The sequence below is a fragment of the Pseudarthrobacter sp. L19 genome, assembly GCF_050859435.1.
Classification (GTDB): domain Bacteria; phylum Actinomycetota; class Actinomycetes; order Actinomycetales; family Micrococcaceae; genus Arthrobacter.
Genome location: NZ_CP193935.1, coordinates 687,706 through 803,048, shown reverse-complemented (window position 1 = coordinate 803,048; position 115,343 = coordinate 687,706). Strand labels below are relative to the sequence as shown.

Annotated in this window: 72 protein-coding genes, 4 tRNA genes, 3 rRNA genes, 17 pseudogenes and 1 riboswitch (2 of these 97 only partly in view); of the genes and pseudogenes, 53 read left to right on the top strand and 43 right to left on the bottom strand. The window is 68.8% G+C overall.

From position 1 onward, the window contains the following. Positions 1–520, top strand: partial view of a DNA glycosylase AlkZ-like family protein gene (locus tag ACRQ5B_RS03610; protein ID WP_432397031.1) — the end only. 731 nt of this gene lie to the left of the window's left edge; 520 of the gene's 1,251 nt are visible here — the last part of the coding sequence; its start codon lies beyond the left edge, outside the window; the stop codon is at positions 518–520. A gap of 49 nt (positions 521–569) precedes the next feature. Here ACRQ5B_RS03610 and ACRQ5B_RS03605 read toward each other — a convergent pair whose 3' ends face one another. Further along, a complete protein-coding gene (locus ACRQ5B_RS03605; protein ID WP_432397028.1) occupies positions 570–1,073 on the bottom strand; it encodes a nucleoside deaminase in 504 nt (167 codons plus the stop codon). A 68-nt stretch (positions 1,074–1,141) separates the two neighbouring features. On the opposite strand from ACRQ5B_RS03605, the gene ACRQ5B_RS03600 reads away from it, so the two are divergent. Beyond that, entirely contained in the window at positions 1,142–2,005 is an 864-nt protein-coding gene (locus ACRQ5B_RS03600; protein WP_432397025.1) for a phosphatase PAP2 family protein, read from the top strand. A gap of 12 nt (positions 2,006–2,017) precedes the next feature. Then, on the top strand, positions 2,018–2,653 hold the full coding sequence (upp, locus tag ACRQ5B_RS03595; RefSeq protein WP_043478170.1) for a uracil phosphoribosyltransferase: 636 nt from the start codon (positions 2,018–2,020) through the stop codon (positions 2,651–2,653). A gap of 150 nt (positions 2,654–2,803) precedes the next feature. Here the strand turns inward: upp and ACRQ5B_RS03590 are convergent, their stop codons facing one another. The 6 genes and pseudogenes from ACRQ5B_RS03590 to ACRQ5B_RS03565 all read right to left on the bottom strand — a co-directional run bounded on the left by ACRQ5B_RS03590 (position 2,804) and on the right by ACRQ5B_RS03565 (position 12,110). After that, complete coding sequence (locus ACRQ5B_RS03590; RefSeq protein ID WP_432397022.1) at positions 2,804–3,520, bottom strand: hypothetical protein; 717 nt, start codon at positions 3,518–3,520, stop codon at positions 2,804–2,806. Further along, positions 3,519–3,701: riboswitch (cyclic di-AMP (ydaO/yuaA leader) on the bottom strand. It overlaps the preceding gene by 2 nt. Before the next feature lie 215 nt (positions 3,702–3,916). After that, a pseudogene (locus tag ACRQ5B_RS03585) lies at positions 3,917–6,108 on the bottom strand (ArnT family glycosyltransferase). A 3-nt stretch (positions 6,109–6,111) separates the two neighbouring features. Then, entirely contained in the window at positions 6,112–8,250 is a 2,139-nt protein-coding gene (locus ACRQ5B_RS03580; protein ID WP_432397019.1) for an ArnT family glycosyltransferase, read from the bottom strand. Continuing rightward, the gene (locus ACRQ5B_RS03575; RefSeq protein ID WP_432397016.1) at positions 8,251–9,717 is read right to left on the bottom strand and encodes a glycosyltransferase; all 1,467 of its coding nucleotides are present in this window, start codon (positions 9,715–9,717) and stop codon (positions 8,251–8,253) included. 89 nt (positions 9,718–9,806) lie between these two features. Continuing rightward, the gene (locus ACRQ5B_RS03570; RefSeq protein ID WP_432397014.1) at positions 9,807–11,366 is read right to left on the bottom strand and encodes a HAMP domain-containing sensor histidine kinase; all 1,560 of its coding nucleotides are present in this window, start codon (positions 11,364–11,366) and stop codon (positions 9,807–9,809) included. A 3-nt stretch (positions 11,367–11,369) separates the two neighbouring features. Next, positions 11,370–12,110 (bottom strand): response regulator transcription factor, encoded by a 741-nt coding sequence (locus ACRQ5B_RS03565; RefSeq protein WP_412884861.1) that lies wholly within the window; start codon positions 12,108–12,110, stop codon positions 11,370–11,372. 206 nt (positions 12,111–12,316) lie between these two features. Between ACRQ5B_RS03565 and ACRQ5B_RS03560 the strand changes: the two genes are divergently transcribed. From ACRQ5B_RS03560 to ACRQ5B_RS03540, 5 genes and pseudogenes are all read left to right on the top strand, one after another. Continuing rightward, the gene (locus tag ACRQ5B_RS03560; RefSeq protein WP_432397010.1) at positions 12,317–13,303 is read left to right on the top strand and encodes a hypothetical protein; all 987 of its coding nucleotides are present in this window, start codon (positions 12,317–12,319) and stop codon (positions 13,301–13,303) included. Between the two features lie 527 nt (positions 13,304–13,830). Further along, on the top strand, positions 13,831–14,703 hold the full coding sequence (locus ACRQ5B_RS03555; protein ID WP_432397008.1) for a winged helix-turn-helix domain-containing protein: 873 nt from the start codon (positions 13,831–13,833) through the stop codon (positions 14,701–14,703). Positions 14,704–14,747: 44 nt separating this feature from the next. Then, complete coding sequence (locus tag ACRQ5B_RS03550; protein WP_432397005.1) at positions 14,748–15,275, top strand: SixA phosphatase family protein; 528 nt, start codon at positions 14,748–14,750, stop codon at positions 15,273–15,275. 111 nt (positions 15,276–15,386) lie between these two features. Next, positions 15,387–16,010, top strand: coding sequence for a hypothetical protein (locus tag ACRQ5B_RS03545; RefSeq protein ID WP_432397002.1), 624 nt, complete (start codon positions 15,387–15,389; stop codon positions 16,008–16,010). 36 nt (positions 16,011–16,046) lie between these two features. Then, a pseudogene (locus tag ACRQ5B_RS03540) lies at positions 16,047–17,181 on the top strand (EamA family transporter). Between the two features lie 653 nt (positions 17,182–17,834). Here ACRQ5B_RS03540 and ACRQ5B_RS03535 read toward each other — a convergent pair. From ACRQ5B_RS03535 to ACRQ5B_RS03515, 5 genes and pseudogenes are all read right to left on the bottom strand, one after another. Continuing rightward, on the bottom strand, positions 17,835–18,458 hold the full coding sequence (locus ACRQ5B_RS03535) for a TetR/AcrR family transcriptional regulator (RefSeq protein WP_412884867.1): 624 nt from the start codon (positions 18,456–18,458) through the stop codon (positions 17,835–17,837). Then, positions 18,455–20,499, bottom strand: a pseudogene (locus ACRQ5B_RS03530) (YhgE/Pip family protein). Before ACRQ5B_RS03530 ends, ACRQ5B_RS03535 begins: the two are co-directional and overlap by 4 nt. Further along, entirely contained in the window at positions 20,496–21,233 is a 738-nt protein-coding gene (locus ACRQ5B_RS03525; protein ID WP_432396999.1) for an ABC transporter ATP-binding protein, read from the bottom strand. The pseudogene ACRQ5B_RS03530 and the gene ACRQ5B_RS03525 overlap by 4 nt, the downstream one beginning before the upstream one ends. A gap of 104 nt (positions 21,234–21,337) precedes the next feature. Next, positions 21,338–22,791: pseudogene (locus tag ACRQ5B_RS03520) on the bottom strand (dihydrolipoyl dehydrogenase family protein). A gap of 206 nt (positions 22,792–22,997) precedes the next feature. Further along, positions 22,998–23,071: transfer RNA gene (locus ACRQ5B_RS03515), tRNA-Arg, on the bottom strand. Between the two features lie 278 nt (positions 23,072–23,349). On the opposite strand from ACRQ5B_RS03515, the gene ACRQ5B_RS03510 reads away from it, so the two are divergent. Beyond that, entirely contained in the window at positions 23,350–25,185 is a 1,836-nt protein-coding gene (locus ACRQ5B_RS03510; protein WP_432396996.1) for a phosphoenolpyruvate carboxykinase (GTP), read from the top strand. A gap of 87 nt (positions 25,186–25,272) precedes the next feature. Here ACRQ5B_RS03510 and ACRQ5B_RS03505 read toward each other — a convergent pair whose 3' ends face one another. The 4 genes and pseudogenes from ACRQ5B_RS03505 to ACRQ5B_RS03490 all read right to left on the bottom strand — a co-directional run bounded on the left by ACRQ5B_RS03505 (position 25,273) and on the right by ACRQ5B_RS03490 (position 29,052). Next, positions 25,273–26,439, bottom strand: a complete 1,167-nt coding sequence (locus ACRQ5B_RS03505; protein ID WP_432396993.1) for a globin domain-containing protein — start codon at positions 26,437–26,439, stop codon at positions 25,273–25,275. A gap of 260 nt (positions 26,440–26,699) precedes the next feature. Then, positions 26,700–27,148 (bottom strand): annotated as a pseudogene (locus ACRQ5B_RS03500) (RrF2 family transcriptional regulator). Between the two features lie 14 nt (positions 27,149–27,162). Further along, positions 27,163–27,630 (bottom strand): hypothetical protein, encoded by a 468-nt coding sequence (locus tag ACRQ5B_RS03495; RefSeq protein WP_432396990.1) that lies wholly within the window; start codon positions 27,628–27,630, stop codon positions 27,163–27,165. A gap of 4 nt (positions 27,631–27,634) precedes the next feature. Then, a pseudogene (locus tag ACRQ5B_RS03490) lies at positions 27,635–29,052 on the bottom strand (phosphomannomutase/phosphoglucomutase). A 133-nt stretch (positions 29,053–29,185) separates the two neighbouring features. Between ACRQ5B_RS03490 and ACRQ5B_RS03485 the strand changes: the two are divergent. After that, entirely contained in the window at positions 29,186–31,354 is a 2,169-nt protein-coding gene (locus tag ACRQ5B_RS03485; protein ID WP_432396987.1) for a RecQ family ATP-dependent DNA helicase, read from the top strand. Between the two features lie 44 nt (positions 31,355–31,398). Here ACRQ5B_RS03485 and ACRQ5B_RS03480 read toward each other — a convergent pair. Both ACRQ5B_RS03480 and ACRQ5B_RS03475 read right to left on the bottom strand, forming a co-directional pair. Further along, a tRNA-Ser gene (locus ACRQ5B_RS03480) sits at positions 31,399–31,485 on the bottom strand. 73 nt (positions 31,486–31,558) lie between these two features. Further along, the gene (locus ACRQ5B_RS03475; protein WP_432396985.1) at positions 31,559–33,796 is read right to left on the bottom strand and encodes a prolyl oligopeptidase family serine peptidase; all 2,238 of its coding nucleotides are present in this window, start codon (positions 33,794–33,796) and stop codon (positions 31,559–31,561) included. A gap of 74 nt (positions 33,797–33,870) precedes the next feature. Here ACRQ5B_RS03475 and ACRQ5B_RS03470 point away from each other — a divergent pair, with 74 nt between their 5' ends. Continuing rightward, complete coding sequence (locus ACRQ5B_RS03470; protein WP_432396982.1) at positions 33,871–35,874, top strand: FAD/NAD(P)-binding protein; 2,004 nt, start codon at positions 33,871–33,873, stop codon at positions 35,872–35,874. Between the two features lie 115 nt (positions 35,875–35,989). On the opposite strand, the gene ACRQ5B_RS03465 is transcribed toward ACRQ5B_RS03470, so the two are convergent. Both ACRQ5B_RS03465 and ACRQ5B_RS03460 read right to left on the bottom strand, forming a co-directional pair. Next, positions 35,990–40,534, bottom strand: a complete 4,545-nt coding sequence (locus ACRQ5B_RS03465) for an ExeM/NucH family extracellular endonuclease (protein ID WP_432396979.1) — start codon at positions 40,532–40,534, stop codon at positions 35,990–35,992. 457 nt (positions 40,535–40,991) lie between these two features. After that, positions 40,992–41,399 (bottom strand): TspO/MBR family protein, encoded by a 408-nt coding sequence (locus ACRQ5B_RS03460; RefSeq protein ID WP_432398687.1) that lies wholly within the window; start codon positions 41,397–41,399, stop codon positions 40,992–40,994. Between the two features lie 737 nt (positions 41,400–42,136). Here ACRQ5B_RS03460 and ACRQ5B_RS03455 point away from each other — a divergent pair. Continuing rightward, positions 42,137–42,829, top strand: a complete 693-nt coding sequence (locus tag ACRQ5B_RS03455) for a PAS and ANTAR domain-containing protein (protein WP_432396976.1) — start codon at positions 42,137–42,139, stop codon at positions 42,827–42,829. Here ACRQ5B_RS03455 and ACRQ5B_RS03450 read toward each other — a convergent pair. Next, the gene (locus tag ACRQ5B_RS03450; protein ID WP_432396973.1) at positions 42,765–43,478 is read right to left on the bottom strand and encodes a TetR/AcrR family transcriptional regulator C-terminal domain-containing protein; all 714 of its coding nucleotides are present in this window, start codon (positions 43,476–43,478) and stop codon (positions 42,765–42,767) included. The genes ACRQ5B_RS03455 and ACRQ5B_RS03450 overlap by 65 nt on opposite strands. Positions 43,479–43,686: 208 nt before the next feature. Here ACRQ5B_RS03450 and ACRQ5B_RS03445 point away from each other — a divergent pair, with 208 nt between their 5' ends. Continuing rightward, complete coding sequence (locus ACRQ5B_RS03445; RefSeq protein WP_412884883.1) at positions 43,687–43,944, top strand: hypothetical protein; 258 nt, start codon at positions 43,687–43,689, stop codon at positions 43,942–43,944. A gap of 157 nt (positions 43,945–44,101) precedes the next feature. Here the strand turns inward: ACRQ5B_RS03445 and ACRQ5B_RS03440 are convergent, their stop codons facing one another. Together ACRQ5B_RS03440 and ACRQ5B_RS03435 are read right to left on the bottom strand one after the other, a co-directional pair. Continuing rightward, positions 44,102–44,812, bottom strand: a complete 711-nt coding sequence (locus ACRQ5B_RS03440; RefSeq protein WP_432396971.1) for an EAL domain-containing protein — start codon at positions 44,810–44,812, stop codon at positions 44,102–44,104. Between the two features lie 242 nt (positions 44,813–45,054). After that, a tRNA-Ser gene (locus ACRQ5B_RS03435) sits at positions 45,055–45,142 on the bottom strand. 153 nt (positions 45,143–45,295) lie between these two features. Between ACRQ5B_RS03435 and ACRQ5B_RS03430 the strand changes: the two genes are divergently transcribed. The 7 genes from ACRQ5B_RS03430 to ACRQ5B_RS03400 all read left to right on the top strand — a co-directional run bounded on the left by ACRQ5B_RS03430 (position 45,296) and on the right by ACRQ5B_RS03400 (position 51,821). Further along, entirely contained in the window at positions 45,296–46,279 is a 984-nt protein-coding gene (locus tag ACRQ5B_RS03430) for an NAD(P)H-quinone oxidoreductase (RefSeq protein WP_432396968.1), read from the top strand. A 131-nt stretch (positions 46,280–46,410) separates the two neighbouring features. Further along, complete coding sequence (locus ACRQ5B_RS03425; RefSeq protein WP_432396965.1) at positions 46,411–46,944, top strand: PadR family transcriptional regulator; 534 nt, start codon at positions 46,411–46,413, stop codon at positions 46,942–46,944. 156 nt (positions 46,945–47,100) lie between these two features. Further along, positions 47,101–49,392, top strand: coding sequence for a carbon starvation CstA family protein (locus tag ACRQ5B_RS03420; RefSeq protein WP_432398686.1), 2,292 nt, complete (start codon positions 47,101–47,103; stop codon positions 49,390–49,392). A gap of 11 nt (positions 49,393–49,403) precedes the next feature. After that, entirely contained in the window at positions 49,404–49,595 is a 192-nt protein-coding gene (locus ACRQ5B_RS03415; RefSeq protein WP_364136614.1) for a YbdD/YjiX family protein, read from the top strand. A 166-nt stretch (positions 49,596–49,761) separates the two neighbouring features. Next, entirely contained in the window at positions 49,762–50,409 is a 648-nt protein-coding gene (locus ACRQ5B_RS03410; RefSeq protein WP_432396962.1) for a bacterial proteasome activator family protein, read from the top strand. 6 nt (positions 50,410–50,415) lie between these two features. Continuing rightward, positions 50,416–50,862, top strand: coding sequence for a hypothetical protein (locus ACRQ5B_RS03405; protein ID WP_432396959.1), 447 nt, complete (start codon positions 50,416–50,418; stop codon positions 50,860–50,862). Between the two features lie 113 nt (positions 50,863–50,975). After that, positions 50,976–51,821 (top strand): aldo/keto reductase, encoded by an 846-nt coding sequence (locus tag ACRQ5B_RS03400; RefSeq protein WP_432396956.1) that lies wholly within the window; start codon positions 50,976–50,978, stop codon positions 51,819–51,821. Between the two features lie 170 nt (positions 51,822–51,991). On the opposite strand, the gene ACRQ5B_RS03395 is transcribed toward ACRQ5B_RS03400, so the two are convergent. Beyond that, positions 51,992–52,189 (bottom strand): hypothetical protein, encoded by a 198-nt coding sequence (locus tag ACRQ5B_RS03395; protein WP_412884891.1) that lies wholly within the window; start codon positions 52,187–52,189, stop codon positions 51,992–51,994. Positions 52,190–52,227: 38 nt separating this feature from the next. Then, the gene (locus ACRQ5B_RS03390) at positions 52,228–53,223 is read right to left on the bottom strand and encodes a hypothetical protein (RefSeq protein WP_432396954.1); all 996 of its coding nucleotides are present in this window, start codon (positions 53,221–53,223) and stop codon (positions 52,228–52,230) included. Positions 53,224–53,295: 72 nt separating this feature from the next. Here ACRQ5B_RS03390 and ACRQ5B_RS03385 point away from each other — a divergent pair, with 72 nt between their 5' ends. Further along, positions 53,296–53,460: a hypothetical protein gene (locus ACRQ5B_RS03385; RefSeq protein ID WP_432396951.1), complete on the top strand. Its 165-nt coding sequence runs from the start codon at positions 53,296–53,298 to the stop codon at positions 53,458–53,460. Then, positions 53,433–53,768, top strand: coding sequence for a hypothetical protein (locus ACRQ5B_RS03380; protein ID WP_432396948.1), 336 nt, complete (start codon positions 53,433–53,435; stop codon positions 53,766–53,768). The genes ACRQ5B_RS03385 and ACRQ5B_RS03380 overlap by 28 nt, the downstream gene beginning before the upstream one ends. On the opposite strand, the gene ACRQ5B_RS03375 is transcribed toward ACRQ5B_RS03380, so the two are convergent. Further along, positions 53,728–54,885: an MFS transporter gene (locus tag ACRQ5B_RS03375; protein WP_432396945.1), complete on the bottom strand. Its 1,158-nt coding sequence runs from the start codon at positions 54,883–54,885 to the stop codon at positions 53,728–53,730. The genes ACRQ5B_RS03380 and ACRQ5B_RS03375 overlap by 41 nt on opposite strands. A 230-nt stretch (positions 54,886–55,115) precedes the next feature. Here ACRQ5B_RS03375 and ACRQ5B_RS03370 point away from each other — a divergent pair, with 230 nt between their 5' ends. The 4 genes from ACRQ5B_RS03370 to ACRQ5B_RS03355 all read left to right on the top strand — a co-directional run bounded on the left by ACRQ5B_RS03370 (position 55,116) and on the right by ACRQ5B_RS03355 (position 58,136). Next, a complete protein-coding gene (locus ACRQ5B_RS03370; protein WP_432396942.1) occupies positions 55,116–55,532 on the top strand; it encodes a hypothetical protein in 417 nt (138 codons plus the stop codon). A 323-nt stretch (positions 55,533–55,855) separates the two neighbouring features. Continuing rightward, complete coding sequence (locus ACRQ5B_RS03365) at positions 55,856–56,218, top strand: matrixin family metalloprotease (protein ID WP_432396939.1); 363 nt, start codon at positions 55,856–55,858, stop codon at positions 56,216–56,218. 89 nt (positions 56,219–56,307) lie between these two features. Next, complete coding sequence (locus ACRQ5B_RS03360) at positions 56,308–57,522, top strand: coiled-coil domain-containing protein (RefSeq protein WP_432396936.1); 1,215 nt, start codon at positions 56,308–56,310, stop codon at positions 57,520–57,522. A gap of 38 nt (positions 57,523–57,560) precedes the next feature. After that, positions 57,561–58,136, top strand: a complete 576-nt coding sequence (locus ACRQ5B_RS03355; protein ID WP_432396933.1) for a M15 family metallopeptidase — start codon at positions 57,561–57,563, stop codon at positions 58,134–58,136. Positions 58,137–58,574: 438 nt separating this feature from the next. On the opposite strand, the gene ACRQ5B_RS03350 is transcribed toward ACRQ5B_RS03355, so the two are convergent. The 5 genes and pseudogenes from ACRQ5B_RS03350 to tmk all read right to left on the bottom strand — a co-directional run bounded on the left by ACRQ5B_RS03350 (position 58,575) and on the right by tmk (position 64,217). Beyond that, on the bottom strand, positions 58,575–59,489 hold the full coding sequence (locus tag ACRQ5B_RS03350; RefSeq protein ID WP_412884898.1) for an Ltp family lipoprotein: 915 nt from the start codon (positions 59,487–59,489) through the stop codon (positions 58,575–58,577). 1,088 nt (positions 59,490–60,577) lie between these two features. Next, positions 60,578–60,650 (bottom strand) — tRNA-Thr (locus ACRQ5B_RS03345). Between the two features lie 113 nt (positions 60,651–60,763). Beyond that, positions 60,764–62,347, bottom strand: coding sequence for an alpha/beta hydrolase (locus ACRQ5B_RS03340; protein WP_432396929.1), 1,584 nt, complete (start codon positions 62,345–62,347; stop codon positions 60,764–60,766). A gap of 51 nt (positions 62,348–62,398) precedes the next feature. Continuing rightward, positions 62,399–63,540, bottom strand: a pseudogene (locus tag ACRQ5B_RS03335) (DNA polymerase III subunit delta'). Further along, positions 63,537–64,217: a dTMP kinase gene (tmk, locus tag ACRQ5B_RS03330; protein WP_432396926.1), complete on the bottom strand. Its 681-nt coding sequence runs from the start codon at positions 64,215–64,217 to the stop codon at positions 63,537–63,539. The pseudogene ACRQ5B_RS03335 and the gene tmk overlap by 4 nt, the downstream one beginning before the upstream one ends. Positions 64,218–64,304: 87 nt before the next feature. On the opposite strand from tmk, the gene ACRQ5B_RS03325 reads away from it, so the two are divergent. After that, a complete protein-coding gene (locus ACRQ5B_RS03325) occupies positions 64,305–65,489 on the top strand; it encodes a trans-sulfuration enzyme family protein (RefSeq protein WP_432396924.1) in 1,185 nt (394 codons plus the stop codon). A gap of 9 nt (positions 65,490–65,498) precedes the next feature. After that, positions 65,499–65,852: a DUF2516 family protein gene (locus tag ACRQ5B_RS03320; RefSeq protein ID WP_290256501.1), complete on the top strand. Its 354-nt coding sequence runs from the start codon at positions 65,499–65,501 to the stop codon at positions 65,850–65,852. Here the strand turns inward: ACRQ5B_RS03320 and ACRQ5B_RS03315 are convergent. After that, positions 65,837–66,715: a class I SAM-dependent methyltransferase gene (locus tag ACRQ5B_RS03315; RefSeq protein WP_432396921.1), complete on the bottom strand. Its 879-nt coding sequence runs from the start codon at positions 66,713–66,715 to the stop codon at positions 65,837–65,839. The genes ACRQ5B_RS03320 and ACRQ5B_RS03315 overlap by 16 nt on opposite strands. 136 nt (positions 66,716–66,851) lie before the next feature. On the opposite strand from ACRQ5B_RS03315, the gene ACRQ5B_RS03310 reads away from it, so the two are divergent. Continuing rightward, entirely contained in the window at positions 66,852–67,598 is a 747-nt protein-coding gene (locus tag ACRQ5B_RS03310) for a phosphoglyceromutase (protein ID WP_432396918.1), read from the top strand. Between the two features lie 113 nt (positions 67,599–67,711). Here ACRQ5B_RS03310 and phoU read toward each other — a convergent pair whose 3' ends face one another. Further along, on the bottom strand, positions 67,712–68,374 hold the full coding sequence (gene phoU / locus ACRQ5B_RS03305) for a phosphate signaling complex protein PhoU (RefSeq protein WP_412882155.1): 663 nt from the start codon (positions 68,372–68,374) through the stop codon (positions 67,712–67,714). 206 nt (positions 68,375–68,580) lie between these two features. On the opposite strand from phoU, the gene ACRQ5B_RS03300 reads away from it, so the two are divergent. Beyond that, positions 68,581–69,795 (top strand): sensor histidine kinase, encoded by a 1,215-nt coding sequence (locus tag ACRQ5B_RS03300; RefSeq protein WP_432398684.1) that lies wholly within the window; start codon positions 68,581–68,583, stop codon positions 69,793–69,795. After that, positions 69,792–70,471: pseudogene (locus ACRQ5B_RS03295) on the top strand (response regulator). The gene ACRQ5B_RS03300 and the pseudogene ACRQ5B_RS03295 overlap by 4 nt, the downstream one beginning before the upstream one ends. Before the next feature lie 107 nt (positions 70,472–70,578). Here the strand turns inward: ACRQ5B_RS03295 and ACRQ5B_RS03290 are convergent. Beyond that, positions 70,579–71,154, bottom strand: coding sequence for a hypothetical protein (locus tag ACRQ5B_RS03290; RefSeq protein WP_412883216.1), 576 nt, complete (start codon positions 71,152–71,154; stop codon positions 70,579–70,581). A 338-nt stretch (positions 71,155–71,492) separates the two neighbouring features. On the opposite strand from ACRQ5B_RS03290, the gene ACRQ5B_RS03285 reads away from it, so the two are divergent. From ACRQ5B_RS03285 to rlmB, 6 genes are all read left to right on the top strand, one after another. Beyond that, the gene (locus tag ACRQ5B_RS03285) at positions 71,493–71,975 is read left to right on the top strand and encodes a CarD family transcriptional regulator (protein ID WP_432396915.1); all 483 of its coding nucleotides are present in this window, start codon (positions 71,493–71,495) and stop codon (positions 71,973–71,975) included. Between the two features lie 157 nt (positions 71,976–72,132). Further along, positions 72,133–72,933, top strand: a complete 801-nt coding sequence (gene ispD, locus ACRQ5B_RS03280; protein ID WP_432396912.1) for a 2-C-methyl-D-erythritol 4-phosphate cytidylyltransferase — start codon at positions 72,133–72,135, stop codon at positions 72,931–72,933. Positions 72,934–72,935: 2 nt separating this feature from the next. After that, positions 72,936–73,463, top strand: a complete 528-nt coding sequence (gene ispF, locus ACRQ5B_RS03275; RefSeq protein WP_432396909.1) for a 2-C-methyl-D-erythritol 2,4-cyclodiphosphate synthase — start codon at positions 72,936–72,938, stop codon at positions 73,461–73,463. Positions 73,464–73,504: 41 nt separating this feature from the next. Then, entirely contained in the window at positions 73,505–73,861 is a 357-nt protein-coding gene (locus tag ACRQ5B_RS03270) for a hypothetical protein (protein WP_432396906.1), read from the top strand. A gap of 42 nt (positions 73,862–73,903) precedes the next feature. Beyond that, positions 73,904–75,358, top strand: a complete 1,455-nt coding sequence (gene cysS / locus ACRQ5B_RS03265; RefSeq protein ID WP_432396904.1) for a cysteine--tRNA ligase — start codon at positions 73,904–73,906, stop codon at positions 75,356–75,358. A 111-nt stretch (positions 75,359–75,469) separates the two neighbouring features. After that, positions 75,470–76,456 (top strand): 23S rRNA (guanosine(2251)-2'-O)-methyltransferase RlmB, encoded by a 987-nt coding sequence (gene rlmB, locus ACRQ5B_RS03260; protein WP_432396902.1) that lies wholly within the window; start codon positions 75,470–75,472, stop codon positions 76,454–76,456. Positions 76,457–76,532: 76 nt separating this feature from the next. On the opposite strand, the pseudogene ACRQ5B_RS03255 reads toward rlmB, so the two are convergent. Beyond that, a pseudogene (locus ACRQ5B_RS03255) lies at positions 76,533–77,337 on the bottom strand (carbon-nitrogen hydrolase family protein). A 176-nt stretch (positions 77,338–77,513) separates the two neighbouring features. Here ACRQ5B_RS03255 and glgX point away from each other — a divergent pair. From glgX to ACRQ5B_RS03240, 3 genes are read left to right on the top strand one after another with little or no spacing between them, the layout of a single operon-like run. Beyond that, positions 77,514–79,628 (top strand): glycogen debranching protein GlgX, encoded by a 2,115-nt coding sequence (gene glgX, locus ACRQ5B_RS03250; protein WP_432396900.1) that lies wholly within the window; start codon positions 77,514–77,516, stop codon positions 79,626–79,628. 12 nt (positions 79,629–79,640) lie between these two features. Beyond that, a complete protein-coding gene (locus tag ACRQ5B_RS03245; protein ID WP_432396897.1) occupies positions 79,641–80,147 on the top strand; it encodes a ribonuclease domain-containing protein in 507 nt (168 codons plus the stop codon). A 6-nt stretch (positions 80,148–80,153) separates the two neighbouring features. After that, positions 80,154–80,510, top strand: a complete 357-nt coding sequence (locus tag ACRQ5B_RS03240) for a barstar family protein (RefSeq protein WP_432396894.1) — start codon at positions 80,154–80,156, stop codon at positions 80,508–80,510. Positions 80,511–80,695: 185 nt separating this feature from the next. On the opposite strand, the gene glgP is transcribed toward ACRQ5B_RS03240, so the two are convergent. Beyond that, the gene (gene glgP / locus ACRQ5B_RS03235) at positions 80,696–83,314 is read right to left on the bottom strand and encodes an alpha-glucan family phosphorylase (RefSeq protein ID WP_432396892.1); all 2,619 of its coding nucleotides are present in this window, start codon (positions 83,312–83,314) and stop codon (positions 80,696–80,698) included. A gap of 140 nt (positions 83,315–83,454) precedes the next feature. Between glgP and ACRQ5B_RS03230 the strand changes: the two genes are divergently transcribed. The 7 genes and pseudogenes from ACRQ5B_RS03230 to ACRQ5B_RS03200 all read left to right on the top strand — a co-directional run bounded on the left by ACRQ5B_RS03230 (position 83,455) and on the right by ACRQ5B_RS03200 (position 97,834). After that, positions 83,455–85,536 carry an alpha-1,4-glucan--maltose-1-phosphate maltosyltransferase gene (locus ACRQ5B_RS03230; RefSeq protein ID WP_432396891.1) on the top strand — a complete coding sequence of 694 codons (2,082 nt, stop codon included), beginning with the start codon at positions 83,455–83,457 and terminating at the stop codon, positions 85,534–85,536. Beyond that, positions 85,533–87,329, top strand: coding sequence for a maltose alpha-D-glucosyltransferase (treS, locus tag ACRQ5B_RS03225; RefSeq protein ID WP_432396888.1), 1,797 nt, complete (start codon positions 85,533–85,535; stop codon positions 87,327–87,329). The genes ACRQ5B_RS03230 and treS overlap by 4 nt, the downstream gene beginning before the upstream one ends. Position 87,330: 1 nt before the next feature. Next, positions 87,331–91,046 (top strand): annotated as a pseudogene (locus ACRQ5B_RS03220) (1,4-alpha-glucan branching enzyme). A gap of 526 nt (positions 91,047–91,572) precedes the next feature. Then, positions 91,573–93,093: ribosomal RNA gene (locus tag ACRQ5B_RS03215) — 16S ribosomal RNA — on the top strand. 575 nt (positions 93,094–93,668) lie between these two features. After that, positions 93,669–96,793: ribosomal RNA gene (locus ACRQ5B_RS03210) — 23S ribosomal RNA — on the top strand. Positions 96,794–97,018: 225 nt separating this feature from the next. Further along, positions 97,019–97,135 (top strand): 5S ribosomal RNA (gene rrf / locus ACRQ5B_RS03205). Together the 16S, 23S and 5S rRNA genes form the textbook arrangement of a ribosomal RNA operon. A gap of 210 nt (positions 97,136–97,345) precedes the next feature. Continuing rightward, positions 97,346–97,834, top strand: coding sequence for a hypothetical protein (locus ACRQ5B_RS03200; RefSeq protein ID WP_432396885.1), 489 nt, complete (start codon positions 97,346–97,348; stop codon positions 97,832–97,834). 147 nt (positions 97,835–97,981) lie between these two features. On the opposite strand, the pseudogene ACRQ5B_RS03195 reads toward ACRQ5B_RS03200, so the two are convergent. From ACRQ5B_RS03195 to ACRQ5B_RS03185, 3 pseudogenes are all read right to left on the bottom strand, one after another. Next, positions 97,982–98,975: pseudogene (locus tag ACRQ5B_RS03195) on the bottom strand (IS481 family transposase). A 127-nt stretch (positions 98,976–99,102) separates the two neighbouring features. Then, positions 99,103–100,135 (bottom strand): annotated as a pseudogene (locus ACRQ5B_RS03190) (LacI family DNA-binding transcriptional regulator). A gap of 23 nt (positions 100,136–100,158) precedes the next feature. Further along, positions 100,159–101,873: pseudogene (locus tag ACRQ5B_RS03185) on the bottom strand (glycoside hydrolase family 13 protein). A 344-nt stretch (positions 101,874–102,217) separates the two neighbouring features. On the opposite strand from ACRQ5B_RS03185, the gene ACRQ5B_RS03180 reads away from it, so the two are divergent. The 5 genes and pseudogenes from ACRQ5B_RS03180 (at position 102,218) to ACRQ5B_RS03160 (ending at position 109,623) form a co-directional block, all read left to right on the top strand. Further along, complete coding sequence (locus tag ACRQ5B_RS03180; RefSeq protein WP_432396882.1) at positions 102,218–103,522, top strand: sugar ABC transporter substrate-binding protein; 1,305 nt, start codon at positions 102,218–102,220, stop codon at positions 103,520–103,522. A gap of 126 nt (positions 103,523–103,648) precedes the next feature. Then, positions 103,649–105,310: an ABC transporter permease subunit gene (locus ACRQ5B_RS03175; protein WP_432396879.1), complete on the top strand. Its 1,662-nt coding sequence runs from the start codon at positions 103,649–103,651 to the stop codon at positions 105,308–105,310. A gap of 124 nt (positions 105,311–105,434) precedes the next feature. After that, positions 105,435–106,303 (top strand): annotated as a pseudogene (locus ACRQ5B_RS03170) (sugar ABC transporter permease). Position 106,304: 1 nt separating this feature from the next. Further along, entirely contained in the window at positions 106,305–108,206 is a 1,902-nt protein-coding gene (locus tag ACRQ5B_RS03165; protein ID WP_432396876.1) for a glycoside hydrolase family 13 protein, read from the top strand. A 46-nt stretch (positions 108,207–108,252) separates the two neighbouring features. Then, entirely contained in the window at positions 108,253–109,623 is a 1,371-nt protein-coding gene (locus tag ACRQ5B_RS03160; protein WP_432396873.1) for an FAD-binding oxidoreductase, read from the top strand. A 92-nt stretch (positions 109,624–109,715) separates the two neighbouring features. Here ACRQ5B_RS03160 and ACRQ5B_RS03155 read toward each other — a convergent pair. Continuing rightward, positions 109,716–111,136 (bottom strand): annotated as a pseudogene (locus tag ACRQ5B_RS03155) (DUF4032 domain-containing protein). A gap of 120 nt (positions 111,137–111,256) precedes the next feature. Next, on the bottom strand, positions 111,257–112,339 hold the full coding sequence (locus ACRQ5B_RS03150; protein ID WP_432396870.1) for an ABC transporter ATP-binding protein: 1,083 nt from the start codon (positions 112,337–112,339) through the stop codon (positions 111,257–111,259). A gap of 247 nt (positions 112,340–112,586) precedes the next feature. Here ACRQ5B_RS03150 and ACRQ5B_RS03145 point away from each other — a divergent pair, with 247 nt between their 5' ends. After that, positions 112,587–112,997 carry a VOC family protein gene (locus ACRQ5B_RS03145; RefSeq protein ID WP_432396867.1) on the top strand — a complete coding sequence of 137 codons (411 nt, stop codon included), beginning with the start codon at positions 112,587–112,589 and terminating at the stop codon, positions 112,995–112,997. A 70-nt stretch (positions 112,998–113,067) separates the two neighbouring features. On the opposite strand, the pseudogene otsB reads toward ACRQ5B_RS03145, so the two are convergent. After that, positions 113,068–113,873: pseudogene (gene otsB / locus ACRQ5B_RS03140) on the bottom strand (trehalose-phosphatase). Continuing rightward, a pseudogene (locus ACRQ5B_RS03135) lies at positions 113,863–115,343 on the bottom strand (alpha,alpha-trehalose-phosphate synthase (UDP-forming)); it runs 42 nt beyond the window's last position. The pseudogenes otsB and ACRQ5B_RS03135 overlap by 11 nt, the downstream one beginning before the upstream one ends.

Genomic DNA, 115,343 nt, shown 5'->3' with positions numbered 1-115,343 from the left:
CACCGTGGCGCAGACCCGCGCGGCGCTCGCCGCCGCGGGCGCCGTCGAGGTTCCCCTCCCCGGGGACGCGGGCAAAGACAGTGCGGTGCTGTGGATGCTGCCCGACGACGTCGACCGCCTCGCCGCCTTTCAGGCTCCGGCGGAGGAACAGATCCAGCTGCTCGCCGGGACCGATTCGCTGGTACTCCTGCGGCGGAACGCGGCCGAGCTGCTGGACGAAGCGGACCACCGCAAGGCCGGGCTCAGCTCGCTGGCGCTGCAGGCGGACCTGCCGGACCACCCGATCCTGGACCGGGGCCGGATCATCGGGCTGTGGCAGTACGACCCGTCCGCCGGGGCGATCGCTGCCTGGGTCTTCGGGGACCTGACGCCCGCGGTGAGTCGTCGGATCGTGGAGGTGGAGGCCTGGATCCGGGAGGACCTGGGCGACTTCCGGGCCTTCAGCCTCGACGCGCCGGCCTCCCGGCGGAAGAGGATCGACGCGCTCCGGGCCTCGACGACGGCCACCGCCGAACGCTAAAGCGGGACCAGGGGACGCCGGGACCAGGGAGAGGAATAAGGGGGAGGGATTAGGCGCCGCGGTGCTCCGCGAAGAAGTCCCGCAGCAGGTCCCCGCACTCCTGCTCCCGCACCCCGCCGTAGACCTCCACCCAGTGGTTCAGCCGGCGCTCGCGGAGAATGTCGAACACGGACCCCGCGGCCCCTGCCTTCTCATCCCAGGCGCCGAACACCACGCGGGGAATTCGGGCCAGCACCACCGCGCCGGCGCACATCGCGCAAGGTTCCAGCGTCACCACCAGGGTGCAGTCCGCCAGCCGCCAGCCGTCGTCGCGCGCCCCCTCGGACGCACGGCGCTCCCGGAGCCGGGCGGCGGCTTCACGGATGGCCACCATCTCGGCGTGCGCAGTCGGGTCCCCGAGGGCCTCCCGCTCGTTCCGGCCGGTGCCCAGCATGGTCCCGTCCGGGCCGATCACCACGGCTCCGATCGGCACGTCCGCGGTGGCGAGGGCCTGCCGCGCCTCGATCAGGGCGAGGCCCATCCACTCGGCATGGCGGGGCTCGGGCGATGTCATGGCTCAATGGTAGTTTCGATCCTAAGCAAGCTGTGCACCGTGGGTGCACCGGACGTCGGGAGAAGGCAGTGAGCACCAGGACTGAGAGCTGGCTGATGCGGCGCTGGGGCAAATGGGTGGTGCCCTACGCCGCGCTGTGGATCACCATGCTGCTGGGCGGCATCGCGGTGGTGGCGCTGGCCCTGACCAGCGCCGAGGTCTACGACAACGTGGTGGACGACGCCGGCCTGGCCAACCTGGACAAGCCCACGCTCGCCGCCATGGAACGGCTCCGCAGCCCCGGTTTGGATGCGTTCGTCACCGGGTTCACCAACATCGGCGGCGGCATCGGCATGCCCATCCTGGCCAGCATCCTCACCGCGCTGCTGATCTGGCGGACCCGGACTTGGCGCCCGCTGATCCTCATCGGCGGGGCGGCCGCCGTCTCCGTCACCGCCACCTCCCTGGGCAAGAAGCTCATCGGCCGCACCCGCCCCGACTTCGCCGACGCCGTCCCGCCCTACGAGACCTCGCCGTCGTTCCCCAGCGGCCACACCCTGAACACCACCGTGGTCATCTCACTCGTGGTGTACCTCACCTGCCTGCAGGTCCATCGCACCATCGCCCGGGTGGGATTGATCACGGCCGGGGCGCTCTTCATCATCGCGATGGGCATGAGCCGGGTCTTCCTGGGCCATCACTGGATGACCGACGTGATCTTCGGCTGGGCGCTGGGCCTGGGCTGGGTGGGCATCGTGATCCTGGCGCATCGGCTGTTCCATGTGATCAGACACCGGGAACGGACCGGCCCGGCCCCCACCTTCGACAATGACCAGCACCTGCGGGAGAGGGCGCCGGACGGGCACCACGGCGCCGGAACCGCGCCTGCTCGCAGGGTGGCGGACGACGCCGGGTCCCCCGGCGGGCGGGGGCGGTCCGAAGCGTCCGGATGATAGTTTTGACCCATGCGCACTCTCGTTGTCGACCACCCGCTGGTGGCCCATAAGCTCACCGTTCTGCGGGACAAGAACACCCCGTCACCCGTCTTCCGCCAGCTCACCGAAGAGCTGGTCACGCTGCTGGCGTACGAGGCCACCCGTGACGTGCGCACCGAACCGGTCACCATCGAGACCCCGGTCAGCACCACCATCGGTACGGCCTTCACCAAGCCCACCCCGCTGGTGGTCCCGATCCTCCGCGCCGGCCTCGGCATGCTCGAGGGGATGACCAAGCTGGTCCCCACCGCGGAGGTCGGCTTCCTGGGCATGGCCCGCGACGAGGAAACCCTGGACATCATCACCTACGCCGAGCGGCTCCCCGAGGACCTGACCGACCGTCAGATCTTCGTCCTGGACCCGATGCTGGCCACCGGCGGCACCCTGCGCGAGGCGATCAAGTTCCTCTTCAAGCGCGGCGCCTCCGACGTCACCTGCATCTGCCTGCTGGCCGCCCCCGAGGGCCTGGCCAAGCTGGAGGAAGAGCTCTCCGATGCCAACGTGACGATCGTCCTGGCCTCGATCGACGAGAAGCTCAACGAGAAGTCCTACATCGTCCCCGGCCTGGGCGACGCCGGCGACCGGCTCTACGGCATCGCCGGGTAGCGCCCTTACGCATCCTGTCGAGGACTCGCCCGGGCTACCCGGGACACAGCAAAGGCACCGGATCTGAGAAGATCCGGTGCCTTTGCTATCTCTGCGCGAAGTGGCTGCAGCCTCTAGCGGCTTAGTACCAGTTGTTCGCGTAGTGGAAGTTCAGGGCGCCGCAGGGGAGCCGTACCGTTCCTGCACGTACTGCAGGCCCCAGTTGATCTGGGTGCGGTAGTTGGTCATGTAGTCCGCGCCGGCGCTGGCCATCTTCTCGGCCGGGAGGGACTGGACCACGCCGTACGCACCGCTGCTCGGGTTGGTGGCCGTGGTCTTCCAGTCCGACTCGCGGGTCCAGAGCTTCATCAGGCACTGCATCTCGCTCGGGGCCCAGCCGTGGGCCGGCAGCTGCGAGGCGGCGTAGGCCTGGGCGCCGGCGGGATCGTCCACGGCTACCGGCTGCGGGGCCGGGGCGGGTGCCGCCGCGGGGGCCGGAGCAGCCGGTGCGGGCGCCGGGGTGGGCGGAGCGGGGGTGGACGCGGCCGGAGCCTCGGGGGTGACCTTGGAGGCCTGGGCCTCGACGCTGGCCGGCGCCGTGGCCGGGGTGTAGCTGCCGAGCCGTTCCAGATCGGAGAGCTGCAGGCTCGGGGCCTGGGTGGCGGTCGCGGCCGGGGCGGTGGTGCCGGTGGCCTGGCCTGCGGCGCCGGCGCCCAGCAGCACGGCGGCCGCGGTCAGCGCGACGGCGGTGAGCGTGCCCTTGGAGCCAAAGCTGGCGCGGCCTCGGGTGGCCGAGCCCTGGGCCGGGTCGGCGCGGTGGCGCGCGACATCGGCCGAGGAGGTGCGTTTAGCGCCTTTTAGGCGCACGGGTGCCTTGTGTTCAGTCATGTTCGCCTCTCAACGCCTACGGAGTTAGCTGTCGGGTTCGGATGAGAAATCCGGCCGCTCGGATCATCAACGAGTCGGCTTAACCCCAAGGGGTGCATGGATGCAGGTGCCCGGGAACTCTGGGTTCCCCGTCTCTGCCTCAATCCATGGAATCCGGGAAGCGGCAGAGTTTGGCGTCAGACCCGGATATGCGGCCAGATCGATGGCCGCACCATAAAAACGATACCGGACTTTCTCTCGCATGTCACATTTAGGTAACGCCGCGGTGTGGCTGGTTGCCGAGTTGCGCTGGCTGGGGTCCGGTTTTCGGGCCGTTTCGACGGCTCCCTGCACGCTCGACGCTTAGTGACGTCTACGCGGCAGGGAACCGTCGAAACGGCGGACCGTCCGGGGTGGCTACTTCGACAGCAGGTACACCGTGGTGCCGCCGATGCTCTGGGCGGGGTAGGTGGCCGCCACCCAGTCGGCGATCCTGGCGGCGTCGTCGGATCCGCTCTCGCCCTGCATGGTGCGTCCGGCGATGAAGTAGTGGATCCGGCCGTCGGCGACGTACTGCTGGAACTGCTCGAGCGTGGGTGCGGGGTCGGTGCCGTTGAACCCGCCCACGGCCATCACGGGCAGCTGCGTGGCGAGCTGGTAGCCGGCGGCGTTGTTGGATCCGACGACGGCGGCCGCCCAGGTATAGCGGCCGGCGTCCGTTTCGAGGGCGTCCACCAGGGCCGACGACGGCGTGGTCGCGCCGAGCAGCCCGCCCATGCCGCCGCCCTGGCCAAAGCCCTGGCCTCGGCCGGTGCCAGTCGTTCCCGTGCCGTTGGTGCCGTTGGTTCGTCCGAACGGAGTGCCCTGCGCGTTGCCCATGGCTCCGCCCGTGCCGCCGAACATGGCCGGCAGGCCCGCCCGGCCACCCACCGAGGGCCCGGCGCTGACGATCGAGCCGGAATGGGCCGTCGCGGCCGTGGCCAGCGAGTACGCCAGGGGACCGGCAAGGGCCGCGACGACGGCGAGTCCCGCCGTCGTTCGCGCCAGCAGCCGCGCCGTCGGGCCGGCCGGGGTCAGCGGGCTGATGGTGCCGCCCGCGGAGCCCCCGGCGAAGACCCTGACGGCCGGAACCATCACGCCGACGGCCGCGGCCAGCGCCCCGACCAGCACCAGCCAGCGCAGCCACGGGACGAACGCGGGCGTGCGGCCCAGCAGCTCGAAGGCCATGAACCCGGCCGCTGCCACCGCCGCGGCGAGCGTCCCGGCGGCCACGGGCTGATCCCGCCGCTGCCACAGCAGCACCGACCCCAGGCCCGCCAGCCCGGCGACCCCCGGGGCCAGCGCCACCATGTAATACGGGTGGATGATGCCGGCCATCAGGCTGAACGTCAGCCCGGTGACCAACACCCAGCCGCCCCAGACCACCACGGAGGCGCGGACGGCGTCGGTCCGCGGCGCCCGCCGGCCCAGCCACAGCAGCCCGGCCGCCAGCAGCAGCACCGACGGCAACAGCCACGCGATCTGCCCGCCGAACTCGCTGTTGAAAAGCCGGAGCAGGCCGGGGTGCCCCAGCCGTTGCCGCCGCCGACGCTCCCGGTCTCGTCCCCGCTGAGCCGGCCCAGGCCGTTGTAGCCCAGGGTCAGTTCCAGGATCGAGTTGCCCTGCGAGCCGCCGATGTAGGGCCGGTCCGCCGCCGGGGTGAACTCGACGGCGGCCAACCACCAGCCGGCCGCTGCCACCATGGCTGCGCCCGTCGCCAGCAGGTTCAGCAGCCGCCGGCCTACTCCTGCCGCTCCGGCGAGCAGGTAGGCCGCGGCGAAGCCCGGGACCACCAGCAGCACCTGCAGCTGCTTGGTCAGGAACCCGAAGCCCAGCAGCGCCCCGGCCAGCAACAGCCAGCGCACCCGGCCGTCCTGGACGGCCCGCAGCACCGCGTAGGCGGCCGCGGTCATCAGCAGGACCAGCAGGGCATCCGGGTTGTTGAAGCGGAACATCAGCACCGCCACCGGGGTCAGAGCCATCACCGCACCCGCGACCAGTCCGGCTCGGTGCGCCAGCCGGGCATCCGCCGTCGCGGGTGCCGCGGCCCGGCGGACGGCCAGGTAGACCAGCCACACCGTCGCGACACCCATCAATGCCTCGGGCACCAAAACGCTCCAGGAGCTCAGGCCGAAGATCCGCACGGACAGGCCCATGATCCAGAGCGACGCCGGCGGCTTGTCCACCGTGATGGCGTTCGCCGCGTCGGAGGATCCGAAGAACCAGGCCGTCCAGTCCTGCGACCCTGCCTGCGCCGCCGCGGAGTAGAAGGCGTTCGCCCACCCCGAGGCGCCGAGGTTCCAGAGGTAGAGCACAGCGGTTCCGGCCAGCAGGACGGCCAGTTCTGCCCGGTGCACCAGGGCCTGGCGCCGGGGGACGGCAGCTTGGTGCGGGAGTCCTGGGGCCTGCGGCCCGCGGTTCTGTCGGCGGGCGCCGCGCCAGTGTGACGGGCGCTGGCCGGAGCCGGAGCCGGAGCCGGCGGCGTCGGGGGCGGGGACTGCGCCGGGCCCGGGTCGGGCGGGGGAGGCGACGGCGGACGCGGTGCTGGTGAGGTCGGTAGAGGCACTCATGGCTTAGCCCGCCAGCTTGTAGACGGTGGTGGACCCGACGGTCTGCGCCGGGTAGTTGGCGGCAACCCAGGCCGCGACCTCGGAGTTTCCGCCCCGGCCGCCGCCCATTCCGCCCATGCCGCCGCCGGCGATGAAGTAGCCGATTTCACCCCGGTCCACCATGGCCTGGAACTGGGCCAGGGTGGGGTACGGATCCCCACCGTTCCAGCCGCCGAGGGCAATGACATTAGTCCCGGTGGCGAGCTCCAGGTCCGCCGCGGAGGTGGCGCCGGATACGATCCCGGACCACTTCGCCGTCGAGGTCTTCAACAGAGCGGCCAGCTCGGGGGAAGCGGCACTGCCTTCCGGACCGCCGGCGCCGCCCGCGGTGAGGCCACCCGTATTCCGGGCCGCAGTGTCCTGGCCGCCGGGGACGCCGGCGCCGTCGGTGGTTCCGGTCCCGGCGCCACGCGTCCGGCCGGCCGCGCCGAAGCCGCCCATGGCGGAGCCCGTGGGCCCGGCGGTCGGGATCGAACCGGAGTGCGGCTGGGCCGCCGTCGCGAACGTCCACGCCGCCGTGCCCAGGCCGCCGGCCAGCAGCGTGAGGACAACGACCCCGGCGGTCGCTGCCTTGCGCAGCGCGGCGGGGATGGCCCGCAGCCGGTCAAGCTGCAGCATCAGCGCCGCCGCTGAGAGCACGCCGAGGACCACCACGATCACGCGCAGCCCGGGCAGCCACGACGGGTCCCGGCCCAGCAGCACCGCGGACCAGATCGAGGTCGCCAGCACCGTGACCGCCAGGACCAGCCGCGCCGCCCAGAAGGACCGGCCGCGCCACAGCTGCACGCCGCCCAGGCCCACGAGGGCCGCGACCGCGGGGGCCAGTGCCACCGCGTAATACGGGTGCACGATGCCGCTCATGAAGCTGAAGATGCCCGCGGTGACCACCAGCCAGCCGCCCCAGAGCAGCAGGGCAGCACGGGTCTTTGAGGTCCGGGCCTCGCGCCGGGTGAACCACAGGCCGGCCAGCAGGAGAATCAGCGCCGCGGGCAACAGCCAGGACACCTCGCCGCCGAAACTGGTGCCGAACATCCGGGCGATCCCGGCCGCCCCGCCGAAGCTGGCGTTCCCGCCGAATCCACCCGCGCCGGCGCCACCGGCCGCGCCCCCGACGCCGGCCGCACCGGCAGCGCTTCCAAGGTCAGATGCCCCGCCGAACCCGGCAGAGCCACCCGGCCGGCCTTCGCCGGACCCCGTAATCCGGCCCAGGCCGTTGTAGCCGAAGGTCAGTTCGAGGAAGCTGTTGGTGGTGGAACCGGCCATGTACGGACGGGCCGACGAAGGGGTCAGCTGGAACAGCGCCACATAGCTGCCGGCCACCACCAGGATTCCCGCGGCCGCGCCCAGCAGGTGCAGCAGCCGGCGCCGGAGGCTGACCGGGGCGGCCCAGAGGTAGGCCAGGCCAAGGCCGGGCACGATCAGGAAGCCCTGCAGCATCTTGCTCAGGAACGCCAGGCCGACCACGGCGCCGGCCGCGGCGAGCCAGCCCCAGCCGGCCTTCTCGATGGCCCGGGTGGTGAGGTAGGCCGCGAGCACCAGGCAGAAGGTCAGCATGGCGTCGGGGTTGTTGAAGCGGAACATCAGGGCGGCCACCGGGGTCAGCGCGAGGGCGCCGCCGGCCAGCAGGCCCGCGGCGGGACCGGAGACCCGCTTCAGGGTCAGGTACAGCAGTCCGACGGCGGCCACACCCATGAGGGCCTGCGGCACCAGCATGCTGAGCGGGGAGAAGCCGAAGATCCGGCCGGCCAGGGCGGGGATCCAGAGCGCGGCCGGGGGCTTGTCCACGGTGATCGCGTTGCCGGCGTCGAGGGAGCCGAACAGCAGGGCGGTCCAGTCCTTGGTGCCGGCCTGGATGGCCGCGGCGTAGAAGGTGTTGCCGTAACCGGTGGCCGCGAGGTTCCACAGGTAAAGCACGGCGGTCCCGATGAGCAGCAGGGCGGCGGAGGGCCGGACCCAGCGCGGCTGGTCACCGAACAGCAGGCGCCGGCGGCGGGAAGCTGAGGAATCGGGCGTATCGGACGTGGCGGCCGGCAGTGGCGAGTCGGTGCGGGGGAGCGGGCCGGAGGGCCGGGTCCCGTCGGCGGGGCTGAGGGTGGCGGTCATTTATCGGGCCGTTTCTGTGGGGAGGGACGCGGTGGGAGCGGACTGCGCCCGGGTGCCGGGCTCGGGGAGGGCCGAAAGCGGGGCCGCGGTGCCGGGGCGGGCCCGGAACACCACCAGCCGGAAGAGCAGGAATTTCACGGCGGTGGCCGCGAGGTTGGCCGCGGTGACGGTGGCGAGTTCCACCCAGCGGTCGGGGGTGCCGCCGGAGGCGCCGTGCACCAGCAACAGCGCCCCGGAGGTCAGGCCGAGCCCCAGACCGAAGACCAGCAGGCCCTCGAAGTGGTGGCGGGCCGCGTAGCTGCTGCCCTGGATGCCGAAGGTGAAGCGCCGGTTGGCCGCGGTGTTGGCCACGGCGGTGATCAGCAGCGCCAGGAAGTTGGCCAGCTGCGGGTCCATGACGCCGCGGCAGGCCAGGAAGATCAGCAGATAGGCCAGGGTGGAGGCGACGCCGATGCTGCCGAACCGGACCAGCTGCCCGAAGAGGCTGCCGCCGGGGCTTTGCTCCGGCCCACGGGAGGACGCCGGCAGCGGTCCGCGGGCCAGCGCGGCGCGCAGCTCCGGGACCGGGATTTTGCCGGAGAGCAGGTCGCGGCTGAGGCGTGCCATGCCGCGCAGGTCCGCGGCCGCCGTCTGGACGATGTCGACGCTTGAGTCCGGATCGTCGGTCCAGTCCACCGGGACCTCATGCACCCGGAGCCCGCAGCGTTCGGCGAGCACCAGCAGTTCGGTGTCGAAGAACCAGGCGTTGTCCAGGGTGTGCGGCAGCAGTTCCTGGGCGATGTCGGCCCGGATGGCCTTGAACCCGCACTGGGCGTCGCTGAAGTGCGCGCCGAGGAGCGAGTGGAGCAGGAAGTTGTAGCCGCGCGAGATGAACTCCCGCTTCGGGCCCCGGATGACGCGGGAGTTGCGGGTCAGGCGCGTGCCGATCGCCAGGTCCGAGTGGCCGGAGATCAGCGGGGCCAGCAGCGGTCCCAGCGCGGCAAGGTCCGTGGAGAGGTCCACGTCCATGTACGCCAGAACGGGCGACGGCGACGCGAGCCAGACCCGGCGCAGCGCATTGCCTCGGCCCTTTTCGGCCATGTGCACGACGGCGACTTCCGGCAGTTCGCGGGCCACCCGTTCGGCGGTCTGCAGCGTCGAATCGGTGCTGGCGTTGTCCGCCACGGTGATCCGGAACGGGTGCGGGAAGGAGCCCAGCAGGTAGGCGTGGAGCCGGCGCAGGCAGGCTTCGAGGTCGCGTTCCTCGTTGAAGACGGGGATGGTGACGTCCAGTACCGGCACCGCTGACCGGGTGTCGATCGGTGATCGGCGGCGGCCGACGCCGGTGAGCGCCGCCGGGAGCGGCGCTGCCGCGGCCGAAGCTGCCGGGCCGGCGCTGGTGACGGATCCGGGCGCGGCCGACTGGGTGCCGGCGGGGGCGGGCCCGGAACGGGACAGGGTACCTGGTGCCTGGTCTGTGGAAGTCATGCCTCCACTGTCGCGGCCCCCGGTATGAGGGGATTGGGGGAATGCTGTGTGCCTGCTGTGGAAGTCCGCGCGGGTGCGTCGGGCGGGGGTCAGGCGGGAGGTGCCGCCGGCAGCCGGACCGCGAATTCGGTCCGGCCCGGACGCGAGCTGACCTCCACGGTCCCGCCGTGCGCCGCCACGATCGACTGCACGATCGACAGGCCCAGCCCGCTGGTGCCCTGAACCGCCGTCGCCGTCGCGATTGCCCCGGGTGCCGCACCGGGACCCGCCGAGCCCCGGGCGCCCGCGCCTTCGGCGGGATTGGCGCGGGAGGCGTCGGCGCGGGCGAACCGGGCGAAGACCTTGCCCAGGAATGCGGGGGCGATCCCGGCGCCGTCGTCGGTCACAGACACCACGGCACTCCCGTCGGCGGACCGCATCACGCGGGTGACAACGGTGGTGCCCGGTTCCGTGTGTTTGCGGGCGTTGGAGAGCAGGTTCGCGAGGACCTGATGCAGCGCCGTGGTGTCGCCGCGCACCACCACCGGCTCGTCCGGCAGGTCCAGCTTCCAACTCCGGTCCGGGGCCATGACCTTCTCGTCGCTGACCGTTTCGACGGCCAGCTGGGTGAGGTCGACGTCGGTGATCTTCAGCGGCTGCCCCTCGTCCAGCCGGGCCAGTAGCAGCAGGTCCTCCACCAGGGCGGTCATCCGCTCCGACTGGCTCTGCACCCGGGCCAGCGATTTCTCGCCGTCGGGGGTGAAGTGCTCGGTCATCCGCATCAGCTCCGTGTAGCCGCGGATGGCGGTCAGCGGGGTGCGGAGCTCGTGCGAGGCGTCCGCGACGAACTGACGCACCTTCATCTCGCTCTCCTGCCGGGCCTGCAGGGCGTTCGAGACGTTGTCCAGCATCTGGTTCAGCGCGTGGCCCACGCTGCCCACCTCCGTGCCGGGGTGCGCGGCCGACGCCGGGACGCGGACGCCCAGCGCCACCTCGCCGGCGTCGAGCGGCAGGCGGGAGACCTTGGTGGCCACCTCGGAGAGCTTCTCCAGCGGCTCCATGGTGCGCCGGATGAGGGCGGTGCCGATCAGGCCGATCAGCACCAGTCCGCCGGCGGACACCGCGGCGAGGGTGCCGACGAGGGACCCGAGCGTGTTCTGTTTTTCCTCCAGCGGCAGGCCCGTGACGATGATGTCCCCGTACTGGGTCTGCGAGGCGATCAGCCGGTAGGCGCCTGCTGACAGTGTCCGGTCCACCGGGGCGGCGTTGGGCGTCAGCGCCAGAAGCACGGCATTGTCATCCGCCGAGAGACTCTTACGGGTAGCATCCCCGGCGAGGAAACCGGCGCTGGCAATCCTGCCGTTCTGTTCCCGGGCGTTGAGTGTGCCGATGCCTTGGCCCTTTGCCTCCAGCGGGTCCGGGCGCCCGCCGGGGCTTCCGGAGTCCGGGCGGCCAAACTCATTTGAGCGGTGGGCGGCAGCGCCGAGTTGCTCATCCAGCTGCCGGGTCAGGAACGAGTCCATTGAGACGTAGCTGAAGACGCCCACCGCCCCGCAGATGGTCACCAGCAGGGCCATGGCGACGAGCACCAGCCGGGTGCGCAGGTGCCAGGTGGAGGGGTTGCGCCAGTCGTGCCCGGGGGCGGGCGTGACACCGGAGAGAGTTGGCACGGATCAGTCCGCCGGTTTCAGGACGTAGCCCGCGCCGCGGACGGTGTGGATCATCGGGGCGTGGTTGGCGTCGATCTTTTTGCGCAGGTAGGAGATGTAGAGCTCCACGATGTTGGCCTGGCCGCCGAAGTCGTAGTCCCAGACGCGGTCCAGGATCTGGGCCTTGCTGATGACCCGCTTGGGGTTCTCCATCAGGTAGCGCAGCAGCTCGAACTGGGTGGCCGTCAGGTGCAGTTCCTCGCCGGCGCGGGTCACGTCCCGGGTGTCCACGTTCAGGACAAGGTCCCCGACGACGAGCTCGGCGGTGTCCATGGCGGCGACGCCGGAGCGCTGGACCAGGCGGTGCAGGCGCAGCAGGACTTCCTCCATGCTGAAGGGTTTGGTGACGTAGTCATCCCCGCCCGCGGCGAGGCCGGTGATGCGGTCCTGCACGGCGTCCTTGGCGGTGAGGAACAGCGCCGGCACCTCGGGCGCGAAGGCGCGGATCCGGCTCAGGAGTTCGACGCCGTCGAACCCCGGAAGCATCACGTCCAGCACCAGTACGTCGGGCCGGAAGTCCTTGGCCAGCTTGACCGCCTCCGGGCCGTCAGCGGCCACCGCCACGGACCAGCCGGCCATCCGCAGGCCCATGCTCATAAGTTCGGAGAGGCTGGGTTCGTCGTCCACCACCAGGGCACGGATGGGGGAGCCGTCCGGGTGGGTCAGCTGCGGAAGGTTGTTGGTCATGGAGTGAGACGAGGCCATGGTTCGACTCTCCGTTCTGCCGGTTAGGTGCGGCTTTGGGGATCCTGTGCGGCACCTGTGAATCCCAGCCTACCCAGCTGGGCGCCGCCGGGGCAGCACGGGCGTTCGCGGGTCACAGGCGCGGCTGGAAAACCTCACAGGCCCGGCACAGCCTGCCTGCGCACGCTGGGGGAAACAGCACCGCCTTCCCAGTCAGGAGAACCAGCATGAACCACCAGCAGCCCGAAGAGACCCCGCAGTCCAACGGCGCCGGCCACAACCCGGCGACCGCCCCGCTGCCGGGGTCCGCGCCGCGTCCGGTCTCGGCCCCGCAGCCGGTGACCACGTCGCAGCCGCAATCCGCGCCGCGGCAGGAACCGGCTCAGCAGCAGGAATTTGGACAGGGGTGGGGCGCGCCGTCGCACCCCGCCGGAGCCGCGCATTCCGGAGCCGCGCATTCCGGCCAGCCGGGTCCGACCGGGTATTCCGCCCAGGCGGCGCCGTCGCCGGCAACTCCGGGTTGGGGCGCGCCCTCCGGCCGGGCCGCCGGCGCCCAGGCGGACAAGCCGTGGACCGTCCGGCGCGCCCTCGCCGTCGGCGGGGTGGCGGCCGTTATCGCCGTCGGCGCCGGAGCCGGCGTGTACGCGCTGACCTCCAGCTCGGCCGCGGCCAGCGGGGACGGCGCGGCCGCGGGCGGCCCGCAGTTCAACGGCCAGGGCATGCCCGGAGGCCAGCAGGGCGGCCAGGCCGGGGGCTCGGCCACGGGCCGCGGCGGCTTCGGCCCGGAAGGGGTGGGCGGTATGGCCGGCGGCCTCTCCGCCGCCGTGCACGCCGAATACGTCGTCCTCGACGGCACCACCTACACCTCCATGGCGGAGCAGCTGGGCACGGTGACAGAGGTCAGTTCGACGTCCGTGACGGTCAAGAGCGCCGACGGCTTCACCCGCAGCTACGCCCTGGGCGACGGGGTGACGGTCAGCGCCATGCAGCAGCGCCGCCAGCAGTCCGGCGGTACCGGCGGCACCGGGTCCCAGCTCAGTGTGGCGGACATCGTCTCCGGGGCCACCGTGAGGCTGACCGCCACCAAGGATGGAGCCGGCTACTCGGCGAAGTCCGTGATGCTGGTGGCGGCGACGGCCGCCGGCGGGACGGGCGCGGGACAGCAGCCTGGCGACCAGGGCGGCGGCCAGACTGACTCTGGACAGTCGAACTAGCGGTCACAGGCGGGCGGAAAACCCGTTTTGAGAGTGACCACTCTGTGGACATTTCGATGCGAATGCCTGCCGTGGTCGTAATTCCATCCTCGGCCACCACTCCGAACGGAATCAGCAAATGAGAGACTACATGCGAAGAATATTCGCGTGTAGGCTCTCATTTCGTTGGCTAAGGGTTCGGATGCGCCGAATTCGGCAAGCCGTAGAATTGTGATTTGCGCGACAATCGCAGCATTCGTCTCACTATGCGGACTTTCGGGTCCATTGTTACTTGCTAGTTCGCTTTGTTACGTTGCACACTTCAACTGTGAACAAGAACTCAACAGCACCTGCAGCCGCAGTTTCCGGGATCAGCGCACCAGCTGGTACTGAGATGCGCTGTTGTCGAATGCGCGCCTAACTTCTCCACCCCAGAACGTTTATAGGCATTCGCCCCCAGCCCAGAGTCGGGCGCCCTCCCCAGTTTCATTGCGGGGACCCAGCATTCGAGCCGCGATGACGGCCATTCACATTGAGGTAAGCATTCCATGTCAGTTGCATCCGGATACGTCCACATCTCCGTTCGAAACGCCGCCAAGGCCGGCCAGGCCTCCGGCATCCGCCAGGGCTTCGGCGGCCGCCCCAACTTCGGCCCGGCGGGATCCGGCACCAGCTACCCCGCCCCCGGCTACGCGGCTCAGGGCTACAACCCCACCTCGTACGGACAGCTGCGCGCCGTCCCCGCGGCCGACTCCGCACCCGCCACCGCCCCCACCCCGGTCATCGCCGCCGGTGAGGCTGCCGTCCGCCCGGTGCCCTCCGACAACGTCGCCCGCGGCTTCGTCCTCTACATGGGCATCGACGAGGAGACCGCCGCCGCCGCCGGCACGTCCATCGCCAAGCTGGCCCAGGAAATCCGCGCCTACGCCCAGTCCCTGGTTGCCGGCGCGGAGAGCTACGCCGCCGTCGCCGTCGCCCCGGCCTCCGCTCCGGGATCCGCGCTCGACGTCGTCCGCTCCACTTTCGGTGACCCCACCGCCGGTGCCGCCCGGCAGCGCGCCGAAACCGCCCGCCTGCAGCAGGCCCAGGAACCGCGCCCGTCCGGCGTCCTGATCGACCTGGCCCGCCGCGAGGTGGCGCTCGACGGCGAATCGCTGAACCTGACGTTCAAGGAATTCGAACTGCTGAACTACCTGGTGGAGAACGGTACCCGCACCGTGGGCCGCGACGAACTCCTCGAGGGTCTGTGGCGGAACGCCGAAGAGGTCCCCAACGAGCGCACCATCGACGTGCACATCCGCCGTCTCCGCTCGAAGCTCGGCCGCCTGGCGAACACGGTCCGCACGGTCCGCGGCCAGGGCTACCGCTTCTACGAGCACCCCGAGGTCGTCGTCTGGGCCGCTCCGGAATACTCCATCTAGTGCCCCGGAGGCGCCGCCGCGGCGCCTCCGGCTAGGCTTGGCCCATGAGCCAGCACCACCTTCGACGCCTCGTGATCATGCGCCACGCCAAGGCCGACTGGCCGGGCGGCGTGGCGGACCACGACCGGCCTCTGGAAGAGCGGGGCCACCGGGATGCGCCCGTGGCCGGCGCCTGGTTGCTGAAGCACGGCGTCGTCCCAGACTTCATCCTCTGCTCCAGTGCCCTGCGCACCCGGCAGACCTGCACCTGGGTGTGCAGCGAGCTGGGCGACAAGGCCCCCACGCCCAAACTCGAACCGGGCCTGTACGGGGCACCGGCGCTGGGAATGCTCTCGGTGATCAACCACGTCCCGGACACCGTCTCCACGCTGATGGTCATCTCCCATATGCCCGGCGTGCAGGACCTGGCCATGCACCTGGCATCCCGTGATTCGAACCACGACGCCTACATGGACGCGGCCACCCGCTACCCCACCAGCGGCCTGACGGTGCTGGAGACCGAGAAGCCGTGGGCCGAACTGGACGGCCAAGACGCCCGGCTGACCCACTTCACGGTGCCGCGCGCCCGCTGATTGTCGGTGCGCCGTGCCATAGTCAGGCATCAGGTGGTGGTGTTTACTGAGCCTGTCGGGGCAGTTGCACTGCGGCCGGCAGGTAAGGCAACCGAGGAAAGGTGGATCAACGTGGATTCAGGACAGCTCGTGGGGATTATCGTCGGCATTGTTGTCGTGCTGGCGATCATTGCGGTGGCGGTCAGCATCAGCCGGAAGCGCCGGACGGAAGCGGACCGCAACCGTGCTGCCGAGATGCGCGAGAAGGCGGAAGCGGATCAGCTCGCCGCGAAGGAACATGAGGCCAAGGCCGCGCGCGCGGAAGCGGACGCCAAGGCCGCCGAAGTCGAGGCCGAACGCCTCCGCCAGCAGGCGCGAGGCACCCAGGAACAGGCGGCGTCGGTGCGTGCCGGCGCCGAGGAGCAGCTACGCAAGGCGGATGAGGTGGACCCCGACGTCGAGTCGACCCGTCGCGGGCACGAGCCCGCACCGGACACCGGACAGCTCCGCCGGGACCGGAGCCACCGGGGGACTGCCGATGACCGGGACGAGGCAGGCACGCACCCGAACGGCGCACATGCGGCGGCCGAGCGGGCCGCGACCGAGCGTGCCGCGGGGGAGCGCCCGGTGGGGGAGCACCCGGGCGGGGAGCACCCCGTCGGCGACACCGCGGGGGTGGACGCAGCCCGCGCTCCGTCGCCAGATGTCCGGCACGACGCCGGTCCGGCGCACGGCGAGCGGCCACGCAATCTCTGAGGCCACCCAGGGCACCACAGTCAGCAGGGCCGCCCGGTGAGCCCCCGGCACTCGGCACTGGCCCTGCTGGTGGCCCTTCTCTGGGGCGTCAACTTCGTCGCCATCGACCTCGGCCTGCACCCGCCCGGCGGGACCATGCCACCCCTGCTCTTCGTCGCGATGCGCTTTGCCCTGGTGGTGTTCCCCTGCATCTTCTTCATCCGGAAACCGGACGTCAGCTGGCGGGTGATCATCGTCGTCGGGCTGCTGATGAGCGCCGGCCAGTTCGGCCTGCTCTACCTGGGGATGGCCCTCGGCATGCCCGCCGGCCTGGCCTCCCTGGTCATCCAGGCACAGGTCCTGATGACCGTCCTGCTGGCCGCCGGCATCCTGTCCGAGCGGCCCACCCGGCGGCAGCTCGCCGGCGTGATCCTGGGCATCGTGGGCCTGGCGGTGGTGGCGGTGGATGGCAGCCTGGTGGCCCCGCTGCTGCCCCTGCTGATCGTGCTCGCGGCCGCGCTCTCCTGGGCCGGCGGCAACGGTGGTGGTGCGGCGGGCGAAGGCCGCCTCCGGCCTGGGCCTGGTGGTCTGGTCCGGGGCGGTGGTGCCGCTGCCGCTGGCCGGACTGTCGCTCCTGCTGGACGGCCCGGCCGCCGTGTCCGACGCCCTGCTCCAGGTCCAGCCGGTCACCCTGATCACCGCGCTGTACACCGCGGTCTTCGGCTCTTTGATCGGGTACGGCATCTGGAACCGGCTGCTGGGGCTCTATCCGTCCTCCGCGGTGGTGCCGTTCACCCTGCTGGTGCCCGTGGTGGGGATGACCGCCGCCTGGCTGGTGCTGGCGGAGCGGCCGTCCGCCGCGGAGATCGCCGGCGGGCTGCTGCTGCTGGCCGGGGTGGCGACGGCGGTGCTGCGCGGACGGAACGGTCCGGCTCAGCGTCGGGTGGCGGAACGGCCCGGGGTGGCCGCCGGCCCAGGGCGCGGGGCTGCCGTGCCAGCGCCCTTCGCCGCGGAGGGCGCCTTGGCCCCGGCCTTGGCTCCGGAAGCCCTGGGCACCGACGCGGTGGAACCGGACGATGTGGAACGTGAAGACGTGGAGCCGACTGACTTGGAACCCGTGGACTTGGAGCCGGCGGACTTCGGTGCCGACGGTTTGGCGGCGGGACGGGCCGCGGGCCGGGCGCTCGACTGACGGGAGGACGTCGCCTGGCGGGCGGCGGGCTGCCGGGCCGGTTGCCGCGAGGACGCCGGTTGCCGTGCGCCACCCTTTCCCGCCGTCGCCGGACGCGCCGCCCCTCGGCGGGCGGATCCCTGCCGCGGAACCGCGGTCGCAGGCCGTGACGGCCGCGCCGTGGGACGGCGCAGGGCCGTTCCGGCGCGGCCGGGGGTGCGCGCCGCGGGCCGACCGCCGGCCCGGATCCCCGGAGCGGGGCGCCGCCCAGGCAGCACCGTGCCCGCGATGAGCAACAGCAGGGTGAAAGCGCCGGACAGCGCCGAAAGATAGAAGTACAGGTCCGGGTGGTCGGCGTCGACTTTGGTGGAGATGGCGTCCGGATCCGGGTTGAAGGCGAGTCCCCATTGGCGCAGGAACGCGATGCCGAACGCGATGAAGAGGACACTGCCCACCCCGCTGGCCAGCAGCGTCTTGTGCCGGCGCCGGACCAGCACCTCGGTCACGCATGCCACGTAGGCCAGCGCCGCGGCCGCCAGGAACCACAGCGCCACCGTCCCGTTGAGGGTGGATCCGGCCAGCACCAGCAGGGCCAGCGCTGCGAGGGCGGCTCCGATGGCGGTCTTCCCGCTTCTCCCCATGTGGCGCATGGACTCCATCATCCCCGAGCGGGGCTACTTCAGGACGTAGCCACGCATGCTGGCCATGATCGCGGCGACGCTCTGTTCCCGGGTCCGCTCCGGGTTGTAGGTCTGCCGGTCCAGGCCCACGACGAAGCAAGCGCCGAAGATCGCGGTCTCCAGGCTGCCGCGGGAGATGTCCGGATCCACCGGGTAGCGGGCGGCCACGGCCTCGATCGAGGCCCGGATGACGCCCAGGAGGCGGCCGCGCAGCTCGGCGAAGGTGTCCTGCCACTCGCTGGGGGTGCGCCAGTTCTCGCTGACCCAGAGGCGGGCGAAGGACGGGTACTCGGCCATGAAGTCCATCGCCTGGCCGATCATCGCGTCCATCGCCAGCAGCGGGTCGTCGGCCTCGTCCTTGACGCTGAGCAGCCGGGTCATAAGGATGTCCACGCCGTACCGCAGCAGCTGCGCGATCAGGTCCGACTTGCTGCCGAAGTTGTAGTAGACGGTGCCCTTGGACACGCCCGCGGCGGCGGCGATCTCATCCACCGTCACGCCGGCCGCGCCGCGTTCGCCGATCAGCTCCATGGAGGCCTCGAACAGCTTCTGCTTGGTGGCCCCGGTGCGCCCGGGCCGGAGCTTCTTGTCCCCGGCCTCGGTGGCGTTGCTGGTCATACCGCGATCTCCGGTTTCAGGGTCTTGAGCGTCCAGAACTTGTGTTTGTGGACGGCGACGGCGGACATCGCCAGTCCCAGCACAGTGTAGCCAACCAGGCCCAGCATCACGGGCACGATCCCGGCCAGGTCAGCGCCGTAGATCAGGTGCCGCATGCCGCCCACCACGTATCCCATCGGCAGGACCTGGTGCACCACATGCAGCGGCTCGGGCGTGGTCTGCCACGGGAACGTGCCGCCGGAGGAGACCAGCTGCAGGACCAGCAGGATCAGGACCACCAGCTTGCCCGGGGTGCCCAGCAGCGCCACGATGCCCTGGATGATTGCGCTGAACGCCATCGCCGCGGCGAGCATCAGCACCCACATCAGCACCGGGTGGACCGGGTTCAGGCCCAGTCCCACGTCCACCACGAGGGTGAGCAGGCTGGCCTGGACGGCCGCGACGGTCAGGAACGGCAGCCAGCCGCCGGCGGCGATCTTCCACGACGGCGCATTGGAGGCCAGGGCGCGCTGCGTGATCGGGCGCATGGCCTGGACCAGCATGAAGATGCCGATCCACAGGGCCAGGGTCAGGAAGAAGGGGGCCAGCCCGGCGCCGTAGGACCCGGCCTTGGCCTGGGAGACGTTGCTGACGGCCACCGGGTCGGCCATGACCTTGGCCAGGCTGTTCTTCTGCGAATCGTCCGGGTTGGGGACCTGCCCCGCGCCCTTGGCGATCTCCCCGGCCAGGGTGCCGGCGCCGTCGGCCGCCTTGGCGGAGCCGCTGTCCAGCTGCGCCGCACCGTCGTCGAGCTGCGCCGCGCCCTCGGAGAGTTTGTCCGCTCCGGCCGCCGCGTTCTGTTCGCCGCTGGCCAGGGCCGCGGAGCCGCCCGCCAGCTGGTCGGCGCCGGCGGAGGCCTTGCCGACGGCGTCGGTGAGGGCCGGCGTCGCCCCGGCCAGCCGGGAGGCGCCCGCGCTGACGGCTGCCGAGCCGTCCGCGAGCTGCTGGATCTGCCCGGCGGCGCCCTTCAGTGCTGCGGCCGCGCCGGAGGGGCGGGGGTGTTGTGGGCGTCGTAGTCGGCCATCAGCGCGTCGGCCTGGGGCTGGAGCATCAGCCCGGAGGCCACCAGACGGGCGGTCGACTCCGCCACCTTGGCGCGCTGGGCCTGCGCCGCGGCCTGGTCCGCCGCGGCCATCTGCCCGGCCAGGCCCTGGACCTTGGCATTGAGCGCGGCATTCCCGGCGGCCACCTGGGCGGCCCCGTCGGCCAGCTGCCGCGAATCCTGCGGCAGGGTGGCGGTCTTCTCCCTGAGCTGGCCCAGCCCGGAGGAGAGCTGCCCCGCGCCGCTGTTGAGGGCGTTGGCGCCGTCGAGCAGCTTGTGCTGGCCGGCCGCGAGCTCGGCGGCCCCGCTTCGGAGCGACCCGGTGCCCTCGTGCAGGGAGGCCGCGCCGGTGTGCAGCGAGGAGACGCCGCCGGCGAGGCTGTGCGCGCCGTCGGAGGCCTTGAGCATCTGCGAGTGGATGGTGCCGAAGCCGGTCAGCAGCTGGTTGGCGGTCTCCTCACCCACCTCCTTGGCAACCGTGCCGTGGACCGCCGTCGTCAGCTTGTCCACGATGGTGCTCAGGAGGTAGTTGTTCGCGTCGTTGGTGGTGACGTTCAGCATGGCCTGGTTGGCGGCGTCGAAGCTGCCGGGGGAGGCCAGGTTGGCGGAGAAATCGCGGGGAATCTTCAGGGCGAAGGCGTACTTGCCGCTGCTGACGCCCTCGTCCGCGTCCGCGGAGCTGGAGACCTGCTGCCAGTTGAAGACGTGGCTCTCCAGCAGGCTGTCCGCCACCTTGTGGCCGGCGTCCAGGCGGGAGCCGTCGGCGGTGGTGGCGCCGGTGTCCTCGACCACCAGGGCGGCGTCGATCTGGTTCAGCTTCCCGTAGGGGTCCCAGTTGGCGTAGAGATACACCGCGCCGTAGAGCAGCGGCACCAGGGTCAGGGCCAGGATGGTCAGCTTGGGGAGCAGGCCACCGGTCATGCGCTTGAGTTCGGAGCGGGCCAGCCGCAAGACGGTCATCGGATGTCCTCGGTTTCAACGACGGGTTCGGCCGGGGCCAGCGCTGCGGCGGGGTCCCCGGCGGGGAAAAGTGTCTGGGGTTCTTCGGCGCCTTCTGCGCCATCGGCGGCGGGAGCGGCGTTGCCGATGGCGGCGACTGGACCGGTCCAGCCGGCGGGGACGGCGGCGACGGTGGCAACGACGGCGAGCGGCCGGCCGGCGTCGTACGCCAGCTCCTCGAGCCGGGGCAGCCAGTCCGCGGGATCGCCGCTGTGGCGGTCGGGGGAGTCCACCACCAGCAGGTCCGTCCGCGGGTTGGCCAGCGCCAGCGCGGTCAGCAGCTCCAGCCGGCGGTCGGCGGCCAGGTCATCGGCCCAGGCGCCGGCGATGTCCTCGAACCGGTTGACCTTGAGCCACGGCGTGCTGAGCAGCGCGCCGCGGTACCGGCGGGGGACCAGGGCGAGGTCCTCGGTCACCAGGTCGCGGACGCTCAGGTGCGGCTCGGGCTCGTTCACGCCAGGGGCGTCGACGACGGCGGCACGCTGCCGCAGCTGCTTGATCCGGCCGTAGCGGTCCCACTCGACCGTGCCGGCGGAGGGCTTCATCCGCCCGGACAGGGTCAGGGCCAGGGCGGTGCGCTGGTCCTGGCGGTCGCCGGTGACGAGCAGCAGTTCGCCGCGGGCGGCCTGCAGTGAGGTGGGCGGGAGCAGCGGGACGCGCCGGCCCTTGACGGAGAGCTGGTGAACGCTGAGCACGGAAAGGAGCCTTTCGCAGAAGTTATCTGCTTCAAGGCTAACTAAACTGACTGGTCAGTTCAAATAGATGTGGGGAAGGGAACAGTCCCGGATCCCCGGAGCGGCTACAGCCCGTAACTCTCGAGCAGCCGCAGCCACACCTCACTGACGGTCGGGTAGGAGGGGACGGCGTGCCACAGCCGGTCCAGCGGCACCTCGCCCACGACGGCGATCGTGGCGGCGTGCAGCAGCTCGACCACGTCCGGCCCGGCGAAGGTGGCGCCGAGGAGGACCCGGCGGTCCTCGTCCACCACCAGCTGCGCCCAGCCCTTGTAGTGCTCCGAGTGCAGGGAGGAACCCGCCACCTCGATCGGCAGCTCCACCGAGGTCGCCGTGTAGCCGTCCTTCTTCGCCTGCGCCAGGCTGCGGCCAACGCCGGCCAGCTCCGGGTCGGTGAAGACCACGTTGGGGACGGCGTGCTCGTCCGCGGTCTGGGCGTAGCGGCTCCACGGGGCAGGGTCGCCGGACAGGGAGCCGTCGGCGCGGGCGGCGATCGCGTCGCCGGTGGCGCGTGCCTCGTACTTGCCCTGGTGGGTGAGCATCACCTTGCCGGCCGCGTCGCCCACGGCGTAAAGCCAGGGTCCGGTGGTGTTGCCCTGCGCGTCGTGCACCAGGCCGGTGGCGTCGGTGCGCAGTGTCAGGTCCTTGCCATCCCCGGCGGCCAGGCCCACGCTCTCCAGGCCGAGCCCCTCCAGCGCGGGGTGGCGGCCGGTGGCCACGAGGAGCTTGTCCACGGTGACGGTGCCGCCGCCGGTCTCCAGAGTGAGGGAGCCGTCGTCGTTGGCGGCGACGCTCTTGGTGGGTGTGTTGACGTGAATCTCGACGCCGTCGGCCCGCAACCCGGCCTTGACCAGGTCCGCCGCTTCCTCCGGATAAGACCCCAGCAGGGCGCCGCGGGCCACCACAGTCACGGAGGAGCCCAGCCGGGCGAAGGCCTGCGCCAGTTCGGTGCCGGCCACGCCGCCGCCCAGGACGCCCAGGCGCTCGGGGATCTCGTGGGCGGAGGTGGCCTCCCGCGTGGTCCAGAAGTCGACGTCGTCCAGGCCCTCGATCGGCGGAATGCTGGGACGGGACCCGGTGGCGATGACGACGGCGCGGTTGGCGGTGAGGGCATAGCTGTTGCCGTCGAGGCCGGCCACCTCCACGCGGCGCTCGCCGGTGAGCCAGCCGTGGCCGCGGATCAGTTCGATGCCGGTGTTCTCCACCCACTCGACCTGGCTGTCGTCCTGCCAGTTGGAGGTGAAGTAGTCGCGGCGTTTCAGGACGGCGTCGGTGTCCAGGACCCGGTGACCGCCTCTTCGGCGCCGGGGACGCTCTGGGCTCCGTGCAGTGCCGTGCCTGGCCGCAGGAGGGCCTTCGACGGCATGCAGGCCCAGTAGGAGCATTCGCCGCCCACCAGTTCCGCCTCGATCAGGACCGCGGTGAGGCCGCCCTTGACCACCCGCTCCGCAACGTTCTCGCCCACGGCGCCAGCGCCGATCACGATGACATCGAATTCCCGTTCAATCTGCGCCGTCATGGCAACAGCCTAGCCCCGCGCGGTCCGCGCTACGGTTCTGGACTGGCGCGCCTCGGACCCGGGGTGCGCCCGTCCGAATTCGCCGCATATTTCCGGAACCTCCGCGCCCGGCAGTGTGCCCGCCTTGGCGCCCGGAACTCTGCGGGCCCGGCAGTCCGCGGGCATAAAAAATCCGCACCGGCGGACCGGTGCGGATTTCTTCTGTGTGCGCCCAAAGGGATTCGAACCCCTGACCTTCTGTTCCGTAGACAGACGCTCTATCCAGCTGAGCTATGGGCGCATCTTCGGCTCTTTGGAGTTTCTCGCTCCCCCGAACCTCGAATTACTCTACGCGAGGTGGGCCGCGAGTGCCAAATCGAGGGCGCTGTAATCTCCGCGACTAGACCGGTCTATGTGACCTTGATCACAAATAAACCATCGCTTGGACTTACTATTCCGCGGAATGGCGCGGTTTTTGCTTTTGCCTCGCGCCGTCAAGACGCAATAAGTCCCGAATCTGAATCTACGCCGACCCCTAGCATTTAGGACACACCACTGAACCCGAAGAAGGGAACCGTAATGGGCGATCTGGCGAACATGCCGCTGCTTGAGAAAGCACCCACCACGCATGCCGGTCTACTGGCGTGGGTTGAAGAGGTAGCCGAACTGACCCAGCCGGATCGTATCCACTGGGTTGATGGTTCGGAAGAGGAGAACACGCGGCTCACCGACGAGCTCGTTGCCGCCGGCACCCTGACCCGGCTGAACGAAAAGCTGTTCCCCAACTCCTTCGCGGCGTTCTCCGATCCCGCCGACGTCGCCCGGGTCGAGGAACAGACCTTCATCTGCTCGGAGAACGAGCGCGACGCCGGCTTCACCAACAACTGGATGGAACCGTCGCAGATGAAGGAGAAGCTGCGCGGCCTGTTCAGCGGCTCCATGCGCGGCCGCACCATGTACGTCATTCCCTTCGTGATGGGCCACCTCGACGCCGAGGATCCGAAGTTCGGCGTCGAGATCACCGACAGCGCCTACGTCGTCGCCTCCATGCGGATCATGGCGACCATCGGCACCAAGGTGCTGGACAAGATCACCGCCACCAACGCCTTCTACGTTCCCGCCCTCCACTCCCTGGGCGCGCCGCTGGAAGAGGGCCAGGCCGACGTCACCTGGCCGTGCAACCCGGAGAAGTGGATCGTGCACTTCCCCGAGGAGCGCTCCATCTGGTCCTACGGCTCCGGCTACGGCGGCAACGCCCTGCTCGGCAAGAAGTGCTACGCCCTGCGCATCGCCTCGGTGATGGCCCGCGACGAGGACTGGCTGGCCGAGCACATGCTGATCCTCAAGCTCACCTCCCCGGAGAAGAAGTCGTACTACGTCTCCGCGGCGTTCCCGTCCGCCTGCGGCAAGACCAACCTCGCGCTCCTCGACCCCACCATCGATGGCTGGGAGGTCGAGACCCTTGGCGACGACATCACCTGGATGCGGATTGGCAAGGAAGGTGAGCTGCGCGCCACCAACCCCGAGGCCGGCCTCTTCGGCGTCGCCCCCGGCACCGGCTGGGGCACCAACCCGAACGCCATGCGCGCCATCGCCAAGGGCCACAGCATCTTCACCAACGTCGCGCTCACCGACGACGGCGGCGTGTGGTGGGAAGGCATGACCGACGAAGTGCCCGCGCACCTGATCGACTGGCAGGGCAACGACTGGACCCCGGACTCGGACAAGCCGGCCGCGCACCCGAACTCGCGCTTCTGCACCCCGATCTCCCAGGTCGACATGCTCGCCGAGGAGTACTACAACCCCGAGGGCGTCGAAATCTCCGCGATCCTCTTCGGCGGCCGCCGCAAGACCACGGTGCCGCTGGTGACCGAAGCCCGCGACTGGACCAACGGCATCTTCATGGGGTCCACCCTCTCCTCCGAGACCACCGCCGCCGCCTCCGGCCAGGTGGGCGTGCTGCGCCGCGACCCGATGGCCATGCTGCCCTTCATGGGCTACGACGCCGGTGACTACCTCAAGCACTGGATCAGCGTCTCGGGCAAGGCCAACCCGGAGCGCCTGCCGCACATCTTCCTGGTGAACTGGTTCCGCCGCACCGCCGACGGCGGCTTTGCCTGGCCCGGTTTCGGCGACAACGCCCGTGTCCTCAAGTGGGCCATCGAGCGCATCGAGGGCAAGGCCGACGCCGTCGAGACCCCCATCGGCTATGTCCCCACCGGCGATGCCCTGGACCTGACCGGCCTGGACCTGACCCACGCCCACGTCGAGGACGCCGTCCGCGTGGACCGCGAGGAATGGGACACCGAGCTGGCCTCGATCGAGGAGTGGTACGCCCGCTTCGGCGACTCGCTGCCCGACGCCCTGCGCGCTGAACTCGAGTCGCTCAAGGCCCGGATGGCCTCGCACTCCTAGCCTTACGGCACCACGACGGCGGCCCCGCACCTTCACAGGTGCGGGGCCGACGTCTGTTCAAGGTTGGGCTGCCGGTCCGGCCGGGCCCTAGTTGGCGAGCCAGATATCCGGGCCGAAGACCTCGTAGTGGATCTTCGTGGCGGGGATTCCGGCGTTGATCGCCTCGTTCCGGATGTTCTTCATGAACGGGAGCGGACCGCACAGGTACAGGGATGCGTCCGCGGGCAGGTCCACCTCGCGCAGGCTCATGAACCCCTCGCGGGCGGGGGTTCCCGCCGCCGGACGTTCGAGCCAGAGCTGCAGTTCGGCGCCGTCGAGGCGCTCGACGTCGTCGGTCATCTGGGAGCGCAGCGCCCAGCTCTCCAGCGTGCTTTCGGCGTGCAGCACCAGCACCCGGCGGTCCGAGCCCTCGGCGGCGAGCGAGCGCAGGATGGAGGCCGACGGCGTGCAGCCGATGCCGGCCGAGGCCAGCACCACCGGGCCGTCGCCCTCCTTGAGGGTGATCTCGCCGTAGGGGTTGGAGATCTCGAGGATGTCGCCGACCTGGACGGTCCTGTGCAGGACGGGAGAGACCTCGCCGCCGTCGTCGATCTTGGTGGTGAAGGTGCGGGTGGTCCCGGCGTCGCCGGAGAGGGAGTACTGGCGGACCTGGCGCAGGCCGTCCGGAAGGGTGACCTTGACGCTCACGTACTGGCCGGGCAGCGCGGCCGTGACCGGGGTGCTGTCCTCGGGTTCCAGGACAAAGGTCATGGAGCCGGTGCCGGCGGGGCGCTTGGCTGCCACCCGCCACGGGGTCCACATCGCGTCGTTGGCCTGCGCGGCGTAGAGGCCCTTCTCCAGCTTGATCAGCGCGTCGGCCATGAGCCAGTACACCTCGGTCCATGCCTCCGCGATTTCGGGGGTGATGACCTCGGCCAGGTCCTCGGCGATGGCTGCGAAGAGGTGCTCGTAGACCACCTGGTACTGCGGTTCGGTGATGCCGAGGGAAGCGTGCCGGTGGGCGATGCGGGAGAGGACGGTTTCCGGCAGGGTGCCCGGGTTGGTCACCAGGTGGCTGGCGAAGGCGGCGATGCTCCCGGCGAGGGCCTGCTGCTGGTTGCCGTTGCGCTGGTTGGACCGGCTGAAGAGGCCGTCGAGCAGCTCCGGGTGTGCGCCGAAGAGCCGGGCGTAGAAGTTGGGGGTGATGTCTCCGATGCGGGATCCGACCAGCGGCAGGGTGGCCTCGATGACGGGGAAGGACTTGTCCGAGAGCATGTGCTGACTCCTGAGGTAGTGGTCCGGCGTCTTCAGGCGGACCCTGTGCGTCCATACTGGTATTTCAAATACAAGTATTTACATGTTCTTTTCTACAGCTCGTAGAAGTCCGGTGCAAATCGTGACCGGGCGGCGGGTCATTCGGGCGTTTGGGGCGCGGGTGAATGCCGCCGGGGCCGGGCAGTGCGGGCGCGGGACGGTTCCGTGGGCTGCGGCGCCGGGCGCTGCTTCTCAGTGCTCGGGGTCCGCGGCTGTGCCGCTTAGAGGTCGGGTCGCAGGCCGATCGAGGCGAAGACGGGGTTCATCTGCCGTTCGGTGGGCAGCGAGGAGATGACGATGTCATCGAGTTCGCGGTAGAAGGCCTCGCGGGCCCGGTGCAGGGCGCCCCGGAGGTGGCATTCGGCGATCAGCGGGCAGGTGCCGCCGGGCACCTCGCAGTCGGCTGGATCCTGCCGGGTGTCGAGGGCGCGCAGCAGCTCGCCCACGGTGGCGCGGCGGCCGGCGGCGCTGAGTCGGGATCCGCCGTGGCGGCCGCGTTCGACGTCGATCAGCCCCATCATCCGCAGGTTGGCCATGGCTTTGCTGACGTGGTTGTACGGGGTGCCGACGGCATCGGCGACGGCCTGCGTGGTGAGCAGGCCGCCGCCGGGGCTGCCGCCAGGACCATCATGGCCCGCAGGCTGACGTCGGCGAAGGCGTTAATCCTCATGGTCTGCTGTTGGTCTAGTCCACCCAGACGGTGGGCTCGTTGGAGTCTGCCGCGAGATCCCCGAAGCGGAGGTCCCCGCTGTCATCGCCGGAGTAGGGCAGGACGGCGGCGAAGACGCTGCCGTCGCGGTGTTCGGCCGCGACGTGGATGGCATCGGAGTCTTCCTCCACCAACGTGATGTCGCAGACGATCGCCGCGGCGCGGAACTCGTCCCGGTGCTGGCGGAGGAGTTCCGTCAGGTCGGCGATCATGGCGTCGGCGTCGAAGTCCCCGTCCGTGCCGTCGGCGGCGTCGGCCGGTGTGACCGCCACCAAGCGCACCTCGTCGTCGTTCTGGACCACCAGAGCGAAAGGCAGGAATCCGCCGTTGCGCTCAAGCTGCTCCTGGGCCGCGCCGACGCCGGTACCCAGCAGGTTCTCCAGGTCCGTGGCGCTGGCCTCGGGCACGGAGCTGCGCCAGGAACCGGTGGCCGGGCTGCTCACCCGGTTAGCCCCGGACCACGGACAGCACCCGGTCGCGGATGCGTTCCATGGTTTCCTGGTCCGTGGCCTCGACGTTCAGGCGGAGGAAAGGCTCGGTGTTGGACGGGCGTAGGTTGAACCAGTAGCTGCCGTCGGTGGCGACGAAGGTGCTGCCGTCCAGGTAGTCGATCTCGACGTCCTCGGTGTGGAAATCCTGCCGGACCCGCTCCACGGCGGCGGCCTTGTCCTCGATCTCGGAGTTGATCTCGCCGGAGGACCGGTACGGCTCGTACTCGCGGCCCAGGTCGGAGAGCGGGCCGTCCTGTTCGCCCAGTGCGGCCAGAACGTGCATGGCGGCCAGCATGCCGGTGTCAGCGTTCCAGAAGTCGCGGAAGTAGAAGTGTGCGGAGTGTTCGCCGCCGAAGATGGCGCCCTCCGCGGCCATCACTGCCTTGATGAAGGAGTGGCCCACACGGGTGCGGACGGCGCGGCCTCCGTCGGTGGCGACCAGTTCGGGGACCGCCCGTGAGGTCAGGAGGTTGTGGATGATCGTGGGGGTGTCCTCGCCGTTGGCCTTGGCGCGGGCGATCTCGCGGCGGGCCACCATGCCCGTGACGGCCGAGGGGAGACCGGCTCACCCTTCTCGTCGATCACGAAGCAGCGGTCGGCGTCGCCGTCGAACGCCAGGCCGATGTCGGCGCCGTGCTCCACGACTGCGGCCTGCAGGTCGCGCAGGTTTTCCGGTTCCAGCGGGTTGGCCGGGTGGTTCGGGAACGAGCCGTCCAGTTCGAAGTACAGCGGCACGATCTCCAGCGGCAGCTTGGGCAGCAGCGTGTCGCCGAGGACCGCGGGGGTGGTCATGCCTGCCATGCCGTTGCCGGCGTCGACCACGACCTTCAGCGGGCGGGAGCCGCTGAGATCCACGAGGCTGCGCAGGTACTCGGAGTAGTCCTTGAGGACGTCGCGGACGCTGATCAGACCGCGGGTGCCCTGGGCGGGGATGGTGCCGGCGTTGAGGTATTCCTCGGCGCGGGCCTGGATCTCCTTGAGTCCGGTCTCGGAGGAGATCGGGACGGCGCCGGCCTTGGCCATCTTGATGCCGTTGTATTCGGCGGGGTTGTGGCTGGCGGTGAAAGTGGCGCCGGCGGCGTTGAGCTTGCCGCAGGCGAAGTAGAGCTCGTCGGTGGAGATCAGATCCAGCAGCTGGACGTTGGCCCCGCGGGTGGCGGCGCCGTTGGCGAAGGCCCGGCTGAACTCGGGGGAGGAGGGGCGCATGTCGCCGCCGACCAGGACCGTTTGTCCGCTCAGTTCGAGGACGTCGACGAGGGCGGCGCCAACTGCTTCGACGATCTCGACGGTGATCGAGTCGCCGACGATGCCGCGCACGTCGTAGGCCTTGAAGGAGGCCGAGAGGTCATAGGTCCTGGTCTGTTCGCTAGTCACGGGCACCATCTTACGGTGAACGGTCCGCCGCGCAGCCGAAACAGGTCCGCTTATGTGGATTTCCCGGGAGACGTTGTCCACATAGGGGCTGGCGGGCTTCGTCGCTGTCGGAGGGGGCTGGGATACTGAAGCAATGGCCACTCCCCAGAACGCACCAGTCATGACCCAGGAATCTACGACGCGGGCCCAGGCGCAGGACGTGCTGCGCGAGCTCGTCGGAAACCCGGGAGCGGACTTCCACGAGGGGCAGTTCGAGGCCATCGAGGCGTTGGTCGACGGCGGCCGGCGGGCCCTCGTGGTCCAGCGCACCGGTTGGGGCAAGTCCGCGGTGTACTTCGTCGCGTCCCTGCTGCTGCGCCGCCGCGGCGCCGGCCCCACCCTGATTGTGTCGCCGCTGCTGGCCCTGATGCGGGACCAGGTTGCCGCCGCAGCCCGGGCCGGGGTCCGGGCCGTGGCCATCAACTCGGCCAACCAGCTCGAATGGGACACCGTCCGGGAGCAGCTCGCGGCCGACGAGGTGGACGTCCTCCTCGTGTCCCCGGAACGGCTCACCAACCCCTCCTTCCGCGAGAACCAGCTCCCCGAACTGGTCCGGCGCACCGGCCTCTTGGTGATCGATGAGGCGCACTGCATCTCCGACTGGGGCCACGACTTCCGGCCGGACTACCGCCGCATCGCCGACCTGATCACCCAACTGCCGGACAGCGTTCCCGTCCTGGCCACCACGGCCACCGCCAATTCCCGGGTGGTCCACGACATTGAGGAGCAGCTCGGCGAGGGCGTCCTGACCATCCGCGGCGCCCTGGGCCGGGACTCCCTCCGGCTTGGCGTCCTCCGGCTCCCGGATTCACGCGAGCGGCTGGGCTGGCTGCTGACCCACCTGCGGGACCTCCCCGGCAGCGGCATCATCTACACGCTGACCGTCTCCGCGGCCGAGGACACCGCCCGGCTGCTGGCCGAAGCCGGGCACAACGTGCTCTCCTACACCGGCAGGACCGACCCGGCGGACCGGGAACGGGCGGAGCAGCTGCTCAAGGACAACGAGGTGAAGGCGCTGGTGGCCACCTCGGCCCTCGGCATGGGCTTCGACAAGCCTGACCTCGGCTTCGTGGTGCACCTGGGTGCCCCGTCCTCGCCCGTGGCGTACTACCAGCAGGTGGGCCGCGCGGGCCGTGGCGCCGCGAACGCCGACGTCCTGCTGCTGCCCGGCTCCGAGGACCGGGACATCTGGCAGTACTTCGCCACGGCGTCCATGCCCTCGGAGGAGAAGGCCGCGGCGGTGTTGACCGCGCTGGCCGAGGCCGGAACTGCCGTCTCCACCGTTGCCCTGGAAGCACGCGTGGACCTGCGCCGGACGCCGCTGGAACTGCTCCTCAAGGTCCTGGCCGTCGACGGGGCCGTGGAGCGGGTGGGCGGCGGCTGGCGCTCCACCGGCATGCCCTGGGTCTACGACGCCGAACGGTACCGCCGGATCGCCGAGGCCCGCGTGGACGAGCAGGACTCCATGGTGATCTACCAGGACACCGCCGGCTGCCGGATGGAGTACATCACGTCCGTTCTCGACGACGAGACCGCCCACCCGTGCGGGCGGTGCGACAACTGCGCCGGCCGGTGGTTCCCGGCCGACATCGCGGCCGACGCTACCCAGACCGCCGATGCCACGCTGAGCCGCGCCGGGATCGTGCTGGAGCCCCGTCTGCAGTGGCCCAGCGGCATGGACCGCCTGGGCGTGGCCGTCAAGGGCAAGATCAAGCCCGAGGAGAGCGTGGCCAACGGCCGGGCACTCGCCCGCCTGACGGACCTCGGCTGGGGCGGCGCGCTGCGCGAGACGTTCGCCGCCGGCGCCCCGGACCGTGCCGTGGACCCGGCGATGCTGCGGGCCTGCGTCAAGGTGCTGCGCGAGTGGGGGCAGGGCGATTCCCGGACCCCCGGCTGGAGCGGGGCAGGCCGGCCGGCGGGAATCGTCAGCGTCCCGTCCCGGAGCAAGCCGGAACTGGTGGACTCGCTGGCCCGCGGCATCTCGGAGATCGGCCGCATTCCGTACCTCGGCGCGCTGCAGCTGGCCCACGGCGGACCCACGGGCGGCCGCGGCGGCAACAGCGCGTACCGGCTCGCGGGCGTCTGGGAGCGACTGGTGGTGGGCCCGGAACTGGAGGCTGCCCTCTCCGCGATTCAGGGCCAGAGCGTGATGCTGATCGATGACCTGGTGGACAGCCGCTGGAGCGTCACCGTGGCGGGCCGGGCGCTGCGCCAGGCCGGCGCGGGAGCCGTGCTCCCCTTGGTGCTGGGCCAGGCCGGCTAGGGCCCGGGTACGCAAAGGCCCCGGTCCAGGACCGGGGCCAAACGCGGAGACGGGGGATTTGAACCCCCGGTGGAGTTGTGCCCCACACTTCATTAGCAGTGAAGCCCATTCGGCCGCTCTGGCACGTCTCCATCCGCTATCACTAGCCCACCAAGGATACGCAGAAGCGGCCATGCAGCGCAAAACGGTTGGCGGGCCGCCGGGTCAGGCGCCGCTGCCCGCCAGCGCCCGCCAGAGGAAGTGCTGGCTTCGGCTCTGCAGCGCCGCGGCCTGCCGGTTGTCCGAGGCCCCGGCGTGCCCGCCCTCGAGCGCCTCGTGGAACCACACGTTGGGGATCCCCATCGCCTGCATCCGTGCCGCCATCTTGCGCGCCTGCACCGGCCCCACCCGGTCGTCCGAGGTGGCGGTCCAGATCAGCGTCTCCGGATACTCGACCCCGTCCCGGAGCAGGTGGTAGGGCGAGAACGTCCGGATGAACTCCCACTGGTCGGCGTCGTCCGGGTCGCCGTACTCGCCGATCCAGGAGTAGCCGGCGGAGAGTTTGCTGTACCGGCGCATGTCCAGCAGCGGCACACCGCAGGAGACGGCGCCGAAAAGCTCCGGGTACTGGGTGAGCATGTTGCCCACCAGCAGGCCGCCGTTGGAGCCGCCCACGCAGCCCAGCCGTTCCCGCGACGTCACGCCGCGGGAGATCAGGTCCCTGGCCACCGCGGCGAAGTCCTCGTAGGCGCGGTGCCGGTTCTCCTGGAGGGCGGCGCGGTGCCAGGCGGGCCCGTATTCGCCGCCGCCGCGGATGTTGGCCACCACGTAGACGCCGCCGCGGCTGTGCGGGGCACCGCCGTCGGCCCCGGCCATCTCCTCGGTCCTGCGTTCCAGCCAGGCACGGCCCACCACGCCGCTGTAGGCGGGGGTGCGGGAGACTTCGAATCCGCCGTAGCCGGAGAGCTGGGTGGGGTTCTGGCCGTCGAGGACCAGGCCGCGCGCCGCGATCTGGAAGTAGGGGACGCGGGTCCCGTCCTGGGAGACGGCGAAGTGCTGCTGTACCTCGTAGGCGTCCTCCTCGAAGAACGACGGCGCCGTGCGCACCACCTCGTGGTTGCTGACCACCCCGTCGACGCCGGCGCGGGTGAGCGTGCCGCGGGTGAGGGTGGTGGGCGTGGTGAAGCCGGTGGCCACCAGCCAGAAGTCGTTGCCCCCGGAGACCCCGGCGTCCCCGGAACCGTCCGCGCCCTCGGCGGAGTCCTCGTCGTCGACGGCGTAGGCGTTCACGTCGTGCAGCGGCGGGCAGGCGTCCAGGACCTTGACCGCCCAGGCCGAGTCGGTGCCGGGCCGCTGCGGGTCCAGCACCCGGATCTCAGAGGACACATCGCGCAGCAGGTTCAGCAGCAGGAAGTCCCGGGTCCAGCTCCAGGACTGCAGCGAGGTGTGCTCATCCGGGGTGAACAGCACGGACAGGTCGCGGCCTCCGGCGAGGAAGGACTCGAAGTTCACGGCCAGCAGGGAGCCCGCGGGGTAGCTGGTGCCCTCCAGCGTCCAGTCCTTCTGCGGCCGGAACAGCAGCCAGTCCCGGTGCGAGCTGACGTTCACGTCCGCGGGCACGTCGATTTCCACCCACTGGCCGTCCACCAGCACCGAGGTGCGGGTCTCGAAGAAGCTGACCCAGTCCACGGCGAAGGTCCGCTCGTAGCCGGGCGTCGAATCGTGCACCACCAGGGCCATCATGTGCTCTTCGGGGATTTCGAACAGCGTTTCGGCGTCGGCCAGGGTACCGCCGCGGCGCAGCACGACGCCGGTACGGGCGTAGGAGGACGTGGTCCGCGGTAGCCCCTCGGCGGTGCTGGAGACCAGCAGCGTGTCCTCGTCCAGCCAGGACGCGTTGCCCTTGGCGGTGGGCAGGTCGAAGCCGCCCTCGGCCGGGTCCACGAAGGCGCGGCGCTCGACGTCGAACTCGCGGTAGCGGTTGGCGTCGCCGCCGTCGGGGGAGAGCGCCAGCAGCGCCCGGCGGTGCTCGCCGTCCTCGGCCGGGCGGAGGAAGTTGGCTCCGTGGAAGACCCATTCCTGGCCCTCCTCGGCTGCCAGGGCGTCAACGTCCAGGAGGACCTCCCACGCGGGCGAGCCCGCCCGGTAGCTGTCCCAGTCGGTGCGCCGCCACAGGCCCTTGGGGTTCGCCCCGTCCTTCCAGAAGTTGTAGTACCAGCGGCCGTGCTTGCCGACCATGGCGATCCGGTCGGTGGAGTCCAGGACTTCCAGGATGCGCTCCTGCAGGTCCGCGTACTCCGCGTCCTCCAGCAGTTCCTCGGTGCGGGCGTTCTGCTCGCGGACCCAGGCCAGCTGTTCCTCGCCGTAGATCTCCTCCAGCCAGATGTTTTCGTCAACGGGTTCGGTAGCGGCCCCCGGGGCGGCACCGGACACGGGGAATTGCTCAGCAGCAGTGGTGGTCATGGGCCCATCCAAGCAACTGCCTCGCCGGGCAGGCAAGTCAAGCCGCCGGGGCCGATGCCGATACTCTGGATGCCGTGGCAATAACGCAGAGCATCCGGACGGCACTGATCGGCGCCGGTCCCCGGGGCACCAGCGTGTTGGAACGGCTGCTCGCCAACTGGGCCCCCGCGGCCCCCGGCGCCACCCTGCAGATCGACGTCATCGACCCCTACCCGGCCGGCCCGGGACACGTCTGGCGGCCCGAGCAGTCGCGGCTCTACCTGATGAACACCCAGTCGTTCTACCCCACCGTGGTGCCCCAGGACCCCGGTCTCGCGCCCCCGCTGGCCGGCGGGACCTTTGAGCAGTGGCGGCAACGCCAGCGCCAGGACCCCGACGAAGCGCTCAGCGGCGCCGAACGCGAGGAACTCGACGCCCTTGAGGCCACCGGATTCCCCAGCCGTGCGCTGTACGGACGCTACCTGCGGCACACCCTCGAGGAGCTGGTCGCCGCGGCGCCCGAAGGAGTCACCGTCACCTTCCACCGGACCTCCGCGACGGCGGTCCGCCCCGTCATAGGTGAGGACGACGCCGGCGGGGGGTTCGACGTCGAGCTCGCCGACGGGACCACGCTGAGGGCCGGGTCGGTGGTGCTGGCCCTGGGCCACCTGGAATCCCGGCTGAACCCCGAACAGCGGGAGCTGCAGGCGGCCGCCGGTGACCTCGGCCTGACCTACCTTCCGCCGGCCGTCCCGGCCGACGTCGACTGGTCCGCCATCCCGGCGGTGCAGCCGGTACTGGTGCGCGGCATGGGGCTGAACTTCTTCGACGTGATGGGCCAGCTGACCGAGGGCCGGGGCGGGACGTTCCTGCCCGCGGACGATGGCGCCGGGCTCACCTACCTGCCCTCGGGCCGGGAACCGTTCATCATCGCAGCGTCCCGCCGTGGCACCCCGTACCGGGCCAAAGCCACCCTCTCCGGCTACTACCCGGCCTCGGTCAGCCTCCGCTACCTCACGGAGGAGGCGGTGGGCCGCTTCGCCGCCGCCGGCGTGGTGCCGGCCTTCGACCACGACCTGTGGCCGCTGCTGCACCGCGACGCAGTCTGGGCCTACTACTCCACCCTGGCGCGCTCGCAGCCGGACGCGGTCGGACCCGGCCCGGAACGCTTCCTGGGCCTGCTGGAGGAGGCGCTGCACCCGCACGCCCACTCCACCGCCAAGTGGGAGGACGCCGCCACCGAGGTCATCGGGGCGCACGTGGACCCCGCCTGCCGGCTGGACCTGCTGGGCCTGGCCGCGCCGCTGGCCGGGCGCAGCTTCGCCTCCCGGGCGGAGCTGGACGCGGCGGTGACGGACTACCTCCTCGACGACGCACGGCGCTCCGCCCTGGGCGAGGACGACCCGGTGAAGATGACCATTGGCGCGCTGCACCATGGACGCGCCGTGTTGAAGTCCGTGGTGGCCGACGGCGGCATCACCGACGAGTCCTGGGTGTCGGGGCTGCGCGGCTGGTTCGAGGCCTTCGTGGAGGGCCTGGCCAGCGGGCCGCCCGCCCTGCGAGCCGAGCAGCTCGCGGCGCTGGTCCGCGCCGGTGTGGTCAGCTTTGTCGGACCCGACCCGAAGTTCGGGGTGGACCGCAAGGCCGGCGTGTTCACGGCCGCCTCCCCGTGGGTGGGTGGCCCGGGAGAGACCCCGGGGTCAGCCACGGGCATCGCGCCGGCGGAAACCCCGGCGCGGGTCGAGGCATCCGTCCTGGTGGAGGCCCTGGCGCCGGCGAACCGGGTGGGCGTCAACGCCTCGCCCCTGCTCGAACAGCTGCTGGCCGACGGCCTGGTCCGGCCGCGCCTGACCATGACCGCCGAGGGCATCCCGCTGCAGAGCACCGGACTGGACGTCGTCCCGCACCCGTACCGCCCGGTGGCCGCGAACGGCTCCGTGACGGAGCGGATCTACGTCCTCGGGCTGCAGCTCTCCGCCGCGCAATGGGGCACCGCGATCGCCGCGGAGGCCCGGCAGGCGCAGGGCCCGGTCTACCGCAGCGGGCAACGGACCCTGCGCGACGCCGACGAGATCGCCCGGGACATCCTCGGCGACTGAGGCGCCCCAACGACAACAGGCACGCCCCGACCCCGGACCGGCCGGCGGACCCACCGCACTGGTGGTCCACCGTTCCGGCCGGGGCGGGGCGTGCCCGTTCCCGCCTGTCAGGGCATCAGCCCCGCAGGCACTTCTGGTACTTCACCCAGGCGATGCCGTACTTGACCCAGCCGGCCAGGTCGTACCACTTGGTCGGCGGCACCGGGGCGGTGCAGACCGGTGCCGGCGGGGCGCTGGCCGCCACCTGCACCGCGGTCTTCACCACGGTGCCGGACTCGACGGCGGTGAGCACCAGGGTGCCGGTGCCCGCGGCCGCACCCGCGGGCACGGCGAGGTTGACCGAGGCGGCGCCGGCCGAGACCGGGACGGTGCCCAGCGCGGTGACCTTCCCGGCGGAATCGGTGAACTCGGCCCGCAGCGAGGCGTTGACCGGGCTGCCCAGCGAGGTGAGGTCCAGCTTCGAGACCGCCAGGGTGATGGCCTCTCCGCCCTTGACCTCGGCCGCGGTGGTGTTGACCACGGCCACGGAACGGCGTGCGAAGTCCGGCGAGACGGGGTTGTGGGCCTTCAGGTAGGCGATCCACGCATCCCGGTCCACCAGCCCGGAGTCCTTCGTGCCGGTGCCGGCGGTGAAGATCCGGAAGTTGTCGCCGCCGGTGGCCAGGAAGCTGAACGTGCCGATCCGGTACGACTTCGCCGTGTCGATCAGCGCACCGTTGACCCGGATCGCGGTGATCCGGTCACCCGCGGCGCGGGCGGCGTCGTAGGTGTAGTTGACGTTCTTGGACAGGCCCAGCTGCTGGTAGGCGCGGCTGGGGACCGTGCCGTCCGGGTTGGTCTGCCACTGCTGTTCCAGCAGCGTCTTGAACTGCGCGCCCGTCAGGGTGGTCGTCCAGAGGTTGTTCACGAACGGCAGGACCGCGTTGGCCTCGGCGTAGGTGATGGTGCCGTCCGGAGCGTAGTACAGCTCGTTGCGCAGGCCGCCCGGGTTCACGACGCCGATCTCGGCGCCGCCCAGCTCGGGGGCCTTGAGCGCGTCCACCAGCGAGTCGGCCACGAGGTTGCCCAGGGTGGACTCGCTGCTGCGGTCATCGCGGACGGCGGGGGAGCCGCCGAATGCGGTGGTGATATCCGCGGTGACCTTGCCGACCGGCTGGTTGCCGATCACGGCGGCGTCCGCGACGGCCTTGTCCACGACGGCCTTGACCGCGGCGACGCGCGGGTAGGCGGCGATCAGGTCAGCCGCCGGATCCGTGCTGCGCTTGACGTTGGCCGCCTTGTACCCGGTGACGGACATGGTCTTGGTGTCGATGGTGAGCTGGATCTGGCCGATGAACTCGCCGTAGTTGCCGGTCTGGACGATCGGGCGGGTCTTGCCGGTCGGCTGGCCCGCGGCGTCCAGGACCGGTGCGTCCCAGGCGTACTGCTTGTGCGTGTGGCCGTTGAAGATCGCGGCCACGTCCGGGCTGACCTTCTGGACCATCGCCGCGAACGGGCCGCCGGCGGCGACTTCCTGCTCCAGGGTGGCGCCTTCAGGCGCTCCGGACCCGGCGCCGTCGTGGTTTTCGACCACGATCACGTCGGCCAGCTTGTCCGCCTTGATTTTCGCGGCGGCCCGGTTGATGGCCTCGACCGGATCGCCGAACTCGAGGTCCGCGATGCCGGCCGGGGTGACCAGCGCCGGGACTTCCTGGGTGACGGTGCCGATCACGGCCACCTTGATGCCGTTCAGCTCCAGCACGGTGTACTCGGGCAGCACCGGCTCGGTGGTGCCCTTCTTGTAGACGTTGGCGCCCAGGTACGGGAACTTGGCGTTCCCGCCGCCGGCGATCACGCGGTCACGCAGGTCGGCCCAGCCGCCGTCGAACTCGTGGTTACCCACGGCCGAGGTGCGCAGTTCCAGGGTGTTGAGCACGTCGATGGTCGGCTGGTCCTTGGCCACCGCGGAGGCGAACAGGGAGGCGCCGATGTTGTCGCCGGCGGAGAGGAACGCGGTGGCGCCGGGGGCGGCGGCAGCGCGGAGCTTCTCGATGGTGCCGGCGAACTGCACGGTGTTGGAGTCGATCCGGCCGTGGAAGTCGTTGATTCCCAACAGGTTGAGGTCGACGCTGGCCGGGAGGGCCGGGCCGGCCTTCAGGTCCAGGCCCACCACCACGGGGTCGTGGTCGCTGGCGCGGAACTGGTTAGGGGCGTAGTAGTCGGTGACGTTGTTGTTGTAGCGGCTGTACTCCAGCGCCACGGATTCCACCGAGTTGATGTTCCAGATGTCCGCGCCGGTGACGGCCGCGTTGGCCGCCGGGGAGGCGAGGATGTGGTCCAGGGAGCCCACCAGGCCGCCGAAGAGATAGGAGTGCTTGGCGGAGCCGTCGGCGTTCCTGGCCTTCTCGTCCTGGTTGACGTACCCGGCGCCGGTGAGGACGTTGATCGGGTCCTCCTTGGCGTAGGAGTTGAAGTCGCCGATCAGGAAGACCTTGTCCGTGCCCTTGGACTTCTGCAGCTCGTCGGCGAAGGCCAGCAGGGACTGCGCCTGGGCGGTGCGGGCGAGGTTGGAGTTGCCCTGGCCCTTGTCCGTGTCGTCCGGGGTCGCAGCGGAGCCCTTGGACTTGAAGTGGTTGGCGATCGCGATGAACTTCTTGTCATCGGAGGCGCCGGCCGACTTGAAGACCTGGGCCAGCGGCTTGCGGGCGCTGGCGAACGCGACCGTGTCGTTGTGGATGATGGACTCGCCCACCGGTTCGGCGGCGGCCTTCTTGTAGATGAACGCGGTACGGATCATGTCCTCATCGGACAGCGGGGGCGCGTTGGCGGGGGTGCGGACGTAGTCCCAGATGCCGGGGGTGGCCACGTTCAGGGCGTCCACCAGGGTGGAGAGGGCGGCGTCGCGGCTCTTGCCGAACTGGGCCGAGTTCTCCACCTCCATTAGGGTGACGACGTCGGCGCCGGACTTGGAGATCGCGGCAACGATCTTGTCCTGCTGGCGCTTGAAGTTCTCCGCGTTCGCGGCGCCGCGGACGTTGCAGCCGCCCTGGACGGTGATCGAGTTGCCGGCGCGGTCCTTGTAGAACGTGCAGCCGGCCACCTGGTCGCCGGTGGTGGAGAAGTAGTTCAGCACGTTGAAGGAGGCGAGCTTGAGGCTGCCGCCCACGGCCGCGGGGGCATCCGCGCGGGTGGCGCCGAAGCGCGCCGGCTGGACCGTGGCGGCGTTCGCCGGGGTCAGCTGGGTCAGCGGCTGGAACTTCCAGGCGTTGTTGGCGTAGCCGAGGACCACGTTGGTCGTGAACGTCACCGGTGAGCCGACGCGGACCGGGTCGGTGCCGGTCAGGTAGGGCAGCGGCTGGGCCTTGGCGGCGGCGTCCTTGAGGAAGTTGGTGGTGGCGCCGTCGTCGAGCTTGATGCCGCGTTCCGCGTTGGCCGCCACCGTGGCGGTGTAGTCGGCGGAGCCGTAGGGTGCGATGGCGGTGGGCTGCTCGAGCGGGGTGGTGCCCCCGGCCAGGCCGATCTCGCCGTACTGGTTCAGCGAGAAGTTGTCCGCCACCGTGACGGGGCCCTGCGGGGTCAGCAGCATCCCCTCGAGGGATTCACGGAACGCCTCGCTGGCAGGAAGGCTGAAGCCGGTGGCCTTGACCTCCGGGGCGGCCTCGGCCAGCGCGGCGATCCCGGTGGTGCCGGACACGTTGAGCTGGGTCATGCCGTAGTACTCGGCGACCTCGCCGGTCACCTCGAGGTAGTCGCCGATCTTCACGGAGGCGACCGCGGCGGGGGCGTAGACGAAGATGCCGTCGGAAGCGGTGTGGTTGGCCGGGGTCAGGTCACCGCCGGTGCCGGGGGTCTGCAGGTAGAAGCCGGAGATCCCGCCGGTGGGGTAGGCTGCGGTGACTTTGCCCCGGGTAGTGGCGGTGGTGCCGGTGAACGGGCTGGCCGCGCCGGTGCCCTGGATCTCGGCGATGGTGCGGTTTACCGGGGGAGTGCCCGGGACCGGGTCGACGGGAGCGGCGGTGCCGTTGGCCGCGCCGGGGGTGATGACGGTGTTGAGGCTGAAGTCCGTCGCGTTGTTGTTGCTGTCCGCACCGTCGGCGCGGTTGAGGCTGCGGACGTCGCCGGTGCCCGACGGGGCGGCCGCGGCCTGGGTCTCGAAGGTGTTCGAGCTGCCGTAGCCGAGGATGTCCGCGACGTTGGCGGGCTCGATGACCGAGCCGGTGCCCAGCGGGTTCAGGGCTGCCGGCTGCTTGGCCAGGATGATCGTGCCGCCGCCGACGGCGGGGTTGAACCCGGTGGCGGTGGCGTCCGCCGCGGGCAGGTCCTGGCCGATAGCGCCGTTGCTTCCGGCCTTGAGCAGGTAGAACCCCTTGGCCGCGATGGTGCCGGTGAGCGGCGCCGTCGAGCTGGGCGCCCCGGTGCCGGTCGCGGAGCGGTACTGGATGGACCAGCCCTCCAGGGACACGGGTGCGTCAGAGGAGTTGTACAGCTCCACGAACTTGTTCTTGTAGGCGGCTCCGGCGCTGCCGCCGCTGAGGTAGGCCTCGTTGATGGTCACCGGCGATGCTCCGGCGGCAGCCGGCGAGACCTCCAGTGCTGCGGCCGGAACGGCTGTCAGCGGGGCGGCGATGAGCCCCACTGACAGCGCGGTGCCCAGCGCTGTTTTCCATGGTGTGATTTTCATTCGCTCTAACTCTCATGAAGGTGCCCGGGTAAGGGCTGGGTGCGATGTCCGGGGTTGTGGCCCCGCGGACGGGCCGGACTGCTCCTGGTCAAGCAGGTCCCGGCACAGCAAAACAGGGGTGAATGAACACGGAGTGAATGACGCGAGCACTCGGCAGGGCGTTCCCCAGCGAAACGCCCAGCAGCCGGCGCGGAAACCCCACCAAAGGTGTCCCCCGCGACGGGTGTTGGTTGGTATAACGGTGCGTCCAGGCCTTTCCCCGGGCCCGGACACCCCAAAGAGTACCGACCACTCTCCGCCGGGTCAGCGGGTGGCCGGTGCTGGTTAACGCAATTTTTCCAAAAGATTTACTTAGGGTTGGGGCGACGGGGGCGCGTCGGAGGGCCGGCGCTCGCGGTGTGGCGGGCCGGGGTCCTGGGCGGTCAGCCCCGGTTGGGGGTCTGGGGTGGCGTAGTGGTCAGTGCCGGCCGGGGTTCAGCCGGGCGATCGCGGCGGACAGGACCGTGGCGAAGCCGCACCAGAGCGGATAGGGGACCAGTGCGACGCCGGCGCTGCGGTTGAGCGCGTAGGTGCGCCGGGCGAGGTCGGCGCTGCTGAGCGCCAGCACCCCGGCCTCGGCCGCGGCCAGCCAAGGCTGCCGGGAGCGCCAGAAGAGCCAGCTCCACCCGGCGTTCAGTGCGAGGTTGGTGGCCAGGGCGGCGCGGTAGGCGCGGATTGCCCTGCTTCGTTCCGCTGCGGTGGGTCCGCCGGACGGCCGGGCCGCGCCCGCCGTGGCCTCGTTGCCGTGGGCGCCGCCCGGGCCGCCGCTGTTAAGGGCGACGGCGGAGGTCACCGCGATGTCCGCGTAGAGCGCGGTCCAGACAATCGGGAACGCCAGCGTCGGAGGCTGCCACTCCGGCTTCCGGAGCGTCGTGTACCAGCGGCTTTCCGGGTTCAGTGGCCAGGCCGCCCAGGGCGGCAGTTGTGGCGGTGGCTGCGGCGGTCCACACCAGGGTGAGCGCTTTCATTGCGGTTCCTCGTTCCGTTGCTGGCGGCGTGGAACCAGACTAACGCCGCCGCTACGAGGGACAAAGGGTCTGTGCCGGTCAGCCGGTGCGTGTTCCTGCCCGCACATCGGCGGCTCCGCGCGGCACCGCCGTCGGGAGCTCAAAGATCCGTTTTAAAACCCTTGGGCCGGCCGGTCCATTTTGTTACTCTGGGAAAGGTCATGCAGGCGGCCACAACCCAATGACGGGAGGCCCTGCCTGATGTGCCACTATCCACCGCGGGGCGCCGTCGTCGGCCCCGCCATCGCCGGCGTCAGGTGCCGGCACGGCCCCTGAACCCCTCACTGGAATTCCCCGGACCCGCCCCGCCGTCCGCCCGGAGTCGGGCGTGTTTCGGATATGGGTGCGCCCCGATGCTATTGGGGGATGCATCGGGGCGCTGGTCGAAAGCATATCCCGGGGTGCATTGCAAGTCAAATGACCCGCCGAGGCCCGGTGGAGGAGAGCGGAGTGTGGCCCGCAGTTATTGGGGGCGGGCCACACACCATCCTCGGTCAGGCCGCCGCCGCGGCTGCGTATCACGGGCACCCGGCCTGCGACGAGAAGGAGGAAGGCAATGACGGAGACTCCCGGCTGCGCCTACGCCAGCGGGGTGAATGCCTCGGTTCTGCCGGCCGGAACCTTTGTGATGGACGGGGCCACCCGGTACATGTCCTGGTCCGATGAGCTGTACGCCATCCACGGGTACAAGCGCGGCGAGGTCGTCCCCACGCTGGCCCTGACCCTGTCCCATAAGCACCCGGGGGACCTGCCCCGGATCGAGGCGGTCAACGCCGAACTATTCGCCCACGGCGGCCATGTGGCCATCTACCACCGCATCATCGACGCCCAATCCCACGAACACCGGGTCCTGACGGCCGGGGAGGCCGTGCTCGACGACGCCGGCCGGCTCGCCAGCGTCTCGGGCGTCATGCTGGACCTCACGTCCACGATTCAGTGGGAAACCGAGCTCGCCGCGCGGGACGCCGTCCGCCGCGCCATGGCCACACGGGGGACCATCGCCAAGGCCGAGGGGCTCCTGATGGGCCGGCTGGGCATCGGGTCCGACGAGGCCTTCAGGCTGCTTACGTCCTTCAGTAACAACCGCAACGTCAAGCTCGCCGGGGTGGCGCAGGCGCTGGTGTCCCTGGCGGACAATCCGGCGGAGGCACCGGCGCTCGGGGCAATGATCGATGAGCTTCGGCTCAGGAGGCAGGAGCCGGTTCCTGCGGCGAAAGCCGGGCGGCCAGGCCGGACAACAGGATCGTGAGCCCCTGGTCCAGCTCCGCCTTACCGTCGTAGTCGACCAGGACATCGGCCAGGTTCCGGATGTGAGGGAACTCCCGCGCCGGGAGCTGGTGGAGGCCCAGCCGCAGCAGCACCTCGCTCTCCTCGGGGTCCACCACGAATTCCTGCAACTCATTGAGGATGTGGCCGTAGAGGTAGCCGTAATAGGCCCGGTATACGTGCAGGGCGTCGCTCGGGGCAAACCCCGCCCCGACCAGCTGGGACAGGATCCGCTCCAGCGGCCGGAGAGTGCCCCGCGGCCGCAGGCCCAGCGGCGTGGACAACGGCCGGGTCACCAGGAGGGGGACGACGTTGGGGTGGCGCAGCGCCACCTCGCGGAGGCTGTGGGCGATACGCCGGAGGTGCAGCTGCCAGTCCGCGGTCTCGGGAAACACTTCCAGCTCCTCGAACACCAGCTCCGTCACACCGTCCAGCAGGGCAGCCCGGTTCTCCGCGTAGCGGTAGAGGCCCATGGGATCGCGGCCCAGCGCCTGGCCCAGGCGCCGCATGGTGAGGGCGTCCAGCCCCTCCTCATCGACCAGCCGGAGGGCCGCTGCGAGGACCAGTTCCCGGCTCAGCCGCGGCTTGGCGGCGGAGGGCGACGGCGGGGAGGGGTTTTCCGCGGGGGGCATGGCGATCCGTTCGGATGGACCGGGAAGCCGGGGGCCACACTGGTCCCCGGTGCTATACCCGGCAAGCTTGCTTCAACCCAAGTCTACGCGTACCGTCTACAGTGTAGAGAAGCTCAGGCTTCTCACCCGGGCGCCCCGTGCATGGCGGTCCGGTTCGCCGCTGCAGCGCTCGGCGGCACCACAGCACCCCAGCGGAAATGAGCCAACCTTGGCAGATTCGCAATTTGACCAGTTCCTCCTCGAAGCAACCACCTCCGACGCCTCCGCAATGGCCGGCGTCGACCGTGACTGCCTTTACGGCGTCTACACCAGTTGGTGCTTCCTGACCCAGTCCGTTCCGCGGCCCGAAGACACCTTCTGGGCCGCGATGAGACAAAAACGCATCCGTCCCGGCCGCACGCCGCTCCGTATCAAGGGCCCGGCAGCCGCGGATTACATCATGTCCACGTACCCCGGGATGATCTAGGCATCAGCAGGCCGATCGATCACAGGCGATAGCTACAAAGCATCAGAAAAGAGGGCCGCAGGTTCCGGCCGAATGGTCGGACCCGCGGCCCTCTTTCACGTGCACCGGACCGTCTCAAGGCGGGCGGTAACGCCGGTGACCTTACGCGCCGGTGCCTTTACGCGACGGCGGGAACCCCGTGCACGTCGCGGACGGCGGGCAGTTCCTCGAAAGCGGGCTTGGCGAACCAGTACCCCTGGAAGAGGCGGATGCCGGCGGCCTTCAGCATGAGGTACTCGGCCTCGGTTTCAATGCCCTCGGCCAGGACCGTGATGTCGAGTTTTTCGGCGATGCCCACGATCCCGTCCACCACGGCCTGCCGGGCCGGGCTGGTGTCCACGTCGCGGAGCAGTTTCATGTCGATCTTGAGCAGGTCCGGCTGGAAGTCCACCAGCAGGCCCAGGCCTGCGTGCCCGGCGCCGAAGTCGTCGATGGCGGTGGTGAAGCCGTGCTTGCGGTATTCGGTGATGATGTTCTGGAGGTGCGCGGTGTCAGCGACCTCTTCGTTCTCGGTGAACTCGAACATGATGGCCGACGTCGGGAAGTTGTTCCGCCGGGCCGCGGACAGCGTGGCACGCAGGCAGGCGGCGGGCTCGTAGACGGCGTTCGGCATGAAGTTGATCGAGAGCATCAGGGGCTCGTCCGCAGGGAACAGGCGGGAGGCGAGCTCGATCGCCTTGACCCGGCAGTCCTGGTCAAAGCGGTACTTCTGTTCGGGGGAGACCTGTGACAGAACCGAGTAGGCACCCTCACCGGCGAGCCCGCGCACCAATGCCTCGTAGCCCCATACACGGCCGGCGACGGCGTCGTAAATGGGCTGAAAAGCCATGCTGAAATCGAAGTCGAGTTTCGAGGCAGTGCTGCAGCCGTCGCAGGTCATAGGGGCGTCCTTTCGTGGTTTAGGTCCACCGTAGGTCCACCGCCCGTGCCCGCCCCGAAACCGGCCGTCCGCATTTTTCCGTGTCGGAGGCGTCCAAACAGGCCAAGAGCCCCCCAGGTACGGGAAAAGCCGGTGTCCGCAGCCTCTCAGCTGCGGCCACCGGCCTTGTGGCGCGCCCTGGGCGCATCCCGCGGAAGGTAAGAGATTCGAACTCTTGGTACGGGGTTACCGCACACTGGTTTTCAAGACCAGCTCCTTCGGCCGCTCGGACAACCTTCCCTCCCGCGTAGTCTTTCATAGTCGGCGGACGGCCACAAAAGTCTTGATGGTCGTCGCCGGTGTCCCTGCCGCGTCCTAGGCTGGGGGAAGTGCACGTACGGCTGGCCGTGGCCGGCGGGCAGGCAAGACATCGGTGAAGAAGCGGAGAACTCCATGAAGGCTGTCTACATCTCAGAGCCCGGCGGACCGGAGGTCCTGGAGGTGCGGGACGTTCCCGCACCGGTGCCCGGCCCCGGTGAGGTCCTCATCGACGTCGTGGCCGCCGGGCTGAACCGGGCGGATGTCCAACAGCGCCGCGGGTTCTACCCGCCGCCCCCGGGTGCTTCGGAGATCCCCGGGCTCGAGGTCTCGGGCCGGATCGCGGGTTTTGGCCCAGGCGTCACCAAACCCTTCTCCCAGGGTGACAAGGTGGTGGCACTGCTGGCCGGCGGCGGCTACGCCGAGCAGGTCGCGGTACCGGCCGGACAGGTGCTGCGCGTCCCCGACGGCGTGGACCTGGTCACCGCAGCGTCCCTGCCCGAGGTGGCGGCCACCGTGTACTCCAACCTCGTCATGACCGCCCAGCTGCGCGCCGGCGAGACCGTCCTGATTCACGGCGCCACCGGCGGCATCGGAACCATGGCCATCCAAATGGCCAAGGCGCTCGGGGCGCACGTAGCCACCACCGCCGGCAACGACGAGAAGGTGGGAACCGCCAAGGCCTTCCTGGGCGCCGACATCGCGATCAACTATGCCGAAGAGGATTTCCCGGCGAGCCTCAAGGCGCAAAACGGCGGCCGGGGCGCGGACGTGATCCTCGACGTCGTCGGGGCCAAGTACCTCGCGAAGAACATCGAGGCCCTGGCGGACTACGGCCGGCTGGTGGTGATCGGGCTGCAGGGCGGGACCACTGCGGAGCTGGACCTGGGGCAGCTGCTGCGCAAGCGGGCGGCGATCATCGCCACGTCGCTGCGGCCCCGGCCGGTGGAGGAAAAGACGGTCATCATGGACGCGGTCCGCGACGCCGTCTGGCCGCTCCTGGTGGACGGGCAGATCCGGACGCTGGTGGCCAAGACCTTTCCCCTTGACCAGGTCCGGGAGGCCCACCGCTACTTCGACTCCGGCGAGCACATGGGCAAGATCCTGCTGGTGATGTGAGCGGAAACATGCCGTTCCGGGCATAGCCAGGCACGCCACGCCGGGCGAATCACGATACTGTAATTCCATGCACGGTATACACGCGTCTTGGGGCGCGTGTATCCCGTCGCCCTGCTAGCGTCGGATACACCATGTCTATCCGCCACAGCCTGCTCGCGCTGCTGCAGGACCGCCCCCGCTACGGCTACCAGCTGCGGACGGAATTCCACGAACGCACCGGCTCCGCCTGGCCGCTTAACATCGGGCAGGTCTACACCACCCTGGACCGCCTCGAGCGCGACGGCATGATCTCCCGGGACGGCGACGACGGCGCAGGCCACATTCTTTACAGCCTCACCCCGGCGGGCGCCGACGAAGTGCGGACCTGGCTGCGAACCCCGGTGGGGCGCAGTAACCCGCCGCGGAACGAGCTGGCCATCAAACTCGCCCTCGCCCTGACGCTTCCCGGGGCCGACGTCGGCGGAATCATCCAGGCCCAGCGGGCCGTCTCCATCCGTGCGCTGCAGGAATACACCAGGGCCCGCCGCGACGCGGCCGCCCAACCGCGGCTCACCGACACCGCCCGGCTGCTGGTGCTGGACTCCCTGATCTTCCAGACGGAGGCGGAGGTGCGCTGGCTGGACCTTTGCGAGGCCCGCCTGATGCAACTCACCGGCCCCGCCTGAGCCGCCGTTGGGCGCGGCGACCTTACCGTCCGGCGATCGGTGCGGCGCGGCGTCGCCGCCGGCACCCGCTCGGCCCGGCACGTTGGTAAGGTGCCTTGGGGCAGGTCTGACCATTGGCCTGTCCGATGGGTTTCTCAAGGAGGAGACATGGGCACCATGCCAGCTGGCAGGCCACAGACCGCTGATCCCGAGGACGGCATCACGCCGGTGCCGGGGCTGCCGCCGACGGCCGTTGACGAGACTGCCCGCGAGGCGGAAGAACGTAAGTGGACCCCGGGGAAGATCGCCCTCTGGGCCGCCATCGCCCTGCTGGGCGGCGTCGCCTGGTTCATGCTGGCGATCATCCGCGGCGAGACGGTCAACGCGATCTGGTTCGTGTTCGCCTCTGTCTGCACCTATCTGATCGGGTACCGCTTCTACTCGAAGGTCATCGAGCGGTACATCACCAAGCCCAATGACCGCCGCGCCACCCCGGCCGAATACAAGGCCGACGGCAAGGACTACGTCCGCACGGACCGCAACGTCCTCTTCGGCCACCACTTCGCCGCCATCGCCGGCGCCGGCCCGCTCGTCGGCCCGGTCATCGCCGCGCAGATGGGCTACCTGCCCGGCACCATCTGGATCATCATCGGCGTTGTCCTCGCCGGCGCCGTCCAGGACTACCTTGTCCTCTTCTTCTCCATGCGCCGCGGCGGCCGTTCCCTCGGCCAGATGGCCCGCGAGGAACTCGGCGTCATCGGCGGCACCGCCGCCCTGGTCGCCACGCTGCTGATCATGATCATCATCGTCGCCATCCTGGCACTCGTCGTCGTCAACGCCCTCGGCGAGAGCCCCTGGGGTGTCTTCTCCGTCGGCATGACCATCCCGATCGCCCTGTTCATGGGCGTCTACCTGCGCTACCTCCGGCCCGGCAAGGTCATGGAAGTCTCCATCATCGGCTTCGTGCTCCTGATGGCCGCCATCATCGGCGGCGGCGCCGTCGCCGGCACCGAATGGGGCGCCGCGTTCTTCCACCTGGACAAGGTCACCATCGCCTGGGGCCTGATCATCTACGGCTTCATCGCCGCGATCCTGCCCGTGTGGCTGCTGCTAGCCCCGCGTGACTACCTCTCCACCTTCATGAAGATCGGCGTGATCGTCATGTTGGCGCTGGCCATCATCGTGGTCCGCCCGGAAATCGCCGTCCCGGCGTTCAGCGAGTTCGCCTCCCGGGACAACGGCCCGGTCTTCTCCGGCGCCGTGTTCCCGTTCCTGTTCGTCACCATCGCCTGCGGTGCCCTCTCCGGCTTCCACGCCCTGATCTCCTCCGGCACCACGCCCAAGCTGATCGAGAAGGAACGCCAGACCCGCCTGATCGGCTACGGCGGCATGTTGATGGAATCCTTCGTCGCGATTATGGCGCTGGTGGCGGCCATCTCGATCGACCGCGGCATCTACTTCGCCATGAACGCCCCGACGGCGCTGACCGGCGGCACCGTGGAAACGGCCGCGCAATGGGTCAACAGCCTGGGCCTGGCCGGGGTCAACATCACCCCGGACGTGCTCGCCCAGACCGCCAAGGACGTGGGGGAGCAGAGCATCATCTCCCGCTCCGGCGGCGCCCCGACGCTGGCCGTCGGCCTGGCCCACATCATGCAGCAGTTCATCGGCGGCACCGCCATGATGGCGTTCTGGTACCACTTCGCCATCATGTTTGAGGCGCTGTTCATCCTCACCGCTGTCGACGCCGGCACCCGCGTGGCCCGCTTCATGCTGCAGGACTCGATCGGCAACTTCGTCCCCAAGTTCAAGGACCACTCCTGGCGGCCCGGCGCGTGGCTGACCACCGCCGTCATGGTGCTGGCTTGGGGCGCCGTGCTGCTGATGGGCGTCACCGATCCGCTGGGCGGCATCAACACGCTGTTCCCGCTGTTCGGCATCGCCAACCAGCTGCTCGCAGCGATAGCCCTCGCCGTCGTGCTGGCCATTGTCGCCAAGCGCGGGACGTTCAAGTATCTGTGGATCGTGGCGCTCCCGCTGGCCTTTGCGGCCGTCGTGACCATCACCGCCAGCTTCTACAAAATCTTCTCCCCGGTGCCGGCGGTGGGCTATTTCGCCCAGAACGCGGCGTTCGCCAAGGCCCTCGCCGACGGCAAGACCTCCTTCGGGACGGCGAAGACGACGGCGGCCATGGAAGCCGTGGTCCGCAACACCATGATCCAGGGCTGGCTTTCGGTGATCTTCGTGGTGCTGAGCATCATCGTCATCATCACCGCCGTGATCGCCGCCGTGAAGGCTTACCGCAACGCCGCCAAGGGCATCGCCAACGTCGAGTACGAGGACCCCGCGCAGCCGTCGCGCGTCTTCGCCCCGGCGGGCGTCTTCCCCACCCCGGCAGAGCGGGAGCTGCAGGCCGAGTGGGACAAGCTGCCCGCCGACCGCCGGCTCGAACACTCGGCGCGGCACTAACGGAGCCGGCCATGAATGCGCTCCTCACGGGCCTGCGCGGTTTCGCCGGCTACTTCAGCGGCGTCCTCGGGGCCGACGCGTACCGGAAGTACTTGGAACACCACCGGGATTCCGGGCACACCGGGCCCCCGCTCACCGAGCGGGAATTCTGGCGGGACCACACGGACCGCCAGGACACCAACCCGCAGGGCCGGTGCTGCTAGGCCCGGACCTGATCAACGACGGCGCCGCCGGGGAACCCCTGTTCCCCGGCGGCGCTTGCGTGTTCCGGGCTTTGTTCCTGGTGGCGGGCGGCCGTGGGTGTGCGCGTGACGTGCCCCGGCGTCATGAAGCCCTTCCCAGCCCGGATCCGCGTGAGAGTATGAAGCCATGAGCGAGCCGACCGACGTGCAGCCCGGCGAGGAGACCCCCGTGGAGGGCATAGCCACCCCCGCAGGCACACCCGAGACCACGCTTCCGGACGGGTCGTCCGGCACCCAGACCCCCGAGGCGGCCGCACCCGGCCGGCCGCGCGGCAGCCACGTCCAGGATCTGGTGGACGAACCGGCGAAGGTCATGCGGATCGGGACCATGCTGAAGCAGCTGCTGGACGAGGTGAAGTCCGCCCCGCTGGACGACGCCGCCCGGGTCAGGCTCGCCGAAATCCACGAACGCTCCATCCGCGAACTCGAGGATGGGCTGGCCCCCGAGCTGGTCCAGGAACTGGAACGCATCCACCTGCCCTTCAACGAGAGCGGCGCCCCCTCTGACGCGGAGCTGCGCATCGCCCAGGCCCAGCTGGTCGGCTGGCTGGAGGGGCTCTTCCACGGCATCCAGGCCGCCATCGCCGCCCAGCACGCCGCCCGCGAACACGCAGCCGCCCAGATGCAGCTACGCCAGCTGCCGCCCGGCACCATGATCGCCCCCGGCGTCATCATCGGGGAGAACGGCGAACCGCAGCGGGCAGCGGAGCCGCGGCCGGGCGCGGATCCGGCCCAGCCCGCGGACCCGGACCACGGCCCGGGCCAGTACCTCTAGGGCGCCATGGGATTCTTCAGCGCCGCACGGCAGGGCCGCAAGGACGACGCCGAACTCGGCAAGGGCCTCTGGCGGCGCGCCCACGACCGCTTCGTCCGGGGCCTGGACCGCTACCACCAGGTCCTGGAAGGCGTCGAGGACGAAGCGCTGTACGGGGAACTCGTCGAGATCGCCAACGAACTCTCCGACCTGGCCGTCCGGGTCCGTGCGGTCTGCACCGAGGCCCAGCGCCGCTCGCCCAGCGAGGGCCTGGACATCCCGGGGAACCTCGCCGCGGTGCACCGGGCACTTTCCACGGCGGGGAACTCGCTGGCCATGACGGCGGAGGCTGCCGCGATGCTGCGCCTGGCCGTGGGCCCGATCCCGGTCGGCGCGGCATCGGTGCGCCGGCGTGCCGAGAACGTCGTCGAACACGTCCAAGACGCCGAACGGCAGCTCGCCGCCGCCTCATAACGCGTTCCGTCTCCGCGCCAACGAAGGGGCGTAGGGATATTCCGGGTTAAGCGGCTAGCTTAGCCGCGCCCGCAACGCTGGTTTCCGGACCGAGGGCTTGGCAGGATACAACAATGACTTCTTCACCTGAACTGACTTTCAATGACGGCAACACCATCCCTCAGCTCGGTTACGGCGTGTGGCAGGTCGAGGACGACGTCGCAGAAAAGGTCGTAGGCCAGGCCTTCGAGGCCGGCTTCCGCCACATCGACACGGCCAAGATCTACGGAAACGAGGCCGGCGTCGGCCGCGCTATCGCCAGCTCCGGCCTGAAGCCGGAGGAAATCTTCATCACCACCAAGCTGTGGAACTCGGACCAGGGCTACGAATCCACCCTGAAGGCGTTCGAGGAGTCCATGGAGCGCCTGGGCCTGGAAACCCTGGACCTGTACCTGATCCACTGGATGCAGCCCAAGCAGCAGAAGTACGTGGACACCTGGAAGGCTCTCATCGAGCTCCAGAAGCAGGGCCGCGTGAAGTCGATCGGCGTGTCCAACTTCTCCAAGGAAGGTCTGCAGGAACTTATCGATGCGACCGGCGTCGTCCCGGCCATCCACCAGATCGAGCTGCACCCGTTCTTCAACCAGGCTGACCTGCGCGAATTCGGTGCCGCCAACGGCATCCTCACCCAGGCCTGGTCGCCGCTGGGCCAGGGCGGAGAGCTGCTGGAGAGCGCTGTCATCAAGGAGATCGCCGCCAAGCACGATGCCACCCCGGCCCAGGTGGTCATCGCCTGGCACCTGGCCATCGGCAACGTCGTGATCCCCAAGTCCGTCACCGAGTCCCGGATCCGCGAGAACTACGCGGCCCTGGATGTCACCCTGGACGAGACCGACATCCAGGCCATCAACGGCCTGGACCGCTCCGCCGAGGGTGCCGGCCGGATCGGCCCCGACCCGGCCGTGTCCGACTTCGCCTAAGCCGCGAAGCCGGCGGACCTCACCGCCTCGCAAGGCCCCTGCGGGCGTGACCACGTCACGTCCGCGGGGGCCTTTGCCGTGCCTGCTCCGCCGCTGATCGGCTGGCTCCTAAGCGGCGGGGCTCGGCCGGTGCCCAAGCGGCGGGGCTCTCCGGCGCCTGAGCGGCGGGCTTAGGCGGCGGCGCGGGCCGCCGTCGGGCGCACGACGTCGATGACCGCCCAGCCGTCCTCGTCCCGCACCTGGCGGCAGGCGAAACGCTCGGCGGATGCGGCGTCGTCAAAGGACTCGGTGCGGATCCGTCCGCAATCGCCGTCCAGATAGGTCACTTCCCAGTATTCGGCTGCTGCTGATGCCTGTTGCTGTTCCATGGAATTAAGTCTGCAACCGGCCTCTGACACTCACGCCGTTAGCCGGCCGGTGTGTCGCCCAACCGCAGGACACGCTCCCGGGCCAGGTCCTCCCGCCGGCGGTCCCGGTCCGCGGCGCGGCCGGCCTGCCGGGCCGCCGTCACCGCGGACTCCCGTTGCTTCCGGGCCTCCCGCAGGCGTTCTTCCGCCGCCGCGAGTTCCTTGGCCAGCCGCGCCACCTCCGCGGACAGGGCCTCTGCCTGTTCGGCCGCTTCGTTCAGCGCCGCCGCCGTGCGGTCTTCCTCCCCGCGGCTGGTGAGTGCAGCCTCGGATGCCTCCTCCAGCGCGGCCTGGGCCCGCTCCAACGCGCTGGGGCCGGGCGGCCGCCGCTGTCCCACCGCGCGCAACCGGGGTTCAGACCGTTCCGTGGCTTTCGCCCCGGCGCCCGCCGCCTTTTCCCCCGAGGGCCGGGGCGCCCCCGTGGCTCCCTTCGGGCCGGCTTTCACCCCGGTCACGGGACCGGGCGCTCCGGGAACGGCCACGGCGCCGTCGAGGTTCACCACGTCGACGCCGTCCGCGCTCAAGGCGCGCAACAGCCGTCCGCTGCACGCCGCGTCGGCCGCGCCCCGGTCCGCCGTCGCCGCCCGCAAGGTCTCCTCGATTTCCGTGGCGATGGCCCCACTGATGGCGCGCCCCTGCTGGGCGGCGGCGTCCCGGGCCGCGTCGACGGCGGCCGCCAGCTGGGTCCGGCGCTCCCGTCCCAGGCTGCGTAGCGCGGCGGCGTCGAGGCTGTCCTGCGCCCGGCGCATGGCGGTCCCCAGCTCCGCCAGTCCGGCGAGCAGCTCGGGGCGCCGGCGTGCCAGCATGTTCACCGCCCAGGCGCTGACGGAGGGCTTGGGCAGCGTCCGGACCTCCGCCGCCAGGGATAGGCTTTCCGGGGTGGGTTCCGACGCGGCCAGCAGCTCCTTCGCGGCCGCGGCCCGCGCCGGGACAAACGCGTCGAACGCCGTGGCGTAGAGCCGCGCCGCGATGCCCGCCAGCTGGTCCGTTGACATGCAAGAATCATAGAAGCTCCGGCCCAATCGCCGGGGGCGCGCAGCGCACGTTCATCGTAGGAGAGCCCCCACGTGATTGAGATTGCCGGCCTCCCGGCCCACATCCTCCTTGTCCACGCCGTCGTCGTCCTCGGCCCCATCGCCGGCGTCGCGGCGATCGTGTACGCCGTAGCCCCCGCTGGCGCCGGCTCCTGGCCTGGCCGCTGGCCGTGCTGTCGCTCTTGTTGGTCCCGGTGACCCTGGTGACCGCGCAGGCCGGCGAGCAGCTGGAGAAGGCCCGCCCGGCGAGCAAGCTGATCCACGAACACGCCGAACAGGGCGACGTACTGAAGTACGTCTCGGTGATCTTCTTCGTATTCGTTGCCGCGATGATCGTGGTCAGCTACGAACCGATCGGCCGCCGCTTCGCCTTCCTGGGCAGCCTGCGGGAAAACCGCACCGTCCGGATCATCCTCCTCGTCGCGGGTGCCCTGGCCGGCGCCTTCTTCATCTACCAGACCATCGTCACCGGTCACTCGGGCGCGGTGTCCGTCTGGTCCCGCTGACCGCCGCCAGCAACAGCACCAGGGCCACTGCCTGGAGCGCGACGACGGTCGCCACCAACGCCGGGCGGAACGGGTAGAGCGCTCCGTACAGCGCCCCGCCCGCCAACGCCCCCGCACCCTCGAAGGCTGCGAACACCCCGTACGCCGAACCCTGCCGCGCCGCGGGGACGATGTCCGCGACCAGCGCCTTGACCGTCGAATCCTGGATTCCGGTCGCGGCGCCCCAGACCGCCACGCCCGCCAGCGCCGGCCCAGCGGCCGGCGAAAGGGCCAGGACGGGCACCAGCGCGACGAGCACCGGCAGCACCAGCAGCACCGCCCCGCCGGCACGGTCGTAAAGGTATCCGCTGGCCAGCGCGCCGAGCGCCGCGGCGCCCATGGCGGCGGCGTAGAGCAGCGGCACCACGGCCACCGGGACATTGACCGCGGTGCTCAGGTGGAAGGAAATTACGCCGAACGCCACCAGCCCGGCGCTCCAGAAGAAGGCGCCGACGGCAAAGCGCAGGAAGACCGGCGAGAACAACGACGGCGCCGCCGCGCCGCCGGAACCGGCACCCGGGCCGGGTACCCGCCGGCGGAGCCAGACCAAGAGCGTCAGGGCAGCGACTGCGGGTATGGCCAGGACGGCGAACGCGGCCTGCAGGAGACCCGTCGCGGCCAAGACCGCGGCGACCAGCACCGGACCCAGCAAGGCCCCGACCAAATCCAGGGCCTTGTGGGCGGCGAACCCCCGCCCGCGGCCCACGTCCGCCGCTGCGGCAGCCAACAGCACCGTCTTGGCCGGGCTGCGGACGGCCTTGCCCACCCGGTCCGCGATGATCAGCGCCGAGGCTGCGGCCAGTCCTGACGCTCCCAGACTTGGTGTCACCGCCAGCAGCGGCACGCTCACCACGGTCATGGCGTACCCGGCCACGGTGAAGCTCCAGTACCGCCGGGTGCGGTCCGCCCAGGGACCGAACACCACCCGCAGGCCCTGCGCCGCCGCCTCCGCTCCGCCGGTGACCAGCCCCACCACCAGCGCCGTCGCGCCGAGCTGGCCGAGCAGGGGGCCGGCGAGGGAACGGGCGCCGTCGGACACCAAGTCGGTGACCAGGCTGACGAGGCCGAAGCCCGCCACGGTGCCCCAGGCGCGGTTCCGCCGCGGAACGGGGCTGCCTCCCGGGGCCCGGTTCCTCGGCCGCGGGTGTGTCCCGCTCGTGGCGGCCGGTTGAGGATCCGGCGGGTCCGGTGCTGGGCCTTCCATGGCATCAGAATCGCCCACCGGGAGCCCGGCTACAAGGGCTCCCGTGCGGCGCGGCCGGGCTTACAGGTGCCGGGCCGCGGACGATGGTGAGAGTATGAGCAACGATGACTGAGCCCCAGAACCACTTTCCGCCGCCCGGGCACGATGCCGGGCCGCCGCGCGTCGCAGCCTGGCAGCTCGAGGAGATGACCGGCGGCCCGGACGGGGCAGCTTCCTGGTGGGAGGAGCAGGAGGCGCGCGCACCGCGGGAGTCCTTGGGGCGGTGGAGTTCCCGGGCCGCGGGCCGGGTGCTGGGGCTGCTGTTCCGGACCGTCGCGGTGGTCAGCGCCGCGGTCCTGATCGCCGCCGGCGCGTTGTACCTGCACGGTGACCTGTCGCCGTCCGGATTGTTGGGACGTTTCCTTCCCGGACCGGCGGGGCAGCCGCTGCCGAAGGCCGGCGCCGCACAGGGGCCGCCCAGCCGCCCGCCGCCCCTGGAGCCGGTGCCGCTGACGGCGCGGCTCCTGCGCCGCGGGCCGTAACGGACCACCCGCCGGGAGGCCTGGAGGAAAATGCATCCCCGCTTGGTTCCCCGGCCCCGCTTGCCCGCACGTCGCCGTCGTACGCGTTCCTGCACAAGGGGGACGACGGCAAGCCGTACACCTACGACCCTTGCCGGCCGATCCACTACGTCACCCGCGCCGCAAACTCGCCGGCGGACGGGCCGGCGCTGATCCGGGAGGCCGTCGCCGCAGTCTCGCGCGCCACTGGGCTGGTCTTCATCGACGACGGCGCCACCTCCGAGGCGCCCGCGGCCGAGCACAAGTCCTACCAGCCGGAGCGGTACGGTAACCGTTGGGCGCCGGTGCTGATCGCTTGGGAGACGACGGCGGAAGAGCCGCGCTTCACGAACAAGGCCGTGGGCACGAACGTCATGGGCCTGGGCGGCAGCGAAGCCGTCAGCATCGGCAACTCGGGCTTCACGTATGTCAGCGGCCAGCTGGAACTGAACGGGCCTGCGATGCAGGCCATGATCGGCCGCGAGGGTCCGGCACAGGCCCGCGGCGTGATCGAGCACGAACTCGGCCACGTTGTGGGGCTGGACCATGTGCAGGACCCCTCGCAGCTGATGAACCCAACCGACTCGATCGGCGTGACCACCTACCAAGCCGGCGACCTCACGGGCCTGTCGATGCTCGGCCAGGGTCCCTGCCGGCCTGAGATCTAGGCGGCGCAGGGCCCTCACGGAAGACGCCCAGCGCCGTCGAGTAGGCTCTGGTGCCTATGTGGGGTTCTACGTTCATGTTGAGGGTGCCGATGGGCAAAGCCTGCGCGGTGCTGACGGTCGCGCTGCTGGCCGCCGTGGCCGCCGCGCCGACGGCCGGGGCCGACGACGCGCCGCCCTCCGGCTACCCCTCGTGGGCTGACGTCCAGGCCGCCAAGGGCAATGTCGATGCGAAAGACACCGAGATCCAGAAGATCAACGGCCTCCTGGACGGGTTGCAGCAGCAGGCTTCCTCCCTGGGTGCCGCTGCGGTGCGGGCGGGACTGGACTACGCCGTGGCGCACAACAACCTCGAGGCCTCGACGGCGAAGCTGGCCTCCCTGAAAGAGAAAACCGCCGCAGCCCATGCCACCGCTGACAAGCTTCACCGGCAAACCGGTGCCCTGGCCGCACACGACTACATGGGCGGGGCCACGGACCTCGGGCCGTTCTCGGTGATGGACACCCTGCAGAGCAAGGACGGCCTGCAGAAGCTGGATGTCATGCAGTTCGTCGCCCAACGGACCACGGACCTGTACAACAACTCCCGCGCCGCCGAGGCTGCTGCGGCGTCCCTGGATGCCCAGCAGTCGGTTGAGCAGGCCGAAAACCAGCGGCTCGCCGACGACGCCCGGGCCAAGCTGGCCGCCGCCCAGGACGCCCAGCGGGCCACCCAGGAGAAAGTCGACGAGGAAACTAAATACAGCGGGACCCTCACGGCGCAGCTGGCGGCCCTCAAGGACACCAGCGCCGCGGTTGAGCAGAATTTCCGCGCCGGGCAGGAAGCCCAGGCCGCCTACGAAGCCCAGCAGGAAGCCCGCCGGCAAGCAGCTGAGGCGGCGGCAGCGGCGGCCAGGGCTGCTGCAGCGGCTGACGCTGCGGCGGCTGCGCGGACACCCGCGCCCGCACCCGCGCCGGCCCCTACAGTGGTGACCCCGGAGATTCCGGGCGGCGCCGTCAACGACCCTGCCGGCGCCCAGGCGTTCGCCTCCAGCCAGCTCGGCGCCCACGGCTGGGGTGGGGACCAGATGGGTTGCCTGGTCAAGCTCTGGAACCAGGAGTCGAGCTGGATGACCAACGCCACCAACCCCTCCAGCGGCGCGTACGGCGTCGCGCAGGCCCTGCCGCCGGAGAAGTATTCGTCCACCGGATCCGACTGGCTGACCAACTACCGGACCCAGATTTCCTGGGGGCTCGGCTACATCGCCGGACGGTACGGGTCGCCCTGCGGCGCCTGGGACCACGAAGTGTCCAACAACTGGTACTAAGACGGACCGTCCGTCCGGACTCCGCCAGAATGATGAATATGCCAAGACCTGCCGAAAGCCGCGTCAAGAACGTCACCGCACAGATGCTCCCGCACACGTACCGCGAGGGTTGTCCGGTAGCCACGGCGGACCTCCGCGCGGTCAGCTTCGATCACCTCGGCTTCGACGACGCCGTCCACGAGGGCACACTCATCGTCCACCGGATGATCGCGGCCCCGATTCTGGAGGCGTTCACCGCCGCGCTGGAGATGGGCTTTCCCATCCGGCAGGCCATTCCGATCGACGATCCGGCCTTCAAAGGCGATGACTTCGTCTCCATGGCAGCCAACAACACCTCGTGCTTCAACTACCGCACGATTGCCGGCACTGACAGGGTGTCCATGCACTCGTGGGGACTGGCCGTGGACATCAACCCGGCGCTGAACCCCTACCTGGCCGAGGACGGAATCTGGTACCCGGACGACTCGAACGTGGACCGCAGCGCCCGGCCCGGAGTCTTCACTGCAGATCATCCCCTGACGGAAATCCTGCAAGGCCTGGGCTTCGACTGGGGCGGCTCGTGGGCCCAGCCGGATTTCCACCATTTTGAATGGCGCCAGGGACCGCCGGCCTGAATGGCTTCGGCCCGCAGGTCCCCGAGCTGCGGGTTACGTTCCTGCTCATTCCTAAGAATGCGCAACGGCCCACAGCACTTCGTTGTGGGGTCCCTCACCGGCGAGGCTGGCCACGAATTTGGATGGGGGAACGTGAGACAGCTTCATCGAGGACATAGCGGCTATCCATGGAGCTCGGCATTGGCCCATTCGGCCCCACCTTCGTCCGGGCGCCTTCTGTGGCAGGACGTCGGACTCGATAGAGTCCACCTCGAAGCCTTCACCGTGCATCTCGGTGATCTCTTGGGCACCTGGGCCATGTGGCGGGCGGGGTGGAAGTTGGGCCGGAGTTTCACCAGATTGTCAGTGTGCCCTGCACTCATCGACGACCCTCCTGGGGGCCGCCAATGTGGCGGCCCGGCAGGAAGCAGCGGCGCTGCTGGCAGAGGTGTCCGCCCCTTAGAGGCCTGTCGTGCTGACGCCGTACTCGGCCTGCTCCGGGGTGAAGCCCTCAAAGATCAGCTGGTCGAGAAGGCTTGCCCGAGAGAACGATGTGTAGGCCAGGTAGCTCTTGGCAGATTTGGCCGCTTGTTCGTTCCAGTCGACTTTCACGCGGTCCACAGCCCAGGTCGAATCAGCGACGGAATACTTTTCAAAGACGAGCTGGTCAATCAGGCTCTTGCGGGAGAACGCCGTGTAGTCGAGGTAGTCCGCTGCTGCACGCAGGGCGTTCTGCTGGCTGAGGGTGCCGAGCTTAGCTGCAGCTTCAGCGTCGGCCTTGGCCTTCGCGGCAGCGGCATCAGCGTCAGCCTTCGCTTTGGCATCCGCATCGGCTTTCTCCTTTGCGGCGGCCGCGTCGGCGTCAGCCTTTGCTTTCGCATCAGCGTCGGCCTTGGCCTTCGCAGCCGCGGCATCAGCGTCAGCTTTTGCTTTGGCGTCAGCATCTGCTTTCGCCTTGGCAGCTGCTGCGTCAGCGTCGGCCTTCGCCTTGGCAACTGCCGGGTCCTCCGTCTTGGTCTCCACCGGGGCCGGGGCGGCTGCAGCCGCCACAGAGTTTTTCGCCGTGGCGGACGTCGTACCGGATCCGGCGCGGGCTGCAGAGTTGCCGATCAGGCTGAGCAGGATGACGCAGACGGTGATGATCAGCGCGAGCCTCTTGTGCCGGCCGTAACCTTCCAGCGGAAGCCCCTGCTTGTCCCGCGTCCTGTTGGTGAGTAGCAGGATGAGGTCGACGAGGGCCCAGATGCCAAGGCCGCCAAGGGTGACGAGCTTGAGGATGCCTGTTCCGACCTTGCCGAGGTAGAAGCGGTCGACACCAAGAACGCCCAGGAGGAGCGAGAGCAGCCATGTCGTCAGGAACGATTTCTGGCTCATTTGCGGCGGCCCGTATGAGTTCGCGGGCGGGTAGGGTGCGAGATACGGGGGCTGGCTCATAGGAGACCTTTCAGGAGACCCTTGGCCGGCGTGCTATGCGAACCGTGCAGGGTTAGTGCGGAGTTGGGCGCGCATGGACGTAGCGTCACGTGCAGTGCCGTCCGCAGTGGCGGCAGAGCGCCCCAGCCTACAGTCACAAGCATTTTGCTTCCCCCAGTAGCGTCGCGGGCGCAGGTGCCCGCAAAGCGGACAATACACTGAATCGACAAAATGGGAAGACCTAGTTCCTCAATTGGACTTTCGTCAACGGGGCCAACCCCCGAATGAATCGTAGCGCCGCGGCCTGGGGAGCTGGCGCCGGCTGGCCGCACACATCACCCCCCCAAAATTTTGCTCCGGATCTGCTCGCCCGCGCCTTGCTATCGTCGGCGGCAAAGCCCGCATGACTCCTTTGTTCAGCGACACCTTTGAGCCCCTGCTGGGGCCAATGGGCGTCTGAATCTGGCTGGAACCCTTCAGTGGCGGCGCCAGTGCGGCCTGCACCCCCGCACGCCAACTGGCCCCAGCCCGGCTAAGGCGACTACCCGTCTTTGGCTGGATTGAGGCCGGACCACGTCTCACACAGCGCCGGGAGGGGCGGTAGGTGAGCGTTCCTACCTCCGCGGTTTCGCCCGTGTCATCGGGCAGCTCCGCTGCAGAGGCCCACCCGCCGTCGGCGGAGAACTAACCCGTGGGGCATCGAATTAATGGACGCCATCGGGGCTATGGCCAGGGCAATGCCGGAGCTTGCGAATCAACCTAGGACGAGCTTCCCGTGATTCGGTGGTCGCGGCCATAAGCCGCTTTAGAAGGGCCGGATCGGGCGCACAGTGGGCCCAATCACGCTCGGACGCACAGTGGACTCAATCACGAAGGTTCATTACCGCGCTCTTGGGGTCCTGGGGCCCACGCATTGGGTGGGGTGTGGCGCATGGAGGACCTGAGAATTACAACGAGCGCGCCAGGCAAAAAGGGCCATAAGAGGCCCCCGGGCCGACCACCACAAAAGAAAAACCCCGCTCATTCCTAGGAATGGCGGGGTTCTTCAGAGCTTCCTATCAGAATCGAACTGATGACCTTTTCATTACGAGTGAAACGCTCTACCGACTGAGCTAAGGAAGCACCGCGTGAGCCTCCGGCGGACCGGGCGGATCATGCAAGAGTCAACTGTAATGGAGGGTCCGCGCCCGGGTCAAAATGACCGGAACGGGCGCGGACACGGCCCCGGAACGGCCCTAGCAGACGGTGTTGTCCGCCGGGGTTTTGCCGTCCACGAGGTACCCGTCCACGGCGTTGCCGATGCAGCTGTTGGACCGGCCGTAGGCGGTGTGGCCCTCACCCTTCCAGGTCAGCAGCGAGGCCTTGCCCAGCTGCTTCCGCAACGAACCGGCCCACTCCACCGGCGTCGCCGGGTCCCCGGTGGTGCCGATGACCACGATGTCCGTGGAGCCCTTGTACTGCACCGGCGCGGGGGTGCGCTGGCTCTTGTACGGCCAATCCTTGCAGCTGGTGGCGCCGTATGCGAAGTAGTAGCCCAGGGTGGGGGAGAGCTGGCGGAGGCGCTGGTCCTCGGCCCGCATCTCGGCGGTGTCCGCGTCCATCGGGTAGTCCAGGCAGTTGACGGCGGTGAAGGCAAACGTGGAGTTCGCCGAGTAGGTCCCGTTCGGTTCCCGGTCCGCGCCGAAGTCGGAGAGCCGCAGCATGGGGGAGACATCGCCCTTCTTGGCACTGTCCAGGGCCTGGGTCAGCAGGGGCCAGTTGTCGTCGTTGTAGAACGGCAGGATGAAGCCGCTGACGAACATCGAGGCGTTGACCACCCGGCCGTCCTTGGCGGTCTTCGGACTGGCCTCAACGGACGCGATGATGTCCTGGATCTCCCGGATGGCGTCGTCCGCGCTGCCGCTGAAGGGGCAGCCGCTGTTCTGCAGGCAGTGCGTGACGTACGCGCGGATCGCCTTCTCGAACGCCTTCGCCTGGCCTGCGGTCAGCTCCTCGTAGTTCAGCGACGGGTCGAGCGCCCCGTCCAGCACCATGCGGCCCACGTTTTCCGGGAACAGGGAGGCGTAGGTGGAGCCCAGGAACGTTCCGTAGGAGTAGCCCAGGTAGTTCAGCTTTGCGTCGTTGAGCACCCCGCGCAGCACGTCCATGTCCTTGGCGGCGCTGACGGTGTCCACGTGGCCCAGGATCGGGCCGGTCTTCTCCGCGCATTTGGCGGCGATCGCCTTGTTGTCCGCGAGGGCGTCGGCCAGGCCGGCGTCGGTGTCCATCTTGTAGACCTTGGCGCGGTTCGCGTCCCGCTCCTGGTCGGTGAGGCAGGTGACGGGCGCGGAACGCTTGACTCCGCGCGGGTCGAAGCCGATGACGTCGTAGTTCGCCCGGACCTTGTCGGAGATGTTTGTGGCGCCGGCGTCGCGCACGAAGTCGACGCCGGACCCGCCGGGGCCGCCCGGGTTGACCAGGAGGCTGCCCTTCTTGTTCCCGCCCTTGGCCGCCAGCTTCAGGATGGCGAGGTCGATGCTGCCGCCGTCGGGCTTGCTGTAGTCCACCGGGACCTTGACCTTGGCGCACTGGAAGTCACCCTCGCAGCGGGACCAGGTCAGCTGCTGGGTGTAGAAGCTGCGCAGTTCCGCCGGAGCCGCGGCCGCGATCGACGGATCGGCGGATCCGGGGGCCGCGGAGGACTGGTTGTTGCCCGACCCGAACAGCGTGCAGGACGAGAGCACCAGGGCCAGCACCAGGCCTAGTGCCAGGGCGCCGGCCGAGCGCAGGCCGTACCACGGGGGTCGGCTGCCGGCGGGCCGGGATGGTGCTGACGTCATGCGGTTCTCCTCGGGACAGACAACGAAAAAGATCGGGACAGAAGCTGGGGGTTAGATGAGGCTGGCGGCCATGGACTCCACCGCCAGCAGGGGAGCGACGTTGGAGGTGGTGATCCGTTGCCGGGCGGTGTTGATGGCATCCATCCGAGCCAGCGTCACCTCCGGGGTGGAGCGGCCGGCGAATTCCTGGAGCTCGTCGCGGAGTTCGAGGTTGACCAGGTCCACGGCGTTGCCCATCTGGATGATCAGCACGTCGCGGTAGAAGGACAGGAGGTCCGTCAGCGTCCGGTCCAGGGAGTCCGTGATGGAGCGCTTGGCTCGACGCTTCTGGTCATCCTCCAACTGCTTGACCTGGCCGCGCATCGCCGGCGGCAGCGGCCCGCTCTCGGGGGCACCCAGGGTGGCCAGCAGCGCGGTCTTCTCGGCGGCGTCGCGCTCCTCGTTGGAGCTGGTGGCCTCCTCGGTGGCGATCTTCACCAGCTTGTCCGCCATCATGACGGCGGCGGTGACGCCGCGCAGGTGCAGCGGGAACCGCACCGTGTCCAGGCGGCGCTGCCGGGCGTCCGGGTCGCGCGCCAGCCGGCGGGCGATCCCCACGTGGCTTTGTGCGGCGCGGGCGGCGCGTTCGGCGACGTCGGGTGCGATCCCGTCCCGGCTGACCAGGAGAGCGGCGACGTCGGCCGCGGGCGGCAGCCGCAGGGCCACGGGGCGGCAACGCGACCGGATGGTCACCAGCACGTCCGCGGGGAGGGGGCGCAGAGCATCCAGATGGTCCGCGGGGTGGGTTCCTCGATGGCCTTGAGCAGCACGTTGGTGGTCCGCTCGGCCATCCGGTCCGCGTCCTCCACCACGATGATCCGCCACCGCGCCGAGGACGGCCGGTTCCCGGCGGTGGCCACAAGTTCGCGGGCCTCGTCGATGGTGATGGTGACCTTCTCGGTCCGGACGAACGTCACGTCGGAATGCGTTTCGCCGACGATCGTCTGGCAGGCGTGGCAGTGCCCGCAGCCGCGCCGGGTGATGTCGTCCTGGTCGCAGTTCAAGGCGGCCGCGAATGCCTTCGCGGCGTTGGAGCGGCCGGATCCCGGCGGACCGGTGAAGAGCCAGGCGTGGGTCAGGCCGTCACCCTCCGCGGCCTGCCGGAGCTGGTCGACGACGGCGGGCTGGCCCTGCAGGTCATCCCAGACACTCATGCCGAGCTGCCTTGCCGGAGCGACAGCAACGCGTCCACACGGTCCAGGATCTGCGCCGCCAGGTCATCCACCGGCAGGTGCGCGTCCAGGACCAGGTACTGGCCCGGCCGCGCCGCCGCGAGCTCAAGGAAGGCGCCGCGGATCCGGGCGTGGAAGTCGTCCGCCTCGGATTCGAGCCGGTCCTCCGCTGCATCCCCGGCGGTGCGGCGGCGGCGCCCGTCCGCGGGGTCGACGTCGAGCAGAACGGTCAGGTCCGGCCAGAGCCCGGCGGTGGCCCACTCGTTGATCCCGCGCACCCGGTCCGTGCCCAGGTGGCGGCCGGCGCCCTGGTAGGCGACGGAGGAGTCGATGTAACGGTCGGTCAGGACCACGTCGCCGCGTTCCAGGGCCGGCCGCAGGACCTGCTCGGCGTGGGCGGCGCGGGAGGCCGCGAAAATCAGCGCCTCGGTCCGGCCGTCGATCTCGCCGTGACCGTGCTCAAGCACCAGGGAGCGCAGCTTCTCGCCGATCGGGGTACCCCCGGGCTCCCGGGTGCGCAGGACGGTGAGGCCGCGTGACTCCAGCGCCGCGGCCAGCGCTGCCGTCTGCGTGGACTTACCGGCGCCGTCGCCGCCTTCGAAGGCGATCAACAGGCCGGGGAACGGCCCGCGGGCAGGGCCGGGAGTCTGGGAAGTCACTGCTCTAGCGTACCGACAACCACGGACACTCTGCTGGTGCGCCGTAACGCCCAGCGGGTCCCGCGCCGCCCCACGTACCCTGTCAGCATGAGTCTCTCCGAAGATCAGGCCGCCGCGCTGTCCGCCGAAACCGTCGTGGTCGCAGCGGGCCGTCCGCCGCGCGAACGCGACGCCCCGGTCAACCCGCCGCTGGTGCTGTCCTCCACCTACTTCGGCACCGGGCCGCTGGGCCCCGGCGACCGCGGCTACGGCCGGTACTCCAACCCCACCTGGGACCCGTTCGAGGAGGCCCTGGCGCAGCTGGAGGGAGCCTCACTGCCCGGGCTGCTCTACGCCTCCGGGCTCGCGGCCGTCAGCTCGGCGCTGTCCCTGGTCCCGCCGCAGGGCGTGCTGGTGATGCCCTCGCACAGCTACGCCGGATCCCTGGTGATGGCTACCGAACTGGCCGAGGCGGGGGCACTGGAACTGCGGACCGTGGACATCGCGGACACGGACGCAGTCCTGGCCCAGCTAGCGCCCGCGCAGGGCAAGCCGGCCAGTGTCCTTTGGTTGGAGAGCCCCACCAACCCGATGCTCGGCGTCGCGGACATACGCGCCCTAACCGCCGCAGCCCACGACGCCGGGGCCATCGTCATCACGGATAACACCTTCTCCACCCCGCTGGTGCAACAGCCGCTGTCCCTGGGCTCCGACGTCGTGCTGCACTCGGTGACCAAGTACCTCGCCGGGCACTCCGACGTCGTCCTCGGCGCCCTGGTGACCTCGGATGAGGCGCTGCACGCCCGCCTGCTGCACCACCGCACCATCCACGGCGGGATCGCCGGGCCGTTCGAGGCCTGGCTGGCGTTGCGCGGGCTGCGCACCCTGGCGCTGCGGATCGAACGGTCGCAGGCGTCCGCGGCCATCCTCGCGGAGCGTCTGGCCCGTCATCCGCGGGTGGGCAGCATCCGGTACCCGGGCCTTCCCACGGACCCCGGCCATCAGCGGGCCAAGGAGCAGATGACGGGCTTCGGCTCGATCCTCTGCATCGAAATGGCCCCCGCGGGCGGGCTGAGCGGCGCTGAGGCGGCGGACCGGATGATCACCAGCCTGCGGCTCTGGCTGCCCGCCACCTCCCTTGGCGGGGTGGAATCCCTGATCGAACGGCGGCGCCGGCACACCGCCGAGCCGCTCAGCGTGCCGGAGAATCTGGTGCGCCTCAGCGTCGGGATCGAAAATGTCGAGGACCTGTGGGCCGATTTGGAGCAGGCCCTCGCCACGTTGGACGGTTAGGCTGGGGACATGGACGGACGCTTGCTGATTGACTTTGCCGACAGGGGAATCTACTTCCTCCTCGCCCTGGTGGCCCTGGGGCTCGAGGTGTGGGCCTTCTTCGACTGCCTGCGGCACAAGCCCAACGCGTTCGAGGCCATGTCCAAGCGCACCAAGACCTTCTGGCTCGCCCTCACCGGCGGCGCCCTGGCCATCGGCCTGCTGTCCCTGCTGGGCGGCGGCGGTGGCTTCTTCGGCCCGCTGGGTCTGTTCGGCCTGGCGGCCGTCACCGCGGCCTCCGTTTACCTCGCGGACGTCCGGCCTGCCGTCCGCGACGCCGGCCGTGGCGGCAGCCGCAACATGGGCCCTTACGGCCCCTGGTAGCTTCCGCGGCCGCCCTCCGCGGCCGGTAGCCCGTCGGGGGCTACCGCGGCCCAGGCCACGGACAGTTCCCCCAGCCGCCAGCGGGACGGCCCGTCCAGCACGGGCCAGCCTGCCTCCCGCAGCGAAAGGCACGCTGCCATCCAGCGCTGCCGGTGACCGAAGGAAGCCAGCGGCGCAGCCTCCAGCCAGGCCTTGTCCAGCGCCTGCAGGAAGGCATGCACCTTCTCGCCGCGTACGTTGCGGTGAATCAGGGCCTTCGGGAGCCGTTCGGCAATGTCGGAAGGCAGCTCCACGGACCCGAAGCGCAGGGACAATCCCAGGCTGATCGGACCCCCGGCGTCGAGCGCCACCCAGGTGACGTTCCGCCCGATCTCGTCGCACGTGCCGTCGACGAAGAGTCCGTTGGGGGCCAGCCGGTCCTGCACCAACCGCCAGATCGCCGGGACGTCGGCCTCCTCATACTGGCGGAGCACGTTGAAGGCCCGCACCAGCACGGGCCGGCCGGGCACCGGCAGTTCGAAGCCGCCCAATTGGAAGCTCAGCCCTGGCTGTTCCAGCGCCTTTGCCTGGCGGACCCGTTCCGGTTCGATCTCGATGCCCACCACGCGGACATCCGGGCGGACGGCGGAGAGCCGCTGGAAAAGTTCGACGGCGGTGGCGGGGGAAGCGCCATAGCCCAGATCCACCACCAGGGGATCGGCCGCGGTGCGCAGCCGCCACGCCTGCGGCCCGGCCAGCCACCGGTCTACCCGGCGCATCCGATTGGGGTTGGTGGTGCCGCGGGTCACGTTGCCCACCGGCCGCCCTGCGCGTGCTCCACCGCGGGGTCCGGGGGACGTCACCCGCTCAGCCTTCTGCACCACGGCTTAACCCTAGCCGCCAGCCGGTAGGCCGGTCGCAGAAGCCCCTGTGAAGGAGCCAGGGTGCAGTAGCCCCTGTGCGGGAGCCCCGGTGTAACGGACGGCGCCGCCGGCGGGGGCCTCGGCTAGGATGACAACCATGACTTACAAGCTGATCCTGCTGCGCCACGGGCACAGCGAATGGAACGCCAAGAATCTGTTCACCGGATGGGTGGACGTGGACCTGAATGACCAGGGACGTGCCGAGGCGGTGCGCGGCGGCGAGTTGCTCGTGGGGAACAACGTCCTCCCGGACATCCTCTACACCTCGCGCCTGAAGCGGGCCATCAACACCGCCAACCTGGCCCTCGACAAGGCGGACCGCGGCTGGATTGACGTCAAGCGCGACTGGCGCCTTAACGAGCGCCACTACGGTGCGCTGCAGGGCAAGGACAAGGCCCAGACCCTGGCCGAATACGGCGAGGAACAGTTCATGACCTGGCGCCGGTCCTACGACACCCCGCCGCCGCCCCTGGCCGATGACTCCGAGTTCTCCCAGGTGGGCGACCCGCGCTACAAGGACCTCGGCGACGAGATGCCCCGCACCGAATGCCTCAAGGACGTCCTGGTCCGACTCCTGCCGTACTGGGAATCGGACATCAAGGAAGACCTGAAGGCCGGCAAGACCGTGCTGGTCACCGCCCACGGCAACTCCCTGCGCGCCCTGGTCAAGCACCTGGACGGGATCAGCGACGAGGACATCGCCGGCCTGAACATCCCCACCGGCATCCCGCTGGTCTACGACCTGGACGAGAACTTCAAGCCGCTGAACCCGGGCGGAACCTACCTTGACCCGGAGGCCGCTGCCGAGTCCATCAAGGCCGTGGCGAACCAGGGCAAGAAGTAGCCCCGGAAGTTCCCCGGAAACGTCGACGGCGGCCGTCCACCCCCAAGGTGGCCGGCCGCCGTCGTTTGTTCTGAATCGTTTGCGAGGAAGCGCCGCTAGCGGTCCTAGCGCTACTAGCTGTGCTCGATGCTGTTCGGGTGCCAGGCACCGGTGACCAGGTACGTCACCTTCTGCGCCACGGACACGCCGTGGTCTGCGAAGCGCTCGAAGTAGCGGCTGGCCAGGGCCACGTCCACGGTGGTGGCGGCGGACTCGGCCCAGTCGCCGCGGGCGATCGCCTTGAAGACGGACAGGTGGAGGTCGTTGACGGTGGTGTTGGCCTTCAGGATGTCCCGGGCCACCTCCAGGTCGCGGGTCTCCAGCAGGATGGTCAGCTTCTCGGCGATCTCCAGGTCAGCCTTCGCGAACTCCCGGAACGTGTCCTGTAGCGGCGCGGGGATGACGTTGGCCGGGTAGCGGAGCCGGGCCAGTTGGGCGATGTGCCGGGCGAGGTCACCCATGCGCTCCAGCGAGGCGCTCATCCGCAGCGAGCCGACGATCATGCGCAGGTCGCTGGCCACCGGGCCCTGGAGGGCCAGGATGTCGATGGCGCGCTCGTCGAGGCTGTTCTGCAGGAAGTCGATGCGGGCATCGGCGGCAATGACGTCCTCGGCGAGGTCGACGTCGGCACCTTCGAAAGCGGTGGTGGCCTTCTCGAAGGCCTCGCTGACCAGCTTGGAAATCTCTACGAGCTGTTCACCGACCTGGGCGAGCTCTTCCTGAAAAACCTTACGCACGGGGCGTCCTTTCCTCGTCAACGTCGCGGACGGCCGCTGGGCCGGCAACGTCTGGTTTCGCCGTAGCGGCGTTCAACCTGCCACCCTGCCACTCGTCGGTGAACTGTTGCGCCCCACTAGATGAACGTTAGCTGAACCAGCCCCGGAACCGCACACGTTTTCAATTGAGCCGCCCGCGCACCGCATAAGCTGGAGCCGTGGATCCAATGCTCATCGGTGTGATCGCGGGCCTCATCGGCCTGGCGCTCGGCGTCTTCGGCGTGCTCGCGTTCCGCCTCAGCGAACAGCAGCGCCGGATCAGCGACGTCGAAACCGACGAACCCTCCCTGCCCGAGGGCGCCGCCGAGGTCCTGGCCGTCCTGGGCCGGGCGTTCGTGGTGGTGGACGCGATCGACGGCGTCGTCCGGGCCAGTCCCGCCGCCTACGCCTACGGCCTGGTCCGCGGCCACACCGTGGTCCACCAGCAGCTGCTCGAGCTGACCGCCAAGGTCCGGCGCGACGGCGTGATCCTGGAGAAGCAGCTCGAACTGCCCCGCGGCCCGCTCGGCCAGGGAACCCTGATCGTCCAGGTCCGCGCGGCCATGCTCGGTGAGGAATACATCCTGCTCCTGGCCGATGACCGCACCGAAATCACCCGCACCGAGGAGATCCGCAACGACTTCGTCGCCAACGTCTCGCACGAGCTGAAGACCCCGGTCGGGGCGATCTCGCTGCTGGCCGAGGCGCTGGAGGCCTCCCCGGATGACGAGGAAGCGGTCCGCCGCTTCGCCAAGCGGATGCACAAGGAGTCCACCCGGCTCGCCGCCCTGGTTCAGGACATCATCGAACTCTCCCGGCTGCAGGGCGCCAACGTCGCCCAGGCCGCGCACCCGGTGGACATCAACACCGTCGTCGCCGAGGCCGTGGACCGCTCCCAGCTGCCGGCCGAGAGCAAGAACATCGAGATCGTGGTCGGCGGCCGGACCGACGCGATGGTCTACGGCGACCAGGACCTCCTCGTCACCGCCCTGCGCAACCTGATCGACAACGCCATCCGCTACTCGCCGGAGAACACCCGCGTCGGCGTCGGCGTCCGCTCCCGCGACGGCCTGGTGTCCGTCTCCGTGACGGACCAGGGCGAGGGCCTGAGCCCGGAGGACCAGGAGCGCGTCTTCGAGCGCTTCTACCGGGTGGACTCGGCGCGCTCCCGCCACACGGGCGGCACCGGGCTGGGCCTGAGCATCGTCAAGCACGTCATGGCCAACCATGGCGGCGAAGTCACGCTCTGGTCCCAGCCGGGCCAGGGTTCCACCTTCACCCTCCGGCTGCCGGAGATGGAAGGCCAGGACGCCCCCGTCGGCGATCCGCGCCGGGCACCCCACAGCGAACGACCCGAACGACGCGACGCCGCCGGCGTCCATGAACAAGGAGCTAGCGCTTGAGCCGGATTCTTATTGTCGAGGACGAGGAGTCCTTCAGCGACCCGCTGTCCTTCCTCCTGGGGAAGGAAGGATTCGAGGTGGAGGTCGTGGACAACGGCCTCGATGCGATCACCGAATTCGACCGCAACGGCGCCGATCTGGTCCTCCTGGACCTGCAGCTGCCCGGGCAGTCCGGCACGGAGGTCTGCCGGCAGCTGCGGCAGCGTTCCTCGGTCCCGGTCATCATGCTGACCGCCAAGGACGCCGAGATCGACAAGGTGGTGGGCCTGGAACTCGGCGCCGACGACTACGTGACCAAGCCCTACTCCTCCCGCGAGCTCGTCGCCCGCGTCAGGGCCGTGCTGCGCCGGCACGGCGAACCGGAGGAGCTGGTTTCCAGCACCGTTCAGGCGGGCCCGGTCCGGATGGACGTCGAAAGGCACGTCGTCAGCGTCCAGGGCGAGCAGGTCTCCCTGCCGCTGAAGGAGTTCGAACTGCTGGAAATGCTGCTGCGCAACTCCGGCCGCGTCCTGACCCGCGGGCAGCTGATCGACCGGGTCTGGGGGTCTGACTACGTCGGCGACACCAAGACCCTCGACGTGCACGTAAAGCGGCTGCGCAGCAAGATCGAGCCGGACCCTCCGCACCGCGGCACCTGATCACCGTCCGCGGCCTGGGCTACAAGTTCGAGCCCTAAACGAGCCTACTGCGTACAGCCGGCACGGTGCAGATCGGGCCGGCATAACAAGGAGCGGCACCCCGCGAGGGGTGCCGCTCCTTTGTTTTTGTGGTGCCTGGTGCCGGTTAGCGGCTGGCCGTCGGGGACGGCGTCGCGGATTCGGAGGCCGACGACGACGGCGAGGCCGAGCTGGACGCCGAGCTCGAGGAGGTGGCCGTCGGGGTCGGGGTCGGGATGTACTTCTTGTAATCCGTGATCGTGCCGTCCAGCACCGGCATGTTGAACTTGGCCTTCATGTTGGTGGCACTCTCGGAGAGGGTGACCTCCACCAGCGAACCGGGCTTCCCGCCGGTGGTGCTCAGGGTTGCAGAGTCGGTGCTGTCGTTGAGCAGGACGTAGGAGTTCTTCTTGACCGGCACCTGGGTCTGCGAGCCGCTGGCACCGTTGATGGTCAGCGTGACGTCGTTGGACGAGGTGTTGTACACGGCACCGAGCACGCGGCCGGGCTTGTTCTCGCCGTCGGAGACGATCATCATGTTGCGCAGCTGCACCGGGCCGAGGTCCGTGCGGGTTCCGTCGGAGGCGGAGTACTGCACCGAGGTCTGCTGGGGGTTGATGTAGCCGCAACCGGAGACGGACAGCAGGCCAATGCCAAGTGCCGCCGTTGCCATTGCCAGCTTGCCGCGCCGGCCCGGGGTCATCGCAGTGAAACGCACGTCACGCACTCCTTGAGAGTCTTGAAACAGTATTCAGCCATAGCCTATCGGCAACCGGGCCCAAACGAGGATTCCTAAGCCTCCCCGGCGACGCGATACGGGGACCCGCGCGGCGGGCACCGGCCTTCCCGGCGTCGTCGTCGAAGGCCTCCCGTGGCACCTTGGCGCGGCCCGCGCAATGCACTATTATCCGCATCCGTCAAGGGGTTTGAGCCGCCGATTGGGGCCATTTTCCGCGGAATCTCGCGGTTTCTCCGCCGGAACCATGCCAGTCGTATGCCTTAATCGTGATAAACTGGTCTGCGGGAAAGGGGAATGTCCACATGGTTTTTGAGGTCGGCGAGACAGTAGTTTACCCTCACCACGGTGCAGCAAAAATTGAAGAGATCAAGATGCGCACTGTCAAGGGCGAAGAGAGAATGTATCTCAAGCTCAAGGTGGCTCAGGGTGATCTGACCATTGAAGTTCCAGCAGAAAACGTTGACCTTGTTGGGGTCCGGGACGTAGTGGGCAAGGAAGGCCTGGAGCACGTGTTCGACGTGCTTCGTGCCGAGTTCACTGAAGAGCCCACCAACTGGTCGCGTCGTTACAAGGCAAACCTGGAAAAGCTTGCCTCCGGTGACGTGATCAAGGTAGCCGAGGTCGTCCGCGACCTGTGGCGCCGCGACCACGACCGGGGTCTCTCCGCAGGGGAGAAGCGCATGCTGGCCAAGGCCCGCCAGATTCTGATTTCAGAACTGGCTCTGGCTGAGAAGACCGACGAAGAGAAGGCTGCAAGCGTTCTCGACGAGGTCCTGGCTTCCTAACTAAGAATCGAACCCCGGTGGCTTCAAGCCGCCGGGGCTTCTTTTGCCCAAAACCGGCCCAACTGACTGGCAGTAGATGCCGTTATGGGCCCTCAAAACGGCATCAACTGCCAGCTAGTTGGGTCCGGCCCAGGCGCCGGGACGTAGGCTTGAGCGCATGACTACTCCATCGGCCGCCCCCGTCACCGCGGTCATTCTCGTGGCCGCCGGATCCGGCCAGCGGCTGGGTTACGGGATGCCCAAGGCCAAGGTCCCCCTGGGCGGGGACAGCATCCTTATCCACGCCCTCCGCGGGGTCGCCGCCGCCGGGGTCGCCCGGCTGATCTGCGTTGCACTCCCGCCCGGAGACCGGGACCTGGCAGCGCAGTGCGAGGCGTTCGCCGAGGAACTGCGGCACGGTGGCGGGGACGGGGTGGAGACGCCCGAGATCACGGCCGTCGACGGCGGCGCCAGCCGCGCCGATTCGGTGCGGGCCGCCCTGGCCGCTCTGCACCCGGACACCCGGTCCGTCCTGGTGCACGACGCCGCCCGCGCCCTGGCACCGGAGGCCGTCTTCCACCGGGTGGCCGAGGCCCTGGCCGCCGGAGCCCAGGCCGTCATCCCCGTCCTGCCCGTGGTGGACACGGTGAAGACCGTCGCCCGGACCACCGGCCCGGATGCGGACATCGCCCCGGAACTGGTCACCGGCACCGCACCCCGGGAGGCGCTGCGCGCCGTCCAGACCCCGCAGGGCTTCAGCCTGGACACCCTCCGCCGGGCCCACGAATCCGCTGAAGCATTTGACGAAGCCCAGGCGGCCGCCGTCACCGACGACGCCATGCTGGTGGAACTGCTGGGCGTTCCCGTCCACGCGGTCCGCGGCGCCAGCCAGTCGCTGAAGATCACCACACCGCTGGACCTGATCCTGGCCGAGGGCCTGCTTGAGGGTCCCCTCGGCGCCCGCTGGGTGGAAGGCTGACCATGGAACCGAAGCAACGCCCCCTGCTGCCGCGCACCGGCATCGGCATCGACGTCCACGCCTACGCCCCGGACGAGGCACCCCAGCCGCTCTGGCTCGGCGGCCTCCACTGGGAGGGTGAGCGCGGGCTGGCCGGCCACTCCGACGGCGACCCGGTGGCCCACGCCGCGGCCGACGCCCTGTTCTCCGCCTGCGGCATCGGCGACCTCGGCACCCACTTCGGCACGGACCGGCCCGAATACGCCGGAGCCTCCGGCGTCACCCTGCTGACCGAGGCGGCCCGGATCGTCCGCGCCGCCGGCTGGGAGATCGGCAACATCGCCGTACAGTTCGTCGCCAACCGGCCCAAGTTCGGCCCCCGCCGGGAGGAGTCCCAGCGGGTGCTCAGCGAGGCGGCCGGAGCCCCTGTCAGCGTCACCGCCACCACCAGCGACGGGCTCGGTTTCACCGGCCGCGGCGAGGGCATCGCGGCCACCGCCACCGCCCTTGTCTACCCGGCCGACTCCGCCGGAGGCGCTGATCTGGCCTAGAGCTTAACGGACAACCCCGCCCGGAACGTCAGGAGTTTCCCGTGAAAAAGCTAGCCCCCGCCGTCGTCCTCGCCACAGGACTGCTGCTGGCCGGGTGCGCCGGGTCCACCCCGCCTGCCGCCAGTCCCACGCCGTCGCGCATGAGCGTGGATGAGAGCTGCAAGTTCCTGAACACCGACACCTTCGTACCCACGGGCAGCGACAAGGACAAGGCCGGGCAGATCAGTAAGCACTACCAGGAGGTCGCGGACAAGGTGGCCCCCGAGGTGGCCGACCCCATCCAGAAAATGGCCGACGTGATGAAGCAGGTCGCGGGCAGCTCCACCGGAGTCCAGACCACGGACCAGCTCAACCAGCTGCGCCAAAACATGGACCAGATCGGCCAGCACTGCAAGTAACGGACCGGCCGGCGGCAACCCCGCATCGGCTAGTCTGGACCGGTGACCCTGCGCTTCTATGACACTGCATCCGCCGAAGTCCGCGACTTCGTCCCCCTTGTTCCGGGGAAGGTAAGTCTCTACTACTGCGGCGCCACGGTACAGGGCATGCCGCACGTCGGTCACATCCGCTCCGCGATCGCCTTCGACCAGCTCACCCGCTGGCTGCAGTACCGCGGCTTCAGGGTCACCACGGTCCGCAACGTCACGGACATTGACGACAAGATCCTGGCCAAGTCCGCCGAGTCGTTCGCGCCCGGCATCGACGAGGGCGACGGCACCGTCCGCGAAGAGGAATGGTGGGCGCTGGCCTACCGCTACGAGCAGGAATTCCGTAAGGCCTACGACACCCTGGGCGTCTCCAGGCCCACCTACGAGCCCCGTGCCACGGGCCACATCCCCGAGATGCACGCCCTGATTCAGCTGCTGATCGACCGCGGCCACGCCTACCCGGCGCTCGATGACTCCGGCGACGTCTACTTCGACGTCCGCTCTTGGTCCGCCTACGGATCCCTGACCCGGCAGAAGATCGATGACATGCAGGGCGCCCCCGACGCCGACCCGCGCGGGAAAAAGGACCCCCGGGACTTCGCGCTCTGGAAGGGCCACAAGGACGGCGAGCCGACGACGGCGAGCTGGGCCTCCCCGTGGGGCGCCGGCCGCCCGGGCTGGCACCTCGAGTGCTCCGCGATGGTCACCAAGTACCTCGGCACCGAGTTCGACATCCACGGCGGCGGCCTGGACCTGCGATTCCCGCACCACGAGAACGAGATGGCCCAGTCCCAGGCGGCCGGGCACGGCTTCGCGAACTTCTGGATGCACAACGGCATGGTCACCTACGCCGGCGAGAAGATGTCCAAGTCCATCGGCAACACCATCAGCCCGGCCGAGATGCTCGAACTCGCCCCGCCGCGGGTGGTCCGCTACTACCTCGGCCAGGCCCAGTACCGCTCCGTGCTGGACTACCAGCCCACCTCGCTGCAGGAAGCCGCCGCCGCCGTCGAACGCATCGACGGGTTCATCAGCCGTGCCGTCCGGGCCCTGTCCGACGGCGGGAACTACAGCTTCTCAACCTGCGGCGCCGTTCCAGAGGGTTTCGAACGCGCCATGGACGATGACCTCAACGTTCCGCAGGCCCTCGCCGTTCTGCACGAGACCGTCCGGGCCGGCAACACCGCCCTGACCGACGGCCGGACCGAAGACGCCCGCCAGGCCCTGCACCAGGTTCACGACATGCTGCGGGTCCTCGGCCTGAACGACACCGCTGCCCCCGCCGTGGACGGCCAGGCCACCACCGCGCTCGGCGTGCTGGTGGAGGCGCAGCTGGCAGCCCGGGCGCAGGCGCGGGCGGCCAAGGACTGGCCCGCCTCCGATGCCATCCGGGACACCCTGGCCGCGGCCGGCGTCGTCGTCGAGGACGGCGCGGACGGCGCCAGCTGGAGCCTCAAGCGCGGCTGAGCCCTGGCGGCCGGGCGGGCCGCCGCACCCACGCGGTCGAGGATTTAACCCGAGTCAGTAGACTGGAGTCCAGACTTATCAACGATTCGCGTACTTCAAAGGGTGAAACTCATGGCCAATAACGGTCGCCGCTCGGTCAAACAGAAGAAGGGTCCCACCGTCGGGACCGGCGGCCATGGCCGTAAGGCCCTCGAAGGCAAGGGCCCCACTCCCAAGGCGGAGGACCGGGTCTACCACAAGGCCCACAAGAACAAGCAGCTCGCGGAACGCTCCGCCGCCAAGCGCGGCACCGGAGCCCGCAGCGCCGGCGCCCGTTCCGGCCCCAAGGGCCGCGCCACCGAGGAAGTCGTCACCGGCCGCAACTCCGTGGTCGAGGCGCTCCGCGCCGGCATCCCCGCCAAGGCCCTGCACGTGGCCATTCGCATCGAGATGGATGACCGGGTCAAGGAATCCCTGAAGATCGCGGCCGAGCGCGGCATTCCGCTGCTGGAAACCGGCAAGCCCGAGCTGGACCGGATGACCGACGACGCCATCCACCAGGGCCTGGTCTTGCAGATCCCGGCGTACGAGTACCAGGACGCTTACGAGCTGGCCGAGGCAACCGTCGAGGCGTGGAAGGTGGGCCACATTGCCAATGCCCCGCTCTTCGTCGCCCTCGACGGCATCACCGACCCCCGCAACCTCGGTGCGATCATCCGTTCCGTCTCCGCGTTCAGCGGCCACGGCGTGATCGTTCCCGAGCGCCGGTCCGTCGGCGTGACCGCCTCGGCCTGGAAGACCAGCGCCGGCGCAGCGGTCCGCGTCCCGGTGGCCCGCGCCGCGAACCTCAACAGCACGCTGAAGGCGTTCAAGAACATGGGCATCTTCGTCCTCGGCCTGGACGGCGACGGCGACGTCTCGCTGCCGGACCTGGCGCTGGCGAAGGAACCGGTCTGCATCGTGGTCGGCTCCGAAGGCAAGGGCCTGAGCCGCCTGGTCCGTGAGAACTGCGACCAGATCGTCTCGATCCCGATCGACTCCGCCATGGAATCGCTCAACGCCTCGATGGCCGTGGGCATCTCGCTCTACGAGATCTCCCGCCAGCGCGCCGCCAAGTAAATCGCATCCCGGACGCTCCCTCACCTCAGGTGAGGGAGCGTTGTGGTTTAAGGCGCCGGATGTGAGGGAGCGTCGGCTAGAAGCGGTGGCGGTTGGCCAGGACCGGGAGGCTCTTGCGGGCGGCGTCGACCTCGGCGGGGTCCAGGTCCACGAACAGCAGGTCCGGTTCCGCCCCGAGCTCGGCGATCGCCTCGCCGAAGGGGAGGCCACCAGGGAATGCCCGACGCCGGTGGGGGCGGTACCCCGGACCTCGAGACCGGCGCTGGCCGGGTCGGCCTGACCGCAGGCCACCACGAAGCTGGTCGAGTCGGCGGCCCGGGCCCGTGCCAGCAACGTCCACTGCTCCGCCTTGCCCGGACCGCTGCCCCAGGAGGCGCTCACCAGGGTCACGACGGCGCCGCGGTCGGCAAGTTCCGTGAACAGGTCCGGGAAACGCACGTCGTAGCAGGTGGCGAGGCCCACGGTGACGCCGCCGACGTCGAACGTCACCGGCTCCGTACCCGCCTCCACCGTGTCCGACTCGGCGAAGCCGAAGGCGTCGAACAGGTGGATCTTGTCGTAGCTGGCGGACACGCCCGGCCCGGTGGCGAGCAGGGTGTTCCGGACCCGGGGGATCCGTCCTTGGCCGCACCCGGCGTGAACATGCCGGCCACCAGCACCAGGTCCTGCTCCGCGGCGATGGCCCGGACGGCCGAGGCCCACGGGCCATCCAGCGGTTCGGCGATGTCCACCAGCGAGTTGCCGAAGGCCCGCATGGTGGCCTCCGGGAAGACCACCAGGTCCGCGCCGCCGGCCTTGGCCCGCGCGGCATACTCCCGGACAAGGTCAAGGTTCCGGTCCAGATCGCGGCCGGTGATGATTTGCGCCAGTGCTATCCGCACGGTTACCTCCAGTTCGGTGCCTGCCTCCAGTATGCCGCGCCGGACGCGCCCGGCCTCGCGCCGCCCGCTTCCGCCAGCCTCCGCCAGCGCCCGGACGCGCCGGCCCGGGTCATCCGCCGTCGTAACCCGACGGTGCGGAGACGGTGCGGGAGGCGGCCCCGGCTAAGCTATGACCAATGGTCAAGTCCTTTGTAGATTCCGCAACGACCGTGGATGCCTCACGGCCGCTTCCGCTGGGACTGAGCGTGCCACGCACCGGCTCCCCGGAGACCGATGATCCGCGCGGTTCCTCGGTGAACGTGGCCGTCTATGCCCCCGCCGTCGCCACCCTCGAAGTGGTTTACCAGGCCCCTGGCCGCGGCTGGCAGGTCAAGGCGCTGCCGAACGTCACCGCCGGCGTGCACCACGGCATTGTCGAGGGGCTGCCGGTCGGCTCCCGCTACGGGCTGCGGGCGGCGCCGGAGGCCGAGGCTCTGCCGGTCCCGGTTCCCACCCAGGATTTCGACGACGACGGCGTGCAGCCGCTGTTGCTCGATCCTTATGGCCGCGCCGTGGATCAGCGGGAGAAGCTGATCACCAGCGTCAGGATGTCCGGCGACTTCGACTGGGGCGTGGACCGTGGACCGGCCACGCCGTGGCGCGACACCATCATCTACGAGGCACACGTGCGCGGGCAGACGATGCTCCACCCGGACATTCCCGAGCACCTGCAGGGCACCTACGCCGGCATGGCGCACCCGGCCATGGTCGAGCACCTGGTCTCGTTGGGCGTCACGGCGGTCCAACTGCTGCCGGTCCACTTCCACCTGGACGAGGCCCACCTGCAGAACCTGGGTTTGACCAACTACTGGGGCTACAACACGGCCGCCTTCTTCGCCCCGCACCCGGACTACGCCACTCAGGCCGCCCGCGACGCCGGGCCGCAGGCGGTTCAGGACGAGTTCAAGGGCATGGTCAAGCTGCTCCACGCGGCCGGCCTCGAGGTGATCCTCGACGTCGTCTACAACCACACCGCCGAAGCAGGTCCGGACGGGCCCGCGCTCAGCTTCCGCGGCCTCGGCGAGCTGCAGTACTACCGCCACGACGGCCAGGGCCGCTACGTGGACACCACCGGCTGCGGCAACTCCCTGAACTTCGGTGAGCCCCGCGTCGTGCAGCTGGTCCTCGATTCCCTGCGGTACTGGGTGAATGAGTTCCATGTCGACGGCTTCCGCTTCGACCTTGCCGTCACGCTCTGCCGGAACGCGGCCAACGAGTTCGACCCCCGGCACCCGTTCCTGGTGGCCGTCGCCGCCGATCCGGTGCTCTCCGAGACCAAGCTGATCGCCGAACCCTGGGATGTGGGCTACGGCGGCTGGCAGACGGGCCGGTTCCCGCCCGGCTGGGTGGACTGGAACGACCACTTCCGCGACGCCGTCCGCACCTTTTGGCTGGCGGACCGGGCCGCGATCGAGTCGGGCGGCCATGGCGGCTCCGTGGCGAAGCTGGCAGACGCCCTCTCCGGCTCCGCGGCGCTGTTTGCCGGCTCCGGCCGGAACCGGCTGGCCTCGGTCAACCTCATCACCGCGCACGACGGGTTCACCCTTGCGGACCTGGTCTCCTACGACCGCAAGCACAACGAGGCCAACGGAGAGCAGAACCGGGACGGCCACGGCGACAACCGCAGCTACAACCACGGCTTCGAGGGTCCCACCGAGGACGAGGCCATCCTGGCCAAGCGCGCGCAGAGCAGCCGCAACCTGATGGCCTCCCTGATGATCTCGCAGGGCGTGCCGATGATCACCGCCGGCGACGAGGTGGGACGCACCCAGCAGGGCAACAACAACGCCTACTGCCAGGACAACCCGCTGACCTGGATCGACTGGACCAGCACCCCCGAATCGCACTCGATGCTCCGCAGCACCAAGCGCGTCATCCGGCTGCGCAAGGAGTTCCTCGCCGGCCAGCCGCACGACTACCCCGCCCGGGAGCGGCAGTCCTACTTCCACTGGTTCGACGTCGACGGCCGGCAGATGTCCGCCGAACGCTGGCAGGACCCCGCCCACCGGGTGGTGCAGCTGCTGGTGGGTTCCGACGTCGGCCGCGTGGTGGGCTTGGTGGTGGTCAACGGCGGCGCCGACGACGTCAAGGTCACCCTGCCGCCCGTCCCGCACGACGACGGCACCGGCCAGCGGATCTACGAGCTGCGGCTCACCACCTCGGAGTGGCACGACCGCCGGCAGGGCGTCCGGATCGCCTCCGGTGAACGCGACGTGGTCCAGGCGAACAGCATCAGCATCTACCGCATCTAGGGGGAACCGGAGATGACCACCAAACGCCTCAGCACCCTGATCGGGGCGCTCCTGGGCCTGGCGGTGCTCGTGCTGGTGGTCGCCGGGATCCCGCGGACGGGCGACTCCCCGAGCATTGCAACGTCCCCGGCCCAGACCAGTGCCGCCGCCAGCGCCGGCGTCTCTGCCAGCGCCAAGCCTTCCGGAGGGCCGGCAGCAGCGCGGCCCACGGGCACCGGCGTCGCGAACCCGTCCAAGCTGCCCGAGGTCAAGGCCTCGGAGTTGCCGGCCGAGGCGCGGCAGGTCCTGGTGCTGATCGCGCGCGGCGGTCCCTACCCGTACAGCAGGGACAACATCACCTTCGGCAACTTCGAGCGGGTGCTGCCGCAGAAGCCCTCGGGCTACTACCGGGAGTTCACTGTTCCCACGCCCGGCGAGTCGGACCGTGGCGCACGGCGGATCATCGCCGGAGACGCGGGGGAGAAGTACTACACCGCGGACCACTATTCATCGTTTTCATTCATCGCCGAAGGCAAGTAGGGACCCATGAAGATCTATTCCGCAGACACCTGGACGCCCGAGGAGCTGCAGGCGCAGGTCCGCGACGCCGGCCGCCGGACGCTGACTGTCCCCGCAGCCAACACGAAGAAAGAGGTCCTGGCCGCCTTCGGCGAGGTCCTGGATTTCCCCGAGCACTATGGCGTGAACCTCGACGCCCTCAACGATTCCCTGCACGACTTTGCCGATGCCGCGGGCGACGACGGGCACGGCCCGGTCACGGTGATCTGGCAGGTCCCCGCTGCCTTCCGCGCCGACCGCGCCTTCGGCGTCATCTGCGAAATCCTTCAGGACGCCGAGAGCTACGCCGGCAAGGCCCTCAAGGTCATCACCGTCTGCCTGTGACTGGCCGCTAAGCTCTTCTCCGCGTCAGGCCCGTCGAGGGCGGGATGATCCGGAAGCGTGCGTCTAAGCAGGGCCCCCGCCGTCAGGGTCCCCTGGCCGAGCTTGCGAGGTTAGGGAGACGGTGGGGAGGAACGAGCGAGCACGCGGAGGATTATCCCGTCTCCGACGGGATAATCCTTCGCAGGTCAGGCGTTGACGATGAGTCCGAGTTCGGCCTTCGACGCCAGGCCGGCGTGCTTGGGCAGCACCCGGATGGTGTAGCCGAAGGACCCGGAGCGGTCGATCACCAGGGTGCCGCTGAACAGGTAGCGGCCCTTGCCCAGGTCCTCCACGGAGGTCAGCTCCACCACCGTGACGTCCGTCAGCTCGTCGCTGTCCTCGGCGCGGCCGTAGGCCACCTCCACGGCGACGTCCTCCGGCGGCAGGTCGTGCAGCGCGATGTAGGCGTTGACCTGAAGGTCGTCGCCGATCTGCGGGTCCTCGGAGACGCCCACGGAGTCCACATGCTCCACCTGGATCTGCGGCCACGCGGCGCGGACCGTGGAGCACCAGGCGGCCAGCGACTTCGCCTCGGCGTAGCCGTGCGCGGACGCCTGGCGGCCGGCCAGCGCGGCGGGCCGGTACAAGACATTGACGTAGTCCTTGAGCATCCGCTCCGCGGACACCGCCGGTCCCAGGTGGGTCATGGTGTGCTTGATCATGGACACCCAGTGGGTGGGGACCGCCTGCGGCCCGGACTGTGACGGCCCGGCCGCGCCGGCGCCGTCGGAGACCGTGAGGCCGTAGAACTTCGGCGCCACCTGGGTTTCGAGCAGCTCGTACAGGGCGGCCGCCTCGATGTCGTCGCGCTCCTCGGGGGACGCGTCGTTGTTGGCGGTGGGGATCGCCCAGCCGTTCTCGCCGTCGTACATCTCATCCCACCAGCCGTCCAGCACCGAGAGGTTCAGGGAGCCGTTGATGGCCGCCTTCATCCCGGAGGTGCCGCAGGCCTCGAGCGGGCGCAGCGGGTTGTTCAGCCAGACGTCACAGCCGGGGAAGAGCGTGCGGGCCATCGCGATGTCGTAGTTGGGTAGGAAGACGATCCGGTGCCGCACCGCGGGGTCGTCGGTGAACCGGACCAGGTCCTGGATCATCTTCTTGCCAGCGTCGTCCGCCGGGTGCGATTTGCCGGCGATGACCAGCTGGATGGGGTGGGTCTCGTGCAGCAGGAGCGCCTTGAGCCGCGCGGGGTCGCGGAGCATCAGGGTGAGCCGCTTGTAGGTCGGCACGCGGCGCGCGAAGCCGACCGTGAGGACATCCGGGTCCAGGACCGAATCGGTCCAGGACAGCTCGGCGTCGGCCGCGCCGCGCTTCTTCCACGCCGCGCGGAGCCGGCGCCGGACGTCCTCCACGAGGGAGACCCGCATTTCCCGGCGCAGCGCCCAGAGCTCTTCGTCGCTGACGTTGTAGGCGAGGTCCCAGCGGCCCTCGGACTCCGCGTCGGCCCCGAACCGGTCGCGGGCCAGCTGGGAGACGCGCGGATCCACCCAGGTGGGGACGTGGACGCCGTTGGTCACCGAGGTGATGGGCACCTCCGCGTGGTCAAAGCCCGGCCAGAGCGCGGAGAACATCCCGCGCGAGACCACGCCGTGCAGCTTGGCCACGCCGTTGGCGCGTTGGGCCAGGCGGAGGCCCATGACGGCCATGTTGAAGACAAATGGGTCACCGTCGGCGAAGTCCTCGCGGCCCAGGTCCAGGATCTTGCCCAGCGGAACGTCCGGGGCGAGGCCCGCGGAGAAGAAGTGCTCGATCTGGGAGATCTCGAACCGGTCGATGCCCGCGGGAACCGGGGTGTGGGTGGTGAAGACGGTGGAGGCGCGGCCGGCGGTGAGCGCCTCGTCCCAGCCTAAGGCGGTGTCCCCGGACATGAGTTCCTGGATCCGTTCGACGCCGAGGAAGCCGGCGTGGCCCTCGTTGGTGTGGAAGACCTCCGGCGCGGGTGCCCCGGTGAGCCGCTGGTAGGCGCGCAGCGCCTTCACCCCGCCCATGCCCAGCAGGAGTTCCTGCTGGAGGCGGTGGTCGCCGCCGCCGCCGTAGAGCCGGTCCGTGATGCCGCGGGCGGCGTCGTCGTTGCCGGCCACGTTCGAATCCAGCAGCAGCAGCGGCACGCGGCCGACGTCGGCGCGCCACACGTGCGCCAGCAGCCTGCGGCCGTGGGGGAGGGGCAGGGAGATTTCCACCGGCCGGCCGTTGCCGTCCGGGGAGGCCTCGCGGAGCAGCGTCAGGGGCAGTCCGTCCGGGTCCAGCACGGGGTAGGTTTCCTGCTGCCAGGCGTCCCGGGAGAGGGACTGCTTGAAGTATCCGGCCTGGTAGAGCAGGCCGACGCCGATCAGCGGCACCCCGAGGTCGGAGGCGGCCTTCAGGTGGTCACCGGCGAGGATGCCGAGGCCGCCGGAGTACTGCGGCAGGACCTCGGTGATCCCGAACTCGGGGGAGAAGTAGGCGATGCAGCGGGGCGCGTCCTCGCCCAGGCTCTGGTACCAGCGGGGCTGCTCCAGATACTGGTCCAGGTCCGCCGCGGCCTCGTGCACCCGGCGCACCACATCCTGGTCCGCGGCGAGGCGCTGCAGCTCCTCCCGGCTGACCAGACCCAGGAACGTCACCGGATCCTGCGCGCTCTCGGCCCAGATGGCCGGGTTCAGCTGCTCGAACAATTCGCGGGTGGGCAGGTGCCACGACCAGCGAAGGTTGGTGGCCAGCCGCGCCAGGGGCCGGATCGGTTCGGGAAGAACGGTTCTGACGGTAAATCTCCGGATAGCCTTCACCTGCGAAACACTAACCGACAACTCCGGACCCCGGAACAGTTCCGGGTTTCTTTCCGGTAAATGTCGGATGGCGCTTCGGATGACCCCAAAAAACGGAGCAGCCTTAGCATTCTGTGAGATTTGTAGATAACGTCGAGCCTGTGACGACTAACTCCCGAACCAGCGCCGTGTCCAAGCAAAAGCCGAAGGCCCTGATCACCGATGGGTTGAAATTCGGCAGGTTTCCGATCACCAACGTCCAGCCGTCGGTCGAGGGCGGTAAATTCCCCGCCAAAGCCACCGTCGGCGAGAGCATCGTCGTCGCCGCGACCGCGTTCCGCGAGGGCCACGACATGCTCGGCGTCAGCGCCGTCCTGCTGGACCCGCGCGGCAAGGAACGCCAGCGGATCCGCCTCGAGCCCCCGCGGGGCGACCGCGGCAAGGGCACGGATCTCTGGGAAGGCCTGCTGACCCCCACCGCCACCGGCAAGTGGTCTTACGTGATCGAGGCCTGGCACGACCGCTACGGCACGTGGCACCACAACGCCGAGGTCAAGGTTGAAGCCGGCATCGACGTCGAGCTCATGCTCGCCGAGGGCGCGGCGCTCCTGACCGAGGCCTCCGAGGATCCCAGCCGCCCGTCCGCGGACCGCCGCACCCTCCGGATCGCCGCCGCCGGCCTCGCCGACGGTTCGAAGACTCCGGAGGAGCGCCTCGGCGCCGGCTTCGGCGTGGACGTCGCCGCCGTCGTCGGCCGCCAGCCCATCCGTGAACTCGTCACCGTGTCCGAGCCATACCCGTTGCTGGTCGAGCGCGAACTCGCCGGCCGCGGCGCCTGGTACGAATTCTTCCCCCGCTCCGAGGGCGCCGTCCGCAACCACGAGACCGGCGAATGGACCTCCGGCACCTTCCGCACCGCGGCGGAGCGCCTCGACGCCGTTGCCGCCATGGGCTTCGACGTTATCTACATGCCCCCGATCCACCCGATCGGCACCCAGCACCGCAAGGGACCGAACAACACGCTCATCGCCGGACCGCACGACCCCGGCTCCCCGTGGGCGATTGGCGCGGAGGAGGGCGGCCACGACGCCATCCATCCGGACCTGGGCAGCTTCGAGGACTTCGACGCTTTCGTGGCCCGCGCCGGCGAACTGGGCCTCGAAGTGGCCCTCGACCTGGCACTGCAGGCCGCCCCGGACCACCCCTGGGTCAAGAGCCACCCCGAATGGTTCACCACCCGGGTGGACGGCAGCATCGCCTACGCCGAAAACCCGCCCAAAAAATACCAAGATATTTTCCCGCTGAATTTCGACAACGATCCCGCGGGACTGTCCAACGAAATCCTGCGCGTTGTTCAACTGTGGATCAGCCACGGGGTGAAGATTTTCCGCGTGGATAACCCGCACACCAAGCCGGTGTGGTTCTGGGAATGGCTGATTGCCAAGGTCAACAAAAAGAACCCCGACGTCGTCTTCCTGGCCGAGGCGTTCACCCGCCCCGCCATGATGCATGCGCTCGGCCGGGCCGGATTCCAGCAGTCGTACTCCTACTTCACCTGGCGCAATACCAAGGAGGAACTGGAGAAGTATTTCCAGGAAATCAGCCATGAATCCCCGGCCTATTTCCGGCCGAACTTCTTCGTCAACACCCCGGACATCCTGACCGAGTACCTGCAGTTCGGCGGACCGGCGGCCTTCAAGATCCGCGCCGCCCTGGCCTCGACCGCCAGCCCTCTGTGGGGCGTCTACGCCGGCTACGAGCTCTACGAGCACGTTGCCCGCCCCGGTGCAGAGGAGTACATCGACAACGAGAAGTTCGAGTACAAGGCCCGCGACTGGGATGCCGCAACGGAATCCGGCCGCACCCTGGCCCCGTACCTGACCCGCCTGAACGCGATCCGGCATGCCCACCCGGCGCTGGGGGACCTGCAGAACCTGACCTTGCACGCCAGCACGGACAGCTCCACGGTGGTCTACTCCAAGCACAAGACGCTGCCCGACGGCACCAAGGACACCCTGATCGTTGTGGTCAACGTGGACCCGCACAGCCCCCGCGAAAGCACGGTCACCATTGACCGCGCAGCCCTGGAACTGGACCCGGACGACCTGACCCACAACGGCGGTTACGTCGTCGAGGACCTGATCTCCGGTGAGAGCTGGGAGTGGGGCGAGTACAACTACGTCCGCCTCGACCCCCACATCGAACCCGCCCACATCCTCAACGTCCGGAGGTCCCGCCCGTGAGCTTTAGTCCGAGCAACCCCAGCCAGCACTTCACGCCCAAGGGGACCTTTGAACTGAATGCCCCCGGCCTGCAGCACGACCCGCATTGGTACCGCAAGGCGGTCTTCTACGAGGTGCTGGTCCGCGGCTTCGCCGACGGGAACGGGGACGGCTCCGGCGACTTCCACGGCCTGATCGAGAAGCTCGACTACCTGCAGTGGCTGGGTGTGGACTGCCTCTGGCTGCCCCCGTTCTTCCAGTCCCCGCTGCGCGACGGTGGCTACGACATCTCGGATTACAACTCCGTGCTGGACGAATTCGGCACCATCAGCGACTTCAAGCGCCTGGTGGCCGAGGCCCACGCCCGCGGCGTCCGCGTCATCATCGACCTGCCCCTGAACCACACCTCGGACCAGCACCCCTGGTTCCAGGAGTCCCGCAAGGACCCGGACGGTCCCTTCGGCGACTTCTACGTCTGGAGCGACACCGACGAGAAGTACCAGGACGCCCGCATCATCTTCGTGGACACCGAGGAATCCAACTGGACCTTCGACCCGATCCGCCGCCAGTTCTTCTGGCACCGGTTCTTCAGCCACCAGCCGGACCTGAACTTCGAAAACCCCAAGGTCATCGACGCCGTGTTCGACGTCGTCCGCTTCTGGCTGGACCAGGGCATCGACGGCTTCCGGGCCGACGCCATCCCCTACCTCTTCGAAGAGGAGGGCACTAACTGCGAGAACCTGCCGGCCACCCACGAGTTCCTGCGCCAGCTGCGGAAAATGGTGGACGAGAGCTACCCCGGCCGCGTCATCATTGCCGAGGCCAACCAGCCGCCGGCGGAGGTCGTGGAGTATTTCGGCACCGAGGAGGAGCCGGAGTGCCACATGGCGTTCCACTTCCCGATCATGCCGCGGCTCTACTACGCGCTGCGCGACCAGAAGGCCGCGCCGATCATCGAGACCATGCGGGACACCCCGGCCATCCCGGAAGGCGCCCAGTGGGGCACGTTCCTGCGCAACCACGACGAGCTGACCCTGGAAATGGTCACTTCCGACGAGCGCGCCGCCATGCTTGGCTGGTATGCCCCGGATCCGCGCATGCGGGCCAACATCGGCATCCGGCGCCGGCTCGCGCCGCTGCTGGACAACTCCCGGTCCGAGATTGAGCTGATCAACGCGCTGCTGCTGTCCTTGCCGGGCAGCCCTTTCCTGTACTACGGGGACGAGATCGGCATGGGCGACAACATCTGGCTCGAGGACCGTGACGCCGTTCGCACGCCGATGCAGTGGAACCCGGACCGTAATGCGGGCTTCTCCAACGCCGACCCGGGAAAGCTTTACCTTCCGGTGATCCAGTCGCTGGTCTACAACTACAGCATGGCCAACGTCGAGGCCGAGGCCGCGCACTCCGGGTCGCTGCTGCGCTGGACCCGGCAGATCCTCAGCGTCCGCAAGAACCACCCGGCGTTCGGGCTCGGGTCCTTCAAGCACGTCGAGGCGGACCATGACGTCGTCCTGGCCTACCTGCGGGAGCTCCCGGCCGGGAACGTCGCCGGCGAGGACCCGGAGACGATCCTCTGCGTCTTCAACCTTTCCCAGCACCCGGTGGCCACGTCGCTGCGAGTCCCGCAGCTGGCCGGCCGCGGCCTGCGGGACGTCTTCGGCGGCCAGGCCTTCCCCGGCATCGCCGAGGACGGGACCCTGACCCTGACCCTGGGCAGCCACGATTTCTTCTGGCTGCGGGTCCGCTCGGCCGCCTCCAACCCGGCGTCGCCCCACACCCAGGCGATGCCTATCCTGTCCATCGAAGGCTGACATGACCCGACCGACCCTTTCCCCCGCCCTGGACGTGCTTCTGCGCAGCTGGCTGCCGCGCCAGCGCTGGTTCCCGGTCAAGAGCGCGCACTTCAGCTTCGAACCGGTGGGCAGTGTGACCCTCGAAGCGCCCGTGCCGGCCGTGCCCTCCCCGGGTGCGCCGGCAGGAGACGGCGGTGCCCGGTTCGAGGTGCTGCTGCTGGCCGTGACCTACCCGACGGCGGACGGCGACCGGACCGACGTCGTCCAGGTCCCGCTGAGCTTCCGGACCCTGCCGCTGCCCGGTGCCGGCGCGGCCCTCCTCGGCGAGATCCAGGCCGACGGCGGCACGCCGGGCGGCTGGGTGTACGACGGCGTCCACGACGCGGCGTTCATCGCCGCGTGGCTGGAGCTGATGCGCTCCCGCGGCGCCACCGCGGACGGCTCCGCCACCGGTGAGCTGGTCGACTCCGACCACCGGCTGCCGCACGCCACCGGCAAGGTCCGGGTGCTCTCCGGCGAACAGTCCAACAGCTCGGTGATCGTCGACGACGGCACCTCGGCCGCGATCCTGAAGTTCTTCCGCGTCCTCTCCGAGGGGCAGAACCCCGAGGTCGAAATCGGCGCCGCCCTGACCGCGGGACGCACCGCCGAGGTCCCCGCCACCCTCGGCTGGGTGACCGGTGAGTGGACTGTCACTGACGGGTCGGTTCCGGATGTGGCCGGCCGCCGGGCTGCACGCGCCGAACTGGCCGTCGCCCACGAATTCCTCGCCGGCGGCCTGGACGCGTGGCGGCTCGCCGTCGACGCGGCCCGCACCGGAACCGATTTCACCGCGGAGGCGCACGCCCTCGGCGTCGCCACCGCCACTGTCCACCGCCGCCTCGCCGAGGCGCTCGGCACGGCGTCAGAAGCCGTTCCGGGCGGGGACATTGCCCCCGGCGTCGCGCAGAGGGTCCGCCAGTCATGGGCCGAGGCGGGCACCGCCGTCGGACCCTTCGACGACGCCCTGCGGGCCCTGCTCGGCCGGCTCGCCGGGACCAGCGCCGGGCAACTGCAGCGCATCCACGGGGACCTTCACCTCGGCCAGATCCTCCAGGTCCCCGGCGCCGCCGGCCAGCCCGCACGCTGGGCGATCCTCGACTTCGAGGGCGAGCCCCTGCGGCCCGTCTCCGAACGGAACTTCCCCGACGTGCCGCTCCGCGACGTCGTCGGCATGCTGCGCTCCTTCGACTACGCCGCCGGTGCGGCCGCCCGCGAGGACGACGGCGCAGCCGTCCCCGAAGAGTGGGTGGACGACTGCGCCTCGGCGTTCCTCGCCGGCTACGCCGAGGTCACCCCCGGCACCATCGACCGTGACTCACCCTTGTTCACCGCCCTGTGGCTGGACAAGGCGCTCTACGAAGTTGTTTACGAACTACGAAACAGGCCCGACTGGCTCGCCATCCCGGTGAATGCATCCCGTCGTCTCCTTGGCAGTACTGGCTCCGGCGCCCCCGTCGAAGCCGCAGCGGAAGGTAAGAACATGACTGGCTCAGCACGTACCGAACGGCCCGGAGCACCGCTCCCCGTCGACGCGGACACCCTCGCCCGGGTGGCCGCGGGGAGCACCACGCCCCGCACTCCGTTCTCGGCGCCCACCTCGACGATTACGGCCACGTCACCATCCGCACCGTGAAGCACATGGCCGAATCCGTCTCGGTGGTGACGTCCGCCGGCACCACCCCCATGACGCACGAGGCCGGAGGTGTGTGGGTGGCCGTCCTCGAACCGCTCGACGCTGGCCATGTCCCGGACTACCGGCTGGAGGTCCGCTACGAGGACCAGGACGCGGTCCGCACCGACGAGCCGTACCGCTACCTGCCCACCGTGGGCGAAGTCGACCTGCACCTGATCGGGGAAGGACGGCACGAACGGCTCTGGGACGTCCTCGGCGCCCACGTCCAGCACTACAAGTCCTCCCTCGGCGACGTCGACGGCGTGTCCTTCGCCGTCTGGGCCCCCAACGCCCAGGCTGTGCGCGTCAAGGGCGACTTCAACGGCTGGGACGGCCGCGAGAACTCGATGCGCTCCCTCGGCTCCTCCGGGGTGTGGGAAATCTTCATCCCCGGCGTTATGGCAGGGGCGTGCTACAAGTTCGAGATCAAGACCCGGCACGGCCACTGGGTGGAGAAGGCCGACCCGCTGGCGTTCGGCACCGAGGTCCCACCGCTGACCGCATCCCGCGTCGTCGAACCCTCCTACGTCTTCAAGGACGCGGAGTGGATGAAGGCCCGCGCCGCCCGCGATCCGCACAACGCGCCGATGAGCGTCTACGAGGTTCACCTCGGATCCTGGCGCGTCGGCCTGGACTACAAGCAGCTGGCCAAGGAACTCGTGGAGTACGTAAAGTGGCTCGGCTTCACCCACGTGGAGTTCATGCCCGTCGCCGAGCACCCATTCGGCGGCTCCTGGGGTTACCAGGTCACCTCCTACTTCGCGCCGACCTCCCGCTTCGGGCACCCGGACGAGTTCCGGCACCTGGTGGACGAACTGCACCAGGCCGGTATCGGCGTGCTGCTGGACTGGGTCCCGGCCCACTTCCCCAAGGACGCCTGGGCACTGGCGAAATTCGACGGCGAGCCGCTCTACGAGCACTCGGACCCGAACCTCGGCGAGCACCCGGACTGGGGCACGCTGATCTTCGACTTTGGCCGCAGCGAGGTGCGCAACTTCCTGGTCGCCAACGCCCTGTACTGGCTGGACGAATTTCACATCGATGGCCTGCGGGTGGACGCCGTCGCCTCCATGCTCTATCTGGACTACTCCCGCAAGGAGGGCCAATGGCAGCCCAACCGCTTCGGCGGCCGCGAGAACCTTGAGGCGATCTCCTTCCTGCAGGAGGCCAACGCCACGGTCTACAAGACGCATCCCGGCGCGGTGATGATCGCCGAGGAGTCCACCGCGTTCCCCGGCGTCACCGCCCCCACGGACCAAGGCGGCCTGGGCTTCGGGCTCAAGTGGAACATGGGCTGGATGCACGACTCGCTGAAGTACATGGCCGAGGATCCGTACAACCGCAAGTGGCACCACGGCACCATTACCTTCTCCATGGTCTACGCCTACACGGAGAACTTCTTGCTGCCGATTAGCCATGACGAGGTGGTCCACGGCAAGGGATCCATGCTGCGTAAGATGCCCGGCGACCGCTGGCAGCAGCTGGCCAACCTGCGCGCGTTCCTGGGCTACCAGTGGGCGCACCCGGGCAAGCAGCTGATCTTCATGGGCACCGAGTTCGGCCAGGAAGCCGAATGGTCCGAGCAGTACGGGCTGGACTGGTGGCTGGCGGACATCCCTGCCCACCGTGGCGTGCAGCTGCTCACCAAGGACCTGAACGAGCTCTACAGCTCGACGCCGGCCCTCTACGAGCGGGACAACGATCCGGAAGGGTTCCAGTGGATCAACGGCGGGGACTCGGACCGCAACGTCCTCACGTTCATCCGCCGCGACGCGGACGGTAACCCGCTGGTAGTGGCGCTGAACTTCTCCGGCGCCCCGCACCACGACTTCCGCCTGGGCGTCCCGGCCGCGGGACAGTGGCAGGAAGTGCTGAACACCGACGCCGGCACGTACGGAGGATCGGGCGTCACCAACGATGGGCCGCTGACTGCGACCGGCGACGGCATCGACGGACAGCCGGCCTCGCTGACCGTCACGCTGCCGCCACTGGGTGCGGCCTACTTCAAGGCCGCCGAGTAACACTCCTGTGAAAGGCCCGGAACCCTCGCGGTTCCGGGCCTTTCTGGTGTCCGGGGGCGTGTTTGAGGCCTCGGTTCGGCTGGCCCGCGGGGCTGATTCGGGGCGGGCTTTGGGCCGGCCCAGGGCCGCCGGGGGAGTGCTCCCAGGCCCCGCTTTGTCACCGCGGCCGAGTGGTGGTACAGTTTATTTCCGCGCTGCTCCCCGGAGTTGATCCGCTGAGAAGACCACGAAGGCCACGGCCAACTGGATCGGGACGCTGATTTGACTAGGGCGAAGTGCGCGGGTAAGTTTGGAAAGTTGCTCCGGAGCGAGTCACGGTCCCTTGATGGGTTGTGGTGGTGCCGGGTGTGTCTGTTGTTTGAGAACTCAATAGTGTGCCAAGTTTGTTGATACCGATTGTTTTATTGATTGGTTGATTATGCTGTGTTGTCCACCCCGTGGATGGCATGGTTTTCAGCTGGTTTCAAATTTTGTGCAGCATGTTATCCGTCGTTTTCCCGGTGGTGCGTGTTGTGTCTGTTTGTTTTCAACGGAGAGTTTGATCCTGGCTCAGGATGAACGCTGGCGGCGTGCTTAACACATGCAAGTCGAACGATGATGCCAGCTTGCTGGTGGATTAGTGGCGAACGGGTGAGTAACACGTGAGTAACCTGCCCTTAACTCTGGGATAAGCCTGGGAAACTGGGTCTAATACCGGATATGACTCCTCATCGCATGGTGGGGGGTGGAAAGCTTTTGTGGTTTTGGATGGACTCGCGGCCTATCAGCTTGTTGGTGAGGTAATGGCTCACCAAGGCGACGACGGGTAGCCGGCCTGAGAGGGTGACCGGCCACACTGGGACTGAGACACGGCCCAGACTCCTACGGGAGGCAGCAGTGGGGAATATTGCACAATGGGCGGAAGCCTGATGCAGCGACGCCGCGTGAGGGATGACGGCCTTCGGGTTGTAAACCTCTTTCAGTAGGGAAGAAGCGAAAGTGACGGTACCTGCAGAAGAAGCGCCGGCTAACTACGTGCCAGCAGCCGCGGTAATACGTAGGGCGCAAGCGTTATCCGGAATTATTGGGCGTAAAGAGCTCGTAGGCGGTTTGTCGCGTCTGCCGTGAAAGTCCGGGGCTCAACTCCGGATCTGCGGTGGGTACGGGCAGACTAGAGTGATGTAGGGGAGACTGGAATTCCTGGTGTAGCGGTGAAATGCGCAGATATCAGGAGGAACACCGATGGCGAAGGCAGGTCTCTGGGCATTAACTGACGCTGAGGAGCGAAAGCATGGGGAGCGAACAGGATTAGATACCCTGGTAGTCCATGCCGTAAACGTTGGGCACTAGGTGTGGGGGACATTCCACGTTTTCCGCGCCGTAGCTAACGCATTAAGTGCCCCGCCTGGGGAGTACGGCCGCAAGGCTAAAACTCAAAGGAATTGACGGGGGCCCGCACAAGCGGCGGAGCATGCGGATTAATTCGATGCAACGCGAAGAACCTTACCAAGGCTTGACATGAACCGGTAAGACCTGGAAACAGGTCCCCCACTTGTGGCCGGTTTACAGGTGGTGCATGGTTGTCGTCAGCTCGTGTCGTGAGATGTTGGGTTAAGTCCCGCAACGAGCGCAACCCTCGTTCCATGTTGCCAGCGCGTTATGGCGGGGACTCATGGGAGACTGCCGGGGTCAACTCGGAGGAAGGTGGGGACGACGTCAAATCATCATGCCCCTTATGTCTTGGGCTTCACGCATGCTACAATGGCCGGTACAAAGGGTTGCGATACTGTGAGGTGGAGCTAATCCCAAAAGCCGGTCTCAGTTCGGATTGGGGTCTGCAACTCGACCCCATGAAGTCGGAGTCGCTAGTAATCGCAGATCAGCAACGCTGCGGTGAATACGTTCCCGGGCCTTGTACACACCGCCCGTCAAGTCACGAAAGTTGGTAACACCCGAAGCCGGTGGCCTAACCCCTTGTGGGAGGGAGCTGTCGAAGGTGGGACTGGCGATTGGGACTAAGTCGTAACAAGGTAGCCGTACCGGAAGGTGCGGCTGGATCACCTCCTTTCTAAGGAGCGCCTACAACAACCCCGCCAGGCCGCATGGTTTGTGTGGTGGTGTTGTCAGGAGTAGGCCCGTTGCGCAGACGCAAGTTCTGCGGCGGGTGCTCATGGGTGGAATATCAACGAATAGGTGCCTGTCGGGTTTTTGCCGGTGGTTAGTACGGAAGACGCATCCTCTCTTGGGGGTGGGTGTTCCTGGAACGCTTCGGTGGGATTCCTGGTGGGTAGTGTTTGGCACACTGTTGGGTCCTGAGACAACAGGACCATGTTCTGTGTCTGTCCCTCGTTTGTGGGGGTTGGGTGCGGGGTGTGGGGCTTGTGTGTTTCTGGTTTCCTGGCTGCGACGCCCTGGACGCTGTCGACCTTCTGCTTTCGGGCTGGGGGGTTGGTGTGTGGGGTGTGTGGTACGGGGTTGTTGTTTGAGAACTACATAGTGGACGCGAGCATCTTTTATAAGAAGCAATTTCCAAGAATATGAACCTGGATCTGGCTGCGCTCGATGGTGTCACCCTTCGGGGTGGTGTTGTTGTGGTGTGGTTGGTTTCTGTGGTTCTCTCGAAATTACTCCTTGATCTTTTGTGGTCAAGTTTTTAAAGAGCACACGGTGGATGCCTTGGCATTAGGAGCCGAAGAAGGACGTAGGAATCTGCGATAAGCCTGGGGGAGTCGATAACCGGACTGTGATCCCAGGGTGTCCGAATGGGGAAACCCCGCCAGGGGCGCGAGTTGCCTGGTGACCCGCATCTGAACACATAGGGTGCGTGGAGGGAACGCGGGGAAGTGAAACATCTCAGTACCCGCAGGAAGAGAAAACAATAGTGATTCCGTTAGTAGTGGCGAGCGAACGCGGATCAGGCTAAACCGTTCCATGTGTGATAGCCGGCGGGCGTTGCATGGTCGGGGTTGTGGGACTTTCCGTTCTGTCTCTGCCGGGACAGTGGGGTGAGAGCGTGGGCATAGGTGAACGGTCTTGAAAGGCCGGCCAGAGAGGGTGTGAGCCCCGTAACCGAAATGTTTTTACGCCGCCTGGAGAGTATCCCAAGTAGCACGGGGCCCGAGAAATCCCGTGCGAATCTGTCAGGACCACCTGATAAGCCTAAATACTCCCTAATGACCGATAGCGGACCAGTACCGTGAGGGAAAGGTGAAAAGTACCCCGGGAGGGGAGTGAAACAGTACCTGAAACCGTGTGCTTACAATCCGTCGGAGCAGCCTTGTAGTTGTGACGGCGTGCCTTTTGAAGAATGAGCCTGCGAGTTAGTGTTACGTCGCGAGGTTAACCCGTGTGGGGAAGCCGTAGCGAAAGCGAGTCTGAATAGGGCGTTGCAGTGGCGTGATCTAGACCCGAAGCGAAGTGATCTACCCATGGCCAGGTTGAAGCGACGGTAAGACGTCGTGGAGGACCGAACCCACTTCAGTTGAAAATGGAGGGGATGAGCTGTGGGTAGGGGTGAAAGGCCAATCAAACTTCGTGATAGCTGGTTCTCCCCGAAATGCATTTAGGTGCAGCGTTGCGTGTTTCTTATCGGAGGTAGAGCTACTGGATGGCTAATGGGCCCTACAAGGTTACTGACGTCAGCCAAACTCCGAATGCCGGTAAGTGAGAGCGCAGCAGTGAGACTGTGGGGGATAAGCTTCATAGTCGAGAGGGAAACAGCCCAGACCACCAACTAAGGCCCCTAAGCGTGTGCTAAGTGGGAAAGGATGTGGAGTTGCGAAGACAACCAGGAGGTTGGCTTAGAAGCAGCCATCCTTAAAAGAGTGCGTAATAGCTCACTGGTCAAGTGATTCCGCGCCGACAATGTAGCGGGGCTCAAGTACACCGCCGAAGTTGTGGCATTCAGATTTTTGCTAAGCCCTTGTGGTTCAGGCGTCTGGATGGGTAGGGGAGCGTCGTGTGGGCAGTGAAGTCGCGGTGTAAACCAGCGGTGGAGCCTACACGAGTGAGAATGCAGGCATGAGTAGCGAAAGACGGGTGAGAAACCCGTCCGCCGAATGATCAAGGGTTCCAGGGTCAAGCTAATCTGCCCTGGGTAAGTCGGGACCTAAGGCGAGGCCGACAGGCGTAGTCGATGGACAACGGGTTGATATTCCCGTACCGGCGAAAAACCGCCCATGTTGAACAGGGGATACTAACCGCCCGAGACCTGCCCGATCACCCTTGTGGTGTGAGGGTTTTGGTGGAGCGCGGGACCTGATCCTGGGAGGCAAGCGTATTAACAGGTGTGACGCAGGAAGGTAGCCGGGCCGGGCGATGGTTGCCCCGGTCTAAGGATGTAGGGCGAACGGTAGGCAAATCCGCTGTTCATGATGCCTGAGACCCGATGGGACCCCCGTATGGGGGGATCCGGTGATCCTATGCTGCCGAGAAAAGCATCGACGCGAGGTTTTAGCCGCCCGTACCCCAAACCGACACAGGTGATCAGGTAGAGAATACTAAGGCGATCGAGAGAATTATGGTTAAGGAACTCGGCAAAATGCCCCCGTAACTTCGGGAGAAGGGGGGCCCCTATCGTGATGGACACTTGCTGTCCGGAGCGTGGCGGGGCCGCAGAGACCAGGGGAAGCGACTGTTTACTAAAAACACAGGTCCGTGCGAAGTCGCAAGACGATGTATACGGACTGACTCCTGCCCGGTGCTGGAAGGTTAAGAGGACCGGTTAGCCGCAAGGCGAAGCTGAGAATTTAAGCCCCAGTAAACGGCGGTGGTAACTATAACCATCCTAAGGTAGCGAAATTCCTTGTCGGGTAAGTTCCGACCTGCACGAATGGAGTAACGACTTCCCCGCTGTCTCAACCATAAACTCGGCGAAATTGCAGTACGAGTAAAGATGCTCGTTACGCGCAGCAGGACGGAAAGACCCCGAGACCTTTACTATAGTTTGGTATTGGTGTTCGGAGTGGCTTGTGTAGGATAGGTGGGAGACGTTGAAGCCCGGACGCCAGTTCGGGTGGAGTCATCGTTGAAATACCACTCTGGTCACTTTGGACATCTAACTTCGGCCCGTAATCCGGGTCAGGGACAGTGCCTGATGGGTAGTTTAACTGGGGCGGTTGCCTCCTAAAAAGTAACGGAGGCGCCCAAAGGTTCCCTCAGCCTGGTTGGCAATCAGGTGTCGAGTGTAAGTGCACAAGGGAGCTTGACTGTGAGAGAGACATCTCGAGCAGGGACGAAAGTCGGGACTAGTGATCCGGCGGTACATTGTGGAATGGCCGTCGCTCAACGGATAAAAGGTACCTCGGGGATAACAGGCTGATCTTGCCCAAGAGTCCATATCGACGGCATGGTTTGGCACCTCGATGTCGGCTCGTCGCATCCTGGGGCTGGAGTAGGTCCCAAGGGTTGGGCTGTTCGCCCATTAAAGCGGTACGCGAGCTGGGTTTAGAACGTCGTGAGACAGTTCGGTCCCTATCCGCTGCGCGCGCAGGAAATTTGAGAAGGGCTGTCCTTAGTACGAGAGGACCGGGACGGACGAACCTCTGGTGTGTCAGTTGTACTGCCAAGTGCACCGCTGATTAGCTACGTTCGGATGGGATAACCGCTGAAAGCATCTAAGCGGGAAGCTCGCTTCAAGATGAGATTTCCATACACCTTGTGTGTGAGAGGCCCCCAGCCAGACCACTGGGTTGATAGGCCGGATGTGGAAGCGAGGACTAAAGACTCGTGAAGCTGACCGGTACTAATAGGCCGATAACTTACACCACACACCACCCCCGCCAGCATCGACTGGAACACCGCGGGGTGGGTATGAAGAACAAGACTGCTTGCGTCCACTATGTGGTTCCCAACCAACAAACCCACCACCGGGTTGTGTTGACTGGCGAACCGAATGAATATAATTGAATACAACACCACACTGCCCTAAAAGCAGAGTTGTAACCAATAGATTTCCCGCCAACCCCCCAGGGGTTCGGTCCGGGTAACAGGGTTACGGCGGTCATAGCGTGGGGGAAACGCCCGGTCCCATTCCGAACCCGGAAGCTAAGACCCACAGCGCCGATGGTACTGCACCCGGGAGGGTGTGGGAGAGTAGGTCACCGCCGGACATAATTTAGCGGCTCAGGCCCCGACACTCAGTGTCGGGGCCTGAGCTCTTTAACTGACCACAGCAGCAGCAACGACGTAGGAGCTCCTACCGTTGAGCCGGCTCTGGGACCCGGCGGCAACGGCGTAGGAGCTCCTTCCGCTGAGCCATCCTTGGAAGCGGGAGTATGCACGGGGTGGCGCCATCTCTGTCCCTAGTAGAGTTGATGCCCATGGATAACCTCTTCAGCCACGCAGCTGCCGCCCCAGAGCCAGGGCCTTCCGAGGGCCTCGACCCGCTGGTGTGCACCGTCATCGTTCCGGGCGCCGTGGCCAGGGCGTTCGTGGGTTTCACCGAGCACACGCACCTGTGGTGGCCGCTCGAGGAGCACGGCGTGTACGGTGCCGGCTCGTACGTGGAGTTCGAGGAAAACCTGATCCTGGAAACCGCGGACGACGGCCGGACCTCCATCTGGGGGACCATCGATGACTGGCAGCCGCCACTGTCCTTCCACGCCAGCTGGCACCCCGGAACCCAGGCGCTGTGGTCCACGGAGATCCGCGTAGCGTTCCGGGCAGTGGATGCCGGTACCGAGCTCCGGCTGGTTCACAGCGGCTGGGAAGGCGCCGAACACCCGGCAGTGACCCGGGACGAGTATGAGGGCCTCTGGCCAATGATTCTTCAGCGCTATGTCCGGTTCATGGGCGGCGCCCAGGGCTAGTCCCGCAGGCCACGTACGCTCCTTCCCAGTTGCCCGGCGGGGAGGTGCGCGATCGGCCCCCGGAAGGTCCACAATCAGCTCTCTACGGCTGAGCGGATGCTCGGCCCGCGGGAGTAACCGGGCAGGAACGTACGCCAGCCGGCGGTGCTAGCTGTACTGCCCAGGCAGGTTGGTTAATCGGCTGATGGGCGGGTGGCCTCCGATTGCGGTGTGGGGCCTGTGGTGATTGTAGTTGTGCAGCCAGGCCGGGAGGGCGTTTCTTCGGGCTGATTCGGTGGCGTAGAAGCGTTTGAATGCCCACCCGTCGGCGAGGGTGCGGTGGAAGCGTTCGATCTTGCCGTTGGTCTGCGGCCGGTACGGGCGTGTCTTCTTCGCCTTGATGTTCAAGTCGCGGCAGGTGTCGCGCCAGAGGTGGGATTTGTAGGCCGATCCGTTGTCGGAGAGGACCCGCTCGACCGTGACGCCGCGTGCGGCGAACCACGACACGGCCCGCTTGAGCACTCCAACAGCGGTGACCGCGGTTTCGTCGCCGTGGATTTCGGCGTAGGCGACCCGCGAATGGTCATCGATAACGGTGTGAACATAGGCGGTACCGATCAGCGGATTGCGGTGCCTGTTCCGGGTTCCTGACGGGGTCGCGGAGCGGTTCTGTTTTCCCTGTTGCCGGCCCACATAGCGCCACCCGCCGCCGTCGGGGATGTTGCCGAGCTTCTTCACATCGACGTGGATCATCGCCCCGGGACTCTCATGTTCGTAGCGGCGGATCACTTCCCCGGTGCGTTTGTCCACGTGGTGCAGGCGGTTCAGCCGGCACCGTACCAGGACCGCGTGCACGGTTGAGGCCGGCATGCCCAGCTTCGCGCCGATCGCGACCGGCCCCAACCGTTGCTTCCAACGCAGATGCACGACCTTGCGCACCAGCTGCTGCGGTGTCCGGTTCGCCAGACGGTGAGGGCGTGAGGACCTGTCGGTCATGCCGGCCTCGCCCATTGCGGCGTAGCGGGACGCCCAGCGCTTGGCCGTCGGCCAAGAGCAATTGAACTGCTCGGCAGCCCGGGAAACCGGCCACCCATGGTCTATGACCAGACGCGCGACCCTTGAAACGTTGGCGCGGGGTCAAAGCGGCATTAGCGTGGGACATGAGGACCTCCTGGTCGCCTCAGCGGTTGTCTAAGCAACTCCACTGTGCAACCGGAGGTCCTCACCTTTAGGTCAACGACTCCAGCGAGTCACCACATTCACCAAACCACCGTCCCTGGGCAGTACAGCTAGCGCAGCGGAGAGGTGTCGGCCGGGGGCACGGCCGTGCTGGAGCGGATCACGAACCGGGTGGGGTATTCCATGTCCGCCGCTGCAGGCTCCCCGCCGCCGCCCTCCAGCCCATCGAGCAGGCGCCGGACGGCCAGGGCTCCTGGCCGCGGGCATCCTGGTCAATGGTGGTGAGGCCGAAGACTTCCCCCAGCTCGTGGCCGTCGATGCCGATCACCGAAAGATCCTCAGGAATGCGGAGCCCGAAATCGCGGGCCGCGAGGATAGTGCCAATCGCCATCTCATCGGAGGCGGCGAACACCGCCGTCGGACGCTCCGGGGAGCTCCCCAGCAGTTGCCGGGCGCTGGCGTAGGCGCCCTGGATGGTGAAGTCGGCGGAGACCAGCCACTCCGGCCGCACCGGAAGGCCGGCGCCGTGCATCGCCGCCGTGAAACCTGCCTGACGGGTGCCGGGGAGGCGGAAGTCCTTGTCGTAGGCGGCGTCGCCGGTCATGTGCGCAATCCGGCTGTGCCCCAGCTGGATCAGATGCCGTGCGGCGGACTCCGCCAGCCCGGAGTCGTTGATCCGAATGGTCGGAGCGCCCGGAAGGGGACCGCCGATGCCCACGATGGGCCGGTGGATGGCCAGAAGTTGCTGGATCTCTGCTTCGCTGAGCTCCAGGGACACCGCGATGACCGCATCCACCCGCTTGCGGAGCAGGAAGTCGTTCAGGACGCTGTGCCGCCGCTCCTCGCCGTCGCTGACGTTGTACAGCGTGAGGTCGTAGCCGGCGTCGAGCAGGGTGGCCGAGACACCCTCCACCACCGCGGAGAAGAACCAGCGGTGCACGGACGGGACCACGACGCCGACATTGTGGTTCCGCCCGGACGCCAGGCTGGAGGCATGGTAGGAGAGCACGAACCCGAGTTCCGCGGCCGCGGCCTGGGCCAGCGCGCGGCTGCGGGGGAGACGTTGCCCTTGCCGCTCAAGGCGCGTGAAACGGTGGCGATGGAGAGGCCGGCCCGTTCCGCGACGTCCTTGATGCCGGGCATTTTCAGCTCTCCGTGTCCTCGATCTAGATTTGCAGCCAAACAGTTTCCCCTGAGCCTAACTGATGCTCCGGGGCGTTCATGCCGGCGGCCTGGGAGCTGCGGAGCAGCACGGTTCCGGCGGGCAGGTCGAGCGGTTCGTGGCCCACATTCATCAGCACTGCGACGGTGCCGTTCAGGTAGCCCAGCGAGGTGTCCGTGGACCAGTCCTCGAGCCAGGCCAGCGAGCCCTCGCCGAGGCGCAGCTGCCGGCGCAGGGCGAGCATGCTGCGGTAGAGGTTCAGGTGCGACGACGGCGAGGCGGCCTGCGTGTCCCGGGCCAGAGCGCCGAAGCTTTCCGGCTGGGGCAGCCACGGGTCAGCGCCGGAGCCAAAGCCGTTGTTCGGCTCGCCGGCCCGCCACGGCAGCGGGACACGGCAGCCGTCGCGGCCCAGCCGCTCGCCGCCGGTCCGCCCGAAGGTGGGGTCCTGGCGCTGGTGGTCGGGAATGTCGATGCCGTCCGGCAGGCCGAGTTCCTCGCCCTGGTAGAGGTACGCCCCGCCCGGCAGGCCCAGCATGAACATGGTGGCGGCGGCGGCGCGGGCGCGGCCGAGCTCGGCGTTCGGCTGCGGGTCGGCGGGACCGATGCCGTCGCCGTCGCGGGGTGCGGGGTCGTCGTAGCCGAAGCGGGTGGCGTGCCGGACCACGTCGTGGTTGGAAAGCACCCAGGTGCTTGGGGCGCCGACGGCGTCCAGGGCAGTCAGGGACTCGGTCACCACGCGGCGCACGCGGTGCGGGTCCAAGCCGGCGTGCAGGTACGGGAAGTTGAAGGCCTGGTGCATCTCGTCCGGACGGACCCAGTCAGCGAGGCGGGGGAGCGGGTCCACGTTGGCCTCGGCGCAGAGGATCCGGTCCGGACCGTATTCGGCCAGGATCCGGCGCCAGGCGCGGTAGATGTCGTGCAGGGCCGGCTGGCCGAACATCGGCGCCTCGTGGCCCGGGAAGCCGTCTGAGCTGTTGCCGTCCGCGCGGCCGCCCCATGCCGGCAGGCCGGGGGCCTTGACCAGGGCGTGGGCGACGTCGACGCGGAAGCCGGACACGCCCCGGTCCAGCCAGAACCGCAGCACGCGTTCGAACTCTGCATGGACGGCGCCGTTGTCCCAGTTGAAGTCCGGCTGGGAGGAATCGAAGAGGTGCAGGTACCACTGGCCTGCGGTGCCGTCGGGCTCGGTGATCCGGGTCCAGGCCGGTCCGCCGAAGTGGGACTGCCAGTTGTTCGGGGAAGTTCGCCGGACTCGCCGAGTCCGTCGCGGAAAATGAACATGTCCCGCTCCGGGCCGTCGGCCGGGGCGGCGAGGGCGGCCTGGAACGCGGCGTGCTGGTCCGAGCAGTGGTTAGGCACCAGGTCCACGATCAGGCGCAGGCCCAACCGCTTGGCCTCGGCCATCATGGCGTCGAAGTCGTCCAGGGTGCCGAAGAGCGGGTCCACGTCGCAGTAGTCGCTGACATCGTAGCCGGCGTCGCGCTGCGGGGAGCGGTAGAACGGGGAGAGCCAGACGGCGTCGACGTCCAGCTCGGCGAGCTGCGGCAGCTCCGCCGTGATCCCGGCGAGGTCGCCGACGCCGTCACCATTCAGGTCGCGGAAGGACCGGGGGTAGACCTGGTAGATGACGGCGGAACGCCACCAGCCGGGAGTGTGGTCTGCGGCGTGCACCAGGGTCAACGGGCCGGCGAGGGCGGCGGGGACTGTATCAACTGACATGCCGGTAATCGTAAGGCCGAAGACACCGAATTGAAAACGCTTCCAGCATTTACGTCCCTTAGGTGTCGCTGCTGCCAAGGCGCCACTGTCGGGGCGGGAGTGCCCCTGTGCCCGAAAAAGCAGGCAAAAGACGGTCGGATCGGCCGTGGGCGGCTATCGGCGAGTTTTCGGAATGGCCCAAGATGGCGACACGCCCGGTACACGCCGACTTCCCAAACTACCTACTGGCGTGTAACTTGGAAGCGCTTGCAGCTGTGAGCCACATCACCGACGATGCCACCAGGCCCGACTCGATCCGATCGGGCCTCTCGTGTGGATGCAGGATCTTTATGAAAGGGACACCAATGAAGGTGCAGAACACCCTCACCACCGGCACCAGCCGCCGGGTTTTCACGGCAGGTGCCGTCTCCGTCGTGGCCGCACTGGCCATCAGCGCCTGCGGCGGCGCGGCGGCCACCTCCCCGGCCTCGCCTTCGGCCACGGCCAAGCCGGACCTCAAGGCCTCCGGTGCCAGCACCATCACCATGTGGGTCGACGCTGAGCGCTCCCCGGCGCTGAAGGACATCACCGCCAAGTTCCAGGCCGACACCGGCATCGAGGTCAAGCTGGTGGTGAAGGACTTCGCCGCCGTCCGTGACGACTTCATCACCCAGGTTCCCACCGGCAAGGGCCCCGACCTGATCGTCGGACCGCACGACTGGGTAGGCAAGTTCGTCCAGAACGGCGTGATCGCCCCCGTCGAACTCGGCGACAAGAAGGGCTCCTTCCAGGATTCCTCGATCAAGGCCATGACCTACAACGGGTCGGTCTACGGTGTCCCGTACGCGATCGAGAACATCGCGCTGCTGCGCAACACGGCAATCGTCCCCGATTCCGCCAAGACCATGGACGAGGTCATCAGCAACGGCAAGAAGGCCGTCGCCGACGGCAAGGCCAAGTTCCCGTTCCTGGTGGGCATGGACCCCAAGCAGGGCGACCCGTACCACCTGTACCCGCTGCAGTCCTCGATGGGCTCGCAGGTCTTCGGTAAGGCTGCCGACGGCGGCTACGATCCCAAGCAGCTCCTCATCGGCGACGCCGCCGGCGTCGAGTTCGCCAAGAAGCTGGCCGCCTGGGGTGACGCCGGCGAAAAGATCATCAACTCCAACATCACCGGTGACATCGCCAAGGAGAAGTTCCTGGCCGGGGAATCCCCGTACTACCTGACCGGCCCGTGGAACGTTCCGGACGTGCAGAAGAAGGGCATCAAGTTCGCTGTTGACCCGCTGCCCACCGCGGGCGACCAGCCGGCGCAGCCGTTCATCGGCGTCAACGGCTTCTTCATCAGCTCCAAGAGCGCCAACGCCCTGGCCACCAACGAGTTCGTCACCAACTACCTCACCTCCGAGGCAGCGCAGGACTCCATGTACAAGGCCGGCGGCCGCCCGCCGGCACTGAAGGCCTCCTTCGACAAGGCCGCCAGCGACCCGGTCGTCGCGGCCTTCGGCAAGATCGGCGCCACCGGCGTCCCGATGCCGGCCATCCCGGAAATGAGCGCCGTCTGGGCTGACTGGGGTGCAACCGAACTCTCCCTGATCAAGGGCCAGGGCGACCCGGCCGCCGACTGGGCCAAGATGGCTGCCAGCATCAAGACCAAGATCGGGGGCTAGCCCCGCCCCGGGTCCCGCCGCCGCGCACAGCCGCGGCGGCGGGACCCGGTCAGCTCCGGGTCGGGCGGCACCACACCGCCCGGCCCGTTCCTGCATCACCCTGCTTCTCCCAAGGACTGAAGAGCCATGCCAGATACAGAACTCCGCGAGGGCACCGACCCCGCCGCCGCACCGCCAGCCCCGGGCGCGGGATCCCGCACGGGCAAGCGCACGGGACGGCAGGCCGGGTCAGCCCACCGCCGCACCTCCCCGGACGGGACCAAGGGCATCATCGCCAAGATCGTCCTGCTGGGCCTGGTCGACGCCCTGGCCGTCTTCGTCCTGACCATGCTGTTCCTCAGCCACTCCTGGACCGTCCTGGTGGTCTCCGCCGTCGTCGTCCTGGCGATCAACTGGATCTACCTGCGCAAGGGCGGACTTCCGGCCAAGTACCTGGCCCCCGGCGTCTTGTTCCTGCTCATCTTCCAGGTCTTCGTGGTGGTCTTCAGCGGCTACATCGCCTTCACCAACTACGGCGACGGGCACAACAGCACCAAGGATGACGCGATCGCCGCCATCCAGCTCACCGCCCAGAAGCGCGTCCCGGACTCCCCGGCTTACAAGACCTCGGTCCTGGCCAAGGGCGAGTCGTTCTACCTGCTCTTCACAGACCCGGCCGGCAAGGTCTCCCTCGGCAGCACGGACAAGCCCCTCGAGGACGCCGCCGGCGCGGTCAAGGACTCCACCGGCAAGGCCAAATCCCTTGACGGCTACCAGACCCTGAACTTCCAGGAAATCGTCGCCAACCAGCAGAAGATCCTGGCCCTGACCGTCCCTGTGTCCGCCGACCCGGCCGACGGAACCCTGCGCACCGCTGACGGCAGCAACGCCTATCAGTTCAAGCCCTCGCTGAAGTACGACGCCGGAGCGGACACCTTCACGGACACGGACAGCGGCGCCGTCTACCGCGACAACGGGAAGGGCGCCTTCGCCGCGGCCGACGGTCAGATGCTGTCCACCGGCTGGAAGATCGACGTCGGCTTCGAAAACTTCTCCCGCGCCTTCACCGACCCCAGCCTGCGCGGCCCGCTCGTGGGCGTCATCCTCTGGACCTTCACCTTCGCCATCGCCTCCGTGGCGCTGACCTTCGCGCTGGGCCTGTTCCTGGCGATCGCCTTCAACCGCGAGGACCTCAAGGGCAAGAAGGTCTACCGGATCCTGATGATCCTGCCCTACGCCTTCCCCGCCTTCCTCACCGGCCTGGTCTGGTCCGGCATCCTTAACCCGGAGTTCGGCTGGCTGAACCAGACGCTCCTGGGCGGCGCCCATATCGGCTGGCTGACAGACCCCGTGCTGGCCAAGATCAGCGTCCTGGTGGTCAACCTCTGGCTCGGCTACCCGTACATGTTCCTGGTCTGCACCGGCGCGCTGCAGTCCCTGCCCTCCGAACTGGACGAGGCCGCCCGGATGGACGGCGCCAGCGCCTGGCGGGTGTTCCGCTCCATCAAGCTGCCGCTGCTGCTGGTCTCGATTGCCCCGCTGCTGATCTCGTCCTTTGCGTTCAACTTCAACAACTTCAACGTCATCTTCATGCTCACCGGCGGCGGCCCGCGGTTCGCGGACACCACCCGGGACATCGGCGCCACGGACATCCTGATCACCCTGGTCTACAAGGTGGCCTTCGGACAGGGCACCGGCCGCGACTACGGATTGGCCAGCGCCCTGGCCATCATCATCTTCATCATCGTGGCCACCGTATCGGCCATCAGCTTCAAGCAGACCAAGGCACTCGAGGACGTGAACTCATGAACCGGCCAGCACCGCGCACCGCATCGTCGGCGACCCCGACGGACCAGGCCACCGGGACGACGGCGGAGCCGGCAACGGGGAGGGCGCCCGCGCCACCGCCGCCGACGTCGAACGCCTCAAGTCCCTGCACCGCCGCCGCCCTTTCGGCGTCTGGCTCGCGGACAAGGGCTGGCGGCACCTGGTGGGTATCGCCGTGACCATCTTCGCGATCTTCCCGCTGCTCTACGTGCTCTCCGCCGCGCTGAACTCCACCGGCACCCTGGTGGGATCCAACGCCCTGTTCAGCAAGATCGATTTTGGCAACTTCACCGCCCTGTTCAACATCCCGTCCCGGCCCTTCGCCCGCTGGTTCCTGAACACGCTGGTGGTCGGCGGCATCACCTCCGCGGCCACCGTGTTCCTCGGCGCCATGGCGGCCTACGCGTTCTCCCGGATGCGCTTCACCGGCCGCCGGGTGGGGCTGCTAAGCCTGCTGCTGCTGCAGATGTTCCCGCAGCTGCTCGCCGTCGTCGCGATCTTCCTGCTCCTCAGCGGCATCTCCGAGGTCATCCCGGCCCTGGGCCTGGGCAGCCAGCTGGGCCTGATCATGGTCTACCTGGGCGGCGCCCTGGGCGTGAACACCTACCTGATGTACGGGTTCTTCAACACCGTGCCGCAGTCCCTGGACGAGGCGGCCAAGATCGACGGCGCCAGCCACACCCAGATCTTCTTCGGCATCATCATGCGCCTGGTCACCCCGATCCTGGCCGTCGTGGGGCTCCTGACCTACATCTCGATCTCCGGAGAGTTCGTCATCGCCTCCGTAGTACTGACCGACCCGGACAGCCAGACCCTCGCCGTCGGTCTCTACTCCTTCGTGGCCCAGCAGCGCTCGGAGAACTGGGGGTCTTCGCCGCCGGCGCCGTGATCTCCGCCCTTCCGGTGATGGCGTTGTTCCTGTTCCTGCAGCGCTACATCGTCAGCGGCCTCACGGCCGGCTCGGTCAAGGGCTAGGGTGTCCGGCGCCGCTGCCGCCGGGCTCCTGCCGCACCACGACGGCTCCGCGCTCCACGCCCCGGACGGTGTGGAGCGCGGTGGCCCGGTCCGCCTGCGGCTCCGGATCCCCGCCGGGTGGGGCGAGGCGTCCCGGGTCTGGCTGCGCTCCCTGCACGACGGCGAACCCCGCTACGATGCCTGCGACCCTCTCGGGGGCGCCGATGGCTGGACGTGGTGGGAGGCGGCAACGACGGCCACCAACCCCGTCCTCCGCTACCGGTTCCTGATCGAGGCCGGCGGCCGGACTTGGCAGCTGAACGCCCAGGGCCTCTTCGGCCGGGACGTCTCCGACTACGCCGACTTCCGGCTGGGCACTTACCCGGCCGGGCCGGAGTGGCTGCGGACCGGGACCATGTACCAGATCTTCCCGGACCGGTTCGCCCGCTCCGCCCAGGCGGACACGCACCCGGCACCGGACTGGGGCGTCCCCGCGGACTGGCACACTACTCCGGTGGAAGGCGCCTCCGCGGTGACGCCGTACCAGTTCTACGGCGGCGACCTGCCCGGCATCATCGAGCGGCTGGACCACATCCAGGCGCTCGGGGCGGACATCATCTACCTCACCCCGTTCTTCCCGGCCCGCTCCAACCACCGCTACGACGCCGCCACCTTCGCCACCGTGGACCCGCTCCTCGGCGGAGACCAGGCGCTGGTGGACCTCGTGGAGGCGGCGCACGCCCGTGGCCTCAAGGTAATGGGCGACCTCACCGCCAATCACTCCGGCGACGCCCATGAATGGTTCCGGAACGCCCTGTCCGGACCGGACGCGCCGGAGGCGGGCTACTACTACTTCTCCCCAGACCACGGCAGCTACGAGGCCTGGTACGGCGTACTCTCCCTGCCGAAGCTCAACTGGTCTTCGGAAACGCTGCGCGACGCGTTCGTCCGTGACGAGGACTCGCCGGTGGCCCGCTGGCTCCGGCCGCCCTTCAACCTGGACGGCTGGCGGATCGACGTCGGCAACATGACCGGACGGCTCGGCGCGACGGACCTCAACCAGGACGTGGCCCGGCTGATCGCGGACCGGGTCCGCGGCATCAACCCGGACGCGGCGCTCCTGGCCGAGTCGACCAATGACGCGGCCCCGGACTTCAGCGGCGAGCACTGGCACGGCGCCATGACCTACTCGAACTTCACCCGCCCGCTCTGGGCCTGGCTGGCCGGCGACGCCGGGCACGTGAACTTCTTCGGCACCCCGCTGCCCGGTCCCGGCCGGATCGACGCCGCGGAATTCCTCGCCACCCATCAGGACCTGGCGGCCGCCTTCGGCTGGGACGTCCGCCGGCAGAACATGAATGCGCTGAACAGCCATGACACCGCCCGCGCCGCCACCGCCATGGTCGACGGCGGCCAGCAGCTGGGCGCGGTGCTGATGTTCACCCTGCCCGGCGTGCCGGTGCTCTTCGCCGGGGACGAATTCGGGTTCACCGGGGACAACGGAGAATTCTCCCGGACCCCCATGCCCTGGGACCGCCCCGACCGGGTCCGCAACGACCTCCGCGGCCTCTACGCCGCACTGTCCGGGCTGCACCGGGACCAGCCGGCGCTCACCGCCGGCGGCATCCGCTGGCTCCACGCCGACGGGGACGTACTGGCCTTCATGCGGGAAACCGCCGGGGCCACGGTGCTGGTGGCTGTTACCCGGGCCGCCGCCGACGCGCTGCTCGACCGTGCCCTGCTGACCGCCGACCAGTGGGAGGGCCTGGCCGGCGCCCCCGCGCTCGTCGTCGGGGACCTGGCGTTCGAAGGCGTTGGCCGTGCCGCTCCCGAGCTGGGTCGCGAGGCCGGGGCACGGCTGCGCTCCGCGGGCCCGGCTGCGGCCGTCTGGGTGCTGCCGGGGGTAACCGTCCCGGACGCCTAGACTGGGTCCGACACAGAGCGGGTTCAACGGCGAACGGGAGCGGGACATGCGCGGCATCATTGGAGATCTGACGGCGGCCCTGGGGGCGGACAAGGTCGCGACGGAGGACCCGGCCCTCGCCGCCTATGCCGTGGACCAGGCCCCCGTGCTGGACTACCAGCTGCCGCAGGCCGTGGTCTTCGCCGAGACCGTCGAGGACGTGCAGGCCGTGGTCCGGGCCTGCGCCGCCCGCCGGGTTCCGCTCGTGGCCCGCGGCGCCGGCACCGGCGTCTCCGGCGGAGCCCACGCCAGCGAGGGCTGCGTGGTCCTCAGCCTGGAGAAGATGAACCGCATCCTGGACCTCAACCCCGATGACGAGACCGCCGTCGTCGAACCCGGCGTCGTCAACGCCGACCTCAACGCCGCCGCCGCCATGCACGGCCTCATGTACGCCCCGGACCCTGCCAGTTACCGCAGCTCCACGATCGGCGGCAACGTCGCCACCAACGCCGGGGGCCTGCGCTGCGCCAAGTACGGGGTTACGCGGGATTCGGTGCTGGCCCTCGACGTCGTCCTGGCCGACGGCACCCTGATCCACACCGGACACCAGACCTTCAAGGGCGTGGCCGGCTACGACCTGACCGGGCTGTTCGTCGGCTCCGAGGGGACGCTCGGGATCGTCGTCGGGATCACCGTCCGGCTCAAATACCTCCCGCGCGAGGTGCACACCATCGCCGCCTTCTACCCGGACTTCCGCAGCGCCGCGGCCGGGGTGCTGGCCGTGGGCAAGGCCCGGGTGCAGCCCGCCATCATGGAACTGCTGGACAGCGGCACCCTCGCCCAGCTCGACGCCATGCACGGCTCCACCCTGTCGGCCCGGGGCGCCTCCCTGCTGCTGCTCCAGACGGACGGCTTCGGCGCCGCCGCCGAGGCCGCCGCCATCCGGCCGCTGCTGGCCGCCGGCGGCGCGGTGGTGACCATGGAGGCGGACGCGGAAGCGGAGGCCCTGGTGGAGCTGCGCCGGCACAGCCGCGGCGCCGAGGTCGACGACGAATACCGGGTGGGGGAGGACGTCGCCGTCCCGCGGTCCCGGCTGGTGGATTACGTGGCCGAACTTGAGGCGATGGCGTCCCGGCACGAGGTGAAGCTGAAGGTGGTGGCGCACGCCGGGGACGGCAACCTGCACCCCACGTTCTGGGTGGACCGGGACGGCGACGGCGTGGACCCCGGCGCGATGGAACGACTGGGCGCCGCCCTGGACGAGTCGGTGACCGTGGCCCTCGCGATGGGCGGCACCATCACCGGCGAACACGGCGTGGGCCAATACAAGCTGCGCTGGCTGGGCCTGGAGCAGAAGGAACCGGTCCGCGGGCTGCAGTACCGGATCAAGGAACTCTTCGATCCGGTCGGGATCCTGAACCCCGGCAAGGCCATCTAGCCCGGCCGCCCGCCCAACTGACTCGCAGCCAAGGCCGTTTTGGCGGCTGAAAACGGCCTTAACTTGCGAGTCAGTTGGGGGTGGGGGAGGGATCAGTCGTCGGCGTCCGGGTACTCGTCTTCGCCTTCGGGGGTCTCGTCCTCGTCGTAGCGGGGCTCCTCGGTCTCGACCTCAAGGATCTTGAGCAGCTCGGTGTCCGGGTTCAGCATGATCGCGGCCTCGTCGCGCCGGTGCCGCAGCTCGGAGTCGATGTAGGACTGCACGGCCTCGGCCAGAGGGATGTGCCGGTTTTCCTTTTCCGACATGTACCAGCGGTGCTCCAGGATCTCGTGCACGGCCTCCGCCGGTTCGAGTTTCCCGGACAGGTCGCGGGGGATGGCACGGACGATCGGCTCGAAGATCTGGCTGACCCACAGGTGGGCGCTGTACTCCTCGTCCATGCCGGGGTTGTTGTCCGCGCGGAACGAGTCCATGTCGTTCAGCAGCCGGCGGGCCTGGTTCTCCTGGGCATCCAGACCGGTGAGCCGCAGCAGCCGCCGCTGGTGGTGGCCGGCGTCGACCACCTTGGGCTGAAGCTGGATGGTGGAGCCGTTTTGGGTGGTCTTGATCGCGTATTCCTCGACGTCGAAGCCGAGTTCGTTGAGCCGCCGGATGCGGGCGGCCACCCGCCAGCGCTCGCCGACCTCGAAGGATTCCTTCTCCGTCAGCTCGGTCCAGAGCCTGCGGTAGCTCTCCATGATCAGTTCACTGGTGGCCACGGGGTCCACCTTCTCCTCGATCAGGCCGCCGTCGAGCAGGTCCATCAGCTCCCCGGCGATGTTGACCCGGGCGATTTCCAGGTCGTACTCGCGCTGGCCGGTGGACAGGTCCGGGTACAGCTCGCCGGTCTCGGCGTCCACCAGGTAGGCGGCGAAGGCGCCGGCGTCGCGGCGGAACAGGGTGTTCGAGAGGGACACGTCGCCCCAGTAGAAGCCGATCAGGTGCAGGCGGACCAGCAACAGGGCCTGGGCGTCGATCAGGCGGGTGAGGGTGTCCTTGCGCAGCATCTGCGAGAACAGGGCGCGGTAGGGCATGGAGAACTTCAGGTGCCGGGTCACCAGCACGGGGTTCAGGGGCTTGCCGTCCGGGGTGGTGCGGCCTGTGATGACCGCCACCGGCTCCACGCAGGGGACGTCCAGCCGGGCCAGCTTGCGGAGCATGTGGTACTCGTGCCGGGCGATGTGCTCGGAGGTTTCCTTGATGGCGATGACCGAGCCGCCCAGGTGCGCGAACCGGACGATGTGCCGGGAGATGCCGCGGGGAGGGCGGCCAAGTACTCGGCGGGCCAGTCTTCGAGGGCGATGTGCCAGGGCAGGTCCAGCAGTTCCGGCTCGGTGGCGGCGGCGGTGATGCTCAGGGAGCTGGAGATCGCCTTGTCGTCATTGGCGCTTGCGGGCACGTACCGGGGCAGCTTCCCGATCTGGCCGTAGTCAGTGGGTTCGTCGTGCCACTGGGCACCGTTGTCCTCGCTCATGCGGTTCTCCTCGGTCATGGGGCAATTCTCCCGTACCCGGCGGCGGCGCGCCTAACCACGGGGCGGTTAACGGCCGACGGCGGCCCTCCCGCAGGAGGACCGCCGTCGGTTAAGACCGAGTCAGTCGCCGAGGCGCAGGCCGGTCTTGGTGTCGAACAGGTGCACGTGGCCGGACTGAGGGCGGACCCAGATGGTCTCACCCTTCATCGGCGGGCGGCGGCCGTCGACGCGGGCCACGATGTCGTGGTCCTTGCCGTCGAGCGTCGTGTGGCCGTAGACGTAGGCGTCGGCGCCGAGTTCTTCGACGACGTCGACCTCAACCTGCAGGCCCTCGCCCTGGGCGACCGTCTCGAGGTCCTCGGGACGGGTGCCGAGGGTGACGGTGGAGCCGGAGGCGTCCTCGAGGACGTCGCGCGGCACCGGGTAGACGGTTCCGCCGAACTGGACGCCGCCGTCGACGACGGGCAGTTCCAGCAGGTTCATGGCGGGGGAGCCGATGAAGCCGGCGACGAAGACGTTCTTCGGCTTGTCGTAGAGGTTGCGCGGGGTGTCCACCTGCATCAGCAGGCCGTCCTTGAGCACTGCCACGCGGTCGCCCATGGTCATGGCCTCGACCTGGTCGTGGGTCACGTAGACGGTGGTGACGCCCAGGCGGCGGGTCAGCGACGCGATTTGGGTGCGGGTCTGGACGCGGAGCTTGGCGTCGAGGTTGGAGAGCGGTTCGTCCATCAGGAAGACCTGCGGGTTACGGACGATCGCGCGGCCCATGGCGACGCGCTGGCGCTGGCCGCCGGAGAGGGCCTTCGGCTTGCGGTCCAGGTACGGCTCGAGGTCCAGCAGCTTGGCGGCTTCGCGGACACGTTCGGCCCGCTCTTCCTTGCTGACGCCGGCGATCTTCAGGGCGAAGCCCATGTTGTCCGCGACGGTCATGTGCGGGTACAGGGCGTAGTTCTGGAACACCATCGCGATGTCGCGGTCCTTGGGCGGCATGTCGGTGACGTCACGGTCACCGATCAGAATGCGGCCGGAGTTGACGTCTTCCAGGCCTGCGAGCATCCGCAGGGAGGTGGACTTGCCGCAGCCGGAGGGGCCGACGAGAACAAGGAATTCGCCGTCGGCGATCTCGATGTTCAGCTTGTCGACCGCGGGCTTTTCGGTGCCCGGGTAGAGCCGCGTTGCGTTGTCAAAAGTAACTGTTGCCACAGTTTTCAATCCCTTCACCGGCAGGTACGTGCCGGACGATCCGTTGTGAATGGTCTTTTTATTCAGTTGTGAGTCTTGCGCCTGCTCCCCGGCCGAAGCCGAGGAGCAACCAGCGACGCCGCACGGTAGCTGTGCGCCACATCACATACAGAGTATGTCAGATGGATCGCGAATGGGGGAAAAGGTTACGGATGTCACTGGTGATCCCTGCCACCCGGCGCGGCGCGGCGCTGTGTAGGCTGTGCCCATGACGGCCCTCCAAATCTACGTGAGTTTCCCCGGTACCGCGCGCGAGGCCCTCGGGTTCTACGCCGACGTCTTCGGCGGTGACCTGGCCCTGTTCACCTATGAGCAGTTCAACCGCACCGACGGGCCAGCCCAGGCGATCGCCCACGGTGAGCTGAGGGGGGACGTGCGCCTGGCCGGCTCCGACGCGGCCGAGGGCGAAGCCACCATCCGGTGCGAGGGGCTGATGCTCTCGCTGCTGGGGACGGCCGAACCCGCGGTCCTGCACCGGTGGTTCGACCGGCTGGCCGACGGCGGACGCGTCGTCGACCCGCTGGGCCCCAAGCCCTGGGGCGCCTCCGACGGCCAGGTGGTGGACCGGCACGGACTGCACTGGCTGATCGGCTACGAACCCGAGACATCCCCCAACTGACTGGCAGGTAAGGCCGTTATGGGTGCTCAGAACGGCCTGATCTGCGAGTCAGTTGGGATCGGCAGCCCAGTCAGTTGCCGACGGCGGCCTTCCGCTCGCGCAGCAGCGCCTCCAGCAGTTCGGACACGTGCGGCGGGGCTTCCACCCGGAACTCCGCCTGGGTGAAGTCCAGGCCCACCTTCACGCCCAGGTCGCCGGAGACCAGGCTGTGCAGGGCGTCCTCGTCCGTGGTGTCGTCCCCGGCGAAGACCACCGCCGTCGCACCCGTGGCCTGCCGCAGGAAGGACACAGCCTCGCCCTTGGAGGCGTGGACCACAGAGGTCTCCAGGACCCGGTTGCCGGTCTTCAGGAAGACTCCGTCGCGGTCCTTCAATGCGGACTTCGCCGCGGCCACGGCGTCCTCGGCCACGTTGTCCGCGGCCAGGCGGGTGTGCAGCACGACGCCGGCCGGCTTCTCCTCGAGCAGGGTGCCGGGTGCCACGTGGACGATCTCCTCCAGGACGGCCCGCACGTCGGCGAGGAGCCGGCGCTGGTCCTCGTCGAGCTGAAGCTCGGCCGAGCCCGGACCCATCCAGATTTCCGCGCCGTGGCTGCCGATCAGCAGGGTCTTCTCCGGCGGGGACGCGACCGAGCGCAGGCTGTCCAGCGCACGGCCGGAAATCAGCGCCGTCGTGGTTCGAGGCAGTTCGGCCAGGGCGGCAAACGCCGCGGCCGAGCGGGGAGGGCGCGGGAGTCTGCCGCGTGGTCCACCAGCGGGGCCATGGTGCCGTCGAAGTCCATGGCCACCAGCAGTTCCTCGGTGCCGGCGATCCGCCGCACCGCGGCCAGCAGCTCCGGCGTCAGGGAGAGCTTGGGGGTGTTGGGCTCAGGAGTCATCACGAACCACCTTTTCCTGCAGCGCGCGAAGGAAGTCCGCGGACCAGAGGTCGACGTCGTTGGTCAGGATCTGCTTGCGCATGGCGCGCATCCGCCGGGCAGCCTCCGCGGGCTCCATGTTCACGGCCCGCATGATGGTGTCCTTGAGCCCGTCGATGTCGTGCGGGTTCATCAGCAGCGCCTGCTTCAGCTGGTCCGCGGCGCCGGCGAACTCGCTAAGCACCAGCGCGCCGTCGTTGTTCGTGCGGGCCGTGACGTATTCCTTGGCGACGAGGTTCATGCCGTCGCGCAGGGCCGTTACCAGCATGACATCCGCGGCCAGGTACAGCGCCACCATCTCCTCGATGGGGTAGCTGTGGTGCAGGTAGCGGACAGCGGTGTTCTGCATGGTGTCGTAGGTGCCGTTGATGTGGCCGACCGTGCCCTCGACCTCCTCGCGCAGCAGCCGGTACTGCTCCACCCGCTCGCGGCTGGGGCTGGCCACCTGGATCAGGGACGCGTCCTCGACCGTGACTTTGCCGTCCTCGAGGAGTTCCTCGTAGGCCTTGAGCCGGTGCCGGATGCCCTTGGTGTAATCCAGCCGGTCCACGCCCAGCAGGATGGTCTTGGGGTTGCCGAGGTCGCGGCGGATCTGCTTGGCCCGCTCGATGACCTCCGGCTTCTGCGCCAGCTCGCTGATCTGTTTCACATCGATGGAGATGGGGAAGGCCTGGGCCCGGGCGATGTGGGTGGTCTCGCCGTCGGCGCCCTTGACGTGCACCTGCTGCTGCTTGACGCTGGCGCCGAGGAAACGGCGGGCGGAGCGCATAAAGTTGCCGGCGTCGCTGCTGCGCTGGAAGCCGATCAGGTCCGCGCCCAGCAGGCCGTCGATGATTGCGCGGCGCCAGGGCAGCTGGGCGAAGATCTCCGGCGGCGGGAACGGGATGTGGTTGAAGAAGCCGATTTTGAGGTCCGGGCGTTCCTCGCGGAGCATCCGGGGGACCAGCTGCAGCTGGTAGTCCTGCACCCAGACGGTGGCGCCTTCCGCGGCGTGACGGATGACGGCCTCGGCGAAGCGCTTGTTGACCCGGCGGTAGGTGTCCCACCAGGCGCGGTGGAACTCCGGCGGGGCGATCACGTCGTGGTAGAGCGGCCACAGGGTCGCGTTGGAGAAACCCTCGTAATACAGCTCGACGTCGCGGGTGCTCAGCTGCACGGGGATCAGGTCGATGCCGCCGTGGCTGAAGGGCTCGAGGTGCTCGTCCGGGGCGCCGTGCCAGCCCACCCAGGCGCCGTCGGTCTTTGTCATCATCGGCGCCAGTGCCGTGACCAGGCCGCCGGGGGAGCGGCGCCAGCCGTCCTCGCAGCCGGGCTCGTCGGGGAGCACCTGTCCACCGGCATGCGGTTGGACACCACCATGAAATCGAAACGGTCGACGTCGTCCGTCGCGCCCCGGTGCCCTCCTGTCGCGGGCTGCTCGTCCGCTTGGTG

Excerpts from the sequence above, each read along its gene's own strand:
- ACRQ5B_RS03590 (WP_432397022.1), bottom strand. The coding sequence starts at position 3,520 with ATGACTGAACACAAGGCACCCGTGCGCCTAAAAGGCGCTAAACGCACC.
- ACRQ5B_RS03605 (WP_432397028.1), bottom strand. The coding sequence starts at position 1,073 with ATGACATCGCCCGAGCCCCGCCATGCCGAGTGGATGGGCCTCGCCCTG.
- ACRQ5B_RS03420 (WP_432398686.1), top strand. The coding sequence starts at position 47,101 with ATGCCAGCTGGCAGGCCACAGACCGCTGATCCCGAGGACGGCATCACG.
- ACRQ5B_RS03320 (WP_290256501.1), top strand. The coding sequence starts at position 65,499 with ATGGACGGACGCTTGCTGATTGACTTTGCCGACAGGGGAATCTACTTC.
- ACRQ5B_RS03240 (WP_432396894.1), top strand. The coding sequence starts at position 80,154 with ATGAAGATCTATTCCGCAGACACCTGGACGCCCGAGGAGCTGCAGGCG.
- ACRQ5B_RS03475 (WP_432396985.1), bottom strand. The coding sequence starts at position 33,796 with ATGACCACCACTGCTGCTGAGCAATTCCCCGTGTCCGGTGCCGCCCCG.
- ACRQ5B_RS03390 (WP_432396954.1), bottom strand. The coding sequence starts at position 53,223 with ATGTCAACGGACCAGCTGGCGGGCATCGCGGCGCGGCTCTACGCCACG.
- ACRQ5B_RS03565 (WP_412884861.1), bottom strand. The coding sequence starts at position 12,110 with ATGGCCTCGTCTCACTCCATGACCAACAACCTTCCGCAGCTGACCCAC.
- ACRQ5B_RS03285 (WP_432396915.1), top strand. The coding sequence starts at position 71,493 with ATGGTTTTTGAGGTCGGCGAGACAGTAGTTTACCCTCACCACGGTGCA.
- ACRQ5B_RS03410 (WP_432396962.1), top strand. The coding sequence starts at position 49,762 with ATGAGCGAGCCGACCGACGTGCAGCCCGGCGAGGAGACCCCCGTGGAG.
- ACRQ5B_RS03325 (WP_432396924.1), top strand. The coding sequence starts at position 64,305 with ATGAGTCTCTCCGAAGATCAGGCCGCCGCGCTGTCCGCCGAAACCGTC.
- ACRQ5B_RS03360 (WP_432396936.1), top strand. The coding sequence starts at position 56,308 with ATGGGCAAAGCCTGCGCGGTGCTGACGGTCGCGCTGCTGGCCGCCGTG.
- upp (WP_043478170.1), top strand. The coding sequence starts at position 2,018 with ATGCGCACTCTCGTTGTCGACCACCCGCTGGTGGCCCATAAGCTCACC.
- ACRQ5B_RS03405 (WP_432396959.1), top strand. The coding sequence starts at position 50,416 with ATGGGATTCTTCAGCGCCGCACGGCAGGGCCGCAAGGACGACGCCGAA.
- ACRQ5B_RS03300 (WP_432398684.1), top strand. The coding sequence starts at position 68,581 with ATGCTCATCGGTGTGATCGCGGGCCTCATCGGCCTGGCGCTCGGCGTC.
- ACRQ5B_RS03580 (WP_432397019.1), bottom strand. The coding sequence starts at position 8,250 with ATGACCGCCACCCTCAGCCCCGCCGACGGGACCCGGCCCTCCGGCCCG.
- ACRQ5B_RS03505 (WP_432396993.1), bottom strand. The coding sequence starts at position 26,439 with ATGCTCTCGGACAAGTCCTTCCCCGTCATCGAGGCCACCCTGCCGCTG.
- ACRQ5B_RS03550 (WP_432397005.1), top strand. The coding sequence starts at position 14,748 with ATGAGCCAGCACCACCTTCGACGCCTCGTGATCATGCGCCACGCCAAG.
- ACRQ5B_RS03355 (WP_432396933.1), top strand. The coding sequence starts at position 57,561 with ATGCCAAGACCTGCCGAAAGCCGCGTCAAGAACGTCACCGCACAGATG.
- ACRQ5B_RS03485 (WP_432396987.1), top strand. The coding sequence starts at position 29,186 with ATGGCCACTCCCCAGAACGCACCAGTCATGACCCAGGAATCTACGACG.
- ispD (WP_432396912.1), top strand. The coding sequence starts at position 72,133 with ATGACTACTCCATCGGCCGCCCCCGTCACCGCGGTCATTCTCGTGGCC.
- ACRQ5B_RS03340 (WP_432396929.1), bottom strand. The coding sequence starts at position 62,347 with ATGACGTCAGCACCATCCCGGCCCGCCGGCAGCCGACCCCCGTGGTAC.
- ACRQ5B_RS03395 (WP_412884891.1), bottom strand. The coding sequence starts at position 52,189 with ATGGAACAGCAACAGGCATCAGCAGCAGCCGAATACTGGGAAGTGACC.
- ACRQ5B_RS03200 (WP_432396885.1), top strand. The coding sequence starts at position 97,346 with ATGGATAACCTCTTCAGCCACGCAGCTGCCGCCCCAGAGCCAGGGCCT.
- ispF (WP_432396909.1), top strand. The coding sequence starts at position 72,936 with ATGGAACCGAAGCAACGCCCCCTGCTGCCGCGCACCGGCATCGGCATC.
- ACRQ5B_RS03370 (WP_432396942.1), top strand. The coding sequence starts at position 55,116 with ATGACTGAGCCCCAGAACCACTTTCCGCCGCCCGGGCACGATGCCGGG.
- ACRQ5B_RS03430 (WP_432396968.1), top strand. The coding sequence starts at position 45,296 with ATGAAGGCTGTCTACATCTCAGAGCCCGGCGGACCGGAGGTCCTGGAG.
- rlmB (WP_432396902.1), top strand. The coding sequence starts at position 75,470 with ATGGCCAATAACGGTCGCCGCTCGGTCAAACAGAAGAAGGGTCCCACC.
- ACRQ5B_RS03245 (WP_432396897.1), top strand. The coding sequence starts at position 79,641 with ATGACCACCAAACGCCTCAGCACCCTGATCGGGGCGCTCCTGGGCCTG.
- ACRQ5B_RS03510 (WP_432396996.1), top strand. The coding sequence starts at position 23,350 with ATGGGCGATCTGGCGAACATGCCGCTGCTTGAGAAAGCACCCACCACG.
- glgX (WP_432396900.1), top strand. The coding sequence starts at position 77,514 with ATGGTCAAGTCCTTTGTAGATTCCGCAACGACCGTGGATGCCTCACGG.
- ACRQ5B_RS03440 (WP_432396971.1), bottom strand. The coding sequence starts at position 44,812 with ATGGCTTTTCAGCCCATTTACGACGCCGTCGCCGGCCGTGTATGGGGC.
- ACRQ5B_RS03535 (WP_412884867.1), bottom strand. The coding sequence starts at position 18,458 with ATGACCAGCAACGCCACCGAGGCCGGGGACAAGAAGCTCCGGCCCGGG.
- ACRQ5B_RS03350 (WP_412884898.1), bottom strand. The coding sequence starts at position 59,489 with ATGAGCCAGAAATCGTTCCTGACGACATGGCTGCTCTCGCTCCTCCTG.
- ACRQ5B_RS03560 (WP_432397010.1), top strand. The coding sequence starts at position 12,317 with ATGAACCACCAGCAGCCCGAAGAGACCCCGCAGTCCAACGGCGCCGGC.
- ACRQ5B_RS03425 (WP_432396965.1), top strand. The coding sequence starts at position 46,411 with ATGTCTATCCGCCACAGCCTGCTCGCGCTGCTGCAGGACCGCCCCCGC.
- ACRQ5B_RS03575 (WP_432397016.1), bottom strand. The coding sequence starts at position 9,717 with ATGACTTCCACAGACCAGGCACCAGGTACCCTGTCCCGTTCCGGGCCC.
- ACRQ5B_RS03175 (WP_432396879.1), top strand. The coding sequence starts at position 103,649 with ATGCCAGATACAGAACTCCGCGAGGGCACCGACCCCGCCGCCGCACCG.
- ACRQ5B_RS03415 (WP_364136614.1), top strand. The coding sequence starts at position 49,404 with ATGAATGCGCTCCTCACGGGCCTGCGCGGTTTCGCCGGCTACTTCAGC.
- ACRQ5B_RS03450 (WP_432396973.1), bottom strand. The coding sequence starts at position 43,478 with ATGCCCCCCGCGGAAAACCCCTCCCCGCCGTCGCCCTCCGCCGCCAAG.
- ACRQ5B_RS03465 (WP_432396979.1), bottom strand. The coding sequence starts at position 40,534 with ATGAAAATCACACCATGGAAAACAGCGCTGGGCACCGCGCTGTCAGTG.
- ACRQ5B_RS03455 (WP_432396976.1), top strand. The coding sequence starts at position 42,137 with ATGACGGAGACTCCCGGCTGCGCCTACGCCAGCGGGGTGAATGCCTCG.
- ACRQ5B_RS03180 (WP_432396882.1), top strand. The coding sequence starts at position 102,218 with ATGAAGGTGCAGAACACCCTCACCACCGGCACCAGCCGCCGGGTTTTC.
- ACRQ5B_RS03400 (WP_432396956.1), top strand. The coding sequence starts at position 50,976 with ATGACTTCTTCACCTGAACTGACTTTCAATGACGGCAACACCATCCCT.
- ACRQ5B_RS03145 (WP_432396867.1), top strand. The coding sequence starts at position 112,587 with ATGACGGCCCTCCAAATCTACGTGAGTTTCCCCGGTACCGCGCGCGAG.
- ACRQ5B_RS03160 (WP_432396873.1), top strand. The coding sequence starts at position 108,253 with ATGCGCGGCATCATTGGAGATCTGACGGCGGCCCTGGGGGCGGACAAG.
- ACRQ5B_RS03555 (WP_432397008.1), top strand. The coding sequence starts at position 13,831 with ATGTCAGTTGCATCCGGATACGTCCACATCTCCGTTCGAAACGCCGCC.
- ACRQ5B_RS03290 (WP_412883216.1), bottom strand. The coding sequence starts at position 71,154 with ATGACCCCGGGCCGGCGCGGCAAGCTGGCAATGGCAACGGCGGCACTT.
- ACRQ5B_RS03310 (WP_432396918.1), top strand. The coding sequence starts at position 66,852 with ATGACTTACAAGCTGATCCTGCTGCGCCACGGGCACAGCGAATGGAAC.